The organism is Janthinobacterium sp. P210005 (genome assembly GCF_036231865.1).
GTDB classification, from domain to species: domain Bacteria; phylum Pseudomonadota; class Gammaproteobacteria; order Burkholderiales; family Burkholderiaceae_D; genus Janthinobacterium; species Janthinobacterium kumbetense.
In genome coordinates this window covers 453065-567554 of record NZ_JAZARC010000004.1, presented here as the reverse complement: position 1 = coordinate 567554, position 114490 = coordinate 453065, and the positions used below count along the sequence as shown (strand labels likewise).

The 114490-nt window shown below is 61.9% G+C and carries 99 protein-coding genes and 1 tRNA gene (2 of these 100 cut by a window edge); 65 read left to right on the top strand and 35 right to left on the bottom strand.

Features of this window, described 5'->3' with window-relative positions; translation table 11 throughout:
- From VPH40_RS19120 to VPH40_RS19105, 4 genes are all read left to right on the top strand, one after another.
- Positions 1–2232, top strand: partial view of an aldehyde dehydrogenase family protein gene (locus VPH40_RS19120; protein WP_442906663.1) — the 3' portion only. 150 nt of this gene lie to the left of the window's left edge; the window shows 2232 of its 2382 coding nt (coding positions 151–2382); the start codon falls outside the window, past its left edge; its stop codon occupies positions 2230–2232.
- A 74-nt stretch (positions 2233–2306) separates the two neighbouring features.
- Positions 2307–3629: a thymidine phosphorylase gene (deoA, locus tag VPH40_RS19115; protein WP_328574232.1), complete on the top strand. Its 1323-nt coding sequence runs from the start codon at positions 2307–2309 to the stop codon at positions 3627–3629.
- 106 nt (positions 3630–3735) lie between these two features.
- Positions 3736–4146: a cytidine deaminase gene (locus VPH40_RS19110; RefSeq protein ID WP_152256598.1), complete on the top strand. Its 411-nt coding sequence runs from the start codon at positions 3736–3738 to the stop codon at positions 4144–4146.
- 7 nt (positions 4147–4153) lie between these two features.
- A complete protein-coding gene (locus VPH40_RS19105) occupies positions 4154–5365 on the top strand; it encodes a nucleoside deaminase (protein WP_328574231.1) in 1212 nt (403 codons plus the stop codon).
- A 1-nt stretch (position 5366) separates the two neighbouring features.
- Here VPH40_RS19105 and VPH40_RS19100 read toward each other — a convergent pair whose 3' ends face one another.
- The 6 genes from VPH40_RS19100 to VPH40_RS19075 form a co-directional block, all read right to left on the bottom strand.
- Positions 5367–6530 (bottom strand): dipeptidase, encoded by a 1164-nt coding sequence (locus VPH40_RS19100; protein ID WP_328574230.1) that lies wholly within the window; start codon positions 6528–6530, stop codon positions 5367–5369.
- Between the two features lie 11 nt (positions 6531–6541).
- Positions 6542–6964: a VOC family protein gene (locus VPH40_RS19095; protein WP_328574229.1), complete on the bottom strand. Its 423-nt coding sequence runs from the start codon at positions 6962–6964 to the stop codon at positions 6542–6544.
- A gap of 160 nt (positions 6965–7124) precedes the next feature.
- Complete coding sequence (locus VPH40_RS19090; protein ID WP_328574228.1) at positions 7125–7400, bottom strand: hypothetical protein; 276 nt, start codon at positions 7398–7400, stop codon at positions 7125–7127.
- 142 nt (positions 7401–7542) lie between these two features.
- Entirely contained in the window at positions 7543–8058 is a 516-nt protein-coding gene (locus VPH40_RS19085; protein WP_328574227.1) for a hypothetical protein, read from the bottom strand.
- Between the two features lie 91 nt (positions 8059–8149).
- Positions 8150–8827, bottom strand: a complete 678-nt coding sequence (locus tag VPH40_RS19080) for a TetR/AcrR family transcriptional regulator (protein ID WP_328574226.1) — start codon at positions 8825–8827, stop codon at positions 8150–8152.
- 10 nt (positions 8828–8837) lie between these two features.
- The gene (locus tag VPH40_RS19075) at positions 8838–10295 is read right to left on the bottom strand and encodes an aminotransferase-like domain-containing protein (RefSeq protein WP_328574225.1); all 1458 of its coding nucleotides are present in this window, start codon (positions 10293–10295) and stop codon (positions 8838–8840) included.
- Positions 10296–10494: 199 nt separating this feature from the next.
- Here VPH40_RS19075 and VPH40_RS19070 point away from each other — a divergent pair, with 199 nt between their 5' ends.
- The 7 genes from VPH40_RS19070 (at position 10495) to VPH40_RS19040 (ending at position 20279) form a co-directional block, all read left to right on the top strand.
- The gene (locus VPH40_RS19070; protein ID WP_328574224.1) at positions 10495–11811 is read left to right on the top strand and encodes an aspartate aminotransferase family protein; all 1317 of its coding nucleotides are present in this window, start codon (positions 10495–10497) and stop codon (positions 11809–11811) included.
- A gap of 8 nt (positions 11812–11819) precedes the next feature.
- Complete coding sequence (locus VPH40_RS19065; protein ID WP_328574223.1) at positions 11820–13322, top strand: CoA-acylating methylmalonate-semialdehyde dehydrogenase; 1503 nt, start codon at positions 11820–11822, stop codon at positions 13320–13322.
- Between the two features lie 47 nt (positions 13323–13369).
- A complete protein-coding gene (locus tag VPH40_RS19060) occupies positions 13370–14737 on the top strand; it encodes an NAD(P)-dependent oxidoreductase (RefSeq protein ID WP_328574222.1) in 1368 nt (455 codons plus the stop codon).
- A complete protein-coding gene (gene preA, locus VPH40_RS19055; protein ID WP_218965282.1) occupies positions 14737–16017 on the top strand; it encodes an NAD-dependent dihydropyrimidine dehydrogenase subunit PreA in 1281 nt (426 codons plus the stop codon). The genes VPH40_RS19060 and preA overlap by 1 nt, the downstream gene beginning before the upstream one ends.
- 122 nt (positions 16018–16139) lie before the next feature.
- Positions 16140–17624, top strand: coding sequence for an NCS1 family nucleobase:cation symporter-1 (locus tag VPH40_RS19050; RefSeq protein ID WP_305054288.1), 1485 nt, complete (start codon positions 16140–16142; stop codon positions 17622–17624).
- 17 nt (positions 17625–17641) lie between these two features.
- Entirely contained in the window at positions 17642–19033 is a 1392-nt protein-coding gene (hydA, locus tag VPH40_RS19045; RefSeq protein WP_305054289.1) for a dihydropyrimidinase, read from the top strand.
- Positions 19034–19043: 10 nt separating this feature from the next.
- On the top strand, positions 19044–20279 hold the full coding sequence (locus VPH40_RS19040; protein ID WP_328574221.1) for a Zn-dependent hydrolase: 1236 nt from the start codon (positions 19044–19046) through the stop codon (positions 20277–20279).
- A gap of 2 nt (positions 20280–20281) precedes the next feature.
- Here VPH40_RS19040 and VPH40_RS19035 read toward each other — a convergent pair whose 3' ends face one another.
- Entirely contained in the window at positions 20282–22036 is a 1755-nt protein-coding gene (locus VPH40_RS19035) for an allantoate amidohydrolase (RefSeq protein ID WP_328574220.1), read from the bottom strand.
- A gap of 73 nt (positions 22037–22109) precedes the next feature.
- Positions 22110–23048: a LysR family transcriptional regulator gene (locus tag VPH40_RS19030; RefSeq protein WP_034754583.1), complete on the bottom strand. Its 939-nt coding sequence runs from the start codon at positions 23046–23048 to the stop codon at positions 22110–22112.
- 132 nt (positions 23049–23180) lie between these two features.
- Here VPH40_RS19030 and VPH40_RS19025 point away from each other — a divergent pair, with 132 nt between their 5' ends.
- The 14 genes from VPH40_RS19025 to VPH40_RS18960 all read left to right on the top strand — a co-directional run bounded on the left by VPH40_RS19025 (position 23181) and on the right by VPH40_RS18960 (position 39005).
- Positions 23181–24413 (top strand): urate hydroxylase PuuD, encoded by a 1233-nt coding sequence (locus tag VPH40_RS19025; RefSeq protein WP_305054292.1) that lies wholly within the window; start codon positions 23181–23183, stop codon positions 24411–24413.
- A complete protein-coding gene (locus VPH40_RS19020) occupies positions 24410–25645 on the top strand; it encodes a M20/M25/M40 family metallo-hydrolase (RefSeq protein ID WP_251349755.1) in 1236 nt (411 codons plus the stop codon). The genes VPH40_RS19025 and VPH40_RS19020 overlap by 4 nt, the downstream gene beginning before the upstream one ends.
- Positions 25646–25702: 57 nt before the next feature.
- On the top strand, positions 25703–26629 hold the full coding sequence (locus VPH40_RS19015) for a LysR family transcriptional regulator (protein WP_305063243.1): 927 nt from the start codon (positions 25703–25705) through the stop codon (positions 26627–26629).
- Positions 26630–26763: 134 nt separating this feature from the next.
- On the top strand, positions 26764–27435 hold the full coding sequence (locus tag VPH40_RS19010) for a hypothetical protein (RefSeq protein ID WP_328574219.1): 672 nt from the start codon (positions 26764–26766) through the stop codon (positions 27433–27435).
- Between the two features lie 108 nt (positions 27436–27543).
- Positions 27544–28869 (top strand): MFS transporter, encoded by a 1326-nt coding sequence (locus VPH40_RS19005; RefSeq protein WP_328574218.1) that lies wholly within the window; start codon positions 27544–27546, stop codon positions 28867–28869.
- 8 nt (positions 28870–28877) lie between these two features.
- Positions 28878–29555: a DUF2848 domain-containing protein gene (locus VPH40_RS19000; protein ID WP_328574217.1), complete on the top strand. Its 678-nt coding sequence runs from the start codon at positions 28878–28880 to the stop codon at positions 29553–29555.
- 4 nt (positions 29556–29559) lie between these two features.
- Positions 29560–30909 (top strand): amidase, encoded by a 1350-nt coding sequence (locus VPH40_RS18995; RefSeq protein ID WP_328574216.1) that lies wholly within the window; start codon positions 29560–29562, stop codon positions 30907–30909.
- A gap of 128 nt (positions 30910–31037) precedes the next feature.
- Positions 31038–32330, top strand: a complete 1293-nt coding sequence (locus VPH40_RS18990) for a paraquat-inducible protein A (protein ID WP_442906662.1) — start codon at positions 31038–31040, stop codon at positions 32328–32330.
- The gene (locus VPH40_RS18985) at positions 32323–33954 is read left to right on the top strand and encodes a PqiB family protein (protein ID WP_328574214.1); all 1632 of its coding nucleotides are present in this window, start codon (positions 32323–32325) and stop codon (positions 33952–33954) included. Before VPH40_RS18990 ends, VPH40_RS18985 begins: the two co-directional genes overlap by 8 nt.
- Entirely contained in the window at positions 33951–34547 is a 597-nt protein-coding gene (locus VPH40_RS18980) for a PqiC family protein (protein WP_289899817.1), read from the top strand. The genes VPH40_RS18985 and VPH40_RS18980 overlap by 4 nt, the downstream gene beginning before the upstream one ends.
- Positions 34548–34594: 47 nt before the next feature.
- Positions 34595–34996 carry a DUF2946 domain-containing protein gene (locus tag VPH40_RS18975; protein ID WP_328574213.1) on the top strand — a complete coding sequence of 134 codons (402 nt, stop codon included), beginning with the start codon at positions 34595–34597 and terminating at the stop codon, positions 34994–34996.
- Between the two features lie 78 nt (positions 34997–35074).
- Positions 35075–37198, top strand: coding sequence for a TonB-dependent receptor family protein (locus VPH40_RS18970; RefSeq protein ID WP_328574212.1), 2124 nt, complete (start codon positions 35075–35077; stop codon positions 37196–37198).
- Between the two features lie 8 nt (positions 37199–37206).
- A complete protein-coding gene (locus VPH40_RS18965; RefSeq protein ID WP_328574211.1) occupies positions 37207–38556 on the top strand; it encodes a PepSY-associated TM helix domain-containing protein in 1350 nt (449 codons plus the stop codon).
- 56 nt (positions 38557–38612) lie between these two features.
- Entirely contained in the window at positions 38613–39005 is a 393-nt protein-coding gene (locus VPH40_RS18960; RefSeq protein ID WP_328574210.1) for a hypothetical protein, read from the top strand.
- A gap of 3 nt (positions 39006–39008) precedes the next feature.
- On the opposite strand, the gene VPH40_RS18955 is transcribed toward VPH40_RS18960, so the two are convergent.
- A complete protein-coding gene (locus tag VPH40_RS18955; RefSeq protein WP_328574209.1) occupies positions 39009–39923 on the bottom strand; it encodes a LysR family transcriptional regulator in 915 nt (304 codons plus the stop codon).
- A gap of 102 nt (positions 39924–40025) precedes the next feature.
- Between VPH40_RS18955 and VPH40_RS18950 the strand changes: the two genes are divergently transcribed.
- The 4 genes from VPH40_RS18950 (at position 40026) to VPH40_RS18935 (ending at position 43793) form a co-directional block, all read left to right on the top strand.
- Positions 40026–41135 (top strand): muconate/chloromuconate family cycloisomerase, encoded by a 1110-nt coding sequence (locus tag VPH40_RS18950; protein WP_328574208.1) that lies wholly within the window; start codon positions 40026–40028, stop codon positions 41133–41135.
- Positions 41136–41145: 10 nt separating this feature from the next.
- A complete protein-coding gene (gene catC / locus VPH40_RS18945; RefSeq protein WP_287775763.1) occupies positions 41146–41436 on the top strand; it encodes a muconolactone Delta-isomerase in 291 nt (96 codons plus the stop codon).
- 33 nt (positions 41437–41469) lie between these two features.
- On the top strand, positions 41470–42285 hold the full coding sequence (gene pcaD, locus VPH40_RS18940) for a 3-oxoadipate enol-lactonase (RefSeq protein ID WP_328574207.1): 816 nt from the start codon (positions 41470–41472) through the stop codon (positions 42283–42285).
- Positions 42286–42389: 104 nt separating this feature from the next.
- Positions 42390–43793: a sodium:solute symporter family protein gene (locus VPH40_RS18935; RefSeq protein ID WP_034782432.1), complete on the top strand. Its 1404-nt coding sequence runs from the start codon at positions 42390–42392 to the stop codon at positions 43791–43793.
- A gap of 13 nt (positions 43794–43806) precedes the next feature.
- Here VPH40_RS18935 and VPH40_RS18930 read toward each other — a convergent pair whose 3' ends face one another.
- Positions 43807–45201 (bottom strand): GntP family permease, encoded by a 1395-nt coding sequence (locus VPH40_RS18930; protein ID WP_328574206.1) that lies wholly within the window; start codon positions 45199–45201, stop codon positions 43807–43809.
- Between the two features lie 510 nt (positions 45202–45711).
- Here VPH40_RS18930 and VPH40_RS18925 point away from each other — a divergent pair.
- The 3 genes from VPH40_RS18925 to VPH40_RS18915 all read left to right on the top strand — a co-directional run bounded on the left by VPH40_RS18925 (position 45712) and on the right by VPH40_RS18915 (position 49171).
- Entirely contained in the window at positions 45712–46683 is a 972-nt protein-coding gene (locus tag VPH40_RS18925; protein WP_328574205.1) for a hypothetical protein, read from the top strand.
- A 588-nt stretch (positions 46684–47271) separates the two neighbouring features.
- Positions 47272–47973, top strand: coding sequence for an HNH endonuclease (locus VPH40_RS18920; RefSeq protein WP_328574204.1), 702 nt, complete (start codon positions 47272–47274; stop codon positions 47971–47973).
- Between the two features lie 373 nt (positions 47974–48346).
- The gene (locus VPH40_RS18915; RefSeq protein ID WP_328574203.1) at positions 48347–49171 is read left to right on the top strand and encodes a hypothetical protein; all 825 of its coding nucleotides are present in this window, start codon (positions 48347–48349) and stop codon (positions 49169–49171) included.
- Between the two features lie 28 nt (positions 49172–49199).
- On the opposite strand, the gene VPH40_RS18910 is transcribed toward VPH40_RS18915, so the two are convergent.
- From VPH40_RS18910 to VPH40_RS18895, 5 genes are all read right to left on the bottom strand, one after another.
- Positions 49200–49883: a hypothetical protein gene (locus VPH40_RS18910; RefSeq protein ID WP_328574202.1), complete on the bottom strand. Its 684-nt coding sequence runs from the start codon at positions 49881–49883 to the stop codon at positions 49200–49202.
- Between the two features lie 66 nt (positions 49884–49949).
- On the bottom strand, positions 49950–50042 hold the full coding sequence (locus VPH40_RS27940; RefSeq protein ID WP_442906665.1) for a restriction endonuclease PLD domain-containing protein: 93 nt from the start codon (positions 50040–50042) through the stop codon (positions 49950–49952).
- 30 nt (positions 50043–50072) lie between these two features.
- A complete protein-coding gene (locus VPH40_RS18905) occupies positions 50073–50357 on the bottom strand; it encodes a hypothetical protein (protein ID WP_328574201.1) in 285 nt (94 codons plus the stop codon).
- Positions 50358–50499: 142 nt separating this feature from the next.
- Positions 50500–50576, bottom strand: a tRNA-Pro gene (locus VPH40_RS18900).
- 54 nt (positions 50577–50630) lie between these two features.
- Positions 50631–52724, bottom strand: a complete 2094-nt coding sequence (locus tag VPH40_RS18895) for an AsmA family protein (protein ID WP_328574200.1) — start codon at positions 52722–52724, stop codon at positions 50631–50633.
- 132 nt (positions 52725–52856) lie between these two features.
- On the opposite strand from VPH40_RS18895, the gene VPH40_RS18890 reads away from it, so the two are divergent.
- The 3 genes from VPH40_RS18890 to arsH are packed head-to-tail and all read left to right on the top strand — an operon-like array spanning position 52857 to position 54386.
- Positions 52857–53228 (top strand): ArsR/SmtB family transcription factor, encoded by a 372-nt coding sequence (locus VPH40_RS18890; RefSeq protein WP_328574199.1) that lies wholly within the window; start codon positions 52857–52859, stop codon positions 53226–53228.
- Positions 53225–53647 carry an arsenate reductase (glutaredoxin) gene (gene arsC, locus VPH40_RS18885; RefSeq protein WP_289899830.1) on the top strand — a complete coding sequence of 141 codons (423 nt, stop codon included), beginning with the start codon at positions 53225–53227 and terminating at the stop codon, positions 53645–53647. Before VPH40_RS18890 ends, arsC begins: the two co-directional genes overlap by 4 nt.
- 1 nt (position 53648) lies before the next feature.
- Entirely contained in the window at positions 53649–54386 is a 738-nt protein-coding gene (gene arsH, locus VPH40_RS18880; protein WP_328574198.1) for an arsenical resistance protein ArsH, read from the top strand.
- A gap of 66 nt (positions 54387–54452) precedes the next feature.
- Here arsH and ispB read toward each other — a convergent pair whose 3' ends face one another.
- Entirely contained in the window at positions 54453–55442 is a 990-nt protein-coding gene (gene ispB, locus VPH40_RS18875) for an octaprenyl diphosphate synthase (RefSeq protein ID WP_099395339.1), read from the bottom strand.
- Positions 55443–55746: 304 nt separating this feature from the next.
- Between ispB and rplU the strand changes: the two genes are divergently transcribed.
- From rplU to proB, 5 genes are all read left to right on the top strand, one after another.
- Positions 55747–56058: a 50S ribosomal protein L21 gene (gene rplU, locus VPH40_RS18870; protein ID WP_034754730.1), complete on the top strand. Its 312-nt coding sequence runs from the start codon at positions 55747–55749 to the stop codon at positions 56056–56058.
- Positions 56059–56098: 40 nt separating this feature from the next.
- Positions 56099–56371 carry a 50S ribosomal protein L27 gene (gene rpmA / locus VPH40_RS18865; RefSeq protein ID WP_070219281.1) on the top strand — a complete coding sequence of 91 codons (273 nt, stop codon included), beginning with the start codon at positions 56099–56101 and terminating at the stop codon, positions 56369–56371.
- A 113-nt stretch (positions 56372–56484) separates the two neighbouring features.
- Positions 56485–57594 carry a GTPase ObgE gene (obgE, locus tag VPH40_RS18860; RefSeq protein ID WP_328574197.1) on the top strand — a complete coding sequence of 370 codons (1110 nt, stop codon included), beginning with the start codon at positions 56485–56487 and terminating at the stop codon, positions 57592–57594.
- Between the two features lie 12 nt (positions 57595–57606).
- A complete protein-coding gene (locus VPH40_RS18855) occupies positions 57607–58017 on the top strand; it encodes a hypothetical protein (RefSeq protein WP_035825091.1) in 411 nt (136 codons plus the stop codon).
- A gap of 27 nt (positions 58018–58044) precedes the next feature.
- Positions 58045–59163 carry a glutamate 5-kinase gene (proB, locus tag VPH40_RS18850; protein WP_328574196.1) on the top strand — a complete coding sequence of 373 codons (1119 nt, stop codon included), beginning with the start codon at positions 58045–58047 and terminating at the stop codon, positions 59161–59163.
- 177 nt (positions 59164–59340) lie between these two features.
- On the opposite strand, the gene VPH40_RS18845 is transcribed toward proB, so the two are convergent.
- The 7 genes from VPH40_RS18845 to VPH40_RS18815 are packed head-to-tail and all read right to left on the bottom strand — an operon-like array spanning position 59341 to position 67750.
- On the bottom strand, positions 59341–60435 hold the full coding sequence (locus tag VPH40_RS18845; RefSeq protein WP_328574195.1) for an MBOAT family O-acyltransferase: 1095 nt from the start codon (positions 60433–60435) through the stop codon (positions 59341–59343).
- Positions 60436–60469: 34 nt separating this feature from the next.
- Positions 60470–61360: a hypothetical protein gene (locus VPH40_RS18840; RefSeq protein WP_328574194.1), complete on the bottom strand. Its 891-nt coding sequence runs from the start codon at positions 61358–61360 to the stop codon at positions 60470–60472.
- A gap of 1 nt (position 61361) precedes the next feature.
- The gene (locus tag VPH40_RS18835) at positions 61362–63155 is read right to left on the bottom strand and encodes an AMP-binding protein (protein ID WP_328574193.1); all 1794 of its coding nucleotides are present in this window, start codon (positions 63153–63155) and stop codon (positions 61362–61364) included.
- A gap of 14 nt (positions 63156–63169) precedes the next feature.
- The gene (locus tag VPH40_RS18830; RefSeq protein ID WP_328574192.1) at positions 63170–66028 is read right to left on the bottom strand and encodes an AMP-binding protein; all 2859 of its coding nucleotides are present in this window, start codon (positions 66026–66028) and stop codon (positions 63170–63172) included.
- A gap of 27 nt (positions 66029–66055) precedes the next feature.
- Positions 66056–66703 carry an endonuclease III gene (gene nth, locus VPH40_RS18825; protein WP_328574191.1) on the bottom strand — a complete coding sequence of 216 codons (648 nt, stop codon included), beginning with the start codon at positions 66701–66703 and terminating at the stop codon, positions 66056–66058.
- Positions 66700–67431: an electron transport complex subunit RsxB gene (rsxB, locus tag VPH40_RS18820; protein ID WP_328574190.1), complete on the bottom strand. Its 732-nt coding sequence runs from the start codon at positions 67429–67431 to the stop codon at positions 66700–66702. The genes nth and rsxB overlap by 4 nt, the downstream gene beginning before the upstream one ends.
- 19 nt (positions 67432–67450) lie before the next feature.
- Positions 67451–67750, bottom strand: coding sequence for a hypothetical protein (locus VPH40_RS18815; protein ID WP_328574189.1), 300 nt, complete (start codon positions 67748–67750; stop codon positions 67451–67453).
- A 43-nt stretch (positions 67751–67793) separates the two neighbouring features.
- Between VPH40_RS18815 and VPH40_RS18810 the strand changes: the two genes are divergently transcribed.
- The 3 genes from VPH40_RS18810 (at position 67794) to VPH40_RS18800 (ending at position 71966) form a co-directional block, all read left to right on the top strand.
- Positions 67794–68534 (top strand): substrate-binding periplasmic protein, encoded by a 741-nt coding sequence (locus VPH40_RS18810; protein ID WP_099665327.1) that lies wholly within the window; start codon positions 67794–67796, stop codon positions 68532–68534.
- A gap of 129 nt (positions 68535–68663) precedes the next feature.
- Positions 68664–71228, top strand: a complete 2565-nt coding sequence (locus VPH40_RS18805; RefSeq protein ID WP_328574188.1) for a TonB-dependent receptor plug domain-containing protein — start codon at positions 68664–68666, stop codon at positions 71226–71228.
- Positions 71229–71270: 42 nt separating this feature from the next.
- The gene (locus VPH40_RS18800) at positions 71271–71966 is read left to right on the top strand and encodes a DOPA 4,5-dioxygenase family protein (RefSeq protein ID WP_328574187.1); all 696 of its coding nucleotides are present in this window, start codon (positions 71271–71273) and stop codon (positions 71964–71966) included.
- Positions 71967–72032: 66 nt separating this feature from the next.
- Here VPH40_RS18800 and VPH40_RS18795 read toward each other — a convergent pair whose 3' ends face one another.
- The 4 genes from VPH40_RS18795 to VPH40_RS18780 form a co-directional block, all read right to left on the bottom strand.
- Positions 72033–73253, bottom strand: a complete 1221-nt coding sequence (locus VPH40_RS18795; protein ID WP_077400193.1) for a polyhydroxyalkanoate depolymerase — start codon at positions 73251–73253, stop codon at positions 72033–72035.
- Between the two features lie 275 nt (positions 73254–73528).
- On the bottom strand, positions 73529–73852 hold the full coding sequence (gene fdxA, locus VPH40_RS18790) for a ferredoxin FdxA (protein WP_010395176.1): 324 nt from the start codon (positions 73850–73852) through the stop codon (positions 73529–73531).
- Between the two features lie 332 nt (positions 73853–74184).
- On the bottom strand, positions 74185–74472 hold the full coding sequence (locus VPH40_RS18785; protein WP_077400196.1) for a protealysin inhibitor emfourin: 288 nt from the start codon (positions 74470–74472) through the stop codon (positions 74185–74187).
- Positions 74473–74561: 89 nt separating this feature from the next.
- Positions 74562–75959 carry a hypothetical protein gene (locus tag VPH40_RS18780; RefSeq protein ID WP_328574186.1) on the bottom strand — a complete coding sequence of 466 codons (1398 nt, stop codon included), beginning with the start codon at positions 75957–75959 and terminating at the stop codon, positions 74562–74564.
- A 200-nt stretch (positions 75960–76159) separates the two neighbouring features.
- On the opposite strand from VPH40_RS18780, the gene VPH40_RS18775 reads away from it, so the two are divergent.
- The 4 genes from VPH40_RS18775 to proX all read left to right on the top strand — a co-directional run bounded on the left by VPH40_RS18775 (position 76160) and on the right by proX (position 80418).
- Positions 76160–76444: a polyhydroxyalkanoic acid system family protein gene (locus VPH40_RS18775; RefSeq protein ID WP_077400202.1), complete on the top strand. Its 285-nt coding sequence runs from the start codon at positions 76160–76162 to the stop codon at positions 76442–76444.
- A gap of 573 nt (positions 76445–77017) precedes the next feature.
- Positions 77018–78250, top strand: a complete 1233-nt coding sequence (proV, locus tag VPH40_RS18770; protein WP_099668215.1) for a glycine betaine/L-proline ABC transporter ATP-binding protein ProV — start codon at positions 77018–77020, stop codon at positions 78248–78250.
- Entirely contained in the window at positions 78247–79350 is a 1104-nt protein-coding gene (proW, locus tag VPH40_RS18765) for a glycine betaine/L-proline ABC transporter permease ProW (RefSeq protein ID WP_328574185.1), read from the top strand. Before proV ends, proW begins: the two co-directional genes overlap by 4 nt.
- A 9-nt stretch (positions 79351–79359) precedes the next feature.
- Positions 79360–80418: a glycine betaine/L-proline ABC transporter substrate-binding protein ProX gene (gene proX / locus VPH40_RS18760; protein WP_328574184.1), complete on the top strand. Its 1059-nt coding sequence runs from the start codon at positions 79360–79362 to the stop codon at positions 80416–80418.
- A 138-nt stretch (positions 80419–80556) separates the two neighbouring features.
- On the opposite strand, the gene VPH40_RS18755 is transcribed toward proX, so the two are convergent.
- Together VPH40_RS18755 and VPH40_RS18750 are read right to left on the bottom strand one after the other, a co-directional pair.
- Positions 80557–80811, bottom strand: a complete 255-nt coding sequence (locus VPH40_RS18755; protein WP_034782468.1) for an acyl-CoA-binding protein — start codon at positions 80809–80811, stop codon at positions 80557–80559.
- Between the two features lie 199 nt (positions 80812–81010).
- Positions 81011–81367, bottom strand: a complete 357-nt coding sequence (locus tag VPH40_RS18750) for an FKBP-type peptidyl-prolyl cis-trans isomerase (protein ID WP_034782471.1) — start codon at positions 81365–81367, stop codon at positions 81011–81013.
- 197 nt (positions 81368–81564) lie between these two features.
- On the opposite strand from VPH40_RS18750, the gene VPH40_RS18745 reads away from it, so the two are divergent.
- From VPH40_RS18745 to VPH40_RS18715, 7 genes are all read left to right on the top strand, one after another.
- Positions 81565–82536, top strand: a complete 972-nt coding sequence (locus tag VPH40_RS18745) for a YVTN family beta-propeller repeat protein (protein ID WP_034760259.1) — start codon at positions 81565–81567, stop codon at positions 82534–82536.
- Between the two features lie 10 nt (positions 82537–82546).
- On the top strand, positions 82547–83413 hold the full coding sequence (locus VPH40_RS18740; protein WP_328574183.1) for a polysaccharide deacetylase family protein: 867 nt from the start codon (positions 82547–82549) through the stop codon (positions 83411–83413).
- Entirely contained in the window at positions 83410–84450 is a 1041-nt protein-coding gene (locus VPH40_RS18735) for a sterol desaturase family protein (RefSeq protein ID WP_099665320.1), read from the top strand. The genes VPH40_RS18740 and VPH40_RS18735 overlap by 4 nt, the downstream gene beginning before the upstream one ends.
- Positions 84450–85277, top strand: coding sequence for an EI24 domain-containing protein (locus tag VPH40_RS18730; RefSeq protein WP_289899844.1), 828 nt, complete (start codon positions 84450–84452; stop codon positions 85275–85277). The genes VPH40_RS18735 and VPH40_RS18730 overlap by 1 nt, the downstream gene beginning before the upstream one ends.
- 31 nt (positions 85278–85308) lie before the next feature.
- Positions 85309–86094, top strand: a complete 786-nt coding sequence (locus tag VPH40_RS18725; protein WP_328574182.1) for a competence/damage-inducible protein A — start codon at positions 85309–85311, stop codon at positions 86092–86094.
- Between the two features lie 364 nt (positions 86095–86458).
- Positions 86459–89575, top strand: coding sequence for a transglycosylase domain-containing protein (locus VPH40_RS18720; RefSeq protein ID WP_328574181.1), 3117 nt, complete (start codon positions 86459–86461; stop codon positions 89573–89575).
- A 63-nt stretch (positions 89576–89638) separates the two neighbouring features.
- Positions 89639–90019: a hypothetical protein gene (locus tag VPH40_RS18715; protein ID WP_328574180.1), complete on the top strand. Its 381-nt coding sequence runs from the start codon at positions 89639–89641 to the stop codon at positions 90017–90019.
- Here VPH40_RS18715 and VPH40_RS18710 read toward each other — a convergent pair.
- Positions 90016–90621, bottom strand: coding sequence for a glutathione S-transferase family protein (locus VPH40_RS18710; protein ID WP_305060908.1), 606 nt, complete (start codon positions 90619–90621; stop codon positions 90016–90018). The two genes, VPH40_RS18715 and VPH40_RS18710, sit on opposite strands and share 4 nt — an antisense overlap.
- 131 nt (positions 90622–90752) lie before the next feature.
- Between VPH40_RS18710 and VPH40_RS18705 the strand changes: the two genes are divergently transcribed.
- Positions 90753–92105 (top strand): TAXI family TRAP transporter solute-binding subunit, encoded by a 1353-nt coding sequence (locus VPH40_RS18705; protein WP_328574179.1) that lies wholly within the window; start codon positions 90753–90755, stop codon positions 92103–92105.
- Positions 92106–92118: 13 nt separating this feature from the next.
- Here VPH40_RS18705 and VPH40_RS18700 read toward each other — a convergent pair whose 3' ends face one another.
- The 3 genes from VPH40_RS18700 to VPH40_RS18690 form a co-directional block, all read right to left on the bottom strand.
- Positions 92119–92403 (bottom strand): helix-turn-helix domain-containing protein, encoded by a 285-nt coding sequence (locus tag VPH40_RS18700; RefSeq protein WP_251349794.1) that lies wholly within the window; start codon positions 92401–92403, stop codon positions 92119–92121.
- Complete coding sequence (locus VPH40_RS18695) at positions 92400–92750, bottom strand: type II toxin-antitoxin system RelE/ParE family toxin (RefSeq protein ID WP_305054317.1); 351 nt, start codon at positions 92748–92750, stop codon at positions 92400–92402. Before VPH40_RS18695 ends, VPH40_RS18700 begins: the two co-directional genes overlap by 4 nt.
- 171 nt (positions 92751–92921) lie before the next feature.
- Positions 92922–93383 carry a rhodanese-like domain-containing protein gene (locus tag VPH40_RS18690; protein WP_099665312.1) on the bottom strand — a complete coding sequence of 154 codons (462 nt, stop codon included), beginning with the start codon at positions 93381–93383 and terminating at the stop codon, positions 92922–92924.
- A gap of 386 nt (positions 93384–93769) precedes the next feature.
- Between VPH40_RS18690 and glnA the strand changes: the two genes are divergently transcribed.
- The 7 genes from glnA (at position 93770) to VPH40_RS18655 (ending at position 104222) form a co-directional block, all read left to right on the top strand.
- Positions 93770–95185 carry a type I glutamate--ammonia ligase gene (glnA, locus tag VPH40_RS18685; RefSeq protein WP_070219258.1) on the top strand — a complete coding sequence of 472 codons (1416 nt, stop codon included), beginning with the start codon at positions 93770–93772 and terminating at the stop codon, positions 95183–95185.
- A 183-nt stretch (positions 95186–95368) separates the two neighbouring features.
- Positions 95369–95851 (top strand): DUF4124 domain-containing protein, encoded by a 483-nt coding sequence (locus tag VPH40_RS18680; protein ID WP_099668212.1) that lies wholly within the window; start codon positions 95369–95371, stop codon positions 95849–95851.
- Positions 95852–95856: 5 nt separating this feature from the next.
- Positions 95857–96945 (top strand): nitrogen regulation protein NR(II), encoded by a 1089-nt coding sequence (gene glnL / locus VPH40_RS18675; protein WP_099665311.1) that lies wholly within the window; start codon positions 95857–95859, stop codon positions 96943–96945.
- Between the two features lie 48 nt (positions 96946–96993).
- Positions 96994–98481, top strand: a complete 1488-nt coding sequence (gene ntrC / locus VPH40_RS18670; protein ID WP_328574178.1) for a nitrogen regulation protein NR(I) — start codon at positions 96994–96996, stop codon at positions 98479–98481.
- Between the two features lie 139 nt (positions 98482–98620).
- Positions 98621–99586, top strand: coding sequence for a magnesium/cobalt transporter CorA (gene corA, locus VPH40_RS18665; RefSeq protein ID WP_034760218.1), 966 nt, complete (start codon positions 98621–98623; stop codon positions 99584–99586).
- A gap of 134 nt (positions 99587–99720) precedes the next feature.
- Positions 99721–101094: a GAF domain-containing sensor histidine kinase gene (locus VPH40_RS18660; RefSeq protein ID WP_328574177.1), complete on the top strand. Its 1374-nt coding sequence runs from the start codon at positions 99721–99723 to the stop codon at positions 101092–101094.
- 374 nt (positions 101095–101468) lie between these two features.
- On the top strand, positions 101469–104222 hold the full coding sequence (locus VPH40_RS18655; protein WP_305054318.1) for a TonB-dependent receptor plug domain-containing protein: 2754 nt from the start codon (positions 101469–101471) through the stop codon (positions 104220–104222).
- Between the two features lie 79 nt (positions 104223–104301).
- On the opposite strand, the gene VPH40_RS18650 is transcribed toward VPH40_RS18655, so the two are convergent.
- Positions 104302–105933, bottom strand: a complete 1632-nt coding sequence (locus tag VPH40_RS18650; protein ID WP_328574176.1) for an NAD(P)/FAD-dependent oxidoreductase — start codon at positions 105931–105933, stop codon at positions 104302–104304.
- Positions 105934–107424: 1491 nt separating this feature from the next.
- Here VPH40_RS18650 and VPH40_RS18645 point away from each other — a divergent pair.
- A complete protein-coding gene (locus VPH40_RS18645; RefSeq protein WP_099665307.1) occupies positions 107425–110487 on the top strand; it encodes a TonB-dependent receptor in 3063 nt (1020 codons plus the stop codon).
- Positions 110488–110644: 157 nt separating this feature from the next.
- Here the strand turns inward: VPH40_RS18645 and VPH40_RS18640 are convergent, their stop codons facing one another.
- Complete coding sequence (locus VPH40_RS18640) at positions 110645–111370, bottom strand: 16S rRNA (uracil(1498)-N(3))-methyltransferase (RefSeq protein ID WP_099665306.1); 726 nt, start codon at positions 111368–111370, stop codon at positions 110645–110647.
- A gap of 188 nt (positions 111371–111558) precedes the next feature.
- Between VPH40_RS18640 and tkt the strand changes: the two genes are divergently transcribed.
- Both tkt and gap read left to right on the top strand, forming a co-directional pair.
- Positions 111559–113556, top strand: a complete 1998-nt coding sequence (gene tkt / locus VPH40_RS18635) for a transketolase (protein ID WP_289913314.1) — start codon at positions 111559–111561, stop codon at positions 113554–113556.
- A 79-nt stretch (positions 113557–113635) separates the two neighbouring features.
- On the top strand, positions 113636–114490 hold the 5' portion of the coding sequence (gene gap, locus VPH40_RS18630) for a type I glyceraldehyde-3-phosphate dehydrogenase (protein WP_046685413.1). It continues 156 nt past the right edge of the window; the window shows 855 of its 1011 coding nt (coding positions 1–855); the start codon lies at positions 113636–113638; its stop codon lies off the right edge, out of view.

Below are 114490 nucleotides of genomic sequence, written 5' to 3'. Positions count from 1 at the left end.
TCGACCAACCCAGCCGACGGCACGCAACTGGCCGAGCTGACGCAAGCCACGGATGCTGACGTGGAACGCGCCGTGGAAGCGGCGCGCCGCGCGCTGCCCGTATGGCAGGGCATGGGTGGCCACGGCCGCGCGAAAGTCATGTACGCGCTGGCCCGTCTGCTGCAAAAGCATTCGCGCCTGTTCGCCGTGCTGGAAACCCTGGACAACGGCAAGACCATCCGCGAAACGCGCGATATCGACTTGCCGCTGGCCGCGCGCCATTTCTATCATCACGCTGGCTGGGCGCAGCTGCAGTCGGAGGAATTCGCCGACTACCGCGCCGTGGGCGTGGTGGGCCAGATCGTGCCGTGGAATTTCCCCCTGCTGATGTTGTCGTGGAAAATCGCCCCGGCCCTGGCGGCCGGTAACACGGTCGTCTTCAAGCCGGCCGAATTCACGTCGCTGACCGCCATGCTGTTCGCCGAACTGTGCGTGCAGGCGGGCGTGCCGGCCGGCGTGGTCAACATCGTCACGGGCGACGGCCGCGTGGGCTCGGCCATCGTCAACCACCCTGGCGTCGACAAGATCGCGTTTACGGGTTCCACGGAAGTGGGCCGCCTGATCCGCGAGGCGACGGCCGGCAGCGGCAAGAAGCTGTCCCTCGAATTGGGCGGCAAGTCGCCGTTCATCGTCTTCGAAGACGCGGACCTGGACGGCGCCGTGGAAGGCCTGGTCGACTCGATCTGGTTCAACCAGGGACAAGTCTGCTGCGCCGGTTCGCGCCTGCTGGTGCAGGAATCGATCCAGGAGCGCTTCCTGAACAAGGTACGCGCCCGCATGGAAAACCTGCGTCTCGGTTCGCCCCTGGACAAATCGATGGACGTGGGCGCACTGGTCGACCCCGTGCAGCGCCAGCGCATCGCTGCGCTGGTCGATTCGGCCCGTGCCGAAGGCTGCGACGTGTGGCAGCCCGCGTGCGAATTGCCGGCGGACGGTTCGTGGTTCCCGCCGACCCTGATCACGGGTGCGTCCACTTCCGCCGCCGTGGCGCAAGCTGAAATCTTCGGCCCCGTGCTGGTGGCGATGAGCTTCCGCACGCCGCCTGAAGCGGTGCAACTGGCGAACAACACGGTGTACGGCCTGGCCGCCAGCGTGTGGACCGAGTCGATCAGCCTGGCGCTGGACATCGCGCCTGCCATCAAGGCCGGCGTGGTGTGGATCAACAGCGCGAACCAGTTCGACGCGGCGTGCGGCTTTGGCGGCTACCGCGAATCGGGCTTCGGCCGTGAAGGCGGCCGCGAAGGCATGCTGGAATACATGACGGCCCTGGCCGAAGATGCGCGTCCGGCCTTGCCGGTGGTGGAAGCGAAGGCCAAGGCGGCGGCAAAGCCGGCTGCAGCCGATCCGTTCGCCATCGACCGCACGGCCAAGATGTACATCGGCGGCAAGCAGGCGCGCCCTGACAGCGCCTACAGCACCCCCGTGTTCGGCGCGAATGGCGCCCTGCTGGCCGAAGTGGGCGTGGGCAGCCGAAAGGACATCCGCAATGCCGTCGAAGCGGCCCATAAAGCGTCCGGCTGGACCAGCGCCACGGCGCACAACCGCGCGCAAGTGCTGTACTACATCGCCGAAAACCTCGCTGCGCGCGCCGACGAATTTGCCGCCCGTATCGCCGCCATGACGGGCAATAAAAATCCTGAAAAGGAAGTGCAGGCATCGATCGAACGCCTGTTCTACTACGCCGCCTGGGCCGACAAGTACGACGGCCTGGCGCACCAGCCGCCAACCAAGGGCATCACCGTGGCGCTCAATGAAGCGGTCGGCGTGATCGGCATCGTCTGCCCGAATGAAGCGCCTTTGCTGGGCTTCATTTCGCTGGTGGCGCCGGCCATTGCGCTGGGCAACCGCGTGGTGGTGGTGCCGTCGGAAGCGCATCCGCTCTCCGCGCTGGACCTTTACCAGGTGTTCGACACGTCCGACTTGCCGGGCGGCGTCGTCAACATCATCAGCGGCAACGCCGATGAACTGGCGCGCACCCTGGCCACGCACGCTGACATCGACGCCGTCTGGCGCCATGACGGTTCCGCCGACGGTTGCGCGGAAGTCGAGCGCCTGTCGGCCGGCACCCTGAAGCGCACCTGGGTAGGCGGCGCGAAGGGCCGCGACTGGTACAGCGCCGCGCAAAGCGGCGGCCGTGCCGTGCTGGCGCATGCGTCGCAAGTGAAAAACGTGTGGATTCCTTACGGCGTCTGATAAGTAGCTAGCGTTACAAAGCTGGGGTCAGATCCGCAGGGACTGACCCCAGATCTCATGATTGGAGTTATTCCATGTTGTTAACCCAGGAAATCATTCGCAAGAAACGCGACAAAGGCGTGCTGAGCGCCGAGGAAATCCAGTTTTTCGTGCGCGGCATCACTGACGGCAGCGTCAGCGAAGGCCAGATCGCGGCGCTGGGCATGGCCGTCTATTTCAATGACATGAACATGGACGAGCGCGTGGCGTTTACCCTGGCCATGCGCGATTCCGGCCAGGTGCTGGACTGGCGTTCGCTGAACTTGCCGGGCCCCATCGTCGACAAGCATTCGACGGGCGGCGTGGGCGATGTCGTCTCCCTGCTGCTGGGCCCCATGGTCGCCGCGTGCGGCGGCTACGTGCCGATGATCTCGGGCCGCGGCCTGGGACACACGGGCGGCACCCTGGACAAGTTCGACGCCATTCCAGGCTATTGCACGGTGCCGGACAATGAACTGTTCCGTAAGGTGGTCAAGGAAGTTGGCGTGGCCATCATCGGCCAGACGGCGCAGCTGGCACCGGCCGACAAGCGTTTCTACAGCATCCGCGACGTCACCGCCACGGTGGAATCGGTGGCCATGATTACCGGCTCCATCCTGTCGAAGAAACTGTCGGCCGGGCTGGACGCGCTGGTGATGGATGTCAAAGTGGGCACGGGCGCCTTCATGCCGACCTACGACAAGTCGGTGGAACTGGCCGAGAGCATCGTCGCCGTCGGCAATGGCGCGGGCATGCAGACGTCGGCGATTTTGACGGACATGAACGAGTCGCTGGCGCCGTACGCCGGCAATGCGCTGGAAGTGCGCGGCGCCATGGATTACCTGACGGGCCGTTCGCGTCCAGCGCGCCTGCATGAAGTCACCCTGGCGCTGTGCGCCGAGATGCTGGTGCTGGGCGGCCTGGCCGCCACCGAAGAAGAGGCGCGCGTGAAATTGATGGCGGCCCTCGATTCGGGCGAAGCGGCCGAGCGCTTTGCGCGCATGGTGTCCGCACTGGGCGGCCCGGCCGACCTGGTCGAACATCCGGACAAGCACCTGGAACAGGCGTTATTCATCGTGCCGGCGCCTGCGCTGTCGTCCGGTTACGCCAACGTGCGCGATTGCCGCGCCATCGGCCTGGCCGTGGTGGCCTTGGGCGGTGGCCGCCGCCGTCCGACTGACAGCATCGATTTCGCCGTCGGCCTGACGGACCTGGTGGGCCTGGGCGAGCAAGTTGCTGTCGGCCAGCCGCTGGCCATGGTGCACGCGCGCACGGAAGCGGCGGCGCAGCAAGCCGTCAAGGAAATCCAGGACGCGTATGCCATCGGCGCGGTGGCGCTGGCGGCCAATCCGGTGATTTACCGTACCATTCGTCCGTAGTTGAAAACCAGGGGCAGACCCCCGCTTGCGATAGCGCTGAACTATGTGTCGGCGGTGTTGAGGGTCTGACCCCGGCCTTAATGATTTCAAAGGTATTGCAGAAAAAATGAACAACCAAGAACTGATCGCCGAAGCCAACGCCGGCCGTGAACTGGCCTATGCGCCCTACTCGCGCTTCAAAGTGGGCGCGGCGCTGCTGTGCAAGGATGGCCGCGTCTTTCGTGGCTGTAACGTGGAAAACGCCGCGTATGGCCTGTGCAATTGCGCCGAGCGCACGGCGTTTTTCAGCGCCATCGCGCATGGCTGCAAGCCGGGCGACTTCGCCAGGCTGGCCGTCACGGGCGACACGGCCGAACCGATCTCGCCGTGCGGCGCCTGCCGCCAGGTGATATTCGAGATGGGCGGCGCCGACCTGCCCGTGATCCTGACGAACCTGAAAAACGATGTCATGGAAGTGACGGCGGGCTGGCTGCTGCCGCACGGTTTCGGCAGTTCCGACCTGGACATGAAACCATAGGGCTGGTTTGAACAAGACGATCGACATCCAGGCCGCCGTGGCGATTGCCGCGGCCGAAGCCATGGCCGCCAAGACGCAGGGCACCTTCGGCGTGGGCGGCGTGCTGCTCGATGGCGCCGGCAACGTGCTGCAATCGATGCACAACAACGTCGTGCGCCAGGGACTGGTGTTCGACCCCACGGCGCATGGCGAGCGCCAGCTGGTGGACTGGTATTTTGCCGAACGGGCCAAGGGCACGCCCTTGCCGCCGCCGGGCGAACTGACCATCGTCACCTCGCTCGACCCGTGCTGCATGTGCACGGGCGCGATCCTGGCGGCCGGTTTCAACGTGGTGGTGGCCGCACCCGACGTCAAGGCGGGCATCAATTACGATGGCGCCGCCAGTTTCACGGCCTTGCCGGCGCCGCTGCGGGCGCAGGCGGGCCGCAGCTTTTGCTATCCGGCCGTGCGCGGCGCCACCGAGTATGCGCGCGCGCCGTCCGGCGCCGCGCCCAAGTCCTTTTTCATCGGCAAGAGCATCCACGAGGCGACGCAGGCACTGTGCTCGCTGGTGTTCGAAGCGACGTCGGCCCAGGTGATGCAGCTGCTGAACGCGGGCGACGACGTGCAGCTGCGCGATCCGGCCACCTTGCCGTCCGAGCACGCCGTGGTGCGCGCCTTGCGCCGCCGCTATCCCGACGCGCTGACCTACCGCTGCGCCCCGCATGCGCCCGATGCTGGCCTGGCGCCATTCCTGCAGGCGGCCATGGAGCAGGATGTGCGCGATGGCGGCCAAGGCGACGCGGCCGCCTTGCTCGATTCCTTTGGCAACCTGCTGCTGTGCATTCCGGGAAACGTGGCGCAATCGGCCATCCGCACGCCGTTCATGGAATGCACGCGCCAGTACGCGCAGCTGCGCTTTGAATTGATGGCGAATGCGGCGCCGGCGCTTCAGGAAGAATTCAAAAGCTACCTGGGCCACCCCAAGCACGGCACCTTCGTGCTGGCCATCGGCCCGGACGACAGCGCCGCCAGTTTCATGACCCTGGGCGCCTACGGCTCCACCATGGAGGGGGCGCTGCCGGAGAATAATCCGGCGCAATTCCAGTACGTGCGACCCGCCATGGCGGAAGACGCGCTGCTGGCGCTGTGCGAGTCGATGCCGCCGCTGTACCGCAAGCTGATACGCATCCGGCCGCGCCAGGTGCTGGACCAGGCCCTGGTCCAGGCGCTAGGCTAGCCTAGGCATCATCGTCCGGCAGGTTTTTCAGTAAAAAGTCGCGCACGTTTTCGCCCGCCACGCGGCGGATCTGCGCTTCCGACAAGCCTGCGTCGAGCAGGGCCTGCGTCAGGCGCGGCAAGCCCGTCGCATCGATGGCCGTGGTGACGGCGCCGTCGAAGTCCGAACCATAGGCCACGTGTTCGGCACCGATCAGTTTTACCGTGTACTTGATGGCGCGCGCGATGGACGCCACGTCCTTGCCGCAGACGGCCGTATTCCAGAAACCGATGCCCACCAGGCCACCCTGGGCGGCGATGCGTTTCAGTTGTGCGTCGCTGAGGTTGCGCCCGTTGGCGCAAGTGCCGTGCACGCCCGTGTGCGACACCATTACGGGGCGTTTCGCCATCGTCAATACGTCGTCGATGGTGGCCGGCGAGGCGTGCGCCAGGTCGACAATCATCTTGCGTTGCTCCATGGCGCGCAGCCATTGCTTGCCCAGCGGCGTCAAGCCGCCTTTCTTCAAGCCGTGCTGGGAGCCGGACAGTTCCGTATCGAAGAAGTGCGTGGGCGCGGCCATGCGGTAGCCGGCCCGGTACAGGGTATCGAGATTATCCAGCTTGCCTTCGAGCGCATGCGCGCCTTCCAGCGTCAGCCAGCCGGCCAGCAGGGTGGGATCTTGCTCTCGCGCGGCGATGAAGCTGCGCAGCTGGGCGCGGCTGCCGATGACCCGGACCTTGCCCTGGCTCTTGGCCGCCTGCTGGCGCAGCTCGTCGGCCTGGTAGGTGGCGCGCGCCAGCAGGCTGTTCCAGGTGGCAGGCGGCAAGCCTTGCGCCACCACCAGCGCCGTGATGTTGTCCGTGTCGCTGCCATTGCGCTCGATATTCATCTTGCGCGGCGTCTTGGTGACGACGGAAAAGGCTTGCAGCGCCACGTTGGCCCGCTGCAGGCGGGGGAAGTCGACATGGCCGCGCTGGCTGTCGCGGTTCAGGTTGCGTTGCCACAGCAGGCTGTCGGCGTGCAGGTCGGCGATCCACAGGCTCTGGTGCAGGGCCACGGTGGCGGCCGATGGCGTCTTGCCAGACGGCGGATGGACGCGGTTGAGGTGTTCGTCGACGAGGACGGGGGCGGACAGGAAACCGCCGATCAGCGCAAGGCTGGCGGCGGCGAGGGTACTGATAATCATTGTTCTCCGTTTTACCATGGATCGTAGGTGCCCAGGCTCCAGATGTGGCCTTCCGGGTCGCGGCAGGTAAAGCCCCGTCCGCCGTAATCTTCATCCTTGATGTCGAGCACGATTTCGGCGCCGGCTTCGCGCGCGCTGCGGTAGACGGCGTCGGCATCGTTGACGACGAGGTAGCAGTTTTGCGTGTTGGCGCCACCGATGTCACCGGGCAGTTTCATCAGGCGGCCATAGTCGCTGTCGAGGGCCGGCGCCACCATGACCATGCCATTGCCGAAGCTCAGTTGCGCATGGGCGACGCCACCGTTGCCGTCAGGCACGATCAATTGTTTTTCAAAACCCAGCGCCTTGCACAGCCATTCGATGGCGGCGGGCGCGTCGCGGTAACGCAGGCAGGGGATGGTCGTCGCTGCTGTAGCTTTTGCTGTCGTGGTCATCAGAAAACTCCTATGGCTGTGGGGGAGTAGCTTCGATCATGGATATTGCGTAGCGTTCCGTACCCATACCATCCATCGGGATGGATTTGATGCCCGTCAGTGCTGCGCCCATCCATAGTGCCATAGAACAATCATTACACTCTTGCCACGCCGCAAATTTTTATTGCGGCGACTGCGAGGAGTTCGCTGCCTTTGTCTCCGCATCCGTGCCCATGTCGTCGCTGTTGCTTGCCCATCTGAGCAGCATGACGAGGACAAACAGCATGATGGCCAGCGGCAAGATGGTGATCAGGAACGCCAGGCCCAGGCAGCACGCCAGCAGCATGGGCCAGGACATGGCACGCAAGGCGGCCATGCCCTGGCGCGTGTAGGCGCACAGCTCGTTCCAGAAAGCGCTGAAGGAAGTGCTGCCCGGTGCCGAATTGATGTCTTTCATGCCGTTCTCCTGTCGTGTGGGTGCCGCTGCCGTATGCATGCTGGCGATGAATCCACTATAGGCAAAACCTTGCTGCCAGACATTGCGTATGCGACGAATGGCAGGAATGGCGGACCGAACGGCGACAAATCAGGACAAACGGTTATTCAAACACCTTGAGTTTCAGCTGGAAACTGAGGGCGCCATACAGGCGGTCCTTGTAGGACGGCACGATGGCGATATTCACGCCCACGCGCTGGTATTCATAGCTGATGGTGGGGACCAGGGCCGGGAACCAGCCGCCATCGCGCATCTTCGGATAGCCGCTGAAGCCGCCAACGACGGCGCCGACGCGCAGCGGGCCCACCTTGATCGGCTGGTAGTACACGCCCAGGTAGTTCGAGTAGGCACGGTCGCTATTGTAGAAGCGGCCAGCCGTGGCCGAGGCGACCGTGGAAAAACGGTATTCGGCACCCAGGCCCGGATTGCTGTCGTTCAGGTTTTTGTCGCGCTGAAAGTGATACGAGTAAAAGCCCGCGTTGAGCCAGGTTTCGCTCAGCGGCTGGTTCTCTATCATGCCGACTGTCTGCCCCTGTGCCGTGGATGCCGCTGCCAGCAGCGCCGCGCAGGCAGCTTTGCCCAGCAATGACGCCGTGCGCGCCGATGACCATTGTTTCATGCCTGTTCCTTGTCCTGTCGATATCGCGCCGCCATTGCAAACGCTCCAGCGCGCCATGCTATCACTGCTCGTTTGTTGATTGGAAATTTCATCATGTGCCGGGCGCTGCCGCCGGCAAGGCGATGGCCGCCTGCACCATGTGCGTGAGCAGGATTTCGGCGTCCTCGTAATCCTTGCGCGTGAGTTGCTTGCGTTCCAGCACCAAGGCCATCTGCGCTGAAAAATCCGCATACGATTGCGTCATGGCCCAGATGGCAAACATCAGGTGCGTGGCGTTGACGGGCGCGATTCTGCCGGCCGCGATCCACGCCTCGAAGACGGCGATATCCTTGCGCAGCAGGGGCACGACCCGGTCGCGTATCTGCGCGCCGTACAGGGGCGCGCCATTGATCACTTCCAGCGCATACACGCGCGAGGCCCATGGCTGTTCGCGCGAAAAACGCAGCTTGGCGCCGATATACGCGCGCAGCACGTCGCGCGGCTCGTCTTGTTCATTGGCCAGCATGTCCATGCGCGCCAGCCAGTCGTCGAGCACGTCGTCGAGCACGCGCTGGTACAGCAGCTGCTTGGACGGAAAGTAGTACATCAGGTTTTGCTTCGACAGGCCGGCCCGTTCGGCGATGCTGGCGATCGACGCGCCTTCATAGCCGCTTTCCGCGAAGGCGCGCACGGCTTGTTCCAGGATGTCCGCTTCCAGGCGGTCGCGGTTTTGCAGGCGCCGGCCGCCGGCATTTTTCACGGGAAGGGCAGGGGATTTGTCGCTGGCCATGGCGGATTCTTTAACGTGGGCGGATCGATTGCAGGAATGCCTGCAGCACGGGGGTGTCGGTGTAGGCCACGTTGAAGCGGAACCACACCGTCTCGGGCGCGCGCAGCATGAAAAATTCGTTCGGCGACAGCAGGATGCCCGCCTTCAAAGCCATGTCGGCGATGACCTTGCCATTCCATTCCGGCGTTTGCACGTCGGGCCAGCCGGCGCTGACGAACATGCCGCCGCGGGGCCGCGCCACGGGCGCCATGCCCGCTTGCGCCAGGCAGTCGATGCTGCGCTCGCGGGCCGCATCGAGCTGCGCCACCAGCCGTTCCACCATGCGCTTGTAGGGCCGCGCGGAGATGGCGTGGTAGACGGCGCGCTCGTTGATTTCCGACGTCGTCAGCCCGGCCAGCATTTTCACGCGCACCAGTTCGGCCACCAGCGATGGCGAGGCGCAAATCGATCCCACGCGCAGCACGGGCGACAGGGTCTTGGAAAAACTGCCCACGCGGATCACGCGGCGCAAGCCATCCATGGCCGCCAGCGACGCGTCGCCCCGCGCCGCCAGTTCGCGGTAGATATCGTCTTCCACCAGCCAGAAATCGAATTGCTCGGCCAGTGCCAGCAAGCGGTGCGCCTGCGCCTGGCTGAGCGAGGTGCCGAGCGGATTTTGCAGCACCGTGTTGACGAACATCAGCTTGGGCTGCGTGCGCGCAGCCTCGCTGGCCAGCGCATCGAGGTCCAGGCCCGCCTCGCCGCGCGCAATGCCCACGGGGATGCAGCCATGGTGGCGGATCAGCGACTGCAGATTGCTGTAGCCTGGGTCTTCCACCAGCACCGTGTCGCCCGGCTTGGTCAGGCTGCGCAGGACCAGGTCAAAAGCGTGCGTGGCGCCATGCGTCAGCAAGACCTGGTCCGGCTCCACCTGGAACAGCTCTTCCGACAGGCTTGTCGCCAGGTGCTGGCGCAGCGAGGGAAAGCCCAGCGGATGGCCATAGCCGCGCAGCCGGCTGGCGGGAATGCGCATGGCCTGGCGCACGGCGTCGAGCACGGTCGCTTCGCCATACATTTCGGGCGGCAGCCAGCCCGCGCCCACGGGCAGGGCGTCGGACACGCCCGAATACAGGTCCGGCGTGAGGGCGTCGATGGCGGTGGGACTCGCGTGTACGGCCGTCTGCGGCGAGGCGGCGATATCGTGGCGCGCGACGAAATAGCCGGAGCCGCGGCGCGACGACAGCAAGCCCAGGTTGACCAGGCGGTCATACGATTCGACGACGGTAAACGTCGACACGCCATTGCAGCGGGCGAACTGGCGCACGGACGGCATGCGCGTGCCGATGCGCAAGGCGCGGCTGCCCACCATGACGCTGATGGCGATGACGATCTGCTCGACCAGACCGCCCTTCTTCTGGCGGTCGATGTCCAGCACGGGCCAGCCGCTGGTCTGTTCGGGGGCATCGTCTGTGCTGTCGCTGTGCTTCACGGTGGCTCCTTATGCTGCCTTGCACAAAACTGTACTGATTTTCCGACCTGTACGGTTGGGATACTTTGCCGTTTGTGTATCTGTGCCATTGGGGATGGCCTGTCTATTATTACATCAGCTTTTTGCCAACTGGTAAATTATTTTACGCTTCGTCAAAAACGATCCTGGCGCCGCGCCAGCCCATCCCAAGGAGAAGGTCATGAACGAAACAAGGCCGGAATCGATGTCGGCATTCTGGATGCCGTTTACGAACAACCGTGATTTCAAGGCCAACCCGCGCTTGCTCGTGTCAGCCGAAGGCATGTATTACAAGGACGTCGATGGCAACAGCATCCTCGATGGCACGGCCGGCCTGTGGTGCGTGCCATGCGGCCATGCGCAGCCGAAAATCGTCGGCGCCATCCGCGACATGGTGGGCCAGCTCGACTTCGCGCCCACTTTCCAGATGGGCCATCCGGCCGCCTTCGACCTGGCGGAAAAACTGATGGACTACACGGGGCATAAATTTGGCCACGTCTTCTACACCAACTCCGGTTCCGAAGCCGTCGACACTGCCTTGAAGATCGCGCTGGCCTACCACCGGGCGCGCGGCGAAGGCGCACGTACGCGCTTGATCGGCCGCGAACGCGGTTACCACGGCGTGGGCTTCGGCGGCATTTCCGTGGGCGGCATCGGCGGCAACCGCAAGACCTTTGGCCCGCTGTTGCCCGGCGTGGACCATTTGCCGCACACGCATAACCTGGACAAGAACGCCTATACGGTGGGCGAGCCCGAATACGGCACCCACCTGGCCGATGAACTGGAACGCATCGTCGCTCTGCACGACGCCTCGACGATTGCCGCCGTCATCGTCGAACCGGTGGCCGGCTCCACGGGCGTGCTGATCCCGCCGAAAGGCTATCTGAAACGCTTGCGCGAGCTGTGCACCAAGCATGGCATCCTGCTCATCTTCGATGAAGTCATCACGGGCTTTGGCCGCATGACGACGCCGTTCGCGGCTGATTATTTCGACGTCGAGCCTGACCTGATGACGACGGCCAAGGGCCTGACCAACGGCATGGTGCCGATGGGCGCCGTCTTCAGCAAAAAGTACATCCACGACGCCTTCATGGATGCGCCGGCCGGCATCGAACTGTTCCACGGTTACACGTATTCCGGTCACCCGCTGGCTTGCGCCGCCTCGCTGGCGACCCTGCAAGTGTTCGAGGAACAGGACATCCTGGGCCACGCTAAAAGCATGCAGGCGTATTGGAGCGACGCCGTGCATTCCTTGAAAGGTTTGCCGTACGTGATCGACCTGCGCAGCATTGGCCTCATCGCCGGCATCGAACTCGATCCCATCGCCGGCAAACCCGGTGCGCGCGCCTTCAACGCCTTCAAGCAGGCCTTCGCCGACGGCGTCCTGATACGCACGACGGGCGACATCATCGCCCTGTCGCCGCCGCTGGTGCTGGAAAAACAGCATGTCGACGAGCTGTTTGGCAAGCTGGCCAAGGTACTCAAAAATCTCGACTAAGGAACGCCATGACCAATCTCGACACCATCACCCACTACATCAACGGCGCCAAAATCGACACGAATAGTGGCCGCTATGGCGACGTCTACAACCCTGCCCTGGGTGAGCCCGTGGCCCGGGTGGCGCTGGGCACCGTGGAAGACGTGGATGCGGCCGTGCAGGCGGCCGCCGCCGCCTTTCCTTCCTGGTCTGCAACGCCGCCCTTGACGCGTGCGCGCGTGCTGTTCCGCTACCTGCAGCTGTGCCAGCAGCACACGGACGACTTTGCCGCCATGCTCACGCGCGAGCACGGCAAGACTTTCGCGGATGCGCAGGGTGAGGTGGCGCGCGGCATCGAGATGGTGGAATTTGCCGTCGGCATCCCGCAATTGTTAAAGGGCGAATTCACGGACCAGATTTCGCGCGGCATCGACGCCTGGTCCATGCGCCAGGCGCTGGGCGTGGTGGCCGGCATCACGCCATTCAATTTTCCCGTGATGGTGCCGATGTGGATGTTCCCCGTCGCCATCGCCTGCGGCAATACCTTCGTCCTGAAACCGTCGGAGCGCGATCCGTCGGCATCCCTGCTGCACGCGAAATTGTTGAAAGAAGCGGGTTTGCCCGATGGCGTCTTCAACGTGGTGCAGGGCGACAAGGTGACGGTCGACGCCTTGCTCGATCATCCTGTCGTGCAAGCGATCAGCTTTGTCGGCTCCACGCCGATCGCCGAATACATCTATGCGCGCGGCAGCGCCAGCGGCAAGCGCGTGCAAGCGCTGGGCGGCGCGAAGAACCACATGGTGGTGATGCCAGACGCGGACATGGACATGACGGTCGACGCCTTGATCGGCGCTGCCTACGGTTCGGCGGGCGAGCGTTGCATGGCCATTTCCGTGGTCGTGGCCGTGGGTGACGCGGGCGACAAATTGATCGATGCACTGGCAACGCGCACGGCCGCACTGAAAGTGCGCGACGGCATGGAAGATGGTGCGGAAATGGGGCCGGTCGTGTCGCTGGCGGCCAAGCAGCGCATCGAAAAACTGATCGCCTCGGGCGTGGAGCAGGGCGCAACTTTGGTGGTCGATGGCCGCAACCATGTGGTGGCGGGACGCGAGAACGGCTTCTTTGTGGGCGGCACTTTATTTGACCACGTCACGCGCGACATGAGCATCTACAAGGAAGAGATTTTTGGCCCCGTACTGTGCGTGCTCCGCTGTCCAGACGTGGTGCATGCGGTGGAGCTGATCAACGCCAACGAGTATGGCAACGGCGTGGCCATCTACACGCGCGACGGCGGCGTGGCGCGCGAATTCGTGCGACAGATCCAGGTCGGCATGGTGGGCGTCAACATCCCCTTGCCCGTGCCGATGGCCTTCAACAGCTTTGGCGGCTGGAAGCGCAGCATGTTCGGCGACCACCACGCCTATGGTCCCGAAGGCGTGCGTTTCTACACGCGCCACAAGGCCGTGATGCAGCGCTGGCCGAATACGGCAAGCGCTGGTGTGGAATTTGCTTTTCCCCAGATGAAGTGACGGTTTCACACTGAAAATCCACCGCAGGATCAAAGAAGGAAAACGCGATGATCGAGTCCCTGAACTATTTGCCGCATCCCGCCCTGCCCAACGAGGAACTGGCGGGCCATTTCACGGACCTGGCGCCTCCTTTGAGCGCGCGCCAGGCCGCCATCGAAAGCGCCCGTTGCCTGTACTGCTACGACGCGCCGTGCAGCCGCATCTGTCCGTCGGAAATCGACGTGGCCAGCTTCATCCGCAATATCCACGACAAGAACATCAACGGCGCCGCCGCCGGCATCCTGAAACAGAACATCCTGGGCGGCAGCTGCGCCCGCGTCTGCCCGACGGAAATCCTCTGCGAAGACGTCTGCGTGCGCAACCACGACGCGGAAGGCCAGCCCGTCAAGATCGGCCTCTTGCAGCGCTACGCCGTCGATCATATGCAGTTCGCGGCGCACCCGTTCAAACGGGCGGCAAGCACGGGCAAGACAATTGCCATCGTCGGTGCGGGCCCTGGCGGCCTGTCGTGCGCGCACCGCCTGGCCATGCTGGGACACGACGTGGTGATCTTTGAAAAGGAAGGCAAGGCGGGCGGCTTGAATGAATACGGCATCGCCAAGTACAAGCTGACGGACGATTTCGCGCAAAAGGAAATCGACTTTCTGCTGGACATCGGCGGCATCGAAATCCGATGTCGCCAGGTGCTGGGCGAGAACCTGCAGCTGCGCGACTTGCACGCGCAATACGACGCCGTCTTCCTGGGCCTGGGCCTGGGCGCCAGCCGCAAGCTGGGCTTGACGGGCGAGGACGCTCCTGGCTTGCTGGCCGCCGTCGATTACATCAGCGCGCTGCGTCAGGCCGACGACCTGGCCGCACTGCCCGTGCCGAAACGCGCGATTGTGATTGGCGCCGGCAATACGGCCATCGACATGGCCGTGCAGATTCAAAGGCTGGGCGCCGAGGAAGTCACTCTCGTCTACCGCCGCGGCTTCGACGCCATGACGGCCACGCATCATGAACAGGAAATCGCCAAGGCGAACCAGGTGCGCATGCTGACGTGGGCCCAGCCGCAGCAGGTGCTGCTCGATAGTGAGGGCAAGGTGGCCGGCATGCGCTTCGAGAAGACCCGCATGCAGGGCACGCGCCTGGCGGGCACCGGCGAAACCTTCGACGTGGCGGCTGACGCCATTTTCAAGGCCATCGGCCAGAGCCTCGACCCCGACGTGCTGCATGACCCGATGGCGGCGCTGTTGCAGCGAGACGGCGACAAGATCGCCGTCGATGCGCTCTTTCGCACGGTGCTGCCGGGGATCTACGCGGGCGGCGACTGCGTGGCGCCGGGGCAGGACTTGACGGTGCAGGCCGTCCAGCATGGCAAGCTGGCCGCACTGGCCATCCATTCCGATTTATTCAATAAAGTGGAGGCTGCATAATGGCTGATCTCAGCATCGAATTTTGCGGCATCAAGGCGCCGAATCCCTTCTGGCTGGCGTCCGCGCCGCCGACCGACAAGGCCTACAACGTGGTGCGCGCCTTCGAAGCGGGATGGGGGGGCGTCGTATGGAAAACGCTCGGTGAAGACCCTGCCGCCGTCAACGTCTCGTCGCGCTATTCCGCTCTGTACGGCAAGAACCGCGAAGTGGTCGGCTTCAATAACATCGAACTCATTACCGACCGCTCGCTGGAGATCAACCTGCGCGAAATCACGCAGGTGAAAAAGGATTGGCCCGACCGCGCCATGATCGTCTCCCTGATGCTGCCGTGCGAAGAGCACTACTGGGCCGACATCCTGCCCAAGGTGGAGGCGACAGGCGCGGATGGCATCGAGCTCAATTTCGGCTGCCCGCACGGCATGCCGGAGCGGGGCATGGGCGCGGCCGTGGGCCAGGTGCCCGAGTACGTGCAGATGGTCACCGCCTGGTGCAAGAAGCACAGCGAACTCCCCGTCATCGTCAAGCTCACGCCCAACATCACGGACGTGCGCATGCCGGCGCGCGCGGCCAAGGCGGGCGGTGCGGACGCCGTCTCGCTGATCAACACCATCAACTCGATTACCTCGCTGGACCTGGACCGCATGGTGGCCTTGCCCATCGTGGGCGGCGCCAGCACGCACGGCGGCTATTGCGGAGCGGCCGTGAAACCCATCGCGCTGAACATGGTGGCGGAAATCGCCCGCGATCCGCAGACGCGGGGCTTGCCCATTTCCGGCATCGGCGGCATCGGCAACTGGCGCGACGCGGCCGAATTCATTGCCCTGGGCGCCGGCTGCGTGCAGGTGTGCACTGCAGCCATGCTGCATGGTTTCCGCATCGTCGAAGAGATGAAGGATGGCTTGTCGCGCTGGATGGACGAGAAGGGATATGAGCGCATCAGCGACTTTTCCGGCAAGGCCGTGGCCAATACGACGGACTGGAAATACCTGGACATGAATTACCAGGTCATCGCGCAGATCAATCAGGACGACTGCATCAAATGCGGCAAGTGCTACGTGGCTTGCGAAGACACCTCGCACCAGTCGATTGCGCAGCTGATCGACGCTGCCGGCACGCGCACGTATGAGGTGATCAAGGAGGAATGCGTGGGCTGCAACCTGTGCGAAATCACCTGCCCGGTGCAGGGCTGCATCACGATGGTGCCGCAGGTCACGGGCAAGCCATACATGAACTGGACGCAGGATCCCAGGAATCCACGGGCGTTGGCGGAAACGGCGTAGGGCACGTTTTTTGCGTGCGTTTTATTTGTAAACAGCGGCCGGGCTTTGCGGTAAGCTAGGTTGACTTAAAAGTCGAGCCGTTTCTATAAAACCGATCCTCTCCCAACCGATGGAGCATACCTGTGAACCACGACTATTCAGGCAACACGCAACTCTGGAATGAAGACCTGGCGCCCACCACGGCGGCACAGCGCACCTGGCGCTGGTATCACTTCGCCGCGCTGTGGGTCGGCATGGTGATGTGCATTCCCGCCTACACCCTGTCGGCCAGCTTGATCGACAGCGGCATGTCCGGTTACCAGGCCGTGCTCACGGTTTTTCTCGCCAACGCCATCGTGCTCTTGCCCATGCTGCTGATCGGCCATGCGGGTACCAAGTACGGTATCCCGTATGCCGTGCTGGCGCGCGCCTCGTTCGGCACCATGGGCGCGCGTCTTCCGGCCCTGATGCGCGCCGTCGTCGCCTGCGGCTGGTATGGCATCCAGACCTGGTTCGGCGGGCAGATGATCTACACCCTGATGGGCGTGCTGGCGGGCCATGAGCTGGGCGGCGAGAAGATTGCGGGCCTGGGCATCAATGGCAGCCAGTTGCTGTGCTTCCTGGCTTTCTGGGCCATCCAGTTCTATTACATCCTGCATGGCATGGAGTCGATCCGCAAGCTGGAAACCTACACGGCGCCCTTGAAAATCCTCATCTGCTTCGTGCTGCTGTACTGGGTGCACAGCAAGGCCGGCGGCGTAGCCAGCCTGCTGGATCAGCCATCGCAATTCATCCCCGGCGGCAAAAAGGCGGGCCAGTTCTGGAGCGTCTTCTGGCCATCGTTGACGGCCATGGTGGGCTTCTGGGCCACCCTGGCCTTGAACATTCCCGACTTCACTCGCTTCGCCAAGACGCAGCGCGACCAGGTGATCGGCCAGTCGATCGGCCTGCCCGTGCCGATGGGATTGCTGGCCATGCTGGCCGTGATCGTCACGGCAGGCTCCGTCGTCATGTACGGCAAGGCCATCTGGGATCCCGTCGACCTGGCCAGCCGCATGACGGGCGCCGCCGTGCTGATCGCCCTGATCATCCTGCTGATCGACACGGTCAGCGTCAACCTGGCGGCCAACCTGGTTGGCCCCGCCTACGATTTTTCTTCGCTGGCACCGAAACAGATTTCGTACAAGATGGGCGGCTACATCACGGCCTTCATCGCCATCGTCATGATGCCGTGGAAGGTGCTCGAATCGACGCAGGGCTATATCTTCACCTGGCTGATCGGCTATTCGGCCCTGCTGGGCCCCATCGCCGGCATCCTCATCGTCGACTACTACTTTGTACGCAAGACGCAGCTGGACGTCAAACAGCTGTACCGCGACGACGGTGTCTACTCGTATGGCAATGGCTGGAACATGGCGGCGTTGATCGCCTTTGTCATTGCCGTGCTGCCGAACATCCCGGGCTTTTTGAACGCGGCCTTCCCCACGGCGTTTCCCGGCGTGGCCGAAGGTTTTAAAACCATCTACACCTACGCCTGGTTCGTGGGCGTGGCCATTGCCGCCGTCGTTTACGGCGCCATGATGAAGGGCAAGGCGGCGGAGAGAGTGCAGCAGGCGCCGCAGTCGTAATCACTCAAGGAGACAAGATGACTACACTGATACGTGGCGGTACTGTCGTCAACGCCGACCGCGCCTTCCGCGCCGATGTGCTGATCGAGGGCGACACGATTGCCGCCGTCGGCGAGAACCTGCCGGTGCCGGTCGGCGCCACGGTGATCGATGCGGGCGGCCTGTATGTGATGCCGGGCGGAATAGACACCCACACGCACATGAATCTGCCCTTCATGGGCACCGTGACGTCCGACGATTTTTTCACGGGCACGGCGGCGGGCCTGGCGGGCGGCACCACCACCATCATGGATTTCGTCATCCCCGCACCGAAGCAGTCACTGATCGAGGCGTATCACCAGTGGCGCGAGTGGTCGGCCAAGGCGGCCGGCGACTACACCTTCCACGTGGCGATCACCTGGTGGAGCGAGCAGGTACATGAAGAGATGGGAGTGCTGGTGCGCGAACATGGCGTGAACAGCTTCAAGCATTTCATGGCGTATAAAAACGCCATCATGGCCGACGATGAAACCCTGGTGAAAAGTTTTACCCGTTCGCTTGAACTGGGAGCACTGCCCACCGTGCATGCGGAAAACGGCGAACTGGTTTTCCAGTTGCAGCAAGCCCTGCTCAAGAAGGGGATTGCCGGGCCGCAGGCGCACCCGCTGTCGCGCCCGCCTGCCGTGGAGGCGGAAGCGGCCAACCGCGCCATCGCCATCGCCAATGTCTTGAATACCCCCGTGTACATTGTGCACGTCTCGTGCGCCGAGTCGCTGGACGCCATCACGCGGGCGCGCGCGAATGGTCAGCGCGTGTATGGCGAAGCGTTGGCGGGCCACCTGGTGATCGACGACAGCGTCTACCAGGGCGACGATTTCGATTTCGTCGCGGGCCACGTCATGAGCCCGCCGTTCCGCGGCAAACACCATCAGGCGGCCCTGTGGCACGGCCTGCAAAGCGGTAACCTGCACACGACGGCCACGGACCACTGCACCTTTTGCGCCGAGCAGAAGGCGGCGGGCAAGGACGACTTCACGCGCATCCCGAACGGTTGCGGCGGCGTCGAGGAACGCATGGCCGTGGTGTGGGATGCGGGCGTCAATTCCGGCATGCTGACGCCGTCCGAGTTCGTCAAGGTGTCGTCGACCAATGCGGCGCAGATCTTCAATATGTATCCGCGCAAGGGCGTCATCGCCGTTGGCAGCGACGCCGACATCGTGCTGTGGGACCCGCAGGGCACGCGCACCATTTCCGCCGCCACGCAGTTCGCCAAGGGAGGCTTCAATGTCTTCGAAGGGCGCGCCGTGCGCGGCATTCCCCGCACCACGATTGCCGCCGGCAAGGTGGTCTTCCACCAGGGTGAACTGATGGCGGCGGAAGGGGCAGGGCGCTATGTTGAGCGGCCCGCGTTTTCCGCCACCACCGCATAAGGAGTTGACGATGGATGCATTGCGTATCAATGGCGAACGGCTGTGGGTGGCCCTGATGGAACTGGCGCAAATCGGCGCGACAGCGAAGGGTGGCGTCAAGCGCCTGGCCCTGACGGACCTGGACAAGCAGGGGCGCGACCTGGTGGTGGGATGGGGCCGTGAAGCGGGCATGAGCATCACCATCGACCAGATCGGCAATGTCTTCATGCGCCGCGACGGCACGGACAATAGCTTGCCGCCCGTAATGACGGGCAGCCATATCGACACCCAGCCCACGGGCGGCAAGTTCGATGGCAATTACGGCGTGCTGGCGGGCCTGGAAGTGGTGCGCACCCTGAACGATCTGAAAATCAAGACGCAGGCCCCTATCGAAGTGGCCTTCTGGACCAACGAGGAAGGCTCGCGCTTCGTGCCCGTGATGATGGGCTCGGGCGTATTTTGCGGCGCCTTTTCGCTCGAAACCGCGTATGCGGCCAAGGATACGGAAGGCAAAACCGTGGGCGAGGAACTGGCACGCATCGGTTATCGTGGCGACCAGGTGCCGGGCGACCACCCGATCGGCGCCTACTTTGAAACGCACATAGAGCAGGGGCCGGTGCTGGAAGACGCCGATAAGGTGATAGGTGTGGTGCCTGCCGTGATGGGCCTGTCATGGTACGACTGCGTGGTGACGGGCATGGAAGCGCATGCGGGCCCCACGCCCATGGGCTTGCGCAAGGATGCGCTGCAGGTAGCCACCACCATCATGCAGGAAGTCGTCGTCATTGCCAACCGCTACCCGCCGTATGGGCGCGGCACGGTGGGCATGGTGCAGGTCTTCCCGAACAGCCGCAACGTGATCCCCGGCGAAGTCAAATTCAGCATCGACCTGCGTAACGTGAACGACGAACTGCTCAACACCATGCATGGCGAAATCACGGCCTTCATCGATGCCACGCGCGAGAAGACAGGGCTGGGCATTTCACTGGAAAGAGTCTCCTATTACCCGCCATGCCCGTTCCATCCCGACTGCGTGGGCGCCGTGCGCAACGCCACTGAAAAGCTGGGCTACACGGTGATGGACGTGGTCTCCGGCGCCGGCCACGATGCCATCTATGCGGCCCGGCTGGCGCCAGCCGGCATGATCTTCGTGCCGTGCAAGGACGGCATCAGCCACAATGAAATCGAAGACGCCAAGCCCGAGCACCTGGAAGCGGGCTGCAACGTGCTGCTGCACGCGATGCTGGAGCGGGCCGTGGCCGTGTAGTCTTACGGCTTGGGCTGGAAGCTGCGCAAAAACGCCAGCAGCGCGCGCGCCGCGATGTCGGCGTCGTCTGCCGTCATGGTTTCCAGCGGGTTGTGGCTGATGCCGCCATTACCGCAACGGGTAAACAGCATGGCCACGTCGGTGATGGCAGCCATGGCCATGGCGTCGTGGCCTGCGCCCGACGGCAGCGCGTATGGTTCGACGCCAACCGATTCCACGGCTTGCGCCAGCTGCGCCATCAGCCATGGCGCGCACGGCGCGGCACGCGCCGACAGCAGCAGTTCCAGCTGGTAGTCTATCTGGCGCCGCGCACAGATGGCGGCGATGCCATCGAGAATATCGTCGACGGCTGCCTGGCGCACGGCATCAACGGCCGCGCGGATGTCGAGCGACAGGGTGCAGGCGCCGGCGATCACGTTGACGGAGCCGTTCGGCACGTGCAGCTGCCCCACGGTGCCCACCAGCGCTTCGCCCTGGTTGCAGCGCCGTTCCACCAGCAGGATGATTTCGGCCGCTGCACTGGCTGCATCCTTGCGCATGGTCATGGGCGTGGTGCCTGCGTGGCTGGCCACGCCGCCAAGATTGAGCAGGTAGCGCGAGCTGCCGGCGATCGCCGTGACGATCCCCAGCGGCAGGTCTCGCTCCAGCAGCACGGGACCCTGCTCGATATGCACTTCCACATAGCCGAGCAAGTCGGCTGGATCGCGCGCGCTGGCGCCGATGGCGCTTACCTCGTGGCCGGCGGCGGCCAGCGCGTCGCGCATGCTCACGCCATCCGCATCCAGTTGTTCCAGCAGCGATACGTCGAACTTGCCCGTGACGGCCGTGCTGCCCAAAAACGTGCTCTTGAAGCGCACGCCTTCCTCCTCGGCGAAGCCGACAATCTCGAAGTGAAACGGCAGCTTTTCGCCCTGTTCGTGCAGGTGGCGCACGATGGCGATCGGCAGCACGATGCCCAAGCGGCCATCGTACTTGCCGCCGTTGCGCACCGTGTCGTAATGCGATCCCGTCATCAGGGTTTTTGCGTCAGGCGCATCAGACAGATAGCGCCCGACCACGTTGCCGACGGCGTCGATGTGCACATGCATGCCCGCGTCCCGCATCCAGTCGGCCAGCTGTGCTGCCGTTTTCTGGTGCGCCGGCGTCAGGTAGGCGCAGGTCAGGTTGTAGTCGCTGTCGCTCCAGCCGGCCAGGGTTTCTGCCTGCTGCATGATGGCCGGACCGAAGTCCAGGCGCACGTCGAACAGGTCGTTCAGGCGCAGCTCGGCGATGCGCTTGATCTGCCGCAACGATTCGGCCAGTTCATCGGCGCGCCGGTTCTTCAGGCGCCGCGCAAACGTGGCGATGATGTCCTGGCGCGTCAAGCCTTCGCCCGTCGGGCCCTTGACGGCCAGGATGAAGGGAAAGCCGAACTTGGCGTTGTAGTCGTCGTTCAGGCGCTGCAGGGTGGCGAATTCGTCGGCGCTGCACAGGTTCAGGCCGGACTTGGCCTGCTCGCGCGTCGATTCCGCCGTCAATTGCCCTGCGATGGCGGCCTTGCCTGCCAGCTCAGGGTGGGCGCGTATCAGCCCCAGCTGCTCTTCCGGCGAAGCTTGCGCCAGCACGCGCTGCAGCTCTGTCTTGAGTGCCGTCAGGCTGGCAAATGGCCGGGCGGGCGCCGCGCGCTGGGCGATCCAGGGCGAATGTTCATAGATGCCGTGCAGCCGTGCGATAAAGTCTGCCGTGCTGCCGGCGTTCAGGTCTGAAAGGGTGGTCATGGTTTTCCGATCATGCAAGCGGTGATGATAGCGCCCCGTTCCTGTCTCCATTATATGCGCGTGCTGATAGCGGCTATCGCTGCACCAGCGCCTTGGCGGCCGCACTGACCTGGTCGCGCAGCCATTTGTGCTCGGGTGCCTGGTGCACGCGCTGGTGCCAAAGCTGGTAAAAGCGCATGGGCGGGAATTTCAGGGGCACGGTATACGTTTTCAGCGGCAGCGTCTTTTCATAGAAGCGCATGAATTGCCGGCCCGTGGTGAGCACCAGGTCCGTCTGCGTCAGCATGTAGGGGATCAGGCCAAAATACGCCGATTCCACCACCACGTTGCGCTGCAGGTTTTGCCGTTCGAGGAAGGAATCGATCACGCCGTGGTAGCCGGGCATCATCTGCGACGGTGCCACGTGGGGCAGGCTCAGATAATCGTCGAGGGTCATGGCGTCGCTGGCCGTGCGCCGCGCATAGGCGTTTTCCGCATGCATGGCGCAGATGATGGGATCTTCGAACAGCTTCGAGATGTGCAGATGCGCGGGCGGCTCATCCCAGTTGGCGATCACCAGATCCAGGCCCCCGTCGGACAGTTGGCGGATATGGTCGATGCCCGGCCCGAGGCTGTGCAGCACGACGCGGCTTTTTGGCGAACCGCGGCGCAGCAGGGCCACCACGTTGGGCAGGAACTGGCTATCCAGGTAGTCGGGCGCGGCGATATGAAAGGTGCGCGCCTCTTCCTGCGCCACGAACGGCGTCTTCTTGACGAACAGGCTTTCCGTCTGGTCGAGGATGCGCTTGGCCGGATTGAGCAGGCTTTCGCCATGCTGGGTCGGCACCATGCCGCGCGCGCCGCGCACGAGCAGCGGGTCGCCCGTCAGTTCGCGCAGCTTGCGCAGGGAGGCGGAAATCGAAGGTTGCGGCTGATTGAGTTTCAGCGCCACGCGCGAGACATTCTTTTCCACCAGCAGCAGGTAGAGGATGCGGATCAAGTGCAGGTCGAGGTGTTGCGGCAGGCTGGACATGTGGCGGCGGCTCTGTTGTATATCGATTTGAATATGTCAAATATACGATATTTTTCATGTGATGGGCGGTAAATCCGTTTAATCTTGTGTAGATTGGCACGAATATTGGTTCGGTCTGACTAGAGGAAATTTATGGAAGTATTTGCCTACCTGATTCCGTACGGCCTGGAGTGGCTGAACCTGATCGTCCGCTGGCTGCACGTCATCACGGGCATAGCCTGGATCGGTGCTTCCTTTTATTTTGTCTGGCTCGACAACTCGATCCGCCCGCCCGCGCCTGGCTCGGAGCTGGCAAAGAAAGGCGTGTCGGGAGAATTGTGGGCCGTGCACGGCGGCGGCTTCTATAACCCCCAAAAATACCTGGTGGCGCCCGCGGAACTGCCGAAGGAACTGCACTGGTTCAAGTGGGAAGCGTATTCGACCTGGCTGTCCGGCTTTGCGCTGCTGACGATTGCCTACTACTTCAATGCCCAGGCCATGATGATCGACAAATCTGTGGCCGACATCAGCAGCGGCCAGGCGATCGGCATCGGCATCGCCACCCTCGTCATCGGCTGGGCCGTGTACGACCTGCTGTGCCGATCAAAGCTGGCGCAATACGAGCTGTGGTTCGGCGTGACGGTGTTCGCGCTGATCGTCGGCGCCGCATATGTGCTCACGCACTTGCTCAGCGGGCGCGCCGCCTACATCCACGTGGGCGCCATGATCGGCACCATCATGGTGGCCAATGTGCTGATGTTGATCATTCCCGGCCAGCGCAAGATGGTCGAAGCCATGGCCGCCGGCAAGCTGCCCGACCCCAAACACGGCCTGAAAGCCAAGCAGCGCAGCGTGCATAACAATTATTTTACGTTGCCGGTGCTGTTCATCATGATCAGCAACCACTACGCGATGACCTACCGCAACGATCACGCCTGGCTGGTGCTGGCGCTGATCATGGCGGCCGGCGTTTTCATCCGCCACTTCTTCAACCTGCGTCACAAGGGCCGCGTCGAGTGGCGCTATCCAGCCCTCGGCGTGGCCTTGCTGGTGGCCGTGGCCGTGGCCATCGCGCCCAAGGCGCCCGTGGCCGTGGCGGCCGCGCCGGCGGTGGACCCTGCCGCGCAGTTCAAGGCCGTGCATGCCATCATCGCCCAGCGCTGCGCCACCTGCCATTCGGCCCAGCCCACGCAACCGGGCTTTGCCACGGCGCCGGCCGGCATGATGCTGGATAATGAAGTCGAAATCCGCCAGCACGCGGCGCAGATCTACAAGCAGGCCATCGAACTGAAGGCCATGCCGATCGGGAACCTGACCAATATGACGGACGCCGAGCGCAGTGAGCTGGGCGCCTGGCTGCAACAGACCATGCAAGGAGCAAAATGACAACGCACGCAGAACAGATTACGGCCTGGATCGACAGCCATTTTGACGAGGAAGTCGCCTTTTTGCAAAAGGTGGTGCAGCAGCCGACGGATACGCCGCCCGGCAATAACGCGCCCCATGCGGACCTGGTGGCGCAGCTGCTGCAGGCGTATGGCTGGCAGGCGGAAAAGCACGCGGTGCCAGCGGCGCAGGTGGAAGCGTACGGCATGCAAAGCATCACCAACCTGATCGTGCGCCGGCCGTATGCCGCGGGCGGGCCGACGGTGGCCCTGAATGCGCATGGCGACGTGGTGCCGCCTGGCGACAACTGGACGTACCCGCCGTATGGCGGCCAGATCGACGACGGCTATATCTACGGCCGCGCGACGGCCGTCTCGAAGGGCGATTTCGCCACCTATGTGTTTGCCGCGCGCGCGCTCGAGGCGCTGGGCATTCCCTTGAAGGGCCAGCTTGAGCTGCACTTCACGTACGACGAGGAATTCGGCGGCTTGCTGGGGCCGGGCTGGCTGCTGGAGCAGCAGCTGACGAAGCCCGATTTCGTCATCGCCGCCGGTTTCAGCTACGGCATCGTCACGGCCCATAACGCCTGCCTGCAGCTGGAAATCACCGTGCACGGCAAGTCGGGCCACGGCTCCATGCCGGAGACGGGACACGACGCGCTGCAGGCGGCCAACAAGATCCTCAACGCTATCTACGGCCAGTTGCCGGAGCTGAAAAAAATCAAATCCGCAGTGGCGGGCATCGATTCGCCCACCATGCTGGTGGGGCGCATCGACGGCGGCACGAATACCAATGTGGTGCCGGGCAAGGTGGTCATGAAGATGGACCGCCGCATGATTCCGGAAGAAGACCCTGTGGCGGTGGAAGCGCAGGTGCGCGCGCTGATCGAGGACGCCGTACGGGGCGAGCCCGGCATCCGCCTCGAAATTCGCCGCCTGCTGCTCTCGCACGCGCTGCGCCCCTTGCCCGGTTCCGAACAGCTGGTGGGCAGCCTGCAAAAGAATGCGCAAGCCATCCTCGGCGAAACGATTCCCGCCGTCGGCACGCCCCTGTATGCAGATGCGCGTCTGTATGGCGAGCGGGGCATCCCCGCCGTGCTGTATGGCGCCGGTCCGCGCACGGTGCCCGAATCGAATGCGAAGAAGGCCGATGAGCGCCTGGCGCTCGACGATTTGCGCAAGGCCAGCAAGATCGTCGCCCTGACCCTGCTGGACTTCCTGGCGCAGAAATAAGGTCGCTGACTTTGGCTTACAATGGGGCGGACATTCAAACTGTGAAGAAGAGCCCCATTGAATACCCGTTTTCTCGAAGCGTTTGTCTGGGCCGCGCGGCTGGGCAGCTTCCGCACGGCGGCCGACAAGCTGCACATCACGCAGGCGGCCATCTCGAACCGCATCGCCTCGCTGGAGCAGGATTTCGGCACGCGTCTGTTCGACCGCGACGCGCGTGAAATCCGCCTGACCTTCGCCGGGCGCAACCTGCTCGTGTACGCCGAGCGCATGCTGGAACTGTGCCGCGACATGTATGCGGCCAATTCCTCGCCCGCGCACATCACGGGCGAAGTGCGCATCGGCGTCATCGAAACCATCGTGCATACCTGGCTGATTCCGTTCCTGCAGCGGGTGCAGGAGCGCTATCCGGGCATCGAGATTCAATTGACGTCGGAATCGACGCGCCGCCTGCACGAACAGCTGCAGCAGGGCGAGCTCGATATCGCGCTGCAGACGGACATGCTGACGGGCGACCATCTCCGCAGCACGGGCAGCGGCGCCATCGCCATGGGCTGGGCGGGCCGGGCTGCCGACTGGCCCGACACGGACAAGCCATTCACGGTGGCGCAACTGGCGCAGCATCCGATCATCACCATGAACCGGGGCTCGCAGCCCCATTCCGCCTTGAAGGCGCTGTGCCAGGACGAGGGCGTGCAGCTGGGGCGCGTGCATTGCGTCAGCTCGATTTCCGCCATCGTGCGGCTGGTCAAAGCGGGTTTCGGCATCGCCGTGCTGCCGCTGGCGCCCCTGCGCGAGGAAATCGAGCAGGGCCACATCGCCCTGATTCCCTGTACCAGCAGCCTGGCGCCGCAGCGCATCGTCATCAGTTACAGCGAAGACCTCACCACGGAAGCGATTCAATTGGTGGCCATGCTGGCATGCGAGGAGGCGGCCAGGTTCACCCTGGGGCTGGGCGAAGAGTATGGCGCCGGTGCGCGGATGTGAGAATTAAATTGCTGTTGTCACCGCGACCCATAAGAAAAACTTATCAGTCGCGTTCAGAATAACCCGTTTGCCAAGTGATGGCGTGCCACCTATTCTGGGCTGGCATACCACCCATCACGCAGAACGGAACCATCATGACGACCTCCCCCACCTTGCCCGGCATCCTGTTTGTCTGGACCAGCGCCGACCCGGAACACGAACGCGATTTCAACCGCTGGTATGACCGCGAACACGTGGAAGAGCGCGTGCGCATTCCCGGTTTTGTCAGCGGCACGCGCTACCAGAGCGTGCGCGGTCCCCGCAAATACCTGGGCCTGTACCGCACCGATTCGCTGGGCGCCTTCCAGACGCCCGACTACTTCAAGGCTTTCGGCCAGCAGACGCCATGGTCGGTGACGAATCTGCAGCGCATGGTGGACCCGATGCGCCGCGTCTGCGCCATCGAGGCGGAAACGGGCATGGGTACGGGCGCCTGGCTGGCCGTGTTGCGCCTGGGCGCGTCGGCGATCGGTCAGGATGCGCAAGCCGTGGCCGCCATGGCCGCGCTGGGGGCGACATTGCTGCAGATCGATGGCGTGATTGCCACTCGCTTGCTGACGCCCGACGCCAAGCTGTCCGGCCCCCTGCCGGCGGAGCAGAAGGAGGGCCGCGTGCTCGACCCGATCTTCCTGATCGACGCATCGTCGGAAAGCGCCGCCATGGCCGCCGCCAATGCCGCCAGCGCGGCGCTGGGCCTCGACGGCGAACAGACGGCCATCCTGCAACTGTCCTGGCAGTTGCGCGAGGCCGACCTGCGCGCGGCCTGACACGGCCGCGCGTATCTTGCCGGCACTGATAACACGAGACACGGGCCACGGCGCAGGGCAAAGCATCCTGCGCCGGACCTGCAATAAAACTGACGAGAGAGGTAGGCAATGACCACATATACAACGGCAAACGCTGCGCATCCGGCGGCCCAGGCACCGGGCGACAAGCCAAAAACGGGACGCCTGGCCACGGCCAGCATGGTCGGCACGACCCTGGAATGGTATGACTTCACCGTCTACAACACCATGGCCGCGCTGATCTTCAACCATCTGTTTTTCCCTTCTTTCGATCCGCTGACGGGCACCATCCTGGCCTTTTCCACGTATGCCGTCGGCTATATCTCGCGCCCGATCGGCGGCGTGATCTTCGGCCACCTGGGCGACAAGCTGGGACGCCGCTGGGTGCTGGTCGTGACCCTGATGTTGATGGGCGTGACGACGGGCTTGATGGGCCTCTTGCCCACGTATGCGACGGCCGGCATCTGGAGCCCGGTCCTGCTGGTGGCGCTGCGCTTCGTGCAGGGCATCGCGCTGGGCGGAGAATGGGCGGGCGCCGTGCTGATTTCCGTCGAACACGGGGCAGCGGACAAGCGGGGCCGCAACGCTTCGTGGACGCAGGTGGGGCCGTCGTTCGGCACCTTGCTGGCGACGGGCTGCATCGGCCTGATCACCTATCTGCTGCCGCATGAAGCGTTCATGGACTGGGGTTGGCGTATGCCGTTCATCGCCAGCCTGCTGCTGGTGGCCTTCGGCATGTGGATACGCAGCGGCATCGAAGAAACGCCGCTGTTCAAGGAACTTGACCAGAAGGATGCGAAGGCGGAAGCGCCGATCGGCGACGTGCTGCGCCTCTACTGGCGCCGTTTGCTGATCGCCGGCGGCGTGCGCATCGGATCGGACGTGCTGTATGCGCTGGTGGTGGTGTTCACCCTGACGTACGTGACGACGGTGCTGCACCTGTCGTCGACACTGGCGCTGACCGCCATCATGATCGGCACGGCCTGCAATGCGCTGTCGGTGCCCGTGTTTGGCGCGCTGTCGGACAAGATCGGCCGCCGACCCGTATATGCGCTGGGCGCCGTGCTGGGCCTCGTGTGGGCGTTTGCCTTCTTCACCCTGCTCGACACGGCCAGTCCGGCCGCCATCGTCACGGCCGTTGTCGTAGGCCTGGTCATCCACGCCATCATGTACGGCCCGCAAGCGGCTTTCGTTATCGAGCAATTCCCCACCAAGGTGCGCTATGCGGGTTCCTCGCTGGCCTATACCCTGGCCGGCGTCATCGGCGGCGGCTTTGCACCGCTCGTTATCGCCAGCCTGTACCGCTCGTACAACAGCACCATGGCCGTCTCGCTGTACGTGGCGGGGGCCCTGCTGATCACCGGCGCCGCAGTATTCGCAGCGCGCGAAACGGGCCGCGGCCCCCTCGAAGAATAAGGAAAATCATGACCACCCATACCTTCGACCTGGCGGGCCACGGCCCCGTCACCTTCGACATCGACAACCTGATCATCGCCGGCTGGACGGGCCGCGACCTGGCGATGGTCGAACACCATATCGCCGAACTGGAAGCCATCGGCGTAGCGCGCCCGAAAAGCGTGCCGACCTTTTACCGCGTGGCGGCGGCGCTGCTGTCCAGCGACGCCGCCATCGAGGTGCCGGGCAGCGATTCGTCGGGCGAAGCGGAATTCGTGCTGTTTTCCACGGAGTACGGCCTGCTGGTGGGGATCGGCTCCGACCATACGGACCGCAAGGTGGAAAGCTATGGCGTGACGGTGTCCAAGCAGATGTGCGGCAAGCCCGTGGGCGACACCTTGTGGCGCTATGCCGACGTGGCGGGCCACTGGGACCAGCTGCAGATGCGCTCCTGGCGCGAGCGCGCCGGCGTGCCAGCCCTGTACCAGGATGGCCCCGTGACGCGCATGCTGTCACCGGAAGACCTGATCCTGCGCTACACGGGGCAGGCGACTCTGCCCGTGGGCAGCGCCATGTTTTGTGGCACGCAGCCCATCATCGGTGAAATGGGCCACGGCGACGCCTTCGAGCTGGAGCTGTATGATCCAGCCTTGCAGCGCCGCCTGCAGCACCGCTATGCCGTGCAAACCCTGCCCGTGGAAGGATAACGCAATGACCAAGACCATCCGTGAACTGGCCGCCGACCTGGCCGCCGGTCGCATCACCAGCGTGGAATTGACGCAGCGCATGCTGGCGCGCGCCGAGGCGCACAGGGCGCAGGGCGGCCATGCCTATGTCAGCCTCGATGGCGAACAGGCGCTGGCCGAGGCCCGTGCCAGCGATGCGGCGCGCGCGGCAGGCTGGATGCCTTCGCTGCTGGCAGGCATTCCCCTGTCCATCAAGGACCTGTTCGACGTCAGGGGGCAGGTCAGCAGCGCCGCCTCGCTGGCGCTGGCTGACGCCCCGCCCGCCGTTGTGGATGCCGGCGCCGTGGCGCGTCTGCGCGCGGCTGGCGCCATCCTGCTGGGCCGCACCAACATGAGCGAATTCGCATTCTCCGGCCTGGGCTTGAATCCCCATTACGGCACGCCGCGCAATCCGCACGACCGCGCGCGCGTGGCGGGCGGCTCCACCTCGGGCGGCGCCGTGACGGTGGCGCTGGGGATGGCTGCGGGAGCGCTGGGCACGGACACGGGCGGCTCGATCCGCATCCCGTCCGCTTTTTGCGGCTTGACCGGTTTCAAGCCGACGGCCGCTTCCGTGCCGCTGACCGGCACGGTGCCGCTGTCGCGCTCCCTCGATTCGGCCGGGCCCATCGCGCACAGTGTCGATTGCTGCGCCATTTTGTACGCAGCGCTGTCGGGCCATGACATCAGCGCGCAGGCGCCAGCACTGAAAGGCTTGCGCTTTGGCTTTACCCTGGACTATGTCGGTACGCATGTGGCGCCGCAGGTGCAGCAGGCTTTCGATGCTGCCCTGGACAAGCTGCGGCAAGCTGGCGCGCAGGTAGAACAGTTCGATTTCCCCGAATTGCTGGAGCTGCCGACGATCAATGGCGGCGGCGGGCTGGTGGCGGCGGAAGCCTGGCACTGGCACAGGATATTACTTGAAGAGAAGGGTGCACAGTACGACCAGCGCGTGGCGGCGCGCATCCGCCGCGGTCAGCAGCAGGGCGCGGCCGACTACATCGACCTGCTCGATGCGCGCGCGCGCCTGATCGGCGTCGCCCGGCGGCGCCTGGCGCCGTTCGACGCCTGGCTGATGCCCAGCGTGGCCATCCAGGCGCCGGAAGTCGCGCCGCTGGAAGCGGATGACGCCACCTTCTTTGCCACGAATGGCCTGGTGCTGCGCAACGCCAGCGTGATCAACTTCCTCGACGGCTGCGCGCTGTCGCTGCCTTGCCACGCCGACGGCGAGCTGCCCGTGGGGCTGGGTATTTGCGGCCTGGCGGGCGCCGACGATACAGTGCTGCAAATCGGCCGCGCCGTGGAGGCGCTGCTGCGGGAGCGTGGAAAAGAATAATGCTGTAGTGCAGAAAAATGCCAACTCTGTCATGATGGCTGGCATTGACATGGGATAGTCGCGCTTCAGGCGCCGGCAAACTTCACACTGTGCACCGATACGACCTGATTAGTTGTCATGACTGCGGCGTGCTGTACCGCAAACGTCCGCTGCGTCCCCGCGAAAAGGCGCGCTGCATCCGTTGCCGCTCGGTGCTGTATCGCGGCGCGCATGCGCAGGGCGCATCGGCCGAATTGACCAAGGTGGTGGCGCTCACTCTGGGCGCCGCTTTTGTCTTCCTGATCGCCCAGTTTTTCCCTATCGTCGAACTCGACGTCAATGGCCTCACTTCCAGCGCCACCTTGCTCGGTTCCATCCGCGTGCTGTGGTCCGAGCAGATGCACATCGTGGCGACGATGGTCTTCCTGTTTACCATCCTCTTTCCCGCCATCGAACTCGGTTCCCTGCTGTACGTCGCGCTGGGCTTGCGCGGCGGCGTCAAGGTGCCCGGCTTTAACCGTGTGCTGCGCGCCGTGCAGACGGCGCGCGAATGGGGCATGACGGAGGTGCTGATGATCGGCATCCTGATCACCGTCGTCAAGATGACCAGCCTGGCCACGGTGCTGCCGCAACCGGGGCTGTTCGCGTTTGGCGCGCTGACCCTGATGCTGGCCATCGTCGTCTCGTTCGACCCCAAGGCCCTGTGGAACCTGGGCGACGACCTGACCCGGCAAGCGCTGCCGGGCATCCGCTACAAGGCCTTCGCGCCGGGCGAGAAAGTGCTGCCTTGCCATGCCTGCGGCCTGGTGGCGCCGCCGCTGGGCAAGGGCAGGCACCTGGCTTGCGCGCGCTGCGGCACGGCCCTGCACGTACGCAAACCGGACAGCATCAACCGCACCTGGGCCTTGCTGATCGCCGCCATGATCCTCTACATTCCCGCCAACCTATTGCCCGTGATGGTGACGCAATCGCTGTTCGGCGCGCAGGACGACACCATCATGAGCGGCGTGGTGCTGTTCTGGACCAGCGGCTCGAAGGGCCTGGCCATCATCATTTTCATCGCCAGCGTGGTCGTGCCCATGCTGAAGCTGGGCGTGCTGGCGCTGCTGGCGTTCACCGCGCAGCGGCGTTCGCGCTGGCGGCCGCGCCAGCGCACCATCCTGTACCGCATGGTCGAATTCATCGGCCGCTGGTCCATGCTCGATATCTTTGTCGTCACCCTGACGGTGGCACTGGTGCGCTTCAAGTCGCTGGCCGTGATCACGGCCGGCCCCGGCGCGCTGGCCTTTGGCGCCGTGGTGGTGCTGACCATGCTGGCGGCGATGCAGTTCGACCCGCGCCTGATCTGGGACCCCGTCGACGGGCAGGTGCCCGGCGAGGAAGAACCCGTGGTGGTGACAAATACCGGAAACAATACAGTGATTGGAGAACAGCATGTCTGACAAAGAAGCAGGCGACCTTGCCGAAGCGGGTGGCCGTCCATTGCCCGAGCCTGATGTGGAACAGGGCAGCCGCTGGCTGCCGTCGCTGGTATGGCTCATCCCGCTGCTGGCCGCACTGATCGGCGCCGGCCTGGCCGCCAAGTCCATCCTCGACCAGGGGCCCACGGTGACGGTCAGCTTCAAGAGCGCCGAAGGACTCGAGCCTGGCAAGACCAAGGTCAAATACAAGGATGTCGATATCGGCCAGGTGCGCGCCATCACCCTGGGCGAGGACTTGAGCAAGGTGCTGGTGACGATCGACATGAGCAAGGAAGCGCGCCGCTTCGCTACCGCCGATTCGCGTTTCTGGGTGGTGCGCCCGCAGATCGGCGCCAGCGGCGTGACGGGGCTGGGCACCTTGCTGTCGGGCGCCTACATCGGCGTCGACACGGGCAAGTCGGAAGCCAAAAAGGAGAATTTCATCGGCATGGAGAGTCCGCCCGCCGTGGCCGGTGACCAGAAGGGCAAGCTGTACACCCTGCATGCGGACAGCCTGGGATCCGTCGATGTCGGTTCGCCCCTGTTCTTCCACCGCCTGCGCGTGGGCAAGGTGGTCAGCTTCGCGCTGGACAAGGATGGCAACGGCATCACCATGTCGGTCTTCGTGAACGCGCCGTACGACCAGTTCGTCGGCAAGAACGCGCGCTGGTGGCATGCCAGCGGCGTCGATGTGCGTCTCGATTCGAACGGCTTCAAATTGAATACGCAGTCCCTGGCGGCCATGCTGGTGGGCGGCATCGCCTTCGAGGCGGAAAACGGCCGCAGGCCCGAAGAGCCGGCGCCGGCCAATGCCAATTTCCGCCTGGCGGCCGACGAGGCCAGCGCCATGCGCGAACCCGATGGCGAGGCGATCACCACCGTATTCTATTTCGACCAGTCCCTGCGCGGCTTGCAGCCTGGCGCCACGGTCGATTTCCGCGGCATCGTGCTGGGCGAGGTGCGTTCTGTCGGGATCGAGTTCGATCCCGTGAAGAAGAACTTCCGCATGCCCGTCACCGTCAATCTGTACCCCGCCCGCCTGGGCATGCGCTTCAAGGCTGCCGTCGACGATGAGGAAGGCTCGGCCGGCCACCAGCTGCTCGAACGCATGGTCAGCCGCGGCTTGCGCGCGCAGCTACGCACGGGCAACCTGCTGACCAGCCAGCTGTACATCGCGCTGGACTTCTTCCCGAAAGCGCCGAAGGTGGCGCTGGACCTGAACAAATATCCGCTGGAAGTGCCGACTGTGCCCAATACCCTCGATGAACTGCAGACGCAGATCGCCAGCATCGCCCGCAAGCTCGATCAGGTGCCGTACGCGGAGATCGGCAACAACCTGAACGCCACCATCAAGCAGGCCAATACCCTGTTCAAGCAGCTCGATGGCCAGGTGGTGCCGGAAATGCGCGATACCTTGACGGCGGCGAAACAGACCTTCGGCACGGCCGAACAGGTGCTGCAAAAGGATTCGCCGCTGCAGTCGGACGTGCGCCAGGCCTTGCAGCAGCTGACGCAAACCCTGCAATCGCTCAATGCCCTGTCGGATTACCTGGAACGCCACCCCGAGTCCCTGATCCGCGGTAAAAAAGGAGATGAGAAAAAATGAAGCAGCCAATTTTTGCGCTTTTGATGACAGCCATCCTGCTGGGCGCCTGCTCCACGCCCCAGCCCGAGCATTTCTATACGCTCAGCGGCGGCGCCGACGCGCAGCCGGCCAAACCCGTCAAATACTATGTCGAGGTGCTGGCCGTCAGCGTGCCGCAGCAGGTGAGCCGCAACCAGTTTGTCGTGACGGCGCCATCGGGGCGCATCGAATTGCTGGAGCAGCAGCGCTGGGCGGGGCCGCTGGCCGGCGAGATCGGCCAGGCCCTGTCGACGGCCGTGACGAACGACCTGGGCGCCATCGACGTGTTCCGCACGCCGCATCCGGACAACTTGCCCGTGTACCGCATCAGCACCAATGTGCAGCGTTTCGAGTCCGTGATGGGCCAATATGCGCTGATCGACGCCGTGTGGAGCGTGCGCCAGCTGGCCAGCAGCAAGGTGGTGACTTGCCGCACGATAGCCAATGAAAAGGTGGGCGCCGGCTACGATGAACTGGTGCTCGGTCACCGCCGCGCCGTGAACCGCATCGCCGCCGATACGGCGAGCGTCGTGCGCGCTTTTGACAACGGCAACGCCGCCTGCCCGGCCGCCTGAGCCGCTTTCCGCTATCCAGTCCCGGCGGCCGCTGGTAAAATACGGCCATGGGAATGACCTTGTTCACGCGCCGCTTTGCCGCCTGGATCGCCTGTTTCGCGATCCTGCTGGCGGCGCTCGCGCCATCGATTTCCCAGGCCGTCGCCAACGCCAAGCAGGAATCCGGCTCCGGCTGGGCGGAAATCTGCTCGGTGGCCGGCATCCGTTTCGTCCAGGTCGACAATGACGGCGCCGCCGACGAGAAATCCGGCGGCAAGGCCATGCAGATGGAGCATTGCGCCTTCTGTTCCACGCATGCAGGTTCCGTCGGCCTGCCGCCCGCCAGCCCCATGCTGCCGCTGCTTGTGGCCAGCGGCACGGCCATTTTCCCGGCCCTCTACTACCAGTCTCCCGCACCGCTGTTCATCTGGTCCACCGCGCAGTCGCGCGCGCCGCCTACCCTCATTTAAGTTTTTTGCATTTTCAATGTTGGCGCTGTCCACCTTGCGGTGTGACGCGCCGCATCCGCACACTTAAGCGAGAATCACATGAACAAGAAATTATTGGTGCTGGCCGTCGCCATCATCGTGGCTTACCCCTGCGCGCAGGCGCAGCAACTTGACCAAACCGACCACGCCATCGACACCGTCGTCGTTTCCGGTTCGCGCGCGCAAGCGTGGCTGTCCGAGACGCCACAGGCCATCGGCGTCGTCAATGCCACAACCCTGGAACGCGACAAGCCCAAGACCATGGGCGATATCCTCAACCGCATCGCCGGCGTGTACTGGAATGACCTGGGCAACGAGCAGCACAGCATGAGCATCCGCCAGCCCATCGGCACGAATGCCGTCTACCAGTACCTGGAAGACGGCATTCCCATCCGCCCGCTGGGTGTCTTCAACCACAATTCGCTTAACGAGATGAACATGGCGGGCGCCAGCGGCGTGGAAGTGGTGAAGGGCGCCGCGTCCTCGCTGTACGGCAGCAATGCCGTCGGCGGCGCCGTCAATTTCCTGACAGCCGGCGCCAGCGCGACACCCACGGCCAGCGTGGGCGTGCGGCGCGACAGCGTGGCTGGCTACACCCGCTACGACACTTCCGCCAGCGATACCTGGGGGCCGCTGGGACTGCGCTTTTCCCACTACAGTTCGCGCCGTTCGCGCGACAACTGGCAAGAGTACAGCTACGGCGACAAGGATTCGTTCTCGCTGCGCGCCGACTATGCGCTCAGTCCCGCTTCGCAGCTGCGCGCCACCATCGTCCACACGGATCTCGATGCGGCGATGACGGGCAGCCTGTTCGAGAACGACTACCGCACTGACCCCGGCAAGAGCCTGAACACGTTTACCTACCGCAAGGACAAGACCACGCGCATGAATCTGGCGTGGGAGGGCGCGACGACGGCCAATGGCACGAGCACCGTCACCGTGTTTACGCGCAAGAACGACCATGGACAGATTCCCGCGTATTCCATCGGCAGCTGCGCGGGTGTGCTGTGCAAGGGCGTCATCAACAATAACCACGTCGATTCGCTGGGCCTGGACGTGAAGCACCAGCAGGAATTCGCCTGGCTGCGTTCGCGCCTGATCGCCGGCGTGTATGTGGACAAGAGCGACAATCCCTTTGTCAGCGATAACCTATCCATCGTACGCGATGCCGCCACGGGCCGCTACCTGCGCTACACGCTGGCCAATGCCAGCAATCCGCAGGGCGTGCGCGACTACCAGACGGATATCCTCAACACTGCCGTCTTCGCGCAATGGGAATTTTCTCCGTTGGCGGGCACGCGCGTGGTGCTGGGCGGGCGTTCGGACGCCATCCGCTACGACTACCATAACAAGCTGGCGCCCGGCGGCAGCGTCAATTATGGCGCGCCCGACGAGTCGCGCAGCTTTTCGCACGTGAGCCCGAAGCTGGGCGCCAGCTATGCCATCGGCCATGCGGGCAGCGCGTATGCGAACGTCAGCCAGGGTTTTACGCCGCCCGAGGTGAGCCAACTGTATGGCAAGACGGGCATCGCCGACCTGCAGCCGTCCGTCTACAACAACTATGAGCTGGGCTTGCGCTGGGCCTTCTTGCAGGGCCGCTTGAAACTCGACACGGCCCTGTACCGGCTCGACGGGCGCGACACCATCGTCAGCTACACGCTCTCGCCGGGCAACAGCGAAAACCGCAATGCGGGACGCACGCGCAGCGAAGGCCTGGAGCTGGGCCTGAACTACGACAGTGGCCCGTTCGACGCGCGCTTCGCCACGGCCATCGCGCGCCACCGCTACCTGCGCTACCAGGTGTCCTCCACTCTCGATTACAGCGGCCGCACCATGCCGCAGGCGCCGCGCGATATCACCTCGATCGAGATCGGCTACAAGCCCGTGGCCGGCGCGCGTATCGCGCTCGAAGCCGTGCACCAGGGGCGCTACTGGATGAACAATGCCAACACGGTGGAGTACAAGGGGCACGCCTTGCTGAACCTGCGCGCCAGTTACCAGCTCGCGCGCGGGCTGGAAGCGTGGGCGCAGGTGCGCAACCTGGCAGATAAACGCTATGCCGATTCGGCCAGCAGCAGTTATGCGGGCACGGGCAGCTATGCGCCGAACAGCCAGAACCAGTACACGCCCGGCGCGCCGCGCAGCGTGATGCTGGGCCTAGGCTATACATTCAACGCACTGTGAGGATGGCCATGGACGACGCAACTTTTCTCATCGCACGGCGCAAAAGCCTGTATTGGCGCATCCACTTCTGGGCCGCGCTGATCGCTTCGCCGTTTGCCCTGCTAGCTACCCTGACGGGCATTTTGTATGTGTTCACGCCGCAGATCGAGGCAAGGCTGTACCAGCACCTCGACCATGTGGCGCCGCAGGGCGCCATGCTGCCGCTGGATGCCGCCGTGGCGGCGGCCGAACGGGCGGCGCCGCGTGGCTGGGCGGTGCAGCACGTGGTGCCGCCGTTTCAGCAGGATGACGCGGTGCAGGTGGCGTTCGCGCCGCCCGGCGGCGCGCAGGATGAACATGCGGGCCATGGCGGACATGCCGCGCCGGCCACGCCCGCCAGGCCGAAGTTCGGCCTGCCCGCGCAAGCCGTCGTCGTGTATGTGAACCCCTATGATGCGCGTGTGCTGGGCCGCCTGGCCAGCAGTGAACGCTTCGGCAACTGGGCGAAAAAGCTGCATTCGCGTCTGCTGCAAAACGATGGCTGGCGCTGGATGATCGAGCTGGCGGCCAGCTGGCTGATGGTGATGCTGGTGACGGGTGTGGTCCTGTGGTGGCCGCGCGGCGCGCAATCGGGCTTGCCGAAGCGGGGTGCGCGCGGGCGCAATGGCTGGCGCCAGTGGCATGCTTTTCTCGGCGTGGCGCTCGGCATCGTCAGTGTCGTCATCCTGACGACGGGGCTGACGTGGAGCCAGCAGGCGGGCGGGCGCATCCGCGCGCTGCGCGACGTCAGCGGCCAGGCGCCGCCGCCCGTGCCACGCGGCCTGCACTCAAACGAGGAGGGCGCCCCGCTCGACTGGCAGGATGCGTGGCAGGTGGCGCGCAGCCATGCGCCCGCCATCGCCGTGCAGCTGACGGCGCCCGTCAGCCAGGACGATGTGTGGCGCGCCACCATGGCCGACCGCAGCCAGCCCACCTTGCGCTTCGACCTGCAATTCGACGCCTACAGCGGCAAGCCTTTGTACTATGCGGGGTGGGAGGCGCAGACGGCGTTCGGCAAGGCGACGGCCATCGGCATCCCGTTTCATCGCGGCGAATTCGGCTGGTGGAACCAGGCCGTGCTGCTGCTGTTCGGCGCCAGCGTGCTGTTTTCGCTCGTGTCGGGCTGGATGATGTTTTTCAAGCGGCGCTTGCCTGGTTCGCTGGGCTTGCCCAAGCTGCTGCCGGGCGCCAGGACCTCGCCTTCCACGCTGGCCTGGATGACGGCGGCGGGCATGTGTGCGCTGATGCCGCTGCTGCTCATCTCCGGCGGCCTGCTGATGCTGCTGGAGCTGGGCCTGGCAAAATGTGGGCCGCGTGTTGGCCGGATGTGGCTGCGCTAGAATAAGGGGCGCGGCCCGGCTCGTTGCCATGGGCCGCCCCTTGCATAGGCTGAACCATGGTATTCATCGATTTTCCCGCCTTGTCCGCACTGGCCGCCGCGTCGGCTGCGGTTAGCCAGAAATGCAGCTGCTGCGCCGTTCCGTTGGACGCCTGGCAGCGCCTTCCCACCTCGCTGGAGCTGGACCGCTTCGAAGAAATCGGCACCCTGCGCGAAGATCCGTACGAGGAACCGACGTTTGACGAGTATCACCCGCAGCGCACGCGCTACGACAGCGTGGACGCGCCCATCGCGCCGCGCTACTATCCCGCTAATCTGAGCCAGGTGGCCCGCTGCCTCAATTGCGGCCGCCACTACCTGCGCTACAACGAGGCGGGCGGCTATTTCACGGAACTGCGCATCCGCGCGCTGCGTTCGGCATTGCTGGCCGACGCGCCGCTGTCTGCCTGAGGGCTACAGGCTTTCCTTGACGTGCGCGATGCCGTGTTCATCATAGATCGAGTACACGGCAGCGAGGAGATTGTCCAGTTCCGGCGAGCGGTCCATGTGCCGCATGCTGAATAAAATGGGCGAGAACGCGTGCTTGTCGTCCAGTTTGCGGTACACGACGTTCCGGTGATGCATGGCTTGCACGCTTTCCGGCACGATGGAGATGCCCTGGCCAGCCGCCACCAGTCCCATGGAAATCTGCAGTTCGCGCACTTCCGTAACGGGGCCGGGCGTGACATTGCCCTCGCTGAACATGGCCAGCACCTGGTCGGCGAAGCTGGGGCGGGGCGCTTTCGGATACACGAGCAGGGTTTCGTGGATCAGGTCCGTCAGGCGCAATCCGCCTTCCCCCTTGGCCAGCCGGTGGCCGGGCGGCAGGGCCACCACCAGCCGCTCCTCGCGCAGCAGGATGCGGCGGATGCTGGGATCCTCGCTTTTCAGGCGCCCGAAACCCACGTCGATGCGGCCTTCCTTCAGGGCCTTGATTTGCTCCACCGTCGTCATTTCATGCAGGGTCACGTCGACCTCGGGATGGCGCTCGCAATAGCGGTGCACGACGTCGGGCAATTCCCCGTACAGGGTCGAGGCGACGAAGCCGATCGACAGCGTGCGTTCCAGCTTGCCGATGCGCTGGGTCATCGCCTTCAGGTCGCGCACCTGGTCGAGCAGCGGGCGCGCGTGGGCGAGGAAAAATTCGCCCGCTTCCGTCAGCCGCAAGGGCCGCGAGCCTTTCTCGATCAGTGTCACGCCCAGGGTTTCTTCCAGCTGCTGCATCTGCCGGCTCAGTGGCGGCTGCGCGATATGCAGGCGCGCAGCGGCCCGCGTGAAGTTCCTTTCCTCTGCCACCGCCACGAAGTAGCGCAAGTGCCGTAATTCCATCTTCATACCTTTCAGGTATAGGTTTGATACCAACTCGGTGTTGGACGTGGGGACATTCGGGGAATATCGTGTCTCCACTCCACAGAATTATACGGAATAAATATGATTCAAAATATCGAGACCTACTTGGTCGATGTGCCAACCATCCGTCCGCACAAGCTGTCCGTCGCCACCATGAATACGCAAACCCTGGTGCTGGTACGGCTGCGCTGCGCCGACGGCATCACGGGCTGGGGCGAGGCGACCACCATCGGCGGCTTGAGCTACGGCGGCGAAAGCCCGGAAAGCATCAAGACGAATATCGATACCTACATCGCGCCGCTGCTGGTCGGCATGGAAGCGAGCGAAGTGGCCAAGGCGATGGCCAGGGTGCGCAAGGTCATCCAGGGCAACCGCTTCGCCAAGTGCGCGATCGAGACGGCCCTGCTGGACGCGCAGGCGCGCCGCCTGAATGTGCCGCTGTCGGAATTGCTGGGCGGCCGCGTGCGCGATGCGCTGCCCGTGGCCTGGGTGCTGGCCAGCGGCGATACCGCGCGCGATATCGCCGAAGGGGAAAAAATGCTGGAACTGCGCCGCCACCGCATCTTCAAGCTGAAGATCGGCTTGCGCGACGTGATGGACGACGTGGCCCACGTGCTGGAGATCAAGCGGGCGCTGGGCGAACGGGCCAGCGTGCGCGTCGACGTCAACCAGGCCTGGAGCGAGACGGACGCCGTGCGCGGCATCGCCGCGCTGGAAGCGGGCGGCATCGACCTGATCGAGCAGCCCGTCAAGGCGGGCAACCGCGCCGCGCTGGCGCGCCTGAAGCGGCGCTTCGACGTGGCCATCATGGCCGATGAAGCCTTGCACGGTCCCGCCGATGCGCTGGCGCTGGCGCAGGCCGATGCGGCCGACGTGTACGCGGTGAAGATCACCCAGTCGGGCGGCTTGCTGCCCGCGCTGGAAGTGGCCACCGTGGCGCGCCTGGCCGGCGTGGGCCTGTACGGCGGCACCATGCTCGAAGGCGGCGTCGGCACGGCGGCCACGGCCCACGTCTGCTCCACGTTCGCGGAACTGGCCTGGGGCACGGAACTGTTCGGGCCACTGCTGCTGACGCAGGAAGTCTTGCGCGAGCCGCTCGTGTACCGCGACTTCATGCTGCAGGTGCCGACGGGGCCGGGCCTGGGCGTGGAGATTGATACCGACAAGCTGCGTGCCATGCAGCGTCAATAAAGGAGACACCATGTTATTCCATGTACGCATGAACGTGAACCTGCCCGTCAGCATGCCGGCGGAACAGGCAGCGCAGCTGAAACAGACGGAAAAGGAATTGGCCCAGCGCCTGCAGCACGAGGGCAAGTGGCGCCACCTGTGGCGCATCGCCGGCCAGTACGCCAACGTCAGCGTTTTCGATGTGGACAGCGTGGACGAGCTGCATAACTTGCTCACTTCGCTGCCCTTGTTTCCCTACATGCAGATCGACGTGATGCCGCTGTGCCGCCATCCTTCGTCCGTGCGCGACGGCGATGCCTGACCCGCGCTGCGGCACAAGCAAAGGAGCCATGCCATGAAACACACGGATACCGGAATCGTCGTGACCACCTGGAACGGGGACGATACGCTGCTGCATTACCGCACCGATGGCGAGCGGGGCAAACCATGTCTGCTGCTGTCGAATTCCCTGGGCACGGACCTGTCCATGTGGGATGCCCAGGCGGCAGACCTGGCCAGCGACTTTTATGTCGTGCGCTACGATACGCGCGGCCATGGCCGCTCGGCCAGCGGCAGCGCGCCGTTCGGCATCGAACGCCTGGGCCTGGACGTGGTGGCGCTGCTCGACCACCTCGAGATCGCCCGTGCCGCGTTCTGCGGCATCTCGATGGGCGGCTTGACGGGGCAGTGGCTGGGCATCCACCAGCCGCAGCGCCTCACGCATCTGGTGCTGGCAAATACGGCGGCGCGCATCGGCGTAACCGACGCGTGGCTGGCGCGTGCGGAACAGGTGCGCCGCGACGGCATGGACGCGGTGGCCGACGGCGCCGCCGCGCGCTGGTTCACGCCAGCGTTCATCGCGCGGGAAGCGGCCACGGTGGCGCGCATGATCGCCACCTTGCGCGGGCAGGATGCCGAAGGCTACGCAGCCTGCTGCGCGGCGCTGGCACAGGCGGACCTGCGCGCACAGGCGGTCACGATCACGGTGCCCACCTTGCTCATCGCCGGCGAGCATGATCCCGTCACCACGGTGGACGATGCGCGCTGGCTGCAGCGGCAGGTGGCAGGCGCGCAGCTGGCCCAGGTGCCCGCGTCGCATTTGTCGAATGTCGAGGCGGCGCCAGCCTTCACGGCGCAGCTGCGCGCCTTTGTATCGTCGCCGGCAGGGTAAGATTTCGCTTTGCCCCTGAGCACCGCCACCGGCAGGGCCGGCACGCGGCAGGGGAAGCTTTTTTGAAAAAATAATAAGAAAAAAAGCAAACTTGGAGTAGACAGATGGAAAACAGATTGATCATCATCGCGGCGGTCACGGTGGGCTATTTCGCCCTCATGTCGTACATTACGTATAGCGTGCGCAAGCATGCCAACAGCGCCGAGGGCATGACGGCGGGCGGACGCAACTATCCCGCTTATCTGATCGGCGCGCTGCTATTGTCGGAATTCATCGGCAGTTCCGTCAGCATCGGCACCGCCCAGAAGGGCTATGAACTGGGCATTTCGGCCGCCTGGAATCTGGTGGCGCTGTCGCTGGGATTTTTGCTGCTGGCCATCGTGCTGGTGAAAAAATACAAGGAAAGCGGGCAATCGACGATTTCCGGCATCCTGGCGCAGACGTACGGCGAACCCGTGCGCTATGCGGCATCCATCCTCACCATCGTCGCGCTGAGCATCGTTGCCGTGGCCCTGTATGCGAGCGGTGGCGCCGTGCTGGCGGCCGTGCTGCACATCAACAAGACGGTGGCCATCCTGCTGGTGGGTGCCATCACCGTGATTTATGTCAGTCTGGGCGGCATGCGCTCGGTGGTGTACACCAATTTCGCCCACTCCATCGTCAAGTACCTGGGCGTGATCCTGGCGCTGGCGTATGCGCTGGAAGCAACCGGCGGCATCGGCGCGCTGCAGGCGCAGCTGCCGGCCAAGATGTTCAACTGGGTCGAGATCGGCTGGGGCCAGATCATCGCGTGGATGATCGGCGGTATCGGTTCCATCTTCGCCACGCAATACGTGATCCAGGCCCTCGTCAGCACGGACAACCCGGCCGTGGCCAAGCGCGCCTGCTATTACGTGTCGTCATTGATGATTCCGTTCGGCCTGATGGCCGCGCTGATCGGCATGTGCAGCGCCGTGTTGTATCCGGGCATGAAGTCGATCGACGCCTTCCCGACCCTGATCGCCCACATGCCGGCGTTTTCCGCCAGCATCATGATCGTCGGTCTGGCCGGCGCCCTGTTCGGCGGCATTTCCGCCACCACCCTGGCATCGGCCACCCTGGCCATGAAGGATTTTTATGACCCCTGGTACAACAAGGCAAAGAACGATGCGAAATCGCTGATGTTCCTGCGCATCGCCATCGTCGTGGCGGGCTTGCTGCCGCTGGTGCTGGCGCTGTATGCGGAAAAACTGCTGATGATCGCCTTCCTGGGCAAGGCCCTGCGCGCCACCCTGGCCGTGCTGGTGCTGATGGCCTTTTATGCGCCGAAATTCGGCACGCCGCGCGGCGCCTTCGTCGGCGTGATCGTCTCGGTGATCGCCACCATCGGCTGGTTTCTGGCAGGCAATCCCTACGGCGTCGACAGTTCCTACCTGGCGCTGGCTGGTCCGCTGCTGACCATGGGCATCAGCCATCTGTTCAAGCCGGCGCAAGCGTTGGCGAAGCCGGCATCGTCGTCGCGGCTGTAGCTTACCCCAACCCTCAGACCAGTCCCGTCATGTAATAGATGGCAATGACGAGGAACACGGCCACCGTCTTGATGACGGTGATGCCGAAAATGTCGCGGTAGGACTGGCGGTGCGTGAGGCCCGTGACGGCCAGCAAGGTGATCACGGCGCCATTGTGCGGCAAGGTATCCATGCCGCCGCTGGCCATGGCCACCACGCGGTGCATCACTTCCAGCGGAATATGCGCCTGTTGCGCGGCCTGGATGAAACTGTCCGACATGGCGGCCAGCGCGATGCTCATGCCGCCCGAGGCCGATCCAGTAATGCCGGCCAGGGTCGTCACGGACACGGCCGCGTTGACGAGGGGATCGGGTACGCTGCGCAAGGTGTTGCTGACGGCAAGAAAGCCGGGCAGGGCGGCGATGACGCCGCCAAAGCCATATTCGGAGGCCGTATTCATGGCCGCCAGCAAGGCGCCGCCCACGGCCGCCTTGGTGCCTTCCGCAAAGGCGGCGCGGATGCGCCCGAAAGCCGTTGCGCACACGAGCAAAATTCCCAGCAACAAGGCGCCTTCCACGGCCCAGATACCTGTCACGGACGCGATCGACGTGGTCACGGGCGCATGCAGCCCTGGCAACGCCTCGGCGGTGAGCGAGTAGCTGGCGCCGTACCAGTGGGGAATCAGCCGGGTCAGCGCAAAGTTGGCCACCCCCACCAGCACCAGAGGCGCTACCGACAGCAACGGATGGGGCAGGTCGCCCACGTCGGCCTTGGCCTTTTCGGCCTCGGCTCCATAGCCTTCGCCCGTCGCCATGACGGAACGGCGGCGCCATTCGAGGAAAGCCAGTCCCATGATTACCGTCAGCACGGCGCCGATGGTGCCCAGCCACGGCGCGGCCCAGCCGGTCGTATTGAAAAAGGTGGTGGGGATGATGTTCTGGATTTGCGGCGTGCCGGGCAAGGTATCCATGGTGAACGAGAACGCGCCCAGCGCGATGGCGCCCGGCATCAGCCGTTTGGGGATATTGCTCTGGCGATACAGCTCGGCCGCGAACGGATACACGGCGAACACCACGACGAACAGCGACACGCCACCATAGGTCAGGGCCGCGCACACGGCAACGATCACGGCATTCGCGCGCGAACTGCCGATGTAGCGGATGGCGGCCACGACGATGGACTGGGAAAAACCGGACAGTTCGATGAGTTTGCCGAACACGGCGCCGAGCAAGAAGACGGGGAAATACAGCTTGATGAAGCCCACCATCTTTTCCATGAAGATGCCGCTGAAGACGGCCGGCACGGCCGACGGATCGGTCAGCAGTACGGCGCCCAGCGCGGCGACGGGCGCAAACAGGATTACGCTATAGCCGCGGTAAGCGGCCAGCATGAGAAAGGCCAATGCGGCCAGAACTATCAGGAAAGACATCGGTCAGGCCCTTGCGCGGAAAGTGATCAGGATACTAATGATGTAATTAGTATCATACTTCTCGGCAAGACACCAACGCGCAGGTCAAGGTGCAAGCAGTTGATGCAGGCGCAGCAAGGAAGAAAGGGCTGGTCGGGGTGAGAGGATTCGAACCTCCGGCCTCTGCGTCCCGAATAATGAGGATTTTAAGTTATGGCCCGTAGATAAAGGATTTGCGGATTTTGTACTACATTACGTACTACACTGCTCAGTTAACGAAAACCAAAGAATTTCTTTCGATTGACAATGCTGTACAAGCTAAAAGCATGGAGTATTTACAACACATTGCTTGGTAGTGATCCGGCTGGCGTTTGACGCGCACGGTCCAAAAGCCGTAGGTGACGTTGGCGCCGACGGCGACGATGGCGCCCAGCACGTGCAAGTATTTAGGATCAGGTAGCCCAAGTGACCTCCCATCGGGTATCGTTGAAAGCCAGAGCAGAATCTACGTTACCAGATGAGAGGGACGCGATGTCAGACGATAATGCACTCGGAGTTATTGCCGAGGATGACGCCGGTGCCGAAGACGATGCCGCACTGGCGACGCTGCGTTGGGAGAAGGGCGTGGAATTCGCGCTTGCGCGGGAGCTGCAGGCATGGCATTTGGAGAGCACAGTGCCGGCAGAAGCCCTGGCGCGAGCGAAGGACAACAAGCCGGTCGGAGTTGAGGGGCTGACGGAAATATTAAGCCGGCGCAGCCGCCAACCGCGCTACGTGCCCCTGGATGGCAATGTCGAAAAGTCGCTGGGTGATGCGCTGGCCGGCCTCGACATTGGTAAATGCGTCCTCATCGAATGCAAGGGCAGCCTGGACGATTCGGGGTGGAAGCGCGAAGCCAAACCGCAGGTCGAGAATCCGGCCGGATCCGCAGTGAAATACCAGAACGAGGGCGGCAAGGACCGCATCGCCAAGCTCCAGCGGATCGCTGGGAGGGCAAACGTCCAAATCCGCGGACAGCAATGCCATTTCCTTGTGGGGGCCTGGAAACCTGATGAAACGGAGTCCGGAGCTGTACCCGGTTTGAAATTCACGGATTACTGGAAATTCGTTCTCGGCGCCGACGGAAGCGGCACGGCGCCCTCGATTGTGGCCATGGAGATCGCCGCGCTTCGCGACAAGGGACTCGACCGGGAGCAATTCGGCGAATATGTTCTTGCGCTTCTGACCGATGGAGACGATTCGATGGCGAGCGACGAGATCGCTTGGCTGCAACGCGAACTCGTCCTGCTAGCACGGGTTACCAACACGGAAACGCGTGAGACAGGTTGGATTGCCGGCCGCGTGAGCGAAAGCGAATTGCTGCGCATCCTATCACTGGATGTCAGGTTCAATGCATTGATCTCCGCATTGGAAGAACGTGAGCAAGCCGAAAAGGACGCGAAGAAACTGCGGGAGCGTACGAAGCGACAAGAAAAGGGCAAGAATGCAACGCGGCCCCTCTAAGAAGTCGGCAATTGGACGTGCGATGAATTGGTCGGGGTGAGAGGAATAGAACCTCTGGCCTCTACGTCCCGAATAATGAGGACAGGAGAATCTATCCTCTACCTAGAGGGTCTACGGTTTTCGTACTACACTTAGTTTGAGATCGAAGTGTCGCTTCAACCGACACTGAGCAACTTGGTCGGACGTTCGGAAATAAAAAAGCTCGAACTATTTTTTAATTGATAAAATACTTCCGTCCTCCCTTCTGTCCTAAGTTGACTATGTGGAATCGCGACGACGCGTCTGTCGTTTCCTTCGCGGGAAGTCGCACCACCGGGATTGTGGCAACACGGCCCTCCCGTCCCTCTCTTGACGTGCTACCCGGCGGGACGGCGACAACTCGACCGTCGTGACCTTCGCGTGCTGTGTGGCCATAAGGGATTTTCACTTTTTTGACGCCGCGCCCCGTGCGGAAATGATGAGCCTTATCCCTCCATTGTGATGGAAGTATCTAGTTGCAACGGACGCTCGTCCATTGCCTTGACATTGCAAGAAAATACCTGATATATCGTACTCTGTTAGAACTTATCTATACCTGCGAAATTAACTATGAAGACAAAAAAGTATCTTACAAAAAGCCTTTTAAGAGAGATAAACGACGCCGCCAAAAGGGAAAAAAGAAATAGGTGGATTGATAAGGATTTCATAGAGCAATTGCCTAATGATGCAAAATTCCCGGTTGTAGAGTACTTTTATCATAATAAAGATGAGTTTCGACTAACAATCGTGCTTAATGATGAGCCTGCTGTGGGGTATATCGACGTTAGTGCGTTGCGTTTCGAAACAATCCCTACGGCTACGTTTCATGATGACGGGTCGGTAGCGATTGAAGAACCTTCAACTCATGATTCAAAAAGACCATATCCCAATGGAAGGGAATGGAAGGAAACGGTTACTACGGCCCCGGTTAGAGATCAGGCAAGATTTCGCAGAGAAGTTCTTAACGCATATGCTTATCAATGTGCAATTTGCGATGTGCGTGATAAATCCCTCCTAAGAGCCGCACATATTGTCGATGTTGCTCTTGGTGGTCCGGATACCATTGGAAATGGTATATGTCTTTGCACCAACCACGAAATTTCTTTCGACAATGGATTGATAATTATTAATGATAAGTTAGAAGTCATCAATCGGACGACTAGTGACTTGGGAATCAAATACTCTAAGCTAAGAGACACGATTTCGTCCGATATGCGACCTAGTCCAGTTTTCCTAAGAGAAAAACTTAGTCGTTTTACTAACCTTCCCTAACACTAATCTTAATTGAATATCTAGGGCATCATTGCCCAGCGTTGCTTGCACGGGAGCCCTCGATGCGATCGAGCACGGACGCCGAGCTGAGTTCCTGTCAGCATCTGCAGAATCACTTTTCGGCTACAGGTCCACTGTCGAGCTCACACGTCATGGAAGCCAGTACATCGCAGTCGTGCAGTTTTAGTGTCGCGCGAACCAAGACTGATGGGGAGACATCAGCTTGCGTGTTAACGCTTCAGCACGTAGCTACCTTTGGCCTTCAAGTTCTGTGGTCGGATGAGAGGATTCAAACCTCTAGAAGCGCCAAGCTGCAACAAAAGGAAGGTCACCTGTTGTAGAATAAATCATCACATACAGCAAGGAGGGTTACTTGAATGAACTCGTTAAACGTCTGAATCCTATTGAGAGTGTGCGTCGCAGATTATTTGCTCTGTCGGGTAATCGATGCGCTTTTCCAAAATGCCCGCACCCTATTATCAATAAGGACGGACAATTACTCGCTCAAATATGTCATATAGAGGCGGCAAGTGAAGACGGAGAGCGATTTAATTCCGAGAAAAATAACGAGGAGCGCCGCGCTTTCGAAAATCTAATCTTGCTGTGCGGTACGCATCATTTGGAAACAAATAACACTACTGTTTACACGCTTTCCAAAATGCGCGAAATGAAGGGTGCTCACGAAGCCCATTCGTTTGTGCAATCGACAGAAATGCTGGAGCGTTTTATCGACGCAACGTCTAATCAGCATTACGAATTGCCAAAAAATTTCTTGAATCTCGATACATCAAGATGGGACGATACTTCATTCATCGAGGCAAGAAACTTGTTAGAGCGAATTGCGACTTTGCCCCGACTGACGAGAAGTTTATATGCCACTGCGCTAATCTGGACCGTACCGCAAGACCTCTCGTTATTTGTCGACACTGCAGAATTGTCGATACGCTTACATGTGCCTGCTGCAACGCTAGAGCCACACTTTGCGATTTTGGTGCGAACTGAATTGGTCACCGAATGGTCGGCAGAAGAGGCTAACATGTGTGGCAGGCCACCATTCAGGCACTTTTATCTACGTGGCCTTGACAGAGAAGATTACGGAAACTATTTTTTAGTCCTACTAAATCGCCGTTATCGGAATGAGCCGGATGTGCTTCGGGATATTATAGAAAATTTGAATTTCGTGCTTCTTGACCAATAATGTGGCCGAATCGTGGAGGATGTATCGCTCAGGCAACCGGAAGCTTGTCAATGGTCTTTCTAACGAACTCACCGAATGTCCTAGTGACAGCGATATACGAATGACTCCACTGGACGGCCCCGGCGATGTCGTCGTTACCGGACATGGTCACGGGCGTATTCGGATGCTGCCTCGTGAATGCCGCGATCACGTCGGCATAATGGAGTGGGCGATCGAACCAGTTCTTACCATAGTGAAGTGATAGGTTGTTGGCGTAGATGTAGAAGGGCCATCGATTCATGTCCGGGTCGGACTGGCGTTCTTGTTTCGTGCGCTCGTAGACCGCGCTTGCGCACGAGTAGTTGAGAAAGCATCGTCCACCGACGGCGACCTCTAGCAAACAGTCTCCAACGCGGATATTGTTTGGATTTTTTGCGAAAGTGAGCTCGCTACGCGGCTCTGCAAATGGCTGGCGGTCTTTTGGCAGAATGGGGCGATCCGTCACACCGGACACCTTGATATAGTAGGCCGCGCCATCACGGATTGTGATCTGACGGTTGCTGGCGGTAGGCGTGCAGTAGGACTTGAGGATGTTGCCCAAGCCAAAATCCTTGTTACCCTCTGCCTGTGGATCCCAGTGCCAATCCTTTGCCATCATCTGGGCTGCGGCGCACAGCTGATCGACTTGGTCCTCAGTGAGATGAACGAAATCTAGCCCTGTACGCGCTTCCATCTTGAGCCGCTCGAGTGTTGCTGGATCCGTGATCAGTACGCCGGTCTCGTGGTTGTTGTTCAGTCCCTACAACGTGAAATTGGCGGAAGTAACGACTCCGGCGAACGGCTTCGCATCCTTGGAAAAGACGTAGATCTTGGAGTGCAGCTTCTGGTTGATGCTGATGACCGGCCACTTGCCCGTCTTAGACTAGATCGTCGAACCGAAGCTGCGCAGTTGAAGCGGCTTACGGAACTGGTCGTCGCCTCGTGGCGCGCAGGTGGACACTAGTTCGATGGCAGTCGCATTCAAATCGGCGTCTGAAAAAAAAGGACCGAAATCGTCGTACAGAAAAGGGGAGACGAACAGGGCTTCATCGGCGTAAGCGAGCAGACCGTGTACGACCTCACGATGATTCCTCGCGTTGTCGAGTACTAGCTTGCCATCGACTTCCAGCTTGACCTGATGCTCCATCTTGTTGTTGATAATCTGCATGTAGAGCCTATGGATGTTCCAATGATGAGCCACGCGTGGCGTTCTCCAAGAGTCTCGCATCAGATGGCTTATTGTGGAAGTAAAACGTTAAAGCGCCCATCGCTGTGGCTTTGACGTAGCTTGCTGGGCAAGCGGCAATTCGTGGTCGGGGTGAGAGGATTCGAACCTCCGGCCTCTGCGTCCCGAACGCAGCGCTCTACCAGGCTGAGCCACACCCCGCTTTCCTTCATTACAGCAGATGGCGGGGTGGCTTTCAAGCGGTTGCATCAAGGTCTATTTCTTTTCCTGCTGCGCCTTCCTGATATCCGCTTCGCTCACTTTCTTGGCTGGCGCGTTCGTCGCCGGCGAGGCGGGGGCCTTGCGGGTGGCGTTTGCTTGCGCCATGACGGCGGCGCAGTCCGTGTCGGGGGCCTTGTCGACGTTGACGAGTGGCAGCAGGGCGGCCAGCGGCGTGACGACGGTGGCCAGGGCCACGGCGGCGCCCGCTTTCAGGGCCAGCGGGCCTTTTTGCGGACCCACGTCCGGATTTTTGAACGTGCCTTTCGCATACAGCGGTGTGCGCAGGGTGATGATGCGGGCACCCTTGGTGCGCGGGCGCACGTCGAGGTCCAGGGTTTCGTGGGCCAGGTTGACGTTGCCCGTGACATTCACGACGGCCGTGTCCGTATCGAGCACGAAGCGGCGCACGTCGGCCTGGCCATTCGTGACGGCGAAGTCGCTGGCCATGCAATTAAGGTGCACTTGCTTGTCGCCAAAGATTTTGACGAAGACGGCGTTGGCCAGGTTCAGGCCGGCCAGTTCCAGCATGAACTGGCTGACGGAGCCTTCGCTGACGGTGGCCGCCAGTTCGCCATTCGCGCTGGCCAGCATGGCCGAGACGGAGTTGCCGTGGCCCGTCAGCGCCGCGTCGCCATACACTTCGCCGAAACTCGCTTGCATCGATTGCAGCTTGGGAAACAGTTCGCGAATTTTGAGGTGACGCGCCGCCACCTTGGCTTGCGCGGCGATGGTCTTTTGACGGCCATCGAGCGTGATATTCGAGGTGATGTCGCCGCCGGCCATGCCGAAGTTGAGCGGCGTCAAACTCAACACCTTGTCTTTCATGTGGATATGGGCGACGATATCGTTGAACGGAATGTCGTGCGTGCGCACCAGTTTCTTGCCCGTGAATTTTACGTCGGCATTGAGCGCATTCCATTTTGCCGTGTTGAACTGTTCCACCGGCAAGGCTTTGTTGTCGGGTTGCACGGGCGCCTTGCCGCGCGCCTGTTTCTGCGCATTGCTGTCGGCGCCGATGGTGGGACCCAGGTCTTCCAGGCGCAATTGCTGTGACGTCACTTCGCCGCGCAGCAGGGGACGCGGCTGGCGCGGCAAGTATTGCAGGGTGCCGGCCAGGTCGCTCTGGCCCACCGTGCCCTTGAAGTCTTGATAGGTCCAGTTCCAGGTGGCGCCGTCTTTCTTGCCCAGCAAGCGTCCCTTGGTGGCGTAGTCCGGCGTTTCCGGCAGCAGCACGCCCGTCAGCGGATACAGATCGGCCATGCTGGCGCCGGCCAGGCTCAGCTGCAAATCGATGCCGGACAGCGAGCGCGGGTCCGTCAAGGTGCCGGCTATGCTGGCCTTGTTCTTGCCCAGCACGGCATGTGCCTGCACGGGATAAACGGTGTTGTTATCGGTCAAGGACAGCACGGCGCCCGCCTTGCCGCCGCCCGTCACGGGCGCCTTGCGATAGGTTCCGCCCAGGGTGAATGCGATGCCATACTTTTCCACGGGTGCGCTGCCTGGCGCGTCGCCCGGCGTTGCGTCGGGCGCCGTCGAGCTGACCTTGGCGCGCACGTCCAGCGCGATGCCCTCGTCCAGATAACGGATGGCGCCGTCGCCGAAGGCCATGCGCTGGATTTCCACGTCCCATGCCGAAGGGCCGTTATCCTTGAAGGTCCAGCTGTTGCTGCCGTCGGCGCGCCGCTGCAGGGCGATGTTCGGCGTGTCGAGCGCCAGGTCCGTCAGCACTACCTTGTGCTGCAGCAAGGGCAATGGATGGAGGGCCACGTCGATGCGTTTCGCGCTGGCCAGCTGCGGGCCGGCCGTGACCCAGTCCGGGTTGCTCATGCGCACGTCCTGCGCGCTGATGATGGGCCGCGGCACGTAGCGGCGCCAGCCGGGCTCCGTTTTCAGCCCTTGTTTCCATTTCACCTGCAAATCGCCGCCGATGACGAAGGTACGGCCCGTGCTTTCCGACACCTTTTCGTTGATGTAGGGGCGGGCGCGGTTCCAGTCGAAGGTCAGCACAAAGATGACCACGATGGCGACCAGGGCCAGCAGGGCGGCCAGGCTCCAGCCGAGGATTTTCAGGGGTGTCGAGCGTGTCATGGGATGCCGATCGCAGTGATTTTTCATCAAGGTAGACCGATAGGCCATGACAGTCGGTGCGCTAGGTTACGTAAGATAGGTAGCCAAGGCGTGTGGCTTGAAAAGATTCAATAATTCGACTATTATTGAAATATGGAAAATACACAGCAAATAGCGAGCGGAGCGACACCGCTGACGAGTACTTCCGCCATCGTGGCTCTGGCGGCGCTGGCACAGGAATCGCGGCTGGCCGTGTTCCGCCTGCTGGTGCAAGCGGGGCCGCAAGGCATGGCGGCGACGAAAATTGCCGAAGCGCTGGCCATTGCCCCCTCGTCGCTGTCGTTTCACTTGAAAGAACTGGCGCACGCCAATCTGGTAACGGCAAGCAAGGCGGGGCGCTCCATCATCTATGCGGCCAACTATGCGGGCATGAACGGCTTGCTGGCCTTTTTGACCGAGAACTGCTGCGCTGGCGCGCCTTGCTGCGTCAGCGAACCACATTTACTGAAGGAAACGACGACATGACGATCACGATTTATCACAACACGGCGTGCGGCACCTCGCGCAATACCCTGGCCCTGATCCGCAACACGGGCGTCGAACCCGTCATCATCGATTACGTCAAGCATCCGCCTTCGCGCGAGGAATTGGTCGACCTGATCGCCCGCGCCGGCCTGACCGTGCGCGCCGTCATGCGCGACAAGGGCGCCCTGTACGACGAACTGGGCCTGGCCAATCCGGATTTGCCCGATGCGGCCCTGCTCGACGCTATGCAAGCCCATCCTATCTTGATCAACCGCCCCATCGTCGTCACGGAACTGGGCGTGCGCCTGTGCCGGCCTTCGGAAAAAGTGCTGGAAATCCTGCCGCTGCCGCAGCAGGGCGCGTTTGCCAAGGAAGACGGCCAGGCCGTGGTGGGCGCCGACGGCAAGCCGGTGGCCTGAGATGGCAAACCTTGCCAACGAGTTGCCGAACATCAGCGCCGCGCACCTGGACGTGCCGGACCTGGACAAGCTGGCGCCGGCCAGCGTGTCCACCCACGCGCCGCGTATCTTGCTGCTGTACGGCTCCTTGCGCGAGCGCTCGTACAGCAAGCTGCTGACCCTGGAAGCGGAGCGCATCCTGCGTCACTTCGGCGCCGAAACGCGCGTGTTCGACCCGCACGGCTTGCCCATGGTCGACAGCGTGTCGCCCGAGCATCCGAAAGTGCAAGAGTTGCGGGCGCTGTCGCTGTGGTCGGAAGGGCAAGTCTGGTGCAGCCCCGAGCGGCACGGCGCCGTCACGGGTGTCTTTAAGTCGCAGATCGACTGGCTGCCGTTGGAAACGGGCAGCGTGCGGCCCACGCAGGGGCGAACCCTTGCTGTGATGCAAGTGTCCGGTGGTTCGCAATCGTTCAATGCCGTCAACGGCTTGCGTGTGCTGGGACGCTGGATGCGCATGGTCACCATTCCGAACCAGTCTTCCGTTGCCAAGGCATACCAGGAATTCGACGATGACGGCCGCATGAAGCCGTCGCCGTACTACGAGCGCCTGGTCGACGTGATGGAGGAACTGTACAAATTCACCCTGCTGGTGCGTGACCGCCGCGATTACCTGGGCAGCCGCTACAGCGAGCGGTTGGAAGCGGAGCCGGCCATCGTACAGGAATTGGCGGGCGCGGCGATGGAGCACGAGCGCACCTAGCTTTTCGACAGTGTATAAAAAACGGCGCCATCGGCGCCGTTGTCTTTGCTGTAACGCAAATCGCGATCAGTGATTGCGGTCCACGGCAAACGAGCACAGTTGTAGCATGGATTGCTTATAGACGCTGTCCGGCCAGCCGGCGATGGCATCGGCGGCGCGCTGGCCGGCGATTTCCGCCTGCTTGCGCGTGTAGTCGAGGGCGCCGCTGCTGGTGATGGCCGTCAGGACGGCGTCGAAATGCTGTTCGTCGCCTTGCTCGATGCAGCTGCGCACCAGTTCGCGTTGCTCTGGCGTACCGTTTTCCATCAGCCAGATCAGCGGCATGGTCGGTTTGCCTTCGCGCAAGTCGTCGCCCACGTTCTTGCCGATTTCCGCGGCGTCGCCTGCATAGTCGAGCACGTCGTCGATCAGTTGGAAAGCCGTGCCCAGCGAGCGGCCGTATTCGGCAGCCGCTTCGATATCGTCTTCGCTGGCGCCGGCGATCAGGGCGCCCAGTTGCGCCGACGCTTCGAACAGCTTGGCTGTCTTCGAGCGGATGACGTTCAGGTAGCTGTCTTGCGTCACGTCCGGATCGTGCATGTTCAGCAACTGCAGCACTTCGCCTTCGGCGATCACGTTGGTGGCGTCGGACAGGATTTGCATGACGCGCATATTATTCAGCGACACCATCAGCTGGAACGAGCGCGAGTGCAGGAAATCGCCCACCAGCACCGAGGCGGCATTGCCGAACAGGGCGTTGGCCGTCTGGCGTCCGCGGCGCATCGACGATTCGTCGACGACATCGTCGTGCAGCAGGGTGGCGGTATGGATGAATTCGACCACGGCGGCCAGTTCATGGTGCGCCGTGCCGCGATAGGCGTGGGCATTGGCCACCAGCAAGATCAGCACGGGACGGATGCGTTTGCCGCCTGCGCTGATGATGTATTCAGCGATCTGGTTGATCAGAATCACATCGGAGTGCAACTTTTGGCGGATCACCGTATTGACTGCGTCCATATCGGCGGCAATCGTTTGCACGATGGTGTTTTGGTTAACGTGTTTGTTAGCGTCAGACAAGGCGAACCTGCATTAGATTGTGGGTGCCGCGATTATACGACAAGGCTTGCGCGTGCGTGATGTTTGCCTATGACTGTAGAGCAATTGATTGATCTGCTTGGCACTGGCGCGCGTTTTGCTGTCCGCCTGGCGCAAGCCTGATATGATGGTCAGGTTGTCGACATACCACGATCATCAAGCTTTGTGAATAGTTTTTGACGCAATTTCTCAGTCCGTGTATAATCGCTGGTTCCCCCTGTTGTGCACGGCTTGCTTTTCATGGCAGTGGGACAAATTCTTTCAACATTTGATGAGGTTTCAAATCATGTACGCGGTCATAAAAACCGGTGGCAAACAATACAAAGTTGTCGCTGGCGAAAAACTTAAAGTAGAACAGATACCGGCAGACATTGGTTCCGAAATCACCATCGATCAAGTGCTCGCAGTAGGCGCGGGCGACAGCATCAAGTTTGGTGCTCCATTGGTCGAAGGTGCAACGGTACTGGTTACGGTTGTGGCGCATGGTCGCCATGATAAGGTCAAAATTTTCAAGATGCGTCGTCGTAAGCACTACCAAAAGCATCAAGGCCATCGCCAGAATTTTACCGAAATCCAAATCGTTTCGATCAACGGCTAATCGCCGCTGTTTGAATTAATCAGCTATCAAGGAGTCTTAAATGGCACATAAAAAAGGCGGCGGCACAACGCGAAACGGCCGTGATTCAGAATCAAAACGTCTGGGCGTTAAAGTCTACGGCGGCCAAGCTATCAATGCTGGCGGCATCATCATTCGTCAACGCGGCACCCCAGTGCGCGCCGGCGAAGGCGTAGGCATGGGCAAGGACCACACGTTGTTCGCGCTGATCGCGGGCAAAGTGAAGTTCGTTGTCAAAGGTGCTGGCTCGAAGCAATTCGTGACCGTTGTACCAAACGAAGCAGTACCAGCGTAATTCATCGCGGAGCGCCAGTTCGCTCCGCCATGATCGCATGATGTAAGGCGCAAGCCTTCAATCGAAAGGCTCTGCCCAAGGTAGAGCCTTTTTAGTTTTATGGCGGCAAAATTATGAAGTTTATCGACGAAGCAAAAATCGAAGTCATCGCGGGCGATGGCGGCAACGGCTGCGCATCTTTCTGCCGTGAAAAATTCCGGCCTTTCGGCGGTCCCGATGGCGGCGATGGCGGCAAGGGCGGGTCCATCTGGGCTGTCGCCGACCGCAATATCAACACGCTCGTCGATTTCCGTTTCTCCAAAATGCACAAGGCTCGCAATGGCGAGCCTGGCCGTGGCGCAGATTGCTATGGCAAGGGCGCGGATGACATCCACCTGCGCATGCCTGTGGGCACCTTGATCATCGACAACGCGAGCGGCGAAATCCTGGCCGATTTGACCGAACACGGCCAGATCGAATTGCTGGCCAAGGGCGGCGAAGGCGGCTGGGGCAATATCCACTTCAAGTCCTCGACCAACCGCGCGCCACGCCAAAAAGGCGAGGGCAAGGAAGGCGAACGCCGCGAACTGCGCCTGGAACTGAAAGTTCTGGCCGACGTGGGCCTGCTGGGCATGCCGAACGCCGGCAAGTCGACCTTCATTTCGGCCGTCTCGAACGCGCGCCCGAAAATTGCCGATTACCCATTTACCACCCTGCACCCGAACTTGGGCGTGGTGCGCGTGTCGCACGAGAAGAGCTTTGTGATCGCCGATATTCCCGGCTTGATCGAAGGCGCTTCCGAAGGCGCGGGCCTGGGCCATCAATTCCTGCGTCACTTGCAGCGTACGGGTCTGCTGTTGCACATCGTCGATCTGGCGCCGTTCGAAACCAACGTCGATCCTGTCAAGGAAGCCAAGGCGCTGGTGAGGGAATTGAAGAAGTACGACGAGTCGCTGGTCGACAAGCCGCGCTGGCTGGTGTTGAACAAGCTCGACATGGTGCCGGAAGAAGAGCGCAAGAAGATCGTCAAGGACTTCCTCAAGCGTTTCGCCTGGAAAGGTCCCGTCTTCGAGATTTCCGCGCTGAACCATCAAGGTTGCCCGGAACTGGTGAATGCGATTTACCAGCATCTGGAAGCGAAGAAACACAGCGAAAGCCGTGCCGAAGAGACGCAGATGACCGAAGAAGCGCGCGGTATCTCGTCGATCGACCCGGATGATCCGCGTTTCAAGATCCTCGACTAAGGCTTTACCCTGATGTCGGTACAGACGGCCGCTGCCGCGCCAGCGCGCAAGCAAGCGTGGCAGCGCCGTGTATTGCATCTGATCGCGTATGCTTACGGGCTGAGCGCGGTCGCCTGCCTGTTGTTCGCCGATGAAATGGCGGCCGGCATGGGCATCTTCCTCAATGGCGTCAATGGCTACAGCCAGTTCTACGCCACGCATGTTGGTGTCTGGGGCGCTACCGCGCTCCTGGCGCTGTTCGCGGCACGGCAGGGCGAACCGCCTGTCCTCGGCGATATCACAGCAATGTTGGTCCTGGCGCAGCCCGCCGGCCGTCTGTTCGCGGCCATCAGCTTCGGCTTGCCCCAGGGTTTTGTGTTGTTCATGTGCGCAATGGAGCTGACGGCGGGGCTGGCCTTGCTGCTGCTGCGTCCTGCGCGCTGACGTCTATTAAGTGAAGAGCGCCGCCCCATGGATTCCGTGATTCAAAAAGCTACCCGTATCATCATCAAAGTCGGCTCTTCGCTGGTCACCAACGATGGCCGCGGACTCGACCATGCCGCCATCGCGCGCTGGGCTGCGCAGATTTCCGGCTTGCGCGCTTTGGGCAAGGAAGTGGTGCTCGTCAGTTCCGGCGCCATCGCCGAAGGCATGCTGCGCCTCGGTTTCGAGCAGCGCCCCACCGATATCCACGAATTGCAGGCCTGCGCCGCCGTCGGCCAGATGGGCCTGGCGCAAATCTATGAAAGCAGCTTCCGCGCCCACAGCCTCGGCACGGCGCAAGTGCTGCTCACGCACGCCGACCTGGCCGACCGCGAACGCTACCTGAATGCCCGCTCCACCCTGACGACCCTGCTGCGCCTGGGCGTGGTGCCGATCATCAATGAAAACGACACCGTCGTCACCGATGAGATCAAGTTCGGCGACAACGATACCCTGGGCGCCCTGGTCGCCAACCTGATCGAAGCCGATGCGCTCGTCATCCTGACGGACCAGCACGGCCTGTTCTCGGCCGACCCGCGCAAGGACCCGACCGCCTACCTGATCACGCAAGGCATCGCCGGCGATCCGGCCCTGGAAGCGATGGCCGGCGGCGCCGGCAGCAGCCTGGGGCGTGGCGGCATGCTGACGAAAATCCTCGCCGCCAAGCGCGCCGCCAAGTCCGGCGCCCACACCATCATCGCCTGGGGCCGCGACAGCGACGTGCTCAGCCGCCTCGCCCAGGGCGAAGCGATCGGTACGGAGTTGCGGGCACAAACGGGGCAATTGACGGCGCGTAAGCAGTGGATGGCCGATCATCTGCACACGGCCGGTGCCGTCGTGCTGGACGCGGGCGCCGTGCAAAAGCTGCGCCAGGAAGGCAAGTCCCTGCTGCCGATCGGCGTGACGGGCGTGAACGGCGAATTCGGCCGCGGCGCCGTCATCACCTGCGTCGATGTCGATGGCCTGCCCGTGGCGCGCGGCCTGTCCAACTACACGAGCGGCGAAGCGCGCCGCATCATGCGCAAGCCGTCCACCGAAATCGAAGCGATTCTCGGCTACATGGAAGGCCATGAACTGATCCACCGCGACAATATGGTGTTGCTGTAAGCGATAACGGGGTCGATGCCTGCATCGGTCCCGGCCTACAGTTGCCCGTAACGAAATCCCATTCCCAGCGCCAGCGGCCATTTCAGCCACAGCAGCAGCAGCAGTCCCCCATACCATAGCGTGAAGAACCCGTGCACGAGCGGCGCTGGCAGGTAGCGCAAGAGAAATTGGTACACCTTAACTCCCAGGTAACAGTGGTGCGAACAGCACCGTCAGGCAAGACCAGGCCGTTTGCAGGTCCGGCGTCGACGTCAGCGCGAAGCTCAGTATGACAAATTGCAGGGTCAAAATCCAACTGAAGACGCGCCACAGGGCATAGCGGCGCAACAGCTCCGCCCATGGCATGTGCTTGCCCCACAGGTGGACGATGGCCAGGCCGGCACCGTGAAAGAGGCCCCAGGCCAGATAGCGCGGCGACAGCTCATGCCACAAGCCCAGCACGATCATGCTGCCCAGGCTGGCAAACAGGTATTGCCGCGTGCGCGTCAGGATGGGCCGGAAAACGAAATCACGGCACCATTCCGACACCGTGATGTGCCAGCGGCGCCAGAAATCGGGCAGATTACGGGCAGCAAAGGGGAAATGGAAGTTTTCCGGTACGCGCATGCCCAGCAGCGCGGCGAAGCCGATGGCAATATCACAATAGCCCGAGAATTGCCAGTACAGGTTCAAGCCATAACCGAGCAAGGGCAGATAGGCATCGAGCCAGGCGTAACCGGTCGACAGGTTCAGGTTGTTGAGCTTGAAAGTGAGTATGTATCCCGCCAACAAAACCACTTTGCAATAACCGTACAGCATGCGCTGCAATGCTGGCGAGGCGAGTTGGCTGTCCCAGCGCGCGCGCAGTAGTTCCATGCGGAAGGCATCGTAACGCTGGATCGGGCCGACGGCCAGGGTGGGCGGGAAGAGCAGATAGCCCAAGGTCGTGCCGGCGCGGCCATCGCGCGCGATGCCGCCCCCATGCTCGGCGATCAGGTGCCAGGCTTTCAGCGAGACGAAGGCGTAGCCCAGGTAGGCGGCCATGCCATGGCCGGCTTTCGCGTGCTGGTAAGCCAGAAAGGCGAGCAAGACACCCGTCAGGCCCAGCGTCTGCATCAGGGCCGGGCGCCGCCATCGGGGGCCGCAGATGAAGGCCAGCCATGCCAGCAATGCACCCCAGGCCGCCATGCTGGCCCAGCCATCATGCCATAGCAGCGCGCCGCCTGTGGCCACCAGCAGCCAGGGGCGCCAGGCCACTGGAAAACGCCAGTAAAGCACGACCAGAACAAGCATGCACAGCATGCCAAAAATTGTCAGCCACACCATGTCAACCCCTGTCCCGCAACTGCCGTAACTGGGTTTGCCACCAGGGAGCGAACTGACGCGCGCCCTGCGTGTTCAGATGGCTGGCGTCGCAATAAAGGTTTTGTTCGGTGAGTGCGGGCGAGGCTAGATAGATGATGTTTTGGCTCGCAGGCAGCAATGCTTGCAAGCGCCGCTGCCAGTCTGTCTTTTGTTGCGCCGTCTGTTGTTCAATCAGCAATGATCGCCTCACATCGAGCAGTATCACCCGCACGCCCCGTTGCGCCAGCGTGGCAATGTTGTTGATCAGTGCAGCATCGAAGGTGCTCTGTCGATACAGATTTTGTAGTTCGGCAGCATGCTGCCGTATTTGTGACGCGCTTAATTTCTTCAGCTCCGGGCCGCAGGTAAATGCAAGTTCCTGATCATTGCGCTCCCAGTATGGCGGTGGCGAGGCAAGTTTGCCAGCGGTGAGCAATGAAGCAGCTTGCTTGCCCCAGTGCCAGACATCTTCGCGTAGTTGATCCATTGTCGCGTTGCCATCATCTGGCAAGAACAGGTTCTGTTCGAGGACCAGCACCTCCGGTGGGCGGCTGCCAAGAGTGGCGAGGCTCGATTGCAAATAACCGATACCTGCGCCGCCTTTCGTCATCCGCATCCAGGCGATGTCCGGCAGCTCGGCACGCTGCACATTGGCTGTTTGCGGGGTGGCGGCATGGAGCAGGGACGAACCCAGCGCCAGCACGCGCCATTTCCCTTCTGGCCTGGGCGCGTCGAGAAACGTTTTCGTCTGGCCTGCAATCGTATTGTCGTAGCGTGGGCCGGGCACATGACGCAGCAGCATGCATAGTCCGACCACGCCAGCTGCCAGCGCCGCACTGTATGGCCAGATGCGCAGAGGAAGTGCGTTCGCCATCTCAGCGCGTCAGCCGCTTGATCAGTTGCACGGTGGCGTCCATGGTTTCCATATGCACCACATCCGATGGACTCAGACGCACCTTGAACAGCGTTTCCAGGCCGATCACGAAGTTGATATGTGCCAGCGAATCCCAGCCTGGCGTATTGGCGGGGCCTGAATCCCCCTTCAGCGCACTTGCCGGTAAATTGAACAGGTCCGCGGCCAGCGCAAAAATGTCTGCCTGCTGATTGCCCTGGGCGCTTGCTTCCTTGGGCGTAAGCGATAGCGCGTGCTGCAACTGTGCCGTGATGACCTTGCCTGACGGCGTGCGCGGCAATTGGCCGGTAAAACTAATGCGTTTCGGCAATTCGTGTGCACCCAGATGTTGGGCGCAATGCAGCAGCAGTTGCTGGTTGTCCGCCTCCATGCCAGGGCGCAATACGACGCAGGCGACGGGGATTTCGCCCCACGTCGGGTCAGGCAAGGCGACGGTTGCCGCTTCCAGTACGGCCGGGTGTTGCATCAGTACGCCATTGATGGCTTCCGGCGACAGATTGTAGCCGCCACAAATGATCACGTCCTTGATACGCCCCGTGATCCAGTACACGCCATCGCTGTCGCGCCGTGCCAGGTCACCCGTATGCAGCCAGCCATTGCGCAGGACGGCAGCGGTCGCTTGCGGATTGTCCAGGTAGCCCTGCATCAGGTTGGCACCTTGCAGGCACAGTTCTCCGGCCTCGTCGCAGCCGGCCTCGCTGCCATCGTCTCGCAAGATTTTTGCCAGCATGTCGCGCGGCATGCCCACGCTGCCGATCTTGTGGCTGGCCGCGTCCGGTCCCGCATAGAGGCCGCAGGTTCCCGTTTCGCTCAAGCCGTAGGTATTGATGAGCTTTACATTGAAACATTGGCTGAAGCTGGTCCAGGTAGCCGCGCTCAAGGGGGCGCTGCAGGAAACGGCGAAGCGGAAATGGCCATTCTCGAAGTTTTCCGCCAGGTGGGCGCCATATTGCTGCATCAGGGCCAATGCCGTGGGCGCGGCGATCAGGTGCGTGACTTGTTCGCGGTAGATCGCAATGAGGATGCTCTCGATGGCGACAATGCTGAATGGTGCAGGACGCACCAAGGTACAGCCGCGTTGATAAGCCAGCAGCACGCCTTGTACCAGGCCATCGGCATGCGATAACGGCATCAGGTTCAGCAGGCGTGATGCGGGCGTCAGTGCGTAATGTTCGCCGATCGTCCGCAAATGCGCGAGCAGGGCGGGCCAGTGCATTTCCACGCCTTTCGGACGGGCCGTACTGCCGGAGGTGAACACGACATAGGCAGGCCCCTCCTGTCTTGCTGGCGGCAACGGTGCCGGAGCGGGAGCGGACAGCAGGCCAGGCCAGTTGTCCAGGTCGGCTGGCGCCCGCCGTCCCAGCAGCTTGTTCAGCAGCAAACCCTTGGCCTGGACAGCGCCGACGCGTATCTGCTGCGCCGGCAGAGGGACATCCTCGGCGCGCCACAGGTCGATGGCGTCCGCATCGGCAATGACGCCATCGATATGCGTATGCTGCAGTAAATCCCTGACTTGCCGCACCGAGGTTCCCGGATCGAGCAGCAGGGGAATCGCGCCGGCCCGCATGCAGCCGAGCAACAAGGGCGCATAGGCCAGATCGTCGCGCACCATCAGCAGCACGCGTTTATTGTGCAGTTCGCTGCTGATCAGCCGGGCAGCCACTTGCAGGATTTGTTCCTCCAGATGGCTATGCGACAAAGACTTGGGGCCGATCAGGAATGGCGTATTCGCAGGTGTGGGACGAGTCTGAAACATGGTGAGTGTATCTGTTATGGTGTGATTGAATGGGCCAGCGCGCGGCGGTCGAGTTTTCCTGCGGCCGTGTACGGTAACGCTGCCTGGATGCGCAGGTCACGGGGGAATGCCTCGATTTGCGCGTGCTGGCGGCAATAGGCGACAAAAGCGGGTAATTCGAAGCCGCCGTCGACCACCAGCATGCCGATCAGTCCCTGTGGTCCTGCGGTGATGGCGGCTTCCCTGACGTGTGGATAGCTGCACATCGCCCGTTCCAGCGGGACAGGGTGGACGATGTCGCCATATTCGTTCTTGAGCTGGTCGTCGTGCCGGCCCAGCAATGTAATGTTGCCGAGGCCATCGTGGCTGGCGATATCGCCAGTGAAGATCCAGCCATCGCGGGCGATGGACGCCGTTTGCGCCGGATCGCGCCAGTATTCCAGCATGAGCTGGTTGCTGTGCACGCGCAATTCCCCTGTTTGTCCTTTCCCGAGCGGCATGCCCCTGTCATCGCAGATTTGCACGATGGCGCCGACGGCGCGGCCGCAAGCTTGCGTGGCACCGGGCGCGTGCTGGAACAGCATGCACAGCCCCCCCGTTTCCGTCAGTCCGTAATAATCGATGATGGCGAGCCGCATGCGCTCGCTCAAGGCCGTGTGCAGCGACGTTTGCAGGGGCGCGCCCGTGGAAATGATTTGCCGCAAGCTGGCCGGGTGCAGGGTCAGGTGGGCCGGTAGCAACTGCAGCATGGCTAGCCAGGCGGGACCTGTCGCCAGGACGGTCACGCCATGGCGCTGGGCCGCTTGCAAGGTCTTGCCGACATTGCCCCGTTCGTTTTCATCGGCCAGATACACGCTGGCACCGGCAAACAGGGCGGCGACCATGGGGTTGCGCAAGCCGCTCATGGTGTGGCAGTCGCCCAGCGACAGCAGGATGTCGCCATCATGCCAGCCAAATTCCGTCGCCGCCAGCTGGCCGCTCTGCATGAGGGCGCGCTGGCTGTGGACGACGCCCTTGGGGATGCCAGTACTGCCAGACGTAAACAGGATCACGGCAGGATCGTCGGGGTGGACGGCCTGTCCGGGCAGCTCCGGCGTCGGCGGCAGCTCCATCCAGCCTTCCAGCAAGGCTGATAATTCAGGCAATGCGCAATCTGGCGGCAAGACCGCCGCCGCGTCCTGGCCGATATCGTCGAGCAGCAGCGCCGGGCAGCTTGCCAAAGCGGCGGCGCTGTGACGGGGATGATCCAGTACCAGCAGGGCGGGAGCAATGCGTTCCAGCAAGGGTTGCAGCAAGGCGGGCGTGTCCGTCAATTCCTTGCGCAAGGGAACCACGACAGCGCCGATGCGCCAGCAGGCCCAGCTGAGCAGTACCGCTTCAGGGTGGTGGGCACACAGCATGGCGACGCGGTCACCTGCCCGCACGCCCATCGCCAGCAAGCCCCGTTGCAACGCCGGCACGAGTAGCGCGACTTCGGCCCAGCCAAAGGCGCTGTCGTCCATGCCGCACAGCAGGAGCGGGCGCTGCTGGTACAGCGTGGGCAGTAATTGCCACAGATACTCAAAGGTTTCTTCCTGTGGCAGCGGACGCACGATCTGGCTGGCATAGTACGATTGCAAGCGTGCCATGGCGCCGCTGATGGGGGCCATCTGCAGCAGTTCCATATCGACCATGTTCCTGGCTTGCTGGCAAACGTATTCCACTGGCAGGCGCAGGCGCTGCGCCACTTGTTCCAGAGTACGCAACTGGCCCAGCTGGAACAGGATCTGCAATTGCTCACCACTCAGTTTGTGTTGCCCCAGGCGCACCAGGCGTTGCGCATAACAAGGATGGCGCACCAGCAAATCTTGCATCAAGCCACCCAGCGCATCGGTATCGGGCACACACCAGCCGTTCAAGCTGTCGAGCCGTAGCACGGCATTGACGACGGCGCGCGATGCGGGCAATGCCAGGTCGAGATCGGCCTGGCGCAGGGGCGCCCCTTCCCATGCGGGAGGCACCAGCGCCACGACGCCGTTGTAGTGTGCAGTGTCCGGTTCGCCATGCAACTGTCCAATGGCGTCGAACAGGGTTACCTCCGACATCACCAGCGTCTTGCGTTCGCCGCGTGCTTGCGCAGCATCAAAGCGCTGCTGATAGCAACGGCCGTGAATAATGTTGCCGCCGCGCTCGAAGTACGGCGTGGGCTGGCTATTGGCCATGTGTACATGCGGGAAGATGATCGGCGCATCGCTGCGGGCGATGCGCAGCATGTCGCCGGCGAAGGTCAGTGGCGCATAGCGATGCAGTGAATCAAGGCCATGAATCAGCGCGAACGTGCCGTCGCGAAAAGGCATGGGACTACCTGGCGGCAAGAAAATAATGTCATGGTTGGGCGCGCGCTTTCCAGCGGGCAACCAGTGCGCATATCCCATGTAGCCGAGCACATCGAAGTTGCCTTCCCATACAGAAATGACATGTTGCTGGGGAAACGCCGCAGCCAGCATTTCGCCACTCCAGCCCGTTCGGCCCCAGGTGTCGAGAATGAGGTCGCCAGGTTGCAAATGCTCCCTGATCAGGTCCAGCAAGGCATAAAAGGCGCGGGTGGATTCATTGAAGGGTTGAAAGGCGGCGTAGCGGTCGGGAATGCGGCGCACATGGCGGCGGTGCATGAAGGACAGATAGTCGGCGCTGGGCGTCAGCTGGGCACGCAGCGCCGGCAGCATATGGGCATCGCCGCCTTGCCGTGCTTCCGTAAAGAGCACAAAGCCTTGCACGACGGGAACGGTAATCGCGCACGCCGGACAGCTCAATATCGCTTCCAGCAACGGTGCCGACGCCTCGGCTGGCGTGTTGCTTTGCAGGGGCTGTCGGCAGGCGGGGCAAGCCAGGATATCTAGTGTCGTTTGCAACATGGTGTCGCCGTTCGTAAAGGTGTGTTGTCAGACCACGGCCGGCATCGGCGACTTGTCCTTGTAGTCGCACAGGTCGGCAATCATGCAGTTCCAGCATTGGGGCTTGCGCGCCGTGCACGTGTAGCGGCCGTGCAGGATGAGCCAGTGGTGGGCGTCGTGCAGGAATTCCTTGGGGATGAATTTCAGCAGTTTTTGCTCGACGATATCGACATTCTTGCCTGGCGCGATGCCGGTGCGGTTCGAGACGCGGAAGATATGCGTGTCCACGGCCATCGTCGGTTCGCCAAACGCCGTGTTCATGACCACGTTCGCCGTCTTGCGGCCCACGCCGGGCAAGGCTTCCAGCGAGGCGCGGTCGCGCGGCACTTCGCCGCCGTGCTGCTCGAGGAGGATATGGCAGGTGGCGATGACGTTCTTCGCCTTGGTGCGGAACAGGCCGATGGTGCGGATGTAGCTGGCCAGCTCGTCCACGCCCAGGGCCAGTATCGTGGCTGGCGTATTGGCGACTGGATACAGCAAGCGGGTTGCCTTGTTGACGGACACGTCCGTCGCCTGTGCCGACAGCAGCACGGCGATCAGCAGCTCGAACGGCGTCGTGTAGTCGAGTTCCGTTTTCGGGGAAGGATTGGCGGCGCGAAAGCGCGTAAAGATTTCCAGGCGTTTGGCGGCGTTCATGCGTCTTTTTTCGGGGTGGTGGGGGCTGGCTGGGGGGTATCCGTGCTGGCGGCAGCGGCCTTGGCGCGCGCGCGCTCCATGGCCGCGGCGATGATGGCGCGCTTGCGTTCCTTTTCCGCCTGTTCATCGGGCGTGACGGGCACTTCCTGCGTCACTTCGCGCATCTTGGCGACGGCCTTGGCGGCCAGGCGCGCTTCGTTTTCCTCCGTTTCGCGGCGCAGGCGCTGCGTGCGGAAATCGTGGCGCGCGCGCGCGTCGTCTGCTTCTGCCTGGCTCCAGGTATCCCAGCCCGTGGCGTCGCCGCTGACCGGGTACATGACGATGCAATCGACGGGGCAGGGCGCCACGCACAGGTCGCAGCCCGTGCACAGGCTTGTCACCACCGTGTGCATCTGCTTGGCGGCGCCGACGATGGCGTCCACCGGGCAAGCCTGGATGCACAGGGTACAGCCGATACACAGCGATTCGTCGATATAGGCGACAGATCGCGGACGTTCGAGGCCGTTGACGGGATTGAGCGGGATGACTTTTTTGCCCAGCAAGCCGGCCAGACGCACGATGCCTTGCGCACCGCCCGGCGGGCACTGGTTGATGTCGGCGCTGCCGGCGGCAATCGCTTCCGCATACGGGCGGCAACCGTTGTAGCCGCATTTGGTGCATTGCGTTTGCGGCAGCAAGTCTTCGATCTGGTCGGCAAGTGAGGGAGGGGCAGGGTGCGGCACGGTCATCTTCCACGGTAAAACGCCATTATCGGCCATCCGGCGCGCGCACAAGTAAAAACCTGTTTCGTGAGAGGGGATAGCCGGCGCCATGACAGCCTGTTGCAGGCGCGCCGCAATCGTATTTTATTTCCCCTGGGAATGTCAAAGTGCAAATAAACAACTTTGCAATTTCTTTTTTTTGTGGGAGCATGATTTTTATCAAGCCAGTGATCAAAAAAGCCGACCGCCAGTCCTGTTGCCGCGCCTGCATTGCAAGGTGCGCCAGGCCATAGGAGCCAAACATGCGTTTCCTCCGGACAGTTGGTTTGCCCTTCTGTTTGTTCATGCACTCTGCACTTGCCCTTGCACACGGGCAGGCTAGTTCCCCCATGGCGGCGCCGGGCGCTGCCAGTTCGCGCATCGTCCGCTTCGCGGCGGAAGACTGGCCGCCTTTTATTTCCCGCAGCCTGCCGGCCGACGGCATGTCGGGCGCCATGGTCAGCGCCGTTTTCGAGCGTCTCGGCTATACGGTCAAATATGACTATTTTCCCTGGAAGCGCGCCATGCAGTTTGGCCTGGCCAGTTCCCGCTATGCCGGGTTTCTGGCCGTGTGGCGCACGCCGGAACGGGAAAAACTCTGCCACTTTTCTGTTCCGGTTGGTAACACGCAGGGTGTGCTGGCCTACCTGAAGGAGGACGGCGTGCCTGGCGCCAGCCTCGCCGACCTGGGCAAGCTGCGCATCGGCACCGTGGCCGGCTACTCGAATGGGGAGCAGTTCGATGGCATGGTGGCGCGTGGCGAGCTGAAGACGGAAGAGGGCTTGAACGACGCGACGAATCTGAAGAAACTGTTCATCAAGCGTTACCGCGTGATCGTCATCGAGCGCCATGTTCTGCAGCACTTGTTGATGGGGCGCAACTTCAGCAAGGCCGAGCGCGAACGCATCGCCGTCATCGATACCGTCTTCAAGGAGCGTCCCGTGCATGTGTGCTTCCAGCGCGATGCCGGGGGGGCGGCGTGGCAAAAACGCTTCAACGAGGCGGCGCGCGATATCGATACGGCCCGGCTGGAACGCGATTACTGGAAGCGGCTCGACCAGAGCCTGGCGACCGCCCCGGCGACTCCCTGACACGGCGCGCCGCCGCTGTTGTTAGTTGCCAAAACGAAATATCTAAATACGAAACCATTCGTTCTTGTTTGTTTGTCCATCCTTTAGTCTGCAGCCACTGTGTTGACGACTTTGAAAGGATGTTTTCGTATGCTGGAACCGATTCACAAGCATGACCCCGCCCCGCGTTTGCGGCAACTGGCGCACGCCGTCTCCGTGGCCGTACTGCTGCTGGGGGCGCCTGGTGTGCTCCACGCGCAGGCCGCGCCGGATGGCGCTGGCGCACTGGCCGCCGCGCCGTATGACACCGTCATCGTCACGGGCGCGCGCGGCACGGGCCGCACGGTGGCCAACAGCGCCGCCCCCATCGACGTGATCAGCGCGCAGCAATTGCAGGCCACGGGCAAGCTGAACTTGCTCGATGCGCTGGATACGGCCTTGCCGTCGTTCAACTTGCCAGCCCGCGTGCAGCCGGACCTGGGCAGCATCGTGCGTGCCGGTCAATTGCGCAACCTCGACCCGTCGCATACCCTGGTATTGGTCAATGGCAAGCGCCGGCATACGACGGCCATCGTCAACGAGGATGGTTTTCCCGGTTCCGTCGCCACCGACCTGGCCCTGATACCCACGGGCGCCATTGCCCGTGTGGAAATCCTGCGCGACGGCGCCTCGGCCATCTACGGTTCCGACGCCATCGCCGGCGTCATCAACATCATCCTGAAAGCGGATGACAAGGGCAGCTTCAGCACGCAACTCGGCTCCACCTACGACGGCGACGGCACGAACGGTTCCGTGCGCATCGATGGCGGCACGCGCCTGGGCGAACACGGCTTTGCCCACTTCGGCGCCGAAGTCCAGCGCCAGGGCATCGCCGTGCGCAATTTCGGACTGAATCCCGGCTATCTGTCGTATCCGGCCGTGCGCAACAGCGATGGCCAGCTGGTGAAATTGGGGCCGAATAACAGCTTGCCGGCCGGCGCCTCGCCGAACCCGGCAGAAGCAAGCCGCAACAGCAATCCGTGGCGCAATACGGGCGTGCCGCAAAGCACGACCGCTTCGCTCAGCGCCAACTTCGGCTATGACGTGTCGAACGAGGTGCAACTGTATGGCTTCGGCACGTATGCGCACCGCAATGCCCGCTCGGCGCAGAATTTCCGTCTGCCCAATACCATTTTTAATAACAACAAAGGCTTGCTGTCCGTGTATCCCGACGGCTTCACGCCGTATGAAACGACGAGCGAAAACGATTTTTCCCTGACGGGCGGCGTCAAGGGCGAGACGGCGGGCTGGAACTGGGATATCAGCAGTACTTACGGACGCGACGATATCGACGTGGGCGTGGAAAACTCGGCCAATTATTCGCTGAGCTATCCAGGCGGCAAGACGGATTTCACCATCGGCAATCAGCGTTACAGCCGCTCGACCACCAACGCCGACGCGCGCCGTCCCGTGCCGCTGGGATTGAGCGAGCCGGCCGACCTGAGCGTCGGTCTCGAGTATTCGCATGAAACACAGCAACGCAGCCCGGGTGAGCCCGCTTCCTGGCAGGGCAGCGGCTCATCGGCGCTGGCCGGCTACCTGCCCGTCGACGCCTCGGATACGGCGCGCCACAGCTATGCGGCGTATGTCGGCCTGGGCGCGAAACTGACGCCGCAATTGCTGCTCGACACGGCATTGCGTGCCGAGAAATATTCCGATTTCGGCAGCAAGACGACGGGCCGTTTGTCCGCCCGCTATGACGTCACGCCCACGGTGGCCGTACGCGGCACCGTCAGCAATGGATTCCATGCGCCGAGCCTGGTGACGCAATCGTATTCGAACACCTCCGACCATGCGGGCGTGCCGTATACCCTGGCGCAGCCGAACTCGGCCGCCGCGCGGGCACTGGGTGCGCAAGCGCTGAAACCGGAAAAATCGACGAATCTGTCGGCCGGGCTGACCTTCAATCCTACGCCCACCCTGCGCCTGGCCGTTGACGCGTATCAAATCAAGGCCAGCGACCGCCTGGGCGTGTCGTCGAACATCGGTATCGACCGCAGCTCGGGCGTGGCGCTCGACGGCAGTGGCCGGCCGCTGACGGCCGCGCAAGCAAGCGTCATCGAAAACCTGCTGCGCTCGGCGGGGCTGACGGTGGGCAATGGCCTTGTCGCGCATTACTTTGCCAACGTGGGCGACACGCGCACGCGCGGCATCGATTTGACGGCCGAGGATGTCTTGCGCGTGGCCGACGGCAAGCTGCGCTGGACGGCGGCCGCGAATATCAACCACACGAGCCTGGTCGGCAAGGCGGCCTTGCCGACGGTGCTGCAAGGCTTGCCGAATATCGGCACCCTGAGCAAATCGGCCGAGTACGACTTGCTGTACCGGGCGCCGCGCGACAAGGAAATCCTCGCCCTGGCGTATGAAAAGGCGGGCTGGACGTTCAACGTGCGCGAGACGCGCTACGGCAAGCTCAAGCGTCTGAACGCCATCACGGGCGGCGATTACCAGCTGAAGGCCGCCTTCGTGACGGATGTCAGCGTCGGCTACGACATCAGCAAGCGCATCAACGTGACGGTGGGCGCCAACAATGTCTTCGACCAGAAACCGGGCCAGGTGCCGCGGGACGCGCGCAGTGCCGCGAATCTGGCGCAGTACACGGGCACTTACGACAACTCGGGACCGTTGGGCGTACTGGGTGGTTACTACTACGCCCGCGCCACCGTTCACTTTTGATCTGCCTTCTCTCCATACTCATAATCAAGAACAGGAAATCCTATGTCTGACAACACTCAACACGCGGCCATCGACCTGGAATGGGCCAATCTCCTCTCGCCGCAGCGCCGCACGGTCTTGCGCGGCGGCGGCCTGGTGGCGGCGCTGGCCGCTTCGGGCCTGGCCGGCACGGCCCTGGCGCAGGATGGCGCCGTCAAACGCGTAAAAGACGTCAAACCAGCGGCTCCCGGCAAGAGCCCGTGGGGCGAGCATACGGACACGGCGCCCACGCCGCGCCCCGTCAGCGTGCGGCCCGGCGAGGAAACCTTGCCGGTAAAGCCACGTGCCTACACGGATATCGAGAGTTATCACGCGCATATCTATTTTGACGAAGACAGTTACCAAAAGGCGGCGCTGATACGCAAGTGGGCGGCCGAGCGTTTCCAGATCGAACTGGGCGACTGGAACCTGGAGCCGCGCGGCCCGCACGTGACGCCGTCGTTTTACTTTGGCTTCACGAATGACTTGCTGCCCGTCATCGTGCCGTGGCTGCAACTCAATAGCCTGGGCTTGACGATACTGATCCACCCGAACACGGAAGATCCGCGCGCCGACCATTTGTATTACGCGCTGTGGGTGAACCGCTCGCAGCCCGTGAATGGCTATGCGATGAAGAAGCCGGGGCCGGGCGAGCCGCGAGTCGAGCAAATCTTTGTCAATACGCGCCCGACGGTGAAGGTCGAAACGTCACGCGCATGAGCGGGGCATAAAAAAAACGGCACGCCAGGGTAGCCTGGCGTGCCGTTTTGCCTGAAATACTGCGGATCAGGAATGTTTCTGGATGAATTCGCCGATTTTCGGGCAAATGATTTCGCGCCAGCGGCGGCCCGAGAAAATGCCATAATGGCCACATTTTGGCGCCACGAAATCCTGCTGCATCTCGGCAGGGATGCCGGAACACAGGTCATGCGCCGCCTGCGTCTGGCCAGCGCCGGAAATGTCGTCCAGCTCGCCTTCTACGGTGAACAGCGCCACATTCGTGATGTCTTGCGGACGCACCAGCTGGCCGCCCACTTTCCACGTGCCCATCGGCAAGCTGAATTCCTGGAAAACCGTTTTAATGGTTTCCAGGTAGTACTCGGCCGGCATGTCCAGCACGGCGTTGTACTCGTTGTAGAACTGGCGATGGCCTTCCGCCGGCTCGTCGTCGCCCGTCACCAGGTGCATGTAGAACTCGCGATGGCTTTGCGCGTGACGGCCCGGGTTCATGGCGATGAAGCCGGCGTGCTGCAGGAAGCCCGGATACACCTTGCGGCCAAAACCCGGGTAGTTCGGCGGCACCGCGTAGATCACGGTGTTTTCAAACCACGAGAATTTCTTTTCCGTCGCCAGGTTGTTCACTTGCGTGGGCGAGCGGCGCGGGTCGATGGGGCCGCCCATCATCGTCATGGTTTTCGGCATGTGCGGATCTTTGGCCGTCGCCATCAGCGAGATGGCAGCCAGCACGGGCACGGTCGGTTGACAGACGGAAATGACGTGCAAGTCAGGCGCCAGCAGGCGGATGAATTCCTGCACATAATAAATGTAGTCGTCCAGGTGGAACGGGCCTTCCGTCAGCGGTACCATGCGCGCGTCCGTCCAGTCGGTGATGTAGACATCGTGCTCGGCCAGCAAGCCGCGCACGGTATCGCGCAGCAGGGTCGAGTGGTGACCGGACAGGGGGGCAACCAGCAAAACTTTGGGCTGTTGCAAGCCAGTGGCTTCTTTTTTGAAGTGAATCAGGCGGCAAAACGGTTTTGTCACGACAACGTGTTCGCGGATGTCGACGTTCTCGCCTTGGACGAGAACGGATTTGATGTCAAATTGTGGTTTTTCGTAGTCTTTGCCAAGGCGGTACATCAGCTCGTAGCCGGCTGCGATGCGTTGCGAAAACGGGGTGTGGGCCAGTGGAGAAACCGGGTTGGTAAATAACTTGGAGGACATGTCTGCCCATTGCATCACCGGAGTGAGGAAGGAGCGTTGCAGTTCGTGCAGTTGGTAAAGCATATATAGTCCTTGTTTAATTCCAAGCGCCAATATCGGCTCAAATATCATAATCCAATTTTACGATATTTGTTGAGGACAAAATGTGCATTACCGCGCATAGGTCCACAGTTTGCGCTTTGGTGTGACAGCGCGCCACACTTGCGTGGATAGACCTGCAACGATGCTCTAAAAGCAAAAAAAGCAGCGTTTCCGCTGCTTTTTGTACATTTTTTCACCGCCACGCCCCTGCGGAGAACAGTGTCTCCGCCGGAAACGCCGCGGCAAGTGCCGTGCGCTTAGCGCACCAGCATGTCGAGCTTGTCCTTGACGTCCTTGTATTGCTCGGCTTCCGGCAAGGCAGCCTTCGTCTTGGTGATCGAAGGCCAGTTACGGGCCAGGTCGACGTTGATCTTGATGAAGGCTTGCTGGTCGCCCGGCACGTCTTCTTCCGCGAAAATCGCGTTCACCGGGCACTCTGCCACGCAGACTGCGCAGTCAATACATTCGTCCGGATCGATTGCCAGGAAGTTCGGGCCTTCCCGGAAACAATCTACCGGGCAGACATCGACGCAGTCGGTATAGCGACAGGCGATGCAGGATTCGGTGACAACGTGGGTCATAACAGTCCTATCAATTTGGGGGGAGGTGCTGTAGCGCCTGCAGGAACCTCGGCGGCGCATACTAAAGCAAAGCATTGTATTTTAAGGCAATTCGCTATTTCTCACAAATCCCGCTTATATACAATACATATAAGCAAATTCATTTTTTGGCAGCGCCGTTGCCGCGCAGAGCGTGCAATTCAGCGACTATCCGGGACGTTACCATGAAGAACGCGGCAAGAAAGCGACAGTCGCCCGATGCTGCCGGGAGCAGGACGGGCGAGGCGGAAGCTCGCCGTGTGGTGTTTTTGTTTTACCCAAATCAAGATCGGTAAAAATAAGTGCCAGAACAATCAGGCGCTGGCGCGTATTTGCGTCAGCAACTGTTGCCAACGTGCATTTTCAGCACTGCCATCTTCGGCAAACGTGATGGTGCGGCGCGCGGCCGGTGCCTCGACGGTGATCTGCCAATGGGGGATATCGGCGCCCACCTGTTCGCCCGTGCCCTGCGGGTGCGTGAAAAAACCGCTGCTGGCCAGTGCCGCTTCCAGCCCGGGGCCGGCCGGGTGGGCTTGCGTATCGATGTCGTACTGTTCGCTCAGGCCGGCAAAGCCGCCGCTGCTGCGGGCTGAAATTTTCATGCTGCTCCTTCTTGGGGACGGTGGTGGGGAAATGATGCGGCATGCCTTCGCCTGCGGCTGACCGCTGGCGGGCTTGCGGCGCAGGGCGCTTACCGGGGGGCGTAACTGCGGCACCAGGCCGCCAGCGCTTCGCGCTCCGCTTCCAGCAATTGATCCGATTCGCTGTATTCCGCATGGTTCATGGTACCGCAGCAGGCGCGCCTGTCTTGCACTGCATCCGCTTCGTCGACGACATCGGGGGCAAAGGTCATTTGTCCATCCTCCGTCATGGCATTGTCCTTGAGCACTTCGCGCACGGTAAAGCTGTTGCGGATGAAATCGAGGTAGCTGGTAAAGCCGTCGGCTTGCGCCAGGGTCAGCATGTGGCCGGCCACATCGGCGTACGTGGCCGCCTGGTCGGGGGACGCCACCAGAGCGCGCAAGACCAGGCTGCGCAGGTAGTCGCCGCAACGGTGCAGCACGGCCGCGTCATCTTCCAGCTGGGGCTGGCGTTCGTGGGCAAAGATGTCGGCCAGGATGTCGTAGATAGCGCCTGTAAACACTTGCGAGATGGCGTGCACTTCCGTGCCGGCCTCCGACAATTTGATGTCGTTATCGGCATTGCGCAAGCCGTTCGGCCGGCCCAGCGCCAGGCCGAACTGTTCCGCCAGGTCGGCCAGGAAGGTTTTATCGTGCAGGTCGGACTTGGTTTGCGCGATCACGGCTTCGACCTGGTCCAGCTGCGACAGGGCCAGGAAGATGGCCGTCAGGTCGCCGAACGATTCGTGCAAGCCGCCCGTCTGCGGTGGATTATTGTTGAGCAGCCAATTCGGCTTGAGGCCATCGAGGATGGCGTGCCCGGTTTCATGCGAGACGATGTCGAGCGAGCGGCAGGTGTAGACGCGCTCGGTGGCGCCGCTGGGAATGAAGTCGCCGAACTTGAGGGCCTTGTCGCTGCGGCTGTAATAGGCATTCATGACATTGGGCAAGCCGTGCGGGAACACGCGCAGCGGTGCCGTGTTGCTGGCGCTATTCCATTGCCAGGGCAGGGGCGGCGCCGTGTTGTTGCTGGCCATCGCGCGCTGGTACATGGTCAGCGTCATGCGCACGATGGCGAACGTGTGCACGGCGTCGAACTGGTCGGTGTTGGGCGAGACGATGAAGTCGCCAAAGGCGTTCGGGCTGACCTGGGCGATGCCCGGCTCGCCAAAGGTGATGCGCGCGTCGCGCGGACCTTGCAGTATCAGGCCGGGCAGGAAGGACTTGCGCGTGCCCAGCTCGCTCACGGACGGGTCTTGCTTCCAGATCAGCACGCGCGAACCGACGGGCACGGCGGCCAGGTTGCGGACCGTGGCGTCCGTCAGGCGGGGCGGACCCGGCTGCAGAGTCAGTTGCGCATTCTTGCGGTGCAGGCGGTAGGGCGCCGAGGGGGTAGGGACGTAGCCGACAGGCAAGGACACGCATTTGGTCAGCACGGCTTCGACCGGCACGATGACTTTCTGGTCCATGGTAGCTCTCCAAGACACTCGCAACTGGAATGGAGATAGTCGGCCTGCTTCGGTGGTTGCGGTTTGATGCGGCGCAAGTGCGGCGCAAGAAAGCGCGGTTTTTTCCGTGTGCCGGCGTTCCCCATGGCTGCGGCTGCCGCGTGGCGGCTGGTATGATGCTGGCCGTATGGCACCCGTTTTTATAATAAAAGGATCGTTTGATGGCGGATATAAATATAGTTCAGCAACATAAGCTGACAGCAGCAAAGGCGCGCGAAGCGGCGCAGCAAGTGGCCGACAAGCTGGCCCAGGAATATGACCTGGCCTGCGCCTGGGATGGCGATGTGCTGCGCTTCGAACGCAGCGGCGTCGATGGTTCGCTGACCCTGGAAAAAGAGCAGGCGCAACTGCAAATCAAGCTGGGCTTCATGCTCAGCGCCTTCGCGTCCACGATTGAAGGCAAGATCGCCGAAAAGATGCGCAAGGTGTTTGCCGAGCCAGTTTGACCCGCTTGTCTGGCGCCATGTTTGGTGCTAGAAAACGTGTCGCAGCGATGGGCGAAAAGACGATGAAAACACGTCGCTTTTCGCCTTTTTCACGTCTGACTGTACGCTGGCGAACATTGCTAGCACATTTCTATTTGGAAAGCCATTGGACTTTGGCGGCTTTTTGCGTTATACTTGAGTCATATTTACAACAGCTACACCGCGTTTCACCTTCTGCTTCGCAGTACTCCCCACTCGCTGAGTGGTGAATAATTCATTGGGTTTTACACCCGCATCCAGTTAAAAGTAGCTTGGTCGATTTTTTTTTCGGTCAAATACATTTGGTGCCATGTATTTGCATGGCGCTAGCGTTGTTAAAAGTCCTGAACCACAGCCTCTTTTAGCACGCACACGGCACCCCGGCACCGGCTTTGGCCATCCGCTGGTCACATGCGTGTCACCCCCTGTTTCCTGTCGCTCCCGTGCGCTTGTGCGCCGTGGCGTAGCCGACGCAACAGGGTTTGCTGATTCCCGCCGCAAGCTGGCAGCTTGCTGGGTTTCATTCCATTCGTCAAATCGAGGGAGAACCACATCGTGGCAAAACAAATCATTATCGACCATGTGTTCAAAGTGTTCGGCGACAAGCCAGAAGAAGCACTTGAACTCGTCCATCAGGGCGCCAGCAAGCAGGATATCCTGGCCCAGACCGACTGCACCATCGGCGTTTTCGACGCCACCTTTACCATTGAAGCGGGCGAGATCTTCGTCATCATGGGCCTGTCCGGTTCGGGCAAGTCGACCCTGGTGCGCATGCTGAACCGCCTGATCGAGCCGACCGCCGGCCGCATTTTGATCGACGGCAACGACATCAATACCTTGCCGGACGCCCAGCTGCGCGCCCTGCGCCGCAAGGACATCAGCATGGTGTTCCAGTCGTTCGCGCTGCTGCCGCAAATTACCGTGCTCGACAACACTGCCTTCGGCATGGAACTGGCCGGCATGCCCAAGGCCGAGCGCCATGCGCTGGCCCAGCAAGCGCTGGAACAAGTGGGCCTGGACGGCTACGGCGCCAGCTATCCCGACGAATTGTCGGGCGGCATGCAGCAGCGCGTGGGCCTGGCCCGTGCGCTGGCGTGCGATCCATCGATTCTGTTGATGGATGAAGCGTTTTCCGCGCTCGATCCGATTATCCGTACGGAAATGCAATCGGAACTGCTGCGCTTGCAGCAAATCAAGCGCCGCACCATCGTCTTCATTTCGCATGACCTCGACGAAGCCATGCGCATCGGCGACCGCGTTGCCATCATGAAAGACGGCCACGTGGTGCAAGTGGGCACGCCGGAAGAAATCCTGCGTAAACCTGCCAACGATTACGTGCGCAACTTCGTGCGCGGCGTCGATGCGGCGGCCGTCTTCAAGGCCAGCGATATCGCCCGCAAGAGCCAGATCGTCGTGTCCGAGTCGCCGAGCCGCGGCTCGCGCGCCGCGCTGTCGATGCTGGAAGAGCAGGATCGCGCGTTTGCCTACGTCGTCAATCCGCAGCGCAAGTTTCTCGGCGTCGTCTCGGCCGATTCGCTGCGCAGTGCGCTCGACGGCCATGTGGGTCCGCTGGGCCTGGCGCATGCCTATCTGCCCGACGTGCAGACCATCAATGCAGATGAGCCAGTCGCCGGTCTGTTCGGCCAGGTGGCGCAACTGCCTTACGCCGTCCCTGTGGTGGCCAATGACGGCAGCTTCCGCGGCGCCATCAGCAAGACAACCTTGCTGAAGTTCCTTGACCGCGACACGCCAGCCATAGCCGAACAACAACAGAAAGGACAAGCATGAATCCAAGCACCGTTTCCACAGTAGAACCTGTTGTTGAACAGGCCGCTCAAATCAATCCCTGGGCGCTGACGCCGCCTACCGACGCCAGCACCGCCTGGCTGGACGCCGCCGCGCCTGCCGTGCAGCCGGAACATGCGTCCGGCTTTCACCTGACGCAGATTTTCGACGGCTCGCTGCCGCTGGAAAGCTGGATCAACCAGGGCCTGGGCTGGGTCGTCGCGCATTTCCGTCCCTTCTTCCAGGCCGTGCGCGCGCCGATCGACAGCGTGCTGTCCGGCGTGGAAGGCGTGCTGCTGGCCGCCCCGTCGCTGACGGTGATCGCCATCATCGGCTTGCTGGCTTGGCAATTTACCAGCCGCACCCTGGCCATCGGCACCGTGCTGGCGCTGCTGGTGGTGTCGATGCTGGGCATCTGGCCGGAAGCCATGACGACCCTGTCGCTGGTCTTGACGTCGCTGGCGTTCTGCCTGGCCATCGGCTTGCCGTTGGGCATCTTCCTTGCCAGCAGCGACCGCGCACAGAATATCCTGCGCCCCCTGCTGGATGCCATGCAGACGACGCCCGCGTTTGTCTACCTGGTGCCCGTGGTAATGCTGTTTGGTATCGGTAATGCGCCTGGCGTGATCGTGACGATCATCTTTGCCCTGCCGCCGCTGGTGCGTCTGACCAACCTCGGCATCCGCCAGGTGCGTCCCGACCTGATCGAAGCGGCCCGCGCCTATGGCGCCTCGCCGTGGCAGTTGCTGACCCGCGTGCAATTCCCGCTGGCCATGCCATCGATCATGGCCGGTATCAACCAGTCGCTGATGCTGTCGCTGTCGATGGTCGTGATCGCCTCGATGATCGCCGTCGGCGGCCTGGGCCAGATGGTATTGCGCGGCATCGGCCGTCTGGACATGGGTCTGGCCACCGTGGGCGGCCTGGGCATCGTACTGCTGGCCATCACCCTGGACCGCTTGACGCAAGCGATGGGCCAGCCACGCCGCGGCGTGCGCCACTGGTACCAGACGGGTCCTGCCGGTTTCGTGCTGCGCCTGGTGCGCGGCAATGCGGAGAAAAATAATGTTGAACAGCAAGTAACGCTGGCCAACGCACAATAAAGGATACACATGCATCAAATCGACAATTTCAAAGTGACGCAAAAATCGCAACGCAAGTTCCAGCTGTTTTCCGCCCTGGCGATCGCCGCCATGGCCCTGACCACCAGCCTGGCCATGGCGCAGACGCCGGCCGCCGCTGCAGATGCGCTGCCCGGCAAGGGCGTCAAGGTGCAACCGCTGCAAAGCTCGATCGCGGAAGAAACCTTCCAGACCATGCTGGTCGACAAGGCCCTGGAAAAGCTGGGCTACGAAGTGCAGCCCATCAAGGAAGTGGAATATCCGACGGCGCATATCGCCATTGCCAACGGTGACGCCACCTTCATGGCCGTGCACTGGGACCCGATGCACAAGGATTTCTATAACAATGCGGGCGGCGACGGCAAGCTGTCGCGCACGGGCCAGTATGCGGGGCCTGCCGCGCAAGGTTATCTGATCGACAAGGTGACGGCGGAAAAGTACAACATCACGAATATCGACCAGTTGCGCGATCCCAACCTGGCCAAGCTGTTCGACCATGATGGCGATGGCAAGGCCGACTTGACCGGTTGCAACCCCGGCTGGGGCTGCGAAGCGCTGATCGAGAACCACATGGATGCGTATAAATTGCGCAAGACGGTGACCCACGTGCAGGGCAGCTATGCGGCCCTGATCGCCGACACCCTGGGCCGCTACAAGCGTGGCGAACCGATCCTGTATTACACGTGGACGCCGTACTGGGTCAGCGGCGTGCTGGTGCCGGGCAAGGACGTGGTCTGGCTGAAAGTGCCGTTCTCGGCCAATCCGGACAAGGTGAATACCCGCCTCGACGATGGCAGCGACTACGGCTTTGCCGTCAACACGGCGCGCATCGTGTCGAACAAGGCCTGGGCGGAGAAGAATCCGGCCGCGGCCAAGCTGTTCGAAGTGATGCAATTGCCGGTGGCGGACATCAATGCGCAGAACGAGCGCATGCGCCGCGGCGAAAACACGCAAGCCGATATCGCCCGTCATACGGCTGGCTGGATCAAGTTCCATCAGCAGACGTTTGACGGCTGGATCGCGCAAGCGCTGGCGGCGGCGAAAAAGTAAGTTTGCGGCTGAGACAGGCGTAAAAAAAGTGGCTACCGATTTGGTAGCCACTTTTGCTTTTTCAGCCTGTTTTTGTGGTTTTTGGTGAGTTTTCAGCCGTTTTCGGCCTATTTCTCTGCAAAACAGGCGTTTTCAGGTTTAATCCTTCAAGTCTTCGATGAGGTCGATGTATTGCTGTTGCGCCTCTTCCTTCGAGGTGCCGGCCAGGGCCGCCCAGGCGTCGAACTTGGCGCGGTTGACGAAGTCGGTCATGCCAGGACGCTCGCCCGTGGCGTCGCCGCTCGACGCTTGCTTGAACAAGGCGTAGATTTTCAACAAGGTCATATTGTCCGGACGCTCGGACAGGGTCTTGGAATCGAGCTGCGCTTGTTCGAATTGCTCTTGTAAACTCATGATGGCTCCTGTGTGCTGATGGAATCGCTGGAAAAGTGCGGCAGGCCCGGCGGAGTGGCCACCGTGCGTGCTGCAGTGCCTGACATCATAGTGAAAAAAGCGCGCCGTGCATTAGAGGACACACTCAAAACAAAAACGCCGCCGCTGCGTGAACAGGGGCGGCGTCGGTACAGTCGCTTGAGCGCTGCGGAGTCGGTGCTTATACGCCCAGCAGTTCGACGTCGAAAATCAGGGTGGCGTTCGGTGGAATCACGCCGCCGGCGCCGCGTGCGCCATAGCCCAGTGCTGCCGGGATGATCAGCTGGCGCTTGCCGCCCACTTTCATGCCTTGCACGCCTTCGTCCCAGCCTTGAATGACGCGGCCGGCGCCCAGCGGGAATTCGAATGGATCGTTGCGGTCCTTGCTCGAGTCAAATTTCGCGCCGGCGCTGCCGTCGTCGTTTTGCAGCCAGCCCGTGTAATGCACGACAACATTGTTGCCGGCTTGCGCTTCAGCGCCTTCGCCAACGGTGGTGTCGATGTATTGCAGGCCGGAAGCGGTAGTGGTGGTGGTCATGATTATCCTTGTGTAGGCGATGAAAGCTTCAGATTGTAGAGCAATGAGTTGCAAAGCGCCATTCCAGGCCTGGGACGGGGAAAAAACGGAAATTACGGCGATGTGTGGCTGCCGGCAGCATTTAAGGGGGGATTTCACACAATAAATACAGTGTTCCACGTAAAATGCATGTTTTGTATTTAACAGTGATTTTTGCCATGTTCCGCAGTCTACGCCGCCTTGTTTTTTCCTCGCTGTGCCTGGTTTCCGCAATATCGACGGCGCAAGCCGAAGTGGTGGTGGTGCTCAATTCCCGTGATGCTACGGTGCAACTGCTGGACCAGAAAACCTATGCTCCCCTGTCCACCTTTGCCGTCGGCAAGGAACCGCACCATCTGATGGAAACGCCGGACGGCAAGTCGCTGATCGTCGCCAGTTCCGTTGGCAACGAGCTGATTTTCCTCGACCCCGTGTCGGGCCAGATCCAGCGCCGCATCAGCAACATCCTCGACCCGTACCAGATCGGCTTTTCGCCGGACCAGAAATGGTTCATCTCGAACTCCTTGCGCCTGGACCGCATCGACCTGTACCGCTACGACGGCAAGAACCTGACCCTGGCCAAGCGCATCCCGCTGCCAAAACTGCCCAGCCACATGGCGTTCACGGCCGACAGCACCATGGCTTTCATTACGCAGCAGGGCAGCAACCAGGTCAGCGCCATCGACCTGGCCACGCAAACGGTGAAATGGACCATGCCTGTCGGCCCGGCGCCGGCCGGCATCACGATGACGCCCGATGGCAAGCATTTGCTGGTGGGCATCATGGGCAGCGATTACGTGGAAGTGATCGACTGGCGCACGCAAAAGACCGTCAAGCGCATCAAGGCGGGCGCCGGCACGCACAATTTCCGCGCGCTGGGCGACAACCGCATGACGTTTGTCTCGAACCGCGTGTCGAACACCATTAACATCATCGACCAGCAAACCCTGGAAAACGTGGGCACCATCAATGTGCCGGGCGGCCCCGATTGCATGGAAATCACGCCGGACGGCAAGACCATGTGGGTAACGTTGCGCTGGATCAAGAAAGTGGCCGTGATCGACCTTACCACGCGCAAGGTGATCAAGACCATCCCGGTGGGCCGCTCGCCCCATGGCGTGTACTTCGCCACCCACTCGCCGCGCATGTGATGAGCCGGTGATGATGAAACGCTTCATTTTCGCGGGCCACGCGCCCGCCATGCTGCTGTGCGCCAACGCCATGCTGTCGCCCGCGCATGCCGCCACACCTGCTGCCGTACCTGCCGCCGTATCTGCTGCCCCAGCCGCATCTCTAGCTGCATCTTTAGCGCCAGCCGCCTGCAAGGGCACCATCTACATGACGTTTGACACGGGCAGCCAGTCGCAAGCGCAGCTGATCGCCGACGTGCTGAATAAACGCCATGTGAAGGCAACCTTCTTCCTGGCCAATGAAAAGACCACGCGCGGCGACTATTCGCTCGATGCCTCGTGGGCGCCGTACTGGAAAGCCCGCGTGGCCGAAGGCCATGCGTTTGGCACGCATACGTTTGACCACGTGTACTGGAAGAAGGATCTGGCCAACGGCTTGATCCAGGTCAAGCCCCAGTTCGGCAAGGATGGCGGCAAGCTGGCGTCATTCACGGATCAGCAGTTCTGCGAAGAATTGCGCCGCGTCGATACGCGCTTCCAGGAGCTGACCGGGCGCAAGCTCGACCCGTTCTGGCGCGCGCCGGGCGGCTACACGTCGCCGCGCACCCTGGCGGCCGGCAGCGCCTGCGGCTACCAGCACGCGGGCTGGGCGCCGGCGGGGTATTCCGGCGATGAGCTGCCCAGCGATAAGTATCCGAACGCCACGCTGCTGAAGAAAGCCCTGGCGAACTTGCGCAGCGGCGATATTTTCATTGCGCACATGGGCATCTGGTCGCGCAAGGATGCATGGGCACCGGCCAACCTGGACGCCTTGATTTCCGGCCTGCAAGACAAAGGTTTCTGCTTTGCCACCCTGCGCGAGCACCCTGCCTATGCGCAGAAGAAGGGCCAGCCATGATCGCCGCCGACATCGTCAGCTTCGTTACGCCCGTCATCGATGCTGTGGTCGACGCCTTTGGCGCGGCGCAAGGATGGCTGTTCCAGACGGTGGTGAACCCGCTCGTATATCACCTGGGCTTTGGCGAATTCACGGAAGAAGCGTTCGAGGGCACGGAGTGGCTGCTGATCGGCCTGTGCGAACTGGTGCTGCTGTTTCTCGTGCTGCGTCCGCTCGAAGCCTTGATTCCCGCGCAAAAGATGACGGACCCGCGCGCCCGCTGGAACGATTTTATCTATACGGTGCTGCACCGCATCGGCCTGTTTTCCGTCGTGGTGTTCTTCACGCTCGATCCGCTGATGGATGCATTGGCGGGCGCCTTGCGCTTCGACAATATTCATCCATTGAACCTGGAATCGCTGTTGCCCGGCATCAGCCCCTTGCTCAGTTTTATCATTTATTTTGTGATACTGGACTTCGTCGACTATTGCTACCACCGGGCCTCGCACCATTTCGGCTGGTGGTGGGGCTTGCACAGCCTGCATCACAGCCAGCAAAACATGAACTTGTGGAGCGATGACCGCAACCACTTGCTCGATGACTTCCTGCGCGACGTGGTGATGGCGCTGGTGGCGCTCGGCATCGGCGTGCCGCCGGGCCAGTACGTGCTGCTGGTGTCGATTTCGCGCATTTTGCAAAGCTTGCAGCACGCAAATGTGAGGATACACTTCGGCCGCATCGGCGAGCGGCTCTTGATCTCACCCCGTTTCCACCGCACGCATCACGCGATCGGCGTGGGGCACGAGTCGAAAGGCAAGGGCAGCATGGGTGGTTGCAACTTCGGCGTGGTCTTGCCGATTTGGGATATGCTGCTGGGCACCGCGAATTTCTCGGCGGGCTATGCGCGCACGGGCGTGCGCGACCAGCTGGCCCGCATCGACAGCAACGGTGTCGGCCGGCCGGGGCGCAACTATGGCCGCGGTTTCTGGCAACAGCAATGGCTGGGCCTGCGTCGCATGGTGGAATTTGCAAGAATTAAACGAAAAGGACGCCGTTGATGCGTAATGTGTTGAATTCGTATGGCCGTGCTTTCCTGTCGCAATTGCATGGCAGGATACTGCTGCTGAGCGTGGCGCCGTTCATCCTGTCGCTGGTGCTGTGGGGCGGCTTGCTGTACGTGGGCTTGCAGCCGCTGATCGACAGCCTGCATGCGCTGTTCACGCAGTACGATTTCTTCCGCACCAGCGGCCAGGTGCTGACCACCTTCGGCCTGGGCGTGCTGAAAGCCGTGATCGTGCCGCTGATCGCCATGTTTATGCTGCTGCCGCTGATGATCTTGACGGCGCTGATCTTCATGGGGCTGTTCGCCATGCCGGCCATCGGCCGCCATATCGGCGGGCGGCACTTTCCGCAACTGGAAAAGAAGCATGGCGGCAGCCTGCTGGGCAGCGTCGGCACTTCGCTGGCCACATTCCTGCTGTTCATCGTCGTCTGGGTGCTCATGTTGCCCCTGTACGCGTTTCCGCCGGCCGCCCTGGCGGGGCAAGCCGTGCTGTGGGGCTGGCTGACCTACCGCGTGATGGCGTATGACGCCATGGCCGATTACGCCAGCGTGGACGAGCGCCACGCCATCATGCGCACGCAGCGCTGGCCCCTGCTGGCCATCGGCATGGTGTCCGGCGCGGCCGGCGCCGTGCCGGGCTTGCTGTGGATGGGCGGCGCGATGTCGGTGGTGTTCTTCCCCTTCCTGGCGGCGTTCGCCATCTGGCTGTATGTGCTGATATTCATCTTTACGGGGCTGTGGTTCCAGTATTACTGCCTGGAAGCACTGTCGCGGTTGCGGGGCGTACGCGGCATGACCGACGTGGCGCCGGCGGACGCTTGAGTATTTTTATCGAATTCTACGAGGAAGCTTCATGGCTATCGGATTGATCATCATCGGCGACGAAATCCTGTCGGGCAAGCGCACGGACCAGCATTTCCCGAAAGTGGTGCAAATGCTCAAGGCGCGGGGATTGCAGCTGAGCTGGGCGGAATACGTGGGCGACGAGCCTGCCCGCCTGGTCGCCTTGCTCAAGCGCAGCTTTGCCAGCGGCGACATCGTCTTCAGCTTTGGCGGCATCGGCGCCACGCCGGATGACCATACGCGCCAGGCGGCCGCCGATGCGCTGGGCTTGCCGCTGGTGCTGCATCCGCAGGGCAAGATCAATATCCAGCAGCGCATCACGGAAATGGGCGTAGAGGCGGGCGTGCCGGCTGATTTGCACTCGCCGGAAAACCTGCACCGCCTGAAAATGGCGGAATTTGTCGAAGGCGCCGAGCTGATTCCGAACCCGTACAACAAGATTGCCGGCTTTGCCGTGCGCGAGCATTACTTCGTGCCCGGCTTTCCCATCATGTCCTGGCCCATGATCGAATGGGTGCTGGACACGCATTATGCGCACCTGTTTAACCAGGTGCCGCATGCGGAACATGCCTTGCTCGTGTACGAAACGGCCGAATCCCTGCTGACGCCGCTGATGGTGCGGCTGGAAGCGGAGTTTCCGTTGATCAAGGTTTTCAGCTTGCCCAGCGTGGGCGACGCGCAGACGCGCCGGCATATCGAACTGGGCGTCAAGGGCGAGCCGGCGCAAGCGGCGGCCGCCTTCGCGCAGATGTGCGCCGCACTCGATACCTTGCAGGCGGAATACACCACCATCTGACATGCAGCCAGCCCGGCGCCGGCGGCTTTTTTGCCGGCGTCCAGCCCGCCGTGCATCTATGTACGCAAGCGTACATTCCAAGACGTTGTTTTTTTGCGAAAATCTTCAATGAAGCAAGATTTTTGTGTGCGCTCGTCAGTCGTTTTCATGCCGATGTGGTGGAATGGTGAACAGGGGCCTTGCGTGTCAAACGCGGGGTCGCCTGCCTGTGCAGTAGCGTGTTTTTTCGATTTACCGGTATGGACATCATGTTAAGCAAGCTTTGTTGTGACCGGCCCTGGCTGGCTCTCGTCTTACCCTGCGCGGAGCGGTATCGCTGCCGCATTTCCCGCGCCGTCCAAACCCAACCTTACCCCAGCATCCCATGAAAGACACAGGCGTCAATCTGGCCGCGCAAGAGCGGCCCCCCTCTGATCCAGCTGCCGAGGCGCCGCCGCCGGCGAGCCCGCCGAAGAAGCGCCGTTCGCGCATCTGGCCCATCTTTGCCATCCTCCTGCTGGCGCTGATCGCCGGCGTGGCCTGGTTCGTCATGCGCGAAGTGCGTACGTCGGCCCTGCAGGCGGAATTTTTCACGCGCCTGGACCGCCAGCTGTCGTTCAAGGTCGAGCCCGGCCCCGCACCGGCGGGCGCCATCCGCTATCCGCAGCACGGCCCCTATGACGAGCGCCTCGGCTATGCCAGCTTGCCGGATTTTATTAGCAAGTTGAATGCGCGCGACTATGAAGTGACGGCGCAGGCGCGCATGTCGCCGAAAATGGTGCAACTGGTCGACCGGGGCATCTTTGCCACCTATCACGAGAAAAACCGCGCGGGATTGAGCATCCTCGATTGCCGCGCCGCGCCCCTGTTCGCGGCCAGCTATCCCGAGCGCATGTTCGACGGCTTCGCCGAAGCGCCGCCCGCGCTCGTGCAAAGCCTGCTGTTCATCGAAAACCGCGAATTGCTCGATCCGGGCACGCCCGAGCGCAATCCGGCCGTGGAATGGGACCGCCTGAGCAAGGCGATTCTGGATAAGGCGCTGAACCTGTTCGGCGGCCACCGCGGCGGCGGCGGCAGCACGCTGGCCACGCAAATTGAAAAATACCGCCATTCGGAAGACGGCCGCACCAGTTCCATGCAGGACAAGCTGCTGCAGATGCTGTCGGCCAGCCTGCGCTCGTACCAGGATGGCGAAAACACCATGGAAGCGCGGCGCAAGATCGTCGTCAATTACCTCAATACCGTGCCGCTGTCGGCAAAGAGCGGCTTTGGCGAGGTCAACGGGATCGGCGACGGCATGTGGGTCTGGTATGGCCGTCCGTTTGCCGAAGTGAAAACTTTGCTTAAAGGCAATATGGACCAGCCGGGCAGTGCGCTCGCCTACAAGCAGGCGCTGAGCTTGCTGATCGCGCAGCGCCGTCCCTCGCATTACCTGGTGGCAGGCGGCGCCGACCTGGAAGAATTGACCAACAGCCATTTGCGCCTGCTGGCGCAAGCGGGCGTGATCTCGCCGCAGCTGCGCAATGCGGCCATCGCCGAGAAGCTGCGCCCATCGACGGCCTCTGGCGTGCAATCGGAAGCGTCGACCTCGTTCGTCACGCGCAAGGCGTCGAATGCCGTGCGCAACCACCTGGCCAGCATGCTGGGCGACCCGCGTTTGTACAACCTCGACCGTCTCGACCTGAAAGTGGTCAGCACGCTCGATGCGCAGGCGCAAAACGCCGTCACCAAGGTCTTGCGCGAGCTGCGCGACCCGGAAGTGGCGAAAGCAGCCGGCTTGACGGGCAAGGGCATGCTGGGCAATGGCGACCCCGCCAACGTGGTCTACAGTTTTACTTTGCTGCAAAAGGGCGAGCAAGCCAACTTGCTGCGCGTGCAGACGGATAACTACGACCAGCCGCTGGACATCAACGAAGGCGCCAAGCTGGACCTCGGTTCCACGGCCAAGCTGCGCACCCTGGTGACGTACATGGACATCATCGACCAGTTGCACCAGCGTTACAGCGGCATGGGCGCCGCCGAGCTGGGCAAGATTGCCGTCGATCCGAAGGATATGCTGTCGCAGTGGGCAATTGCCTATCTGAAACCTTTGCCGCTGGGCGAGGCGCGCAATTTACCCGCCATGCTGGCGGCCGCCATGGAACGCAAATACTCGGGCAACCCGGGCGAAGGCTTCTTCACGGGCGGCGGCTTGCACCATTTCGGCAACTTCTCCAAGCTCGACGACAGCCGCATCATGACGGTGCAGCAGGCGCTGCGCCAGTCGACCAACCTGGTGTTCGTGCGCCTGATGCGCGACGTGGCCCGCTACTACATGTTTTCGCGTCCCGATTCCTCGGCCTCGCTGCTGGCGGACGCGGACGATCCGCGCCGGGCCCAGTACCTGAGCCGTTTTGCCGACAAGGAGGGGCGCGAATTCCTGCACCGCTTCTACCAGAAGTACCGCGGCAAGAGCGTCGACGAGCAGGAAAAGATCCTGTTGGCCAGTATCCGCCCGACCCCCGTACGCCTGGCGAATATCTTCCGCACCATCAATCCGAAGGGCACCGTCGCCGAATTCGGCGATTTCCTCAACGCCAATCTACCGTCGCAAAACGAAGTACCGCCCGAGCGCGTGGCCAAGATGTACCAGCAGTATGCGATGGAAAACTGGTCGCTGGCCGACCGGGGATATCTTGCCAATGTGCATCCGCTGGAACTGTGGATGGTGGCGTATTTGCGCCAGCACGAAGGTTCCACCCTGTCGCAGATGGTGGCGGCCAGCGAAAAGGAACGCCAGGAAGTGTATAAATGGCTGTTCAATACGCACCGCAAGCACGCGCAGGACCGCCGCATCGCCAACTTGCTGGAAGTGGAAGGATTCCTGGAAATCCACCGCCAGTGGAAGAAGATGGGTTACCCGTTCGACTCGCTCGTGCCCTCGTATGCGACCACCCTGGGCGCGTCGGCCGACCGTCCCGCTGCATTGGCCGAGTTGATGGGCATCATCATTAACGATGGCGTGCGCAAACCCAGCGTGCGCATCGATTCCATGCATTTCGCCGCCAATACGCCGTACGACACCATGGTCAAGCGGGGCACGAAGGTGGAAGCGGAGCAAGTGCTGTCGCCGGACGTGGCGAAAGCTGTCGCCAAGGCCATCCGCGAAGTGGTGTCGGACGGCACGGCGAAACGGGCGAAGACGGCATTCGTCGGCGCCGACGGCGTGCCGATCCCGATGGGCGGCAAGACGGGCACGGGCGACCAGCGCTTCGACGTGTATGGCGCCGGCGGCCGCCTGATCGAGTCGCGCTACGTGAACCGTTCGGCCACGTTCGTCTTCAATATCGGCGAGCGCTTCTATGGCAGCATGACGGCGTATGTGCGCGGGCCGGAATCGAAGAACTACGATTTCACCAGCGCCTTGCCCGTGCAATTGCTGGTGTCCCTGGCGCCGAGCCTGATGCCGCTGATCGAGCCGCCTGCGCCAGCCGAAGGCGTGGCGAAGCAGTGCACGAATTAAATCGTTGCTGCATTAAAAAGCCGGCCTGTATGGGCCGGTTTTTTTATGGAGGAGAAAGAATCGATGGAAAGAACACAGCAGATCTTTGCGCAATATCACCGTTTTGACGATGGCGCGCTCGTATCATTCGAGCAAGCATATGGACCCCGGGGCGTGCAGCGCGTGCGCATCGTGTTGTACGCGAGGAATCATGAACTGGAGGGCAACATCTGGCGCAAAGTCGCCATCACGGTGGGAGAGGTGCGGGAATTGATGATGAAGACGCCGGGCAACTTCATCAACCGCATCTGCTGTGGGGTGAAGCTGCTGCGCTTTGGCGACGTGTGGTGCGTGGATGTCGACGGCACGTATGCGCACGACGAGCCGGCAACCCTGGAGGAAGTGCGCCGCGATGGCGATTGCTACGTCATCGGCGGCACGGTCGAGGCAATCGAACTGGACTAACCGGCAAACACGGCCGTTTTACCTTCCAGGCGCGCGTGATACGCGGCGATGGCCGGATACTCGGGGCGCTGCATGGGCGCCATCAGCCAGCGCTTGACGGACAGGCCCAGCACGATATCGGCCAAGGTAAATTGCTCGCCGCACACATACGCGCCCGTGCGCTGCAACTGCTGTTCCAGCACGCCCATCATCTTGTTCCATCCGGCAATACCGGCCGCCAGCTGGGCCGCATCCTGGTGTGCCGGGCTGTGGCGCACCAGCGACATGAAGGCGTAGCGCCAGCTGTTGTTGAGGTCGCCCATTTGCCAGTCCATCCATTTTTCCACTTCCGCGCGGGCGCGGGGATTACTTGGCAGCAAGTCGTCGCGGCCCGCCTGAGCGCACAGGTAGCGGCAAATCGTGTTCGATTCCCACAGCACCAGGTCGCCATCGAGCAGCACGGGCACCATGGCGTTCGGGTTCAGGGCCAGGAAGGCCGGGTCGTCCGTGGCGCGAAAGCCGCTGCCCCAGTCTTCGCGTTCGTACGGCAGGTCGAGTTCCTCGCACGTCCACAAGACTTTGCGGACATTGATCGAGGCGGCTTTTCCAAGAATTTTCAGCATGCAGGGCTCCCGAGGGCAGGTGGTCGATCCAGCACTGTAGCCGAATTGGCCACGCCGCGCATGTGAAAGTGCCTTGCATAGTTGCGCTTTTCTTGGCATCGTAGCCACCCATGAAACCTATGCGCCACCACATGTCCAAAATCCTCGCGTTCAGCCGCTTTTCCGTGCGCGATTTCCTCGCCACCGCCGGCCCCACCTTGCTGCTGGTCGGCGCGTTTTGCGCGCTCGCTTACTGGCTGGTCGACCCGGCGCCGCCGCGCAAGGTAACCCTGTCGACAGGGCAGGACAATAGCGCCTACGAAGAGTTCGGCAAGAAGTACGCGGCCACCCTGGCCAGGCACGGCATCAAGGTGACCTTGCAGCCGTCGCTGGGTTCGCAGGAAAACCTGCAGCGCTTGAACGCGGGCAAGACCGATATCGCCTTCGTGCAAAGTGGCTCGACGGAACACGACGATGCCGAGCGCCACGGCCTCATTTCCCTGGGCAGCCTGTTTACGGAACCCGTCTGGCTGTTCATGCGCGAAGACAAGGCCGTGACGGAGCTGACGCAATTGAAGGGCATGAAGATCAACCTGGGGCCGGAAGGCACGGGCGTGCCCGGCCTGTTCCGGCAGTTGCTGTCTGTGAATGGCGTGGAAGCCAAGGAGTTGACGGTGAGCGACTTGCAGAACACGCCTGCCACGGTGGAGTTGCTGGAAGGGCGCATCGACGGTCTCGTGTTCAGCTCGGCGCCGGAAGCGCCGCTGATCCAGATGCTGCTGCAAACACCGGGCATCAAGCTGTTTGATTTTTCGCAAGCGGAGGCGTACACGCGGCGTCTTCCGTTCCTGACCCACGTCGTCTTGCCACGTGGCATCGTCGACCTGGGGCAAAACATTCCCGCGCAGGATTATCACCTGATCGCGCCGACGGCCACCCTGGTTGCGCGCGAAGACTTGCATCCGGCCCTGATCGACCTGTTCGTGCAGGCGGCGGCCGGCATCCATGGCGGCACGGGCTGGTTCCAGCAGCAGGGGCAGTTCCCGTCCGCGCGCTACACGGAAATTCCCGTGGCGCCGGAGGCGTTGAAATTCTACAAGGATGGCGCGCCCGTGCTGCAGCGCTACATGAGTTTCTGGCTGGCCAATTTCTTCGACCGCATGTGGGTGCTGGTGGTGGCGCTGGGCGCCCTGATCCTGCCCCTGTCGCGCGTCGTGCCGCCCCTGTACGTGTGGCGCATCCGTTCGCGCGTGTACCGCTGGTATGGCCAGCTGCGCACGGTCGAGCAGGCGCTGGAAGACGTGCCGGAAGGGCTGCGCGCGCACGTGTATGCGGAACAATTGAAACGGCTCGACCAGATCGAGGAAATGGTCAACCAGATCTCGATACCCCTGTCGTTCGCCGATGGCTTGTATGGCTTGCGCAGTCACATCAATTTCGTGCGCAAGCGCATCCTGACACTGATGGGCGAGCATCCGGCCGCGGAGGCAGGCGAGCCGGCCTGAGCGCTTAACCCGCTTAAACGAGGGTGATCGACAGCTTGCGCCCGAGCAGCGCGGCGGCCCGCTCCAGGGTGGAGAGCGTCACGTCGCTGCTGGGGTCGAGCAGGCGGTCGAGTTGCGAACGGCTCGTCTGCAGCAGCGCCGCCATGCGCGTCTTCGACAGCGATTGTTCCTGCATGGCCTGCGTCAGTTGCCAGGCGATCACTTCCTTGATAGCACGGGTTTGCGTTTGCTCAAAGATGCCTTCTTCCTTGAGGAAGTCGTCGAGACTGCTGCCGAGGTGGGGAGCGGTGGCGTTCATGTCAATTCCTTGTGGCGTTTGCGGGCCAGCGCCAGGTCGTCGTCCGGCGTGGCGCGGGTTTTCTTGATAAAGCCGTGCAGCGCCACCAGGCAATCGCCGTGATGGCAGATCAGCACGCGCGCAATGCGGTTGCCGGGCAAGCTGCTGCGCACTTCCGACAAGCCCTGCCCCAGGTGGCGGCACAAGGGCATGCCCACGGGCCAGCGCCATTGCGCATGCATCAAGTCTTGCCCGATTACATGACGTTCTTCGACGGGCAAGGATTTGAGCCAGTCGCGCACGGGTTCGCCACCATTGCCGTTCGCATAGAACCGCAGGGTAATCTGCCGCAAGCCGGAAGCATCCATGACGCACCTCTACGTTGTACTATATAAGGTACATGCTCGCAAGGAGAATCGGCGCCGCTCTTGAGAAAAGCGGGCGCGCATGGATGGTTGTAGCCGATGGCGGACCGCATGGTGGCCCGCCAGATCAAACACTGTTCAGATAATTCGGCGGCCAGCGTCAAGCGGCCAGCGTCAGGCGCCCAGCCACGGCAAGCCCGCCTTGCACCAGCCGCCGATCTGCTTGCGGTGGCCGTCGGCGTCCTTGTCGCCCTCGAAGCCTTCGAGGATGTCGAAGCAGTTGATATAACCGTGTTCGGTCGCCAGCTTGGCCGCATGGCGCGAACGCACGCCGGAGCGGCACAGGAACAGCAGCACCTCGTCCTTGCCGGCCTGGGCCGCCAGCTGCGCGAGGAAGTCGGGATTCGGCACGCCGCCCGGGTAGGTGGCCCACTGCACCGCACCATGCTGGGTATCGGCGATGTCGACCCGGCCCACCCAGTCGCGCTCGGCAGTCGTGCGCACATCTATGAGCTTGACGGCGGCATCGCCTTGCAGCAAGTCATACGCTTCCTGCGGCGTGACGGCGCCGGCATACGGCGTACCTTCATTGGCCCGGCTGCGGGCGGTGGTCAGGATGTCGGCGGCGGTGGTCATGGCGTCCTCGATGAAAGTGGGCAGGTGTGTGTACGATTATAGTGCGCCGTCCGCGCCCCGCAAACGGGAATCCATGGTGCACGGCGCATGCACCACAAGGAGGCATTTTTCGGTAATCCGCACAAAATGCACGATAATGGTGCGTTATTCGTTTTTTGCACTTGCTTAGTGCATTCTTGATTTGACGCAAACGCGTGTCAAAATCGCGGGCAGGAAAACTTTCACTGGGATGGCAGCAATTTTGTTGCCGGCACCAGGGGGCTCCGGGAGCTGGCATGGAATCTGCTATGATCCTTATGAGTTTTGGTGGCACGCAATGTTTGCTTCGCTTCATCAGCCCAGACGCACTAAGGTCGGCTCACCCCACATTCATTTAGGAGATACGCATGGCAATGACAGCCGCAGAAGTCTTGAAGATGGTAGAAGAAAACGAAGTCAAATTCGTTGATTTCCGCTTTGCCGATACCCGTGGTAAAGAGCAGCACGTGACGGTTCCCGTGTCGCACTTCGACATGGACAAATTCGAGTCGGGCCACGCCTTTGACGGTTCTTCGATCGCTGGCTGGAAAGGCATTGAAGCGTCCGACATGATCTTGCTGCCGGATCCAAACACGGCCAATATCGACCCGTTCATGGAAGAAACGACCCTGTTCATGCAGTGCGACGTGATCGAACCGTCGGACGGCAAGGGCTACGACCGCGACCCGCGCTCGATCGCGAAACGCGCCGAAGCCTACCTGAAATCGTCGGGCATGGGCGACACCGCCTACTTCGGCCCTGAGCCGGAATTCTTCATCTTCGACAGCGTGCGCTGGAAGATCGACATGTCGGGCTGCTTCGTCAAGATCGGTTCGGACGAAGGTTCGTGGTCGACCGGCAAGGACATCGAAGGCGGCAACAGCGGCCACCGTCCTACCGTCAAGGGCGGCTATTTCCCAGTGCCACCAGTGGACAGCTTCCAGGACATGCGTTCGGAAATGTGCCTGATCCTGGAATCGCTGGGCATCCCGGTTGAGGTACATCATCATGAAGTGGCCGGCGCCGGTCAAAATGAAATCGGCACCAAGTTCTCGACCCTGGTCGAGCGCGCCGACTGGACGCAAAACCTGAAATACGTGGTGTGGAACGTGGCGCACAGCTATGGCAAGACCGCCACCTTCATGCCGAAACCTATCGTTGGCGACAACGGTTCGGGCATGCACGTGCATCAATCCGTATGGAAAGATGGCAAAAACCTGTTCGCCGGCGACGGCTATGCCGGCCTGTCCGATTTCGCCCTGTACTACATCGGCGGCATCATCAAGCACGCCAAGGCACTGAACGCGATCACGAATCCGGGCACCAACTCGTACAAGCGTCTGGTACCAGGCTACGAAGCTCCAGTGAAACTGGCGTACTCGGCGAAAAACCGTTCCGCCTCGATCCGTATCCCGCACGTGGCCAATCCAAAAGGCCGCCGCGTCGAAGCGCGCTTCCCGGATCCACTGGCGAACCCGTACCTGTGCTTCGCCGCACTGCTGATGGCCGGCCTGGACGGCGTTGCCAACAAGATCCATCCGGGCGAAGCCGCCTCGAAAGATCTGTACCATCTGCCGCCGGAAGAAGATGCACTGATCCCGACCGTGTGCGCTTCGCTGGAAGAAGCACTGGAAGCCCTGGACAAGGACCGCGAGTTCCTGACCCGCGGCGGCGTGTTCAGCGATTCCATGATCGACGCTTACCTGGAGCTGAAAATGCAGGATGTACAGCGCATGCGCATGACCACGCATCCTGCCGAGTTCGACATGTACTACTCGCTGTAATGGCGCCACGCCGGCAATGTGCCGGTAGTGAATAAAAAACGCGGGTGAGGCGATGGTCTTGCCCGCGTTTTTTTATGCAAGGCGCCAAGGCGGTGACAGTGCGGTGTTGTATAGTCGGCCCAGGAACGATGCGGCACGAGCCGACAGGAGTGAAGATTGACCAAGCATTACAGAATGGCGCTGATGGCAGGATTGCTGGGCGCGGCGGCACAGGCGCACGGGCAGCTGTATGTGTGCGCCGATGCGCAAGGACACAAGACGTACACGGACAGGAGTGCTGGCAAACATTGCCAGCTGCTCGATTTGCCGGGCGCCATGACGGAGCCGCCACGCAGGACGGCACCGCTGGCCGGCGCGCCGGTACGGCCAGCCCTGCAGGCGGCGGCCACGGCGGCGCCTGCCGCTGGCGCGTTTCCCAAGGTCGATGGCGCCGAGCAGCGCGCACGCGACCTGGACCGGCGCCAGATCCTGCAGGACGAATTGCGCAGCGAAGAGCAGAAACTGGCGGCGCAGCGCCTGGAATTTAACGGCGGCCAGCCCGAGCGCCAGGGCAATGAGCGCAACTACGCGAAATACCAGGAAAGAGTGGCGCAGTTGAAGGACAACATTAGCCGGACACAGCAAAACGTCGAGGCCCTGAAACGCGAGATCGCGAATATCCGGTAAAGCACATGACACTAGACAACCATTCCAGCCGTCCCGCCCACCTGGCCGGCCTTGATTTGCTGGCCTCGGCCGTGATCCTGCTCGATGGCGACGGCCGCATCAGCTATGCCAACGCGGCGGCGGAAAACCTGCTGGAAAGTTCCTTGAAGGCCCTGTCGCGGCAAAAGCTGACGGCGTTGTTCCTCAATCCCGAGGAGCTGGCCGGCATTTGCGCGCAGGCGCTCGAACACAAGTTTTCCGACCTGCGCCAGGACCTGAGCCTGGAGCGCCTGGGGCGCGAGCCGCTGCGCGTGCACAGCATCGTCAGCGCGCTCGACGCGCCGAGCGACGGCGTGCTGATCGAGCTGCGCGAAAACGTGCAGCAGTTAAAGCTCGACCGCGAGGAGCGCATCCTCGACCAGAGCCAGGTCAACAAGGAGCTGATCCGCAACCTGGCGCATGAAATCAAGAACCCGCTGGGCGGCATCCGCGGCGCGGCCCAGTTGCTGGAACTGGAATTGCCGGCCCTGCACCTGAGCGAACTGCGCGAATACACGCAAGTCATCATCAAGGAAGCGGACCGCCTGCAAACCCTGGTCGACCGCCTGCTGGCGCCGCACCGCCGTCCGCACATCGTGGGCGACGTGAATATCCACGAAGTGTGCGAAAGGGTCCGCAGCCTGATCCTGGCCGAATTCCCCAGCGGCCTGACCATTGCGCGCGATTACGACGCCTCGATCCCCGAGTTTCGCGGCGACAAGGAGCAATTGATACAGACCGTGCTCAACATCGCGCATAACGCGGCGCAGGCCCTGGCCGAGCGCATCGAGGCGGGCGATGCGGAGCTGATTTTCAAGACGCGCGTAGCGCGCCAAGTGACCCTGGCCAAGGTCCGTTACGGCCTGGCATTAGACTTGCATATCATTGACAATGGACCGGGCATCGCACCCCAGATCCGCGACCGGATTTTCTACCCGCTGGTGTCGGGCAGGGAAGGCGGCAGCGGGCTGGGACTGACCTTGGCGCAAACCTTCGTGCAACAGCACCTGGGCGTGATCGAGTGCGAAAGCCGGCCTGGATACACCGATTTCAGGATCGTTCTACCCTTGCCATAAGCGAGGAGGTATCCCACCCATGAAATCCATTGCGGGACGCACACACTAATGAAGCCAATCTGGATAGTTGACGACGACGAATCAATCCGCTGGGTGCTGGAAAAAGCCCTGGCGCGGGAAAATCTCGCCACCAAGAGTTTTGCCAATGCGCGCGACGCCATCGCCGCACTGGAATTTGACACGCCGCAAGTGCTCGTGTCCGATATCCGCATGCCGGGCGCCTCCGGCCTGGAATTGTTGCAGACGGTCAAGTCGCGCTTTCCCGGCTTGCCTGTCATCATCATCACGGCCTTTTCCGACCTCGATTCGGCCGTCGCAGCCTTCCAGGGCGGCGCCTTCGAATACCTGGCCAAGCCCTTCGACATCGACAAGGCTGTCGAGCTGATCCGCCGCGCGCTGGAAGAAAGCCTGCGCGAGACGAGCGTCGAGTCGGGGCCGTCGGAAACGCCGGAAATCCTCGGCCAGGCGCCGGCCATGCAGGAAGTCTTCCGCGCCATCGGCCGCCTGTCGCAATCGAACGTGACGGTGCTCATCACGGGCGAATCCGGTTCCGGCAAGGAACTCGTGGCGCGCGCGCTGCACAAGCACAGCCCGCGCGCAGCGCAGCCGTTCATCGCCCTCAACACGGCGGCAATACCCAAGGATTTGCTGGAATCGGAACTGTTCGGCCATGAACGGGGCGCGTTTACGGGCGCCCAGACGACGCGCCGGGGCCGCTTCGAGCAAGCGGAGAACGGCACCCTGTTCCTCGACGAGATCGGCGACATGCCGTTCGACCTGCAGACGCGCCTCTTGCGCGTGTTGTCCGACGGCCATTTCTACCGCGTCGGCGGCCATCAGCCCATGAAGGCGAACGTGCGCGTCATTACGGCCACGCACCAGAACCTGGAACAGCGCGTGCGCGACGGCCTGTTCCGCGAAGACTTGTATCACCGGCTGAACGTGATCCGTTTGCGCCTGCCCAGTTTGCGGGAGCGGCGCGAAGATATCCCCATCCTGGTGCGCCACTTCCTGGTGCAAAGCGCACGCCAGCTGGGCGTGGAAGCCAAACGCATGAGCGAGCCGACGATGCAGTTCCTCAGCAGCCTCGATTTGCCCGGCAATGTGCGCCAGCTGGAAAACCTGTGCAACTGGATCACCGTGATGGCGCCGGGCCAGACGGTGGAAATCAAGGATTTGCCGCTGGAATTGACACAGGGGCAGGGCGATGGCGCGGCCACGGCGGCGGGCGAGCCTGCGCCGGCGGCCGTTGCCCATGTGCATGGCGGCCAGGTCATCGAGGCGGCCGCGTCCGCCAACGGCGCGCCGCCGGGCTGGATCGGTTTGCTGGAATTGCAGGCGGCCGGCATGCTGGGCGCGGGGCAGCAGGAAGTCATGGCCGTGCTGGGACGCCAGTTCGAGTCGGCCCTGATCAAGACGGCGCTCAAGCATACGCACGGGCGCAAGAACGACGCCGCCGTGCGTCTGGGCATTGGCCGCAACACCATCACCCGCAAGATCTCGGAACTGGGCATCGACGGCGCCAAGGACGATTGACGCAGGTCAGGACGGGGGCTCCCCCGTCCGCTTTTCCCCACGGCGTCCCTCGCACGCCACAACACGCACTGCAGGCGATAAGGTAAGCTGGCGCCTGCCGGACTGTTTCGTCCGGTGTTAACTTGAACTGTGGAATAGCATGCTCATAAACTGCGTGGCCTACCAGGATGGCAAAAAACTGGCCGACTTGCCGATCGACGACATCAGCGATTACGTCGAGCGCCCCGATTGTTTCGTCTGGGTCGCCCTGCTCGACGCCACGCCGGACGAGCTGAAACAGATGCAGCACGAGTTTTGCCTGCACGAACTGGCGGTGGAAGACGCGCAGCGGGGCCACCAGCGCCCGAAGATCGAGGAATATGGCGACTCCCTGTTTGCCGTGGTGAAAACCGTGGAAATGGTCGAGAATGAACTGGTGCTGGGCGAAGTCGACATTTTCGTGGGCGCCAATTACGTGCTTTCGTCGCGCAGCAACAGCTCGCAGGGTTTCCTCGGCGTGCGCGCGCGTGCCGAGCGCGAACCGCATCTGCTGCGCCAGGGCTCGGCCTTCGTGCTGTACGCGCTGATGGACGCCGTCGTCGACCGTTACTTTCCCGTCCTCGATGCGCTGGAATCGGAGCTGGAACTGATCGAAGACCGCATCTTCGACCGTGGCACCGAGCGCGACAATATCGAACGGCTGTATCAATTGAAACGCAAGGTCATGGTCTTGCGCCACGTGGTGGCGCCCCTGATGGAAGCGGTGGGCAAGCTGCACGGCGGGCGCGTGCCGCCCCTGTGCCACGATACCCAGGAGTATTTCCGCGACGTGCACGACCACCTGGCGCGCATCAATGGCACGCTCGACACCATCCGCGACACGATCAGCACGGCGATCCAGGTGAATCTGTCGATGGTGGCCATCGACGAGAGCGAAGTGAACAAGCAGCTGGCGGCCTGGGCCGCCATCTTCGCCGTGTTTACGGCGTTTGCCGGCATCTGGGGCATGAACTTCAAGTTCATGCCGGAGCTGGACTGGCATTATGGCTATCCGGCCGCCGTGGCAGTGATGAGCTGTGTCTGCGGTTATATGTATTACTTGTTCAAGCGTTCCGGCTGGCTGTAAAAAATTCCTGTGTATCTGTATTATTAAGCAATAGCCAGGGGTACAATCGCGGCAGGTCCGCTGGGGCGGGCCATGGCTGAGAGTCGCCGCGCCGGCAGGTGTGCCTGCGCTTCCGGTGCCGTGCAGGAGCATTCATGAGTATTCCGTTGTTTGATGTGAATTCGCAAGAACCCCTGTTCGATGCCGAGCAGCGGCGCACCCTGGCGGAAGCGGCCCTGCGCTCGATTACCGCTTCGACGGCGCACGCCCGGGGCGACGACTTCCTGCGCATTCTCGTCAAGGACCTGGCCGAAGCGCTCGACGTGCACTATGTGATCGCCGGACGCCTGGTGCGCCTGGAAGATGGCAGCGAAGGCATCCGCACCCTCGCCCTGTGGGGCGGCGACGGTTACCAGCCGAATATCGAATACAGCCTGCAGCACACGCCATGCCAGGACGTGACGTGCCAGAGCATGTGTTTTCATGGCAGCGATATTCAGCGTCGCTTTCCATTCGATACCCTCCTCGTCGACATGCAGGCGGAAAGCTATGTCGGCATGCCGCTGATCGATACCGATGGCAAGACCCTGGGCATCCTGTCGGCCATCGACACGCGTCCCATCGATGAAAACAAGCGTTTGCTGGCCTTGCTGCTGCTGTCGATCTTCTCGGCCCGCGGCGCGGCCGAGCTGCAGCACCAGGAGCGCACCCAGCAGCTGGAAGAAATCGTGCGCGTGCGCACCGAATCGCTGCTGGTGGCGCAGGCCAACCTGATCGAGCAAGAGCAGATGGCGGCCCTCGGCTCGCTGGTGGCCGGTGTCTCGCATGAAGTCAACACGCCCATCGGCGTGGCGCTGACGGCCGCGTCGAGCATGGGCAGCTATGCCGACCAGCTGGTGCAGCTGCTGGGCGGCGCCAAGGTCAGCCGTGCCGAACTGATCGACATTGCCGAGTCGCTCAAGGGAGCGGCCGCCTTGATCGAGCGCAACCTGGCGCGCGCCGCCGACCTGATCGGCAATTTCAAGCAACTGGCCGTGGACCAGGTCAGCGAATACGTGGCCGACCTGGCGCTGCACGACTATGTGCACGGCCTGGTGTCGGCCCACAGTCCGGAATTGCGCAAGGCGGCGCTGGGCGTGGAACTCGATATCGCCCCCGATTGCCAGGTGCGCCTGGCGGCTGGCAAGCTGTCGCAAATCCTCTCGAACCTGCTGATGAACAGCGCCCGCCATGGCTATCCGCAGGGCGGGCCGGGGCGCATCACGATACGCGCGCGCATCGAGGAGGATGGCACCGACGCGGCTGCGCGCTGGCTGCTGCTCGATTTTTCCGACGACGGCATCGGCCTGGCGCCGGCCGTGCGCGAGCACATGTTCGAACCGTTCTTCACCACCAAGCGGGGCCAGGGCGGCTCCGGCCTGGGCATGCACATCGTCTACACCATCGTGCAGCAATTGGGCGGCCAGGTGTGCGCCATCGACAGCACGCCCGGCTGTCATATACAGATCAGGCTGCCGCTGGCCAGCTGACCACGGCTGCTCTGTACGCTATCTTTGGGTGGCATGCCTGCCTGACCTCTATTTTTTTCACAATGTTGTATGTATGCCATACGCGACGTGAGTTCTGTTGACACCAAGAATATCCCCGTGATCCTATGTAGTTGTCTAGCTAACTTTCAGTTGGCTGGCCTCGGCTGTTGTACCGACATCGTGGTTCGCCTTCCCTCATGCGGGAGCGGGGCTGGCACACTGTCGAACGTGCGGTGCAGGAAGAGTGCCTTTAGGAGAGTGGATGCAGTCCGGATAGCAGCTTTGTTGCTTACATAATGCAAAAATGAAAAGGGTTCGTCATGCTTAAAGAAACCGTCATCTCCCGTGCCGTTCGCATTGTCTGTGCCGGTGGCATGGCAGCGGCTTTGTCCGTTGCCTCGCAGTCTGCGGTGGCGCAAGATACGCAGATACAGCGCGTGGAAGTCACCGGCTCGTCGATCAAGCGCATCGCTGCCGAAGGTGCCTTGCCCGTCACCGTGTTGACCGCCGAAGCCATCCGCACCTCGGGCGCCACTTCGGTCACCGACCTGGTCAAGAAACTCTCTTCCGCCCAGGGCGCCACCAGCGAAAGTTCCTCGGTCGGCGGCAGCACCTTCGGTTTCTCCGGCATTTCCGTGCATAACGTGGGTGAGACGCGTACGCTCGTCTTGCTGAATGGCAAGCGCCTGGCCCAGTTCGGCGGCCAGACCCTGACTGGCTTCGCCGCCGGTTTCGACTTGAATTCGATCCCGATTTCCGCCATTCAGCGCGTTGAACTGCTGACCGACGGCGCGTCCGCCCTGTACGGCGCCGACGCCATTGCCGGCGTGGTCAACTTCATTACCAAGCACGACACGACGGAAGGCGACGTCTCCATCGGCTATTCGGCGCCAAAGAACGGTGCGCGTGAGAAACGTATCAGTGCCACCAAGGGCTTCGGCAACCTGGAAGACGATGGCTACAACGTGGTGCTGACCTTTGGCCATGATGAGCGCGACAAGTTGACCTCGGTCGACCGCTCGTTCGCCAACACGGGCAAGGTGCAATTCTCGGCCAACGGCAAACGCTATCAGAAGCAGCAGTTTTCGGTCAGCCCGATTCCCGCCAACGCCGTTGATGACAATGGCCAGCTGATCAGTCCCTATCAAAAGCTGAACGGCTCCTGTCCCGCCAAGACTTTCCGCGTGCTTGAGCCGTATGCAGACCCGGATGGCACCCCGCGCTTGAATGACTACTGCGGTTATGATTTTGTTAAGGACCTGGAGATCTATCCGGAACGCAAACGCGACAATTTCATGGCGTCCGGTACCTTCAAAGTCGCCGGTCACGAAGTGTATGCCGACGTACTCTTGTCGCGCACCAAGCAGACCTCGCGTATCGCCCCCGTGCCGGGCGAGATTTCCATCGATAAGGGAACGCCGCTGCATGACAAGTATTTGTTGCCGATCGGTATTACCGGTGACAGCGTGGCGGCCTATCGCCTGTTCGACATGGGACAGCGCACCTCGAAGGATACGGCGGACTTCGCCAGTGTGGTGGTGGGCACGCGCGGCGTGGCCGCCGGCTGGGATTACAATGCCTCCTACAACTTCTCGGAAAGTCGCGTAAAAGGCAGTATTTCCGGTTATCCTGGCGCTATTGCCGTCGGCAACCTGACGTCGAGCGGTTTACTCGATCCCTTCGTCGGTCCGGGCAAGCAATCGGCTGCGGCGCAGGAAGCCATCAAGGCGGCCGCCTTCACCGGCTACTGGGATGGTGGCACGTCGCGCTTGCAAACCATCAATTTGAATGGTTCGACGGAAATACGACGCTTGCCGGGCGGCGCCATGATGCTGGGCGTGGGCGCCAACATCAATCGCGAGGAATTCTCTTCCAAACCGAGCCCGTTTGCACAGGGCATCCTGGCCGACCCAGTGAAGGGCACCTTGTGCGGCGGCGCGGCGGGACTGGAGTGCGACCAGCGTTTCGGCGATGCCGCCAGCAGCAAGCCGTACAGCGCCAGTCGCACGTCGAAGGGCGTGTTCAGCGAAATTATCGCGCCGGTGCTGAAGGAACTGGAACTGGGCGCGGCCCTGCGTTTCGATGAATTCTCGGACTTCGGCGGCGCCACGACGGCCAAGGCCAGCTTCAAGTGGACGCCGGCGCCCACCTTGCTGATCCGCGGCTCCGTTGGCAATGGTTTCCATGCGCCGACAGTGCCACAAGTCAACGCCTTGCAGCGCGGCTATGGCGTTACCAGCGACAAGTACACGTGTACGCCGGCCCTGCAAGCGATTGCCACGCGCCTCAATGCCCAATGCCAGCCAGGCAACCACCAGTACGATCAGTTGGCCGGCGGCAACCGCAACTTGCAGCCAGAGAAGTCGAAACAGGCCACCCTGGGCTTCCGCTACGAGCCGATCAGCGCCATTACCCTGGGCGCCGACCTGTGGCATGTACAGATCCGCGATTCCTTCGGCCAGTTGACCGAGCAGCTGGTGTTCGCCAATCCCGCGGCATATCCGAAATCGTGGGGCGTGAATACGGACGTCGGTACGGGCAAGACCTACCTGGCCTTCCTGGCCGATAACCAGAACTTGGGCAAATCGTTCGCCACCGGCGTCGATATCGATATCAGCGCCCGTTACCGCTCGGGTATCGGCCTGTTTACCTCGCAGTTGAACGCGACGCAGATGTTGCGCGAAGATATACAGCTGGAACGCGGTGGTCAGTATTATTCTGCGCTGGGTAACTATGCCGAACTGGGCACCGTGACTTTCCGCACGCGCGGCCAGTGGACGAACACCCTGAAAACGGGCAACTGGGCCAATTCGCTGACGGTCAACTTCCTGTCCGGCTACAAGGATCAGAAAACGACGGTCGACGTGATCGACGCTTCCGGCGCCGTGACGGGCCAGGAAGATATCCGGATGCGGGTCGGGTTCTATTCGACGCTTGACTGGCAGACGGTCTGGACTCCCAGCAAGAGCTGGGTTTTCACCGCAGGCGTGCTGAACCTGACCGACAAGAGCCCCCCGTTCGTGCCATCGACGTCCGGCGCGAACCGTGGCCAGCAATTCGGCTATGACGACCGCTACTATGATCCGCGTGGCCGTACCGGCTACCTGAATGCCTCGTACAAGTTTTAATCGGCAGGTACAGGTATAAAAAAACCGGCACATGGTGCCGGTTTTTTTTCGTCCCGCCGCAGGGCGGAGGCAGCGTGGCCTAGCCGCGCGCCGCCATCGACAGGGCCACCGCTTCGGCCACCTTGATGCCGTCGACGGCGGCCGACAGGATGCCGCCCGCATAGCCGGCGCCTTCGCCGGCGGGGAACAGGCCCCGCGTGTTCAGGCTTTGCAGGTCGTCGTCGCGGCGCTTGATGCGGATCGGCGACGAGGTGCGCGTTTCCACGCCCGTCAGCACGGCGTCGGCCTTGTAGTAGCCCTTGATTTGCTTGTTGAACGCCGGAAACGCTTCACGCAGCGCCGTGATCGCGTATTCGGGCAGCGAGGGCGCCAGGTCCGTCAGGTGCACGGCTGGCTTGTACGACGGCACCACGCTGCCAAATTCCGTCGAGGCGCGGCCAGCGACGAAATCGCCGACCAATTGCCCTGGGGCATCGTAGTTGCCGCCACCCAGGGCAAATGCGCGCTCTTCCAGTTCGCGCTGCAGGGCGATGCCGGCCAGCGGGTCGCCCGGATAGTCGGCCGGCGTGATGCCGACCACGATGGCGCTGTTGGAGTTGCGCTCGTTGCGCGAATACTGGCTCATGCCGTTCGTCACCAGGCGGCCCGGTTCCGAGGCGGCCGCCACCACCGTGCCGCCCGGGCACATGCAGAAGCTGTAGACGGAACGGCCATTGCTGGCGTGGTGCACGAGCTTGTAGTCGGCCGCGCCCAGGATCGGGTGGCCGGCGCTGGGGCCGAAGCGGCAGCTGTCGATCAGGGATTGCGGGTGTTCCACGCGGAAGCCGATCGAGAACGGTTTCGCTTCGATGTACACGCCGCGCTTGTGCAGCATTTCAAAGGTGTCGCGCGCGCTGTGGCCGATGGCCAGCACGACGTGGTTGCTGGCGATGGTTTCGCCATTGTCCAGCACCACGCCGCGCACCTGGCCGCCGTCGGCGCCTGGCTCGATGTCGAGATCGACCACTTTGCTGCTGAAACGGTATTCGCCGCCCAGCCGCTCGATATTCGCGCGCATTTCTTCCACCATCTTGACCAGGCGGAAGGTGCCGATGTGCGGCTTGCTCACATACATGATTTCCTCGGGCGCGCCCGCCTTGACGAATTCCGTCAAGACCTTGCGGCCGTAGTGCTTGGGATCCTTGATCTGGCTGTACAGCTTGCCGTCCGAGAAGGTGCCGGCGCCACCTTCGCCGAACTGCACGTTCGATTCGGGATTGAGTTCGCGCTTGCGCCAGAAGCCGAAGGTGTCGACCGTGCGTTCGCGCACCTGCTTGCCCCGTTCCAGGATGAGGGGGCGCAAGCCCATCTGCGCCAGGATCAGCGCCACGAACAGGCCGCACGGGCCCGTGCCGATGACGATGGGGCGCGGTTCATTGGTGTGGCCAGCCAGCTGTTCGCCGCCGGCGACGAATTTGTAGTCGGTGTCGGGCGCGGGCATCAGGTGGATGTCGTGGCTCAGGCGCGCCAGCACGGCCGCTTCGTTCTTGATCTCGACATGCAGCGAGTAAATCAACACCACGGCGCTGCGCTTGCGCGCGTCATAGCTGCGTTTGAAGACGGTAAAGCCGAGCAAATCGGCCGCAGCGATGCCCAGGCGCGCCAGGATGGCGGCGGGCAGGGCCGCTTCGTCGTGTTCGAGAGGGAGTTTTACTTCGTTGAGTCGCAGCATGGTGTCTATCCGAAAAGTGCAGGGCTCCGTATCTAGCGGAGAGTGGGCAGCCGCGTGGCGCGGCGCAAGGCGGCATTTTACTCCTTCTTGCAGGCAATGCATGGCGGCCTGGGCGGATGTCGGGCCATTTTCCTGCCGCATGGGCGTTATCGGCGGCCGGGTGCCGCAGGGGAAGCGGCGCGTCTCCTGACGCCGCGTTCGCGCCGATGCCTGACGCGATGGCGCGGCACGACAGCGCGCTTCCGCAGCGCACCATTCTGGTGCGCCAGCCTGTCGTTTCGCCGCCACGGCAGGCATGGGCAATGCGACAGGCTGACTTTGTCCGAAGGCTTGATGGCCGGGGCCGTTGCCTGTTTTTAGATATTGCCCATTTTGTGCACGGTGCGCTGTTGTTGCGATATCAAATTACATGCTTGTTGATCGGACGATTTTTGAAGCTGCGATAAGAAGTTGAATATCAATATGTATAGGCAAATTATGAATTTTCTGGCCAAGTTGAATGGACAAGAGGTGCTGCAGCGATGCGGGGAGAGGAGATGTTCCGCAGCCGCGGGAAGGCTGCCATCGTGGCATGGCGGGTCAGCGTGCTGCTGGCGTTGCCACATTTAACCATGCGCGCATGGGAGGGAAGCTGCGAGCCGGCGCCGGCCATCAAAACCTGTTTTTAATTCCAGATTATTGTATGCAATAACTGCAGATGTTATTCCCTGCGATTCTCATCGAGAAATAAGGGCATTGCGTTATTGCGTTATATGTCCTGATTGCCCAGATATGGATTTTTTGATGGCGCTGATTTTTTTATTTTTCGGAGGGGCGAATGCAGGGTGTGTTTCTATTTATTTTTTTATTCTGATAATGAATATGGAAATTCTATTTCCGGATACTGATAATCGTTGGTACGTCTAATAACTTATATTCAAACGCAAATAACTCCGTGAGAAGTATTCATACAATGTAATTGAAAACTTCAGGTTTGAATAGTTCAATTCCATCGGGTGTTGTCAATCTGCAACAGGTCTGCCGCCATCCCGCATGCTTCGCATGCTCGGAAGGCGGCGCTTCAAGGGCTGCAGGAGCGCCATGGCAGGTATTCCACGTTCTGGCCATGGGCGGGAGGCGAGCGCAACGTCGTGTGTTTTCAAACAATAATTTTTCGCATATTAATATGCGTTTTTTTGCAGTGCATCAAATTGGTGCATTGCCGCACAATCTTGGACGCATTTGCCATTGTCCGGCGCCATTCATTTTTGTTGTATCTTTGCATCATATTTTCCTACTATGTTGACAGTGAACAATCGCATATGGTTTTATGTATCGCTTAGGCAAGTAGGTTTTTCCTGTTTTGTCTGAAGCCTGCCATATCAGTGGTGGGAGAGTGTCAAATCATCAAAAACTAAAACCGGAAATAAAAACGTATTAAACATGATTTAGTGCTTAAAATTTACCAAGCAACTCTACCAGAGACGCTTAATCTAATAATTAGGAAACCACATGTTGAGAAAAACAGTTTTAGTTCGTGCGCTGGCGCTGGCCTTCAGCGCCGGCGCCATGTCCGCCATGGTCGTTGCTCCCGTCATGGCGCAGTCGAACGCAGCAGGTAGTATTTTTGGTAAGGTCGGCAGCGGCGCTGGCGATACCGTCGTGTTGCAAAACAATGGTACCAACCAGACGCGTTCCACGGCAGTTGATGCAAACGGTTCATTCCGTGCCACGAGTCTGCCTATCGGCACCTATACCGTGACGCTGAAGAAGGGCGAATCGGTTGTTGGCACCACGTCGCTGGAAGTGCTGGCCGGTCAAGGCGTCGAGGCGATTTTCCCTGTTGCTGGCGGCGTTCAGGCCGTGCAAGTGACGGGTCGTCGCAACCGCATCGATATCTCGAGCTCGACCAATGGCGCGACCTTTACCGCGCGCGAGCTGGACAAGTTGCCGATCGCACGTAACGTCGAGGCAATCGTTCAACTCTCCCCGAATACCACCCGTGGCGATCCGACCTATCCAGCCGGAGCCAGCTTCGGTGGTGGCGGCGCTTCGGAAAATGCCTACTACATCAACGGTTTCCCGGTAACCAACCCGCTGTCGCAGTTGGGCGCGATGGAACTGCCATTTGGCGCGATCGCTCAGGCTCAAGTTTTGACGGGCGGTTACGGCGTTGAATTTGGCCGTTCGGTTGGCGGCGTGGTCAACGTCACGACCAAATCCGGTACCAACACCTGGGAAGCCGGTGCCCTGGTCTCGATCGCACCGAAGTCGTTGCGCGCCAAGTCGCGTGACATGTACTACGCCAATACCGGCGCGTTCCCGCAAACAGACGGGACCCTGCGTATTCGCCGCGAAGACAATGAATTCGAGCAAAAACAGTACTCCGCCTATGTTGGTGGTCCGCTGATCAAGGATACCTTGTTCGGTTTCGTTGCACTGGAACAAACTCGCGCCGAAAGCAATGGCGTCTTCGGCGGCCGTACCGCGCTGACTAACGATAGTAACGGCTGGCGTGACTACAAGACCACCACGCAGCGCTACTTCGGTAAGTTGGACTGGAATATTTCCGATAATCATCGTATCGAGTTCACCACGATCGGTGACTTGCCAGAGACCGATACGCAATTCCGTTCGTACAAATACGATACCCGCGCCGTCGGCAGCAAGGTCAATTCGTCTACCCACGAAGAATACGGCCCATTCAACCCGAACGGCGGCGAAGCCAACATTGCGCGCTACGTTGGTAACATTTCCGATAACCTGACCGTCACGGCCCTGTATGGCCAGTCGCGCGCCAAGCATATCTATGAGCCTACGGGCTACGATCCAACGCTGGCACAAGTGACCGCGGCAAAGGCGGATCAGGCGCCAGGCTTGAACTACACGGGCGGCCAGCCGTTCTCGACCAATCAACCAGTCAATGGTTCGATCGACCGCGTAACGTCCAAGCGTCTGGATTTGGAATACAAGATTGGCAACCACACCCTGCGTGCTGGTCTGGACAATAACAAGATGTCCTCGGCAGATGCTGGCGACGCTCTGGCCGGTGGCGCACTGTGGCTGTACGGCAGGACACCAGATGCTAGCAAGCCATTTGACGTTCCTGGCGGCCAAGTTGGCGCGCTGGCAGGCAAGGGCCCGCTCGCATCGCAAGGTTATTATGTGTCGCGTGTTCTGTCCTCGACCGTATCGAATGCTTTCGCTGGTCAGGATGCTCAGTACATTGAAGATCGCTGGCAAGTGACGAAGGACGTGTTGCTGACCGCAGGTCTGCGTCGCGAAGGCTTCTACAATGCCAACCAGGACGGCACCAAGTATATTGAGATGAAGAACCAATACGCTCCACGCGTAGCAGCAGTGTGGGACGTGAACGGCGATGCATCGTTCAAAGTATTCGGTAGCGCTGGCCGTTACACCCTGCAAATGCCAACCGTGATCGCTCTGCGCGGTGCAAACGGTTCGCTGAACACCAACCAGTACTACGCTTACACGGGTACGGATGCACATGGTGCGCCAACGGGCTTGACCCAGTTGACGGGTGTCTTGTCTGCAAACAACGAATTCGGTCAAGCAAAAGATCCGAAAACCGTTGCTGCACTGGACATGAAGCCATCGTTCCAGGATGAGTTGACCCTGGGCTTTGAAAAGGCCTACAACCCTAGCCTGAATTTCGGTGCCAAGGTTACTTACCGTACCCTGAAATCGACGATCGATGACTTCTGCGACGGCCGCGTGTTTGCAAAATACGCCAAGCGTAACGGTATCGATACTTCGAACTACGGCGGTTTTAACTGCGCATCGTTCAACCCGGGCGAAGCAAATGATTTCCTGGTTGACTTCGCAGGTACGCAGTCCAACTACACCCGCGTCCACCTGACGAAGGAAGACCTGGGCTTCGACAAGGCCAAGCGTACTTACGCTGCACTTGATGTGTTTGCTGAGCATCCATACCGTAACGGCTGGTATGGTAAGGTCAACTACACCCTGTCGCGCAGCAGCGGCAATACCGAAGGTCAGACGCTGTCCGATACCACGACTGGTCAGGCAGACGTTGCCGCTACCCAGACCTGGGATTACGCAGCACTGATGCGCTATGCGGATGGCCGCCTGCCAAATGATCGTAAGCATCAGATCAAGGCTTATGGCTTCTACGACCTGACCCCAGAGTGGACCGTGGGTGCAGCCGCCTTGCTCGCTTCGGGCCGCCCACGTTCGTGCGTCGGTACCAATCCGAACACGCAGTCGGCAGACGACATCGGCTTTAACTATCAGTCCGCTTCGCACTATTGCTTCGGTGCAACTGGCAATCAGAACGTTCCTTCGCCACGTGGCACCGTGGGCAATCTGCCATGGGACAAAAACCTGGACTTGAACGTGGCGTACAAACCAGCGTATGTGCCAGGCCTGTCTGTGAAACTGGACATCTTCAATGTGTTCGACACGCAAACCACGCAAAAAGTGGTCGAGCGTTACAACACCAACCAGGGACGCTATGCTCTGTATGAATCGGTACTGAGCTACACCGCACCTCGTTCGATGAAGTTCACCGCTGAGTTCAACAAGAAGTTCTAATTGTGTGATGGCCGCCGGCTTGCCGGCGGCTTGCAAAAGACACGATTTCAGTAAAAATGCCGCGCCCTGTCAGACAGGGGGCGGCATTTTTTTTGGCTATGTCCACGGCAGGCGTGGGAGCGCCCCCGGCGTTGCCTTCAATATGGTTTCTGGCCTCTTACATCCCGCCCCACAATGCCGCCAGGGTGGCCAGCGCCGTCAGGCCTGCCGTTTCCGTGCGCAGGATGCGCGGGCCCATGGCCAGGCCGATGGCGCCGGCGGCCAGCGCTGCCTTTTCTTCCGCTTCCGAAAAGCCGCCTTCCGGGCCCACCATCACGGTGATCGCCTGCGGCGGCTGGTGGCGGGCCCAGTCGGCCAGCGACTGCTCCGCGCGCGGCGTCAAAATGATGCGTTTATGCAAATCTTGCTGGCGGCTCCAGTGATTGAAATCCTGCAATGGCGCCAGCTGGGCCAGGCGGTTGCGCCCGCATTGTTCCGAAGCGGAAACGATAATGCCTTGCCAATGTGCAAGTTTTTTCTCGGCCCGCTCGGCGGACAGGCGCACGACGCACCGTTGCGCCGACAGCGGCACGATGCCCGCCGCGCCCAGTTCGATGGCTTTTTCGATGATCCAGTCCATTTTGGACGCTTCCGGCAAGGCCTGCGCCAGGGTCACGGCATACGGCAGCTCCGCTTCGCGCGCCACGTGCGTCTGGATTTCAGCCGTCACGCTGCGCTTGGCGACCGTCACCAGGCTCGCCTGCACTTCGCCCCCTTCGCCATTGAACAGGGTGATCACGTCGCCCGGCGCCAGGCGCACGACCTGGATATGGTGGGCGACAGCCTCCGGCAGGGCGATGGTGGTGCCGGCAACGAGCGGCTGGGGACAGAAAAAACGCGGCATGCAAATCCTCAACGGGGGTATAAGTGGGGTGGAAAGACGTCAAAGTATAGCCATTTGGCGGGCCAGTACGCCGCAATTCTAATTTGCGGCCCCCCAGTCTGGTAAAATACTTGACCACAGAAAGCAGCCGGCTTCCCTGTCCGTGCTGTTGCAAACGAATTCCAAACTCGCGACTGACCCATACCATCATGACAACTACGCTCCCGACTACCAAAATGGCCAATGCGATCCGCGCACTGGCAATGGACGCTGTACAAAAGGCCAATTCCGGCCATCCAGGCATGCCGATGGGCATGGCCGAGATCGCAGTTGCCCTGTGGAGCGGTCACTATCGCCACAATCCCGCGAATCCAAAATGGCAGAACCGCGACCGTTTCCTGTTGTCGAACGGCCACGGCTCGATGCTGCACTACGCGCTGCTGCACCTGACCGGTTACGAACTGTCGATGGATGACATCAAGGCGTTCCGCCAGATGCATTCGAAAACCCCGGGCCACCCGGAAGTCGATGTCACGCCAGGCGTGGAAACGACCACCGGCCCGCTGGGCCAGGGCATCGCCAACGCCGTCGGCATGGCGCTGTCGGAGCAATTGCTGGCCGCTGAATTCAACAAGCCTGGCTACGATATCGTCAACCACTACACCTACGCGTTCGTGGGCGATGGTTGCCTGATGGAAGGTATTTCGCACGAAGTGTGCGCGCTGGCCGGCACCCTGGGCTTGAACAAACTGATCGCCCTGTACGATGACAACGGCATTTCCATCGACGGCAAAGTCGAAGGCTGGTTCACGGACGACACCCCGGCCCGCTTCGAAGCGTACGGCTGGAACGTCATCCGCGCCGTCGACGGCCACGATGTTGCCGCCGTGGCTGCCGCCATCGCCGCCGCCAAGACGGCCAGCAAGCCAACCTTGATCTGCTGCAAGACCATCATCGGCAAGGGTTCGCCGAACCTGCAAGGCGGCGACAAGGTCCACGGCGCTGCGCTGGGCGACAAGGAAATCGCCGCCGTGCGCGAATACATCGGCTGGGATGCCGCCCCGTTCGAGATGCCGGCCGACGTGTATGCAGCCTGGGATGCCAAGAAGCAAGGCGCCCTGCTGGAAGCGGACTGGAACGAGCGTTTCGTCGCCTACGGTCGCGAATTCCCGCAGCAAGCCGCTGAACTGAGCCGCCGCATGCAGGGCGACTTGCCCGCCGCGTTTGAAACGGCGCTGTCGGCCGCCATCGCTTCCTGCGTCGAGAAGAAAGAAAACATCGCCACCCGCAAGGCCAGCCAGAACGCCATCCAGGCGCTGGCGTCGTCCCTGCCGGAATTCCTGGGCGGCTCGGCCGACCTGACCGGTTCGAACCTGACCAACTGGAAAGAGTGCGTAGCCGTGCGTTCGGGCCAGCCTGGCAACCACATCAACTACGGCGTGCGCGAATTCGGCATGAGCGCCATCATGAACGGCATTACCTTGCACGGCGGCTACATTCCGTTCGGCGCCACGTTCCTGACGTTCTCCGACTACAGCCGCAATGCGCTGCGCATGGCTGCCCTGATGAAACTGCGTTCGATCTTCGTGTTCACCCACGATTCGATCGGCCTGGGCGAAGACGGCCCGACGCACCAATCGGTCGAGCACGTCTCGTCGATGCGTTTGATCCCGAACCTGGACAACTGGCGTCCGTGCGACACCGTCGAGTCGGCTGCTGCCTGGGGCGCCGCCGTGCGCCGCAAGGATGGTCCGTCGACCCTGATCTTCTCGCGCCAGAACCTGCCATACCAGGAGCGTAGCGCCGAACAGATCGAGAACATCTACCGCGGCGGCTATGTGCTGAACGACGTGGCCGATGCCAAGGCGATCTTGATCGCCACCGGTTCCGAAGTGGAACTGGCCGTCGCCGCCGCCAGCGCGCTGGCTGCCGAAGGCATCGCCGTGCGCGTGGTGTCGATGCCGTCGACCGACGTGTATGACCGCCAGGACGCCGCCTACAAGGCCAGCGTGCTGACGAAAGGCGTGCCGCGCGTGGCCATCGAAGCGGGCGTGACCAGCTTCTGGTACAAATACGTGGGCCTGGAAGGCGCCGTGGTCGGTATCGACACGTTTGGCGAATCGGCTCCGGCCGGTGTGCTGTTCAAGCACTTCGGCTTCACGGTCGAGAATGTCGTAGCCAAGGTTAAAGCCGTTATCGCTGGCTAATATTGATTTTGAGCAGACCCTGGTCATGTGCTGACCGGGGTGCTGTGCTGATACCTTTTTTTTTAATCAGGAGCAGAGTATGACGATCAAAGTTGCAATCAACGGCTACGGCCGCATCGGCCGTAATGTATTGCGCGCTTTCTACGAAGGCGGCAAGAAACAGGATATCCAGATCGTTGCCATCAACGACCTGGGCGATGCCAAATCGAACGCCCACCTGACCCGCTACGACACCGCGCACGGCAAGTTCCCGGGCACGGTCACCGTCGAAGGCGACAACATGATCGTCAATGGCGATCCGATCCGCGTATTCGCACAGCGCAACCCGGCTGAAATCCCATGGGGCGAGCTGGGCGTGGACGTCGTGCTGGAATGCACGGGCTTCTTCACCACCAAAGAGAAAGCTTCGGCTCACTTGAAGGGCGGCGCGAAAAAAGTCATCATTTCGGCACCAGGCGGCAAGGACGTCGATGCTACCGTCGTGTTCGGCGTGAACCACTCCGTGCTGAAATCGACGGACACCGTCATCTCGAACGCTTCGTGCACCACCAACTGCCTGGCACCGCTGGTCAAGCCGCTGAACGACGCCATCGGCATCGAAACGGGCCTGATGACCACCGTGCACGCCTACACCAACGACCAGGTGCTGTCCGACGTGATGCATGAAGACCTGCGTCGCGCCCGTTCGGCCACCATGAGCATGATCCCGACCAAGACGGGCGCCGCTGCCGCCGTGGGCCTGGTGCTGCCTGAACTGAATGGCAAGCTGGACGGTTTCGCCATCCGCGTGCCGACCATCAACGTGTCGCTGGTTGACCTGTCCTTCATCGCCAAGCGCGACACCACCGTGGAAGAAGTCAACGCGCTGATGAAGTCCGCTTCGGAAGGCGCCCTGGAAGGCATCCTGACGTACCAGACCGAACCGCTGGTCTCG

What these genes read in the sequence shown, in the direction of transcription:
- deoA (WP_328574232.1), top strand. Translation starts at nt 2,307, where the DNA reads ATGTTGTTAACCCAGGAAATCATTCGCAAGAAACGCGACAAAGGCGTG.
- VPH40_RS19110 (WP_152256598.1), top strand. Translation starts at nt 3,736, where the DNA reads ATGAACAACCAAGAACTGATCGCCGAAGCCAACGCCGGCCGTGAACTG.
- VPH40_RS19100 (WP_328574230.1), bottom strand. Translation starts at nt 6,530, where the DNA reads ATGATTATCAGTACCCTCGCCGCCGCCAGCCTTGCGCTGATCGGCGGT.
- VPH40_RS19095 (WP_328574229.1), bottom strand. Translation starts at nt 6,964, where the DNA reads ATGACCACGACAGCAAAAGCTACAGCAGCGACGACCATCCCCTGCCTG.
- VPH40_RS19090 (WP_328574228.1), bottom strand. Translation starts at nt 7,400, where the DNA reads ATGAAAGACATCAATTCGGCACCGGGCAGCACTTCCTTCAGCGCTTTC.
- VPH40_RS19085 (WP_328574227.1), bottom strand. Translation starts at nt 8,058, where the DNA reads ATGAAACAATGGTCATCGGCGCGCACGGCGTCATTGCTGGGCAAAGCT.
- VPH40_RS19080 (WP_328574226.1), bottom strand. Translation starts at nt 8,827, where the DNA reads ATGGCCAGCGACAAATCCCCTGCCCTTCCCGTGAAAAATGCCGGCGGC.
- VPH40_RS19070 (WP_328574224.1), top strand. Translation starts at nt 10,495, where the DNA reads ATGAACGAAACAAGGCCGGAATCGATGTCGGCATTCTGGATGCCGTTT.
- VPH40_RS19065 (WP_328574223.1), top strand. Translation starts at nt 11,820, where the DNA reads ATGACCAATCTCGACACCATCACCCACTACATCAACGGCGCCAAAATC.
- VPH40_RS19060 (WP_328574222.1), top strand. Translation starts at nt 13,370, where the DNA reads ATGATCGAGTCCCTGAACTATTTGCCGCATCCCGCCCTGCCCAACGAG.
- preA (WP_218965282.1), top strand. Translation starts at nt 14,737, where the DNA reads ATGGCTGATCTCAGCATCGAATTTTGCGGCATCAAGGCGCCGAATCCC.
- hydA (WP_305054289.1), top strand. Translation starts at nt 17,642, where the DNA reads ATGACTACACTGATACGTGGCGGTACTGTCGTCAACGCCGACCGCGCC.
- VPH40_RS19040 (WP_328574221.1), top strand. Translation starts at nt 19,044, where the DNA reads ATGGATGCATTGCGTATCAATGGCGAACGGCTGTGGGTGGCCCTGATG.
- VPH40_RS19035 (WP_328574220.1), bottom strand. Translation starts at nt 22,036, where the DNA reads ATGACCACCCTTTCAGACCTGAACGCCGGCAGCACGGCAGACTTTATC.
- VPH40_RS19030 (WP_034754583.1), bottom strand. Translation starts at nt 23,048, where the DNA reads ATGTCCAGCCTGCCGCAACACCTCGACCTGCACTTGATCCGCATCCTC.
- VPH40_RS19025 (WP_305054292.1), top strand. Translation starts at nt 23,181, where the DNA reads ATGGAAGTATTTGCCTACCTGATTCCGTACGGCCTGGAGTGGCTGAAC.
- VPH40_RS19020 (WP_251349755.1), top strand. Translation starts at nt 24,410, where the DNA reads ATGACAACGCACGCAGAACAGATTACGGCCTGGATCGACAGCCATTTT.
- VPH40_RS19010 (WP_328574219.1), top strand. Translation starts at nt 26,764, where the DNA reads ATGACGACCTCCCCCACCTTGCCCGGCATCCTGTTTGTCTGGACCAGC.
- VPH40_RS19005 (WP_328574218.1), top strand. Translation starts at nt 27,544, where the DNA reads ATGACCACATATACAACGGCAAACGCTGCGCATCCGGCGGCCCAGGCA.
- VPH40_RS19000 (WP_328574217.1), top strand. Translation starts at nt 28,878, where the DNA reads ATGACCACCCATACCTTCGACCTGGCGGGCCACGGCCCCGTCACCTTC.
- VPH40_RS18995 (WP_328574216.1), top strand. Translation starts at nt 29,560, where the DNA reads ATGACCAAGACCATCCGTGAACTGGCCGCCGACCTGGCCGCCGGTCGC.
- VPH40_RS18985 (WP_328574214.1), top strand. Translation starts at nt 32,323, where the DNA reads ATGTCTGACAAAGAAGCAGGCGACCTTGCCGAAGCGGGTGGCCGTCCA.
- VPH40_RS18980 (WP_289899817.1), top strand. Translation starts at nt 33,951, where the DNA reads ATGAAGCAGCCAATTTTTGCGCTTTTGATGACAGCCATCCTGCTGGGC.
- VPH40_RS18975 (WP_328574213.1), top strand. Translation starts at nt 34,595, where the DNA reads ATGGGAATGACCTTGTTCACGCGCCGCTTTGCCGCCTGGATCGCCTGT.
- VPH40_RS18970 (WP_328574212.1), top strand. Translation starts at nt 35,075, where the DNA reads ATGAACAAGAAATTATTGGTGCTGGCCGTCGCCATCATCGTGGCTTAC.
- VPH40_RS18965 (WP_328574211.1), top strand. Translation starts at nt 37,207, where the DNA reads ATGGACGACGCAACTTTTCTCATCGCACGGCGCAAAAGCCTGTATTGG.
- VPH40_RS18960 (WP_328574210.1), top strand. Translation starts at nt 38,613, where the DNA reads ATGGTATTCATCGATTTTCCCGCCTTGTCCGCACTGGCCGCCGCGTCG.
- VPH40_RS18955 (WP_328574209.1), bottom strand. Translation starts at nt 39,923, where the DNA reads ATGGAATTACGGCACTTGCGCTACTTCGTGGCGGTGGCAGAGGAAAGG.
- VPH40_RS18950 (WP_328574208.1), top strand. Translation starts at nt 40,026, where the DNA reads ATGATTCAAAATATCGAGACCTACTTGGTCGATGTGCCAACCATCCGT.
- catC (WP_287775763.1), top strand. Translation starts at nt 41,146, where the DNA reads ATGTTATTCCATGTACGCATGAACGTGAACCTGCCCGTCAGCATGCCG.
- pcaD (WP_328574207.1), top strand. Translation starts at nt 41,470, where the DNA reads ATGAAACACACGGATACCGGAATCGTCGTGACCACCTGGAACGGGGAC.
- VPH40_RS18935 (WP_034782432.1), top strand. Translation starts at nt 42,390, where the DNA reads ATGGAAAACAGATTGATCATCATCGCGGCGGTCACGGTGGGCTATTTC.
- VPH40_RS18930 (WP_328574206.1), bottom strand. Translation starts at nt 45,201, where the DNA reads ATGTCTTTCCTGATAGTTCTGGCCGCATTGGCCTTTCTCATGCTGGCC.
- VPH40_RS18925 (WP_328574205.1), top strand. Translation starts at nt 45,712, where the DNA reads ATGTCAGACGATAATGCACTCGGAGTTATTGCCGAGGATGACGCCGGT.
- VPH40_RS18920 (WP_328574204.1), top strand. Translation starts at nt 47,272, where the DNA reads ATGAAGACAAAAAAGTATCTTACAAAAAGCCTTTTAAGAGAGATAAAC.
- VPH40_RS18910 (WP_328574202.1), bottom strand. Translation starts at nt 49,883, where the DNA reads ATGGAAGCGCGTACAGGGCTAGATTTCGTTCATCTCACTGAGGACCAA.
- VPH40_RS18905 (WP_328574201.1), bottom strand. Translation starts at nt 50,357, where the DNA reads ATGCAGATTATCAACAACAAGATGGAGCATCAGGTCAAGCTGGAAGTC.
- VPH40_RS18895 (WP_328574200.1), bottom strand. Translation starts at nt 52,724, where the DNA reads ATGACACGCTCGACACCCCTGAAAATCCTCGGCTGGAGCCTGGCCGCC.
- VPH40_RS18890 (WP_328574199.1), top strand. Translation starts at nt 52,857, where the DNA reads ATGGAAAATACACAGCAAATAGCGAGCGGAGCGACACCGCTGACGAGT.
- arsC (WP_289899830.1), top strand. Translation starts at nt 53,225, where the DNA reads ATGACGATCACGATTTATCACAACACGGCGTGCGGCACCTCGCGCAAT.
- arsH (WP_328574198.1), top strand. Translation starts at nt 53,649, where the DNA reads ATGGCAAACCTTGCCAACGAGTTGCCGAACATCAGCGCCGCGCACCTG.
- rplU (WP_034754730.1), top strand. Translation starts at nt 55,747, where the DNA reads ATGTACGCGGTCATAAAAACCGGTGGCAAACAATACAAAGTTGTCGCT.
- rpmA (WP_070219281.1), top strand. Translation starts at nt 56,099, where the DNA reads ATGGCACATAAAAAAGGCGGCGGCACAACGCGAAACGGCCGTGATTCA.
- obgE (WP_328574197.1), top strand. Translation starts at nt 56,485, where the DNA reads ATGAAGTTTATCGACGAAGCAAAAATCGAAGTCATCGCGGGCGATGGC.
- VPH40_RS18855 (WP_035825091.1), top strand. Translation starts at nt 57,607, where the DNA reads ATGTCGGTACAGACGGCCGCTGCCGCGCCAGCGCGCAAGCAAGCGTGG.
- proB (WP_328574196.1), top strand. Translation starts at nt 58,045, where the DNA reads ATGGATTCCGTGATTCAAAAAGCTACCCGTATCATCATCAAAGTCGGC.
- VPH40_RS18845 (WP_328574195.1), bottom strand. Translation starts at nt 60,435, where the DNA reads ATGCTTGTTCTGGTCGTGCTTTACTGGCGTTTTCCAGTGGCCTGGCGC.
- VPH40_RS18840 (WP_328574194.1), bottom strand. Translation starts at nt 61,360, where the DNA reads ATGGCGAACGCACTTCCTCTGCGCATCTGGCCATACAGTGCGGCGCTG.
- VPH40_RS18835 (WP_328574193.1), bottom strand. Translation starts at nt 63,155, where the DNA reads ATGTTTCAGACTCGTCCCACACCTGCGAATACGCCATTCCTGATCGGC.
- VPH40_RS18830 (WP_328574192.1), bottom strand. Translation starts at nt 66,028, where the DNA reads ATGTTGCAAACGACACTAGATATCCTGGCTTGCCCCGCCTGCCGACAG.
- nth (WP_328574191.1), bottom strand. Translation starts at nt 66,703, where the DNA reads ATGAACGCCGCCAAACGCCTGGAAATCTTTACGCGCTTTCGCGCCGCC.
- rsxB (WP_328574190.1), bottom strand. Translation starts at nt 67,431, where the DNA reads ATGACCGTGCCGCACCCTGCCCCTCCCTCACTTGCCGACCAGATCGAA.
- VPH40_RS18815 (WP_328574189.1), bottom strand. Translation starts at nt 67,750, where the DNA reads ATGAACAAACAGAAGGGCAAACCAACTGTCCGGAGGAAACGCATGTTT.
- VPH40_RS18810 (WP_099665327.1), top strand. Translation starts at nt 67,794, where the DNA reads ATGGCGGCGCCGGGCGCTGCCAGTTCGCGCATCGTCCGCTTCGCGGCG.
- VPH40_RS18805 (WP_328574188.1), top strand. Translation starts at nt 68,664, where the DNA reads ATGCTGGAACCGATTCACAAGCATGACCCCGCCCCGCGTTTGCGGCAA.
- VPH40_RS18800 (WP_328574187.1), top strand. Translation starts at nt 71,271, where the DNA reads ATGTCTGACAACACTCAACACGCGGCCATCGACCTGGAATGGGCCAAT.
- VPH40_RS18795 (WP_077400193.1), bottom strand. Translation starts at nt 73,253, where the DNA reads ATGCTTTACCAACTGCACGAACTGCAACGCTCCTTCCTCACTCCGGTG.
- fdxA (WP_010395176.1), bottom strand. Translation starts at nt 73,852, where the DNA reads ATGACCCACGTTGTCACCGAATCCTGCATCGCCTGTCGCTATACCGAC.
- VPH40_RS18785 (WP_077400196.1), bottom strand. Translation starts at nt 74,472, where the DNA reads ATGAAAATTTCAGCCCGCAGCAGCGGCGGCTTTGCCGGCCTGAGCGAA.
- VPH40_RS18780 (WP_328574186.1), bottom strand. Translation starts at nt 75,959, where the DNA reads ATGGACCAGAAAGTCATCGTGCCGGTCGAAGCCGTGCTGACCAAATGC.
- VPH40_RS18775 (WP_077400202.1), top strand. Translation starts at nt 76,160, where the DNA reads ATGGCGGATATAAATATAGTTCAGCAACATAAGCTGACAGCAGCAAAG.
- proW (WP_328574185.1), top strand. Translation starts at nt 78,247, where the DNA reads ATGAATCCAAGCACCGTTTCCACAGTAGAACCTGTTGTTGAACAGGCC.
- proX (WP_328574184.1), top strand. Translation starts at nt 79,360, where the DNA reads ATGCATCAAATCGACAATTTCAAAGTGACGCAAAAATCGCAACGCAAG.
- VPH40_RS18755 (WP_034782468.1), bottom strand. Translation starts at nt 80,811, where the DNA reads ATGAGTTTACAAGAGCAATTCGAACAAGCGCAGCTCGATTCCAAGACC.
- VPH40_RS18750 (WP_034782471.1), bottom strand. Translation starts at nt 81,367, where the DNA reads ATGACCACCACCACTACCGCTTCCGGCCTGCAATACATCGACACCACC.
- VPH40_RS18745 (WP_034760259.1), top strand. Translation starts at nt 81,565, where the DNA reads ATGTTCCGCAGTCTACGCCGCCTTGTTTTTTCCTCGCTGTGCCTGGTT.
- VPH40_RS18740 (WP_328574183.1), top strand. Translation starts at nt 82,547, where the DNA reads ATGATGAAACGCTTCATTTTCGCGGGCCACGCGCCCGCCATGCTGCTG.
- VPH40_RS18735 (WP_099665320.1), top strand. Translation starts at nt 83,410, where the DNA reads ATGATCGCCGCCGACATCGTCAGCTTCGTTACGCCCGTCATCGATGCT.
- VPH40_RS18730 (WP_289899844.1), top strand. Translation starts at nt 84,450, where the DNA reads ATGCGTAATGTGTTGAATTCGTATGGCCGTGCTTTCCTGTCGCAATTG.
- VPH40_RS18725 (WP_328574182.1), top strand. Translation starts at nt 85,309, where the DNA reads ATGGCTATCGGATTGATCATCATCGGCGACGAAATCCTGTCGGGCAAG.
- VPH40_RS18720 (WP_328574181.1), top strand. Translation starts at nt 86,459, where the DNA reads ATGAAAGACACAGGCGTCAATCTGGCCGCGCAAGAGCGGCCCCCCTCT.
- VPH40_RS18715 (WP_328574180.1), top strand. Translation starts at nt 89,639, where the DNA reads ATGGAAAGAACACAGCAGATCTTTGCGCAATATCACCGTTTTGACGAT.
- VPH40_RS18710 (WP_305060908.1), bottom strand. Translation starts at nt 90,621, where the DNA reads ATGCTGAAAATTCTTGGAAAAGCCGCCTCGATCAATGTCCGCAAAGTC.
- VPH40_RS18705 (WP_328574179.1), top strand. Translation starts at nt 90,753, where the DNA reads ATGTCCAAAATCCTCGCGTTCAGCCGCTTTTCCGTGCGCGATTTCCTC.
- VPH40_RS18700 (WP_251349794.1), bottom strand. Translation starts at nt 92,403, where the DNA reads ATGAACGCCACCGCTCCCCACCTCGGCAGCAGTCTCGACGACTTCCTC.
- VPH40_RS18695 (WP_305054317.1), bottom strand. Translation starts at nt 92,750, where the DNA reads ATGGATGCTTCCGGCTTGCGGCAGATTACCCTGCGGTTCTATGCGAAC.
- VPH40_RS18690 (WP_099665312.1), bottom strand. Translation starts at nt 93,383, where the DNA reads ATGACCACCGCCGCCGACATCCTGACCACCGCCCGCAGCCGGGCCAAT.
- glnA (WP_070219258.1), top strand. Translation starts at nt 93,770, where the DNA reads ATGGCAATGACAGCCGCAGAAGTCTTGAAGATGGTAGAAGAAAACGAA.
- VPH40_RS18680 (WP_099668212.1), top strand. Translation starts at nt 95,369, where the DNA reads ATGGCAGGATTGCTGGGCGCGGCGGCACAGGCGCACGGGCAGCTGTAT.
- glnL (WP_099665311.1), top strand. Translation starts at nt 95,857, where the DNA reads ATGACACTAGACAACCATTCCAGCCGTCCCGCCCACCTGGCCGGCCTT.
- ntrC (WP_328574178.1), top strand. Translation starts at nt 96,994, where the DNA reads ATGAAGCCAATCTGGATAGTTGACGACGACGAATCAATCCGCTGGGTG.
- corA (WP_034760218.1), top strand. Translation starts at nt 98,621, where the DNA reads ATGCTCATAAACTGCGTGGCCTACCAGGATGGCAAAAAACTGGCCGAC.
- VPH40_RS18660 (WP_328574177.1), top strand. Translation starts at nt 99,721, where the DNA reads ATGAGTATTCCGTTGTTTGATGTGAATTCGCAAGAACCCCTGTTCGAT.
- VPH40_RS18655 (WP_305054318.1), top strand. Translation starts at nt 101,469, where the DNA reads ATGGCAGCGGCTTTGTCCGTTGCCTCGCAGTCTGCGGTGGCGCAAGAT.
- VPH40_RS18650 (WP_328574176.1), bottom strand. Translation starts at nt 105,933, where the DNA reads ATGCTGCGACTCAACGAAGTAAAACTCCCTCTCGAACACGACGAAGCG.
- VPH40_RS18645 (WP_099665307.1), top strand. Translation starts at nt 107,425, where the DNA reads ATGTTGAGAAAAACAGTTTTAGTTCGTGCGCTGGCGCTGGCCTTCAGC.
- VPH40_RS18640 (WP_099665306.1), bottom strand. Translation starts at nt 111,370, where the DNA reads ATGCCGCGTTTTTTCTGTCCCCAGCCGCTCGTTGCCGGCACCACCATC.
- tkt (WP_289913314.1), top strand. Translation starts at nt 111,559, where the DNA reads ATGACAACTACGCTCCCGACTACCAAAATGGCCAATGCGATCCGCGCA.